Source organism: Thermococcus sp. EP1, assembly GCF_001317345.1.
Lineage (GTDB): Archaea > Methanobacteriota_B > Thermococci > Thermococcales > Thermococcaceae > Thermococcus_A.
Map to the genome: position 1 here is coordinate 57,672 of NZ_JXCG01000001.1, position 115,343 is coordinate 173,014.

At 40.1% G+C, this 115,343-nt stretch carries 107 protein-coding genes, 1 tRNA gene, 2 rRNA genes and 1 pseudogene (2 of these 111 cut by a window edge); 59 read left to right on the top strand and 52 right to left on the bottom strand.

Features of this window, described 5'->3' with window-relative positions; all coding sequences use genetic code 11:
- The 5 genes from EP1X_RS00280 to EP1X_RS00300 form a co-directional block, all read left to right on the top strand.
- A protein-coding gene (locus tag EP1X_RS00280) for a TIGR00266 family protein (RefSeq protein ID WP_055280754.1) crosses the window boundary here: on the top strand, positions 1-647 show its 3' portion. 22 nt of this gene lie to the left of the window's left edge; the window shows 647 of its 669 coding nt (coding positions 23-669); its start codon lies off the left edge, out of view; the stop codon is at positions 645-647.
- 34 nt (positions 648-681) lie between these two features.
- A complete protein-coding gene (locus tag EP1X_RS00285) occupies positions 682-1,458 on the top strand; it encodes a sugar phosphate isomerase/epimerase (protein WP_082391426.1) in 777 nt (258 codons plus the stop codon).
- Between the two features lie 133 nt (positions 1,459-1,591).
- Positions 1,592-3,013: an acetate--CoA ligase family protein gene (locus EP1X_RS00290; protein ID WP_055280756.1), complete on the top strand. Its 1,422-nt coding sequence runs from the start codon at positions 1,592-1,594 to the stop codon at positions 3,011-3,013.
- Between the two features lie 35 nt (positions 3,014-3,048).
- The gene (locus tag EP1X_RS00295; RefSeq protein WP_055280757.1) at positions 3,049-3,756 is read left to right on the top strand and encodes an acetate--CoA ligase family protein; all 708 of its coding nucleotides are present in this window, start codon (positions 3,049-3,051) and stop codon (positions 3,754-3,756) included.
- 189 nt (positions 3,757-3,945) lie between these two features.
- On the top strand, positions 3,946-4,365 hold the full coding sequence (locus tag EP1X_RS00300; protein WP_055280758.1) for an ester cyclase: 420 nt from the start codon (positions 3,946-3,948) through the stop codon (positions 4,363-4,365).
- A 47-nt stretch (positions 4,366-4,412) separates the two neighbouring features.
- Here EP1X_RS00300 and EP1X_RS00305 read toward each other — a convergent pair whose 3' ends face one another.
- Together EP1X_RS00305 and EP1X_RS00310 are read right to left on the bottom strand one after the other, a co-directional pair.
- Positions 4,413-5,465 (bottom strand): MBL fold metallo-hydrolase, encoded by a 1,053-nt coding sequence (locus EP1X_RS00305; RefSeq protein ID WP_172672577.1) that lies wholly within the window; start codon positions 5,463-5,465, stop codon positions 4,413-4,415.
- 2 nt (positions 5,466-5,467) lie between these two features.
- On the bottom strand, positions 5,468-6,571 hold the full coding sequence (locus tag EP1X_RS00310) for an MFS transporter (RefSeq protein ID WP_055280760.1): 1,104 nt from the start codon (positions 6,569-6,571) through the stop codon (positions 5,468-5,470).
- Between the two features lie 119 nt (positions 6,572-6,690).
- On the opposite strand from EP1X_RS00310, the gene EP1X_RS00315 reads away from it, so the two are divergent.
- Complete coding sequence (locus tag EP1X_RS00315) at positions 6,691-7,353, top strand: M48 family metallopeptidase (protein ID WP_055280761.1); 663 nt, start codon at positions 6,691-6,693, stop codon at positions 7,351-7,353.
- Positions 7,350-8,105, top strand: coding sequence for an MBL fold metallo-hydrolase (locus EP1X_RS00320; RefSeq protein WP_055280762.1), 756 nt, complete (start codon positions 7,350-7,352; stop codon positions 8,103-8,105). Before EP1X_RS00315 ends, EP1X_RS00320 begins: the two co-directional genes overlap by 4 nt.
- Here the strand turns inward: EP1X_RS00320 and EP1X_RS00325 are convergent.
- From EP1X_RS00325 to EP1X_RS00335, 3 genes are read right to left on the bottom strand one after another with little or no spacing between them, the layout of a single operon-like run.
- The gene (locus EP1X_RS00325; protein WP_055280763.1) at positions 8,102-8,515 is read right to left on the bottom strand and encodes a secondary thiamine-phosphate synthase enzyme YjbQ; all 414 of its coding nucleotides are present in this window, start codon (positions 8,513-8,515) and stop codon (positions 8,102-8,104) included. The two genes, EP1X_RS00320 and EP1X_RS00325, sit on opposite strands and share 4 nt — an antisense overlap.
- Positions 8,490-8,792, bottom strand: a complete 303-nt coding sequence (locus tag EP1X_RS00330; RefSeq protein WP_055280764.1) for a VanZ family protein — start codon at positions 8,790-8,792, stop codon at positions 8,490-8,492. Before EP1X_RS00330 ends, EP1X_RS00325 begins: the two co-directional genes overlap by 26 nt.
- Positions 8,789-9,694: a thiamine-phosphate synthase family protein gene (locus EP1X_RS00335; protein WP_371180381.1), complete on the bottom strand. Its 906-nt coding sequence runs from the start codon at positions 9,692-9,694 to the stop codon at positions 8,789-8,791. Before EP1X_RS00335 ends, EP1X_RS00330 begins: the two co-directional genes overlap by 4 nt.
- Before the next feature lie 89 nt (positions 9,695-9,783).
- Here EP1X_RS00335 and EP1X_RS00340 point away from each other — a divergent pair, with 89 nt between their 5' ends.
- Positions 9,784-11,322, top strand: coding sequence for a D-glucuronyl C5-epimerase family protein (locus EP1X_RS00340; protein WP_055280766.1), 1,539 nt, complete (start codon positions 9,784-9,786; stop codon positions 11,320-11,322).
- Between the two features lie 261 nt (positions 11,323-11,583).
- On the opposite strand, the gene EP1X_RS00345 is transcribed toward EP1X_RS00340, so the two are convergent.
- Positions 11,584-12,168 carry a hypothetical protein gene (locus EP1X_RS00345; RefSeq protein WP_055280767.1) on the bottom strand — a complete coding sequence of 195 codons (585 nt, stop codon included), beginning with the start codon at positions 12,166-12,168 and terminating at the stop codon, positions 11,584-11,586.
- Positions 12,169-12,297: 129 nt separating this feature from the next.
- On the opposite strand from EP1X_RS00345, the gene EP1X_RS00350 reads away from it, so the two are divergent.
- The 8 genes from EP1X_RS00350 to EP1X_RS00385 all read left to right on the top strand — a co-directional run bounded on the left by EP1X_RS00350 (position 12,298) and on the right by EP1X_RS00385 (position 18,577).
- Complete coding sequence (locus EP1X_RS00350; protein WP_055280768.1) at positions 12,298-13,494, top strand: aminotransferase class V-fold PLP-dependent enzyme; 1,197 nt, start codon at positions 12,298-12,300, stop codon at positions 13,492-13,494.
- A 93-nt stretch (positions 13,495-13,587) separates the two neighbouring features.
- A complete protein-coding gene (locus tag EP1X_RS00355; protein WP_055280769.1) occupies positions 13,588-14,226 on the top strand; it encodes a class I SAM-dependent methyltransferase in 639 nt (212 codons plus the stop codon).
- A gap of 180 nt (positions 14,227-14,406) precedes the next feature.
- Positions 14,407-15,609 (top strand): hypothetical protein, encoded by a 1,203-nt coding sequence (locus tag EP1X_RS00360; protein WP_055280770.1) that lies wholly within the window; start codon positions 14,407-14,409, stop codon positions 15,607-15,609.
- A 30-nt stretch (positions 15,610-15,639) separates the two neighbouring features.
- Positions 15,640-16,224, top strand: coding sequence for a hypothetical protein (locus EP1X_RS00365; RefSeq protein ID WP_055280771.1), 585 nt, complete (start codon positions 15,640-15,642; stop codon positions 16,222-16,224).
- Positions 16,225-16,296: 72 nt separating this feature from the next.
- Complete coding sequence (locus EP1X_RS00370; protein ID WP_055280772.1) at positions 16,297-16,572, top strand: hypothetical protein; 276 nt, start codon at positions 16,297-16,299, stop codon at positions 16,570-16,572.
- Positions 16,572-17,372, top strand: a complete 801-nt coding sequence (locus EP1X_RS00375) for a hypothetical protein (RefSeq protein ID WP_055280773.1) — start codon at positions 16,572-16,574, stop codon at positions 17,370-17,372. The genes EP1X_RS00370 and EP1X_RS00375 overlap by 1 nt, the downstream gene beginning before the upstream one ends.
- 11 nt (positions 17,373-17,383) lie before the next feature.
- A complete protein-coding gene (locus tag EP1X_RS00380; RefSeq protein ID WP_055281359.1) occupies positions 17,384-17,965 on the top strand; it encodes an AAA family ATPase in 582 nt (193 codons plus the stop codon).
- A 36-nt stretch (positions 17,966-18,001) separates the two neighbouring features.
- Positions 18,002-18,577, top strand: a complete 576-nt coding sequence (locus EP1X_RS00385; protein WP_055280774.1) for a DUF523 domain-containing protein — start codon at positions 18,002-18,004, stop codon at positions 18,575-18,577.
- Between the two features lie 8 nt (positions 18,578-18,585).
- Here EP1X_RS00385 and EP1X_RS00390 read toward each other — a convergent pair whose 3' ends face one another.
- The gene (locus EP1X_RS00390; RefSeq protein WP_055280775.1) at positions 18,586-19,323 is read right to left on the bottom strand and encodes a class I SAM-dependent methyltransferase; all 738 of its coding nucleotides are present in this window, start codon (positions 19,321-19,323) and stop codon (positions 18,586-18,588) included.
- 147 nt (positions 19,324-19,470) lie between these two features.
- Between EP1X_RS00390 and EP1X_RS00395 the strand changes: the two genes are divergently transcribed.
- Positions 19,471-19,932, top strand: a complete 462-nt coding sequence (locus EP1X_RS00395) for a flavodoxin family protein (RefSeq protein WP_055280776.1) — start codon at positions 19,471-19,473, stop codon at positions 19,930-19,932.
- Between the two features lie 4 nt (positions 19,933-19,936).
- Here EP1X_RS00395 and EP1X_RS00400 read toward each other — a convergent pair whose 3' ends face one another.
- From EP1X_RS00400 to EP1X_RS00410, 3 genes are all read right to left on the bottom strand, one after another.
- Positions 19,937-20,758: a hypothetical protein gene (locus tag EP1X_RS00400; protein ID WP_055280777.1), complete on the bottom strand. Its 822-nt coding sequence runs from the start codon at positions 20,756-20,758 to the stop codon at positions 19,937-19,939.
- A gap of 313 nt (positions 20,759-21,071) precedes the next feature.
- Positions 21,072-22,421, bottom strand: coding sequence for a phosphoglucosamine mutase (glmM, locus tag EP1X_RS00405; protein ID WP_055280778.1), 1,350 nt, complete (start codon positions 22,419-22,421; stop codon positions 21,072-21,074).
- A gap of 71 nt (positions 22,422-22,492) precedes the next feature.
- A complete protein-coding gene (locus EP1X_RS00410; protein ID WP_055280779.1) occupies positions 22,493-22,948 on the bottom strand; it encodes a hypothetical protein in 456 nt (151 codons plus the stop codon).
- Between the two features lie 128 nt (positions 22,949-23,076).
- On the opposite strand from EP1X_RS00410, the gene EP1X_RS00415 reads away from it, so the two are divergent.
- Genes EP1X_RS00415 through EP1X_RS00430 form a run of 4 tightly spaced genes read left to right on the top strand, consistent with a single transcriptional unit; the run spans position 23,077 to position 27,847 of the window.
- The gene (locus EP1X_RS00415; RefSeq protein ID WP_055280780.1) at positions 23,077-24,345 is read left to right on the top strand and encodes a BMP family protein; all 1,269 of its coding nucleotides are present in this window, start codon (positions 23,077-23,079) and stop codon (positions 24,343-24,345) included.
- 49 nt (positions 24,346-24,394) lie between these two features.
- Positions 24,395-25,924: an ABC transporter ATP-binding protein gene (locus EP1X_RS00420; RefSeq protein WP_055280781.1), complete on the top strand. Its 1,530-nt coding sequence runs from the start codon at positions 24,395-24,397 to the stop codon at positions 25,922-25,924.
- Positions 25,914-26,945, top strand: a complete 1,032-nt coding sequence (locus tag EP1X_RS00425) for an ABC transporter permease (RefSeq protein ID WP_055280782.1) — start codon at positions 25,914-25,916, stop codon at positions 26,943-26,945. Before EP1X_RS00420 ends, EP1X_RS00425 begins: the two co-directional genes overlap by 11 nt.
- Entirely contained in the window at positions 26,942-27,847 is a 906-nt protein-coding gene (locus EP1X_RS00430; protein WP_055280783.1) for an ABC transporter permease, read from the top strand. Before EP1X_RS00425 ends, EP1X_RS00430 begins: the two co-directional genes overlap by 4 nt.
- 7 nt (positions 27,848-27,854) lie before the next feature.
- On the opposite strand, the gene EP1X_RS00435 is transcribed toward EP1X_RS00430, so the two are convergent.
- Complete coding sequence (locus EP1X_RS00435) at positions 27,855-28,823, bottom strand: metal ABC transporter solute-binding protein, Zn/Mn family (RefSeq protein ID WP_055280784.1); 969 nt, start codon at positions 28,821-28,823, stop codon at positions 27,855-27,857.
- Positions 28,824-28,917: 94 nt separating this feature from the next.
- Between EP1X_RS00435 and EP1X_RS00440 the strand changes: the two genes are divergently transcribed.
- A complete protein-coding gene (locus tag EP1X_RS00440) occupies positions 28,918-30,693 on the top strand; it encodes a DUF4932 domain-containing protein (RefSeq protein WP_055281361.1) in 1,776 nt (591 codons plus the stop codon).
- On the opposite strand, the gene EP1X_RS00445 is transcribed toward EP1X_RS00440, so the two are convergent.
- Both EP1X_RS00445 and EP1X_RS00450 read right to left on the bottom strand, forming a co-directional pair.
- Positions 30,684-31,013, bottom strand: coding sequence for a hypothetical protein (locus tag EP1X_RS00445; protein ID WP_371180364.1), 330 nt, complete (start codon positions 31,011-31,013; stop codon positions 30,684-30,686). The genes EP1X_RS00440 and EP1X_RS00445 overlap by 10 nt on opposite strands.
- Positions 30,988-31,635 carry a phosphoribosyltransferase gene (locus tag EP1X_RS00450; protein WP_055280786.1) on the bottom strand — a complete coding sequence of 216 codons (648 nt, stop codon included), beginning with the start codon at positions 31,633-31,635 and terminating at the stop codon, positions 30,988-30,990. Before EP1X_RS00450 ends, EP1X_RS00445 begins: the two co-directional genes overlap by 26 nt.
- A 207-nt stretch (positions 31,636-31,842) precedes the next feature.
- On the opposite strand from EP1X_RS00450, the gene dmpI reads away from it, so the two are divergent.
- Entirely contained in the window at positions 31,843-32,031 is a 189-nt protein-coding gene (gene dmpI / locus EP1X_RS00455; protein WP_055280787.1) for a 4-oxalocrotonate tautomerase DmpI, read from the top strand.
- 50 nt (positions 32,032-32,081) lie between these two features.
- Here dmpI and EP1X_RS00460 read toward each other — a convergent pair whose 3' ends face one another.
- Together EP1X_RS00460 and cysS are read right to left on the bottom strand one after the other, a co-directional pair.
- The gene (locus EP1X_RS00460) at positions 32,082-33,395 is read right to left on the bottom strand and encodes a M20/M25/M40 family metallo-hydrolase (protein WP_055280788.1); all 1,314 of its coding nucleotides are present in this window, start codon (positions 33,393-33,395) and stop codon (positions 32,082-32,084) included.
- Between the two features lie 73 nt (positions 33,396-33,468).
- Complete coding sequence (gene cysS, locus EP1X_RS00465; RefSeq protein WP_055280789.1) at positions 33,469-34,893, bottom strand: cysteine--tRNA ligase; 1,425 nt, start codon at positions 34,891-34,893, stop codon at positions 33,469-33,471.
- A 131-nt stretch (positions 34,894-35,024) separates the two neighbouring features.
- Between cysS and EP1X_RS00470 the strand changes: the two genes are divergently transcribed.
- Both EP1X_RS00470 and mrtA read left to right on the top strand, forming a co-directional pair.
- Positions 35,025-35,891 (top strand): peptidylprolyl isomerase, encoded by an 867-nt coding sequence (locus EP1X_RS00470; protein WP_055280790.1) that lies wholly within the window; start codon positions 35,025-35,027, stop codon positions 35,889-35,891.
- A gap of 33 nt (positions 35,892-35,924) precedes the next feature.
- Positions 35,925-36,521 (top strand): CPBP family archaeomyxosortase MrtA, encoded by a 597-nt coding sequence (mrtA, locus tag EP1X_RS00475; protein WP_055280791.1) that lies wholly within the window; start codon positions 35,925-35,927, stop codon positions 36,519-36,521.
- Here mrtA and EP1X_RS00480 read toward each other — a convergent pair.
- Positions 36,508-37,176 carry a DUF4097 family beta strand repeat-containing protein gene (locus EP1X_RS00480; RefSeq protein ID WP_055280792.1) on the bottom strand — a complete coding sequence of 223 codons (669 nt, stop codon included), beginning with the start codon at positions 37,174-37,176 and terminating at the stop codon, positions 36,508-36,510. The two genes, mrtA and EP1X_RS00480, sit on opposite strands and share 14 nt — an antisense overlap.
- 293 nt (positions 37,177-37,469) lie before the next feature.
- Here EP1X_RS00480 and EP1X_RS00485 point away from each other — a divergent pair, with 293 nt between their 5' ends.
- Both EP1X_RS00485 and EP1X_RS00490 read left to right on the top strand, forming a co-directional pair.
- The gene (locus EP1X_RS00485; protein WP_055280793.1) at positions 37,470-37,943 is read left to right on the top strand and encodes an L-2-amino-thiazoline-4-carboxylic acid hydrolase; all 474 of its coding nucleotides are present in this window, start codon (positions 37,470-37,472) and stop codon (positions 37,941-37,943) included.
- Between the two features lie 160 nt (positions 37,944-38,103).
- On the top strand, positions 38,104-39,966 hold the full coding sequence (locus EP1X_RS00490) for a prolyl oligopeptidase family serine peptidase (protein WP_055280794.1): 1,863 nt from the start codon (positions 38,104-38,106) through the stop codon (positions 39,964-39,966).
- Here EP1X_RS00490 and EP1X_RS00495 read toward each other — a convergent pair.
- Together EP1X_RS00495 and EP1X_RS00500 are read right to left on the bottom strand one after the other, a co-directional pair.
- Entirely contained in the window at positions 39,963-41,150 is a 1,188-nt protein-coding gene (locus tag EP1X_RS00495; protein WP_055280795.1) for a hypothetical protein, read from the bottom strand. The genes EP1X_RS00490 and EP1X_RS00495 overlap by 4 nt on opposite strands.
- 34 nt (positions 41,151-41,184) lie before the next feature.
- Entirely contained in the window at positions 41,185-43,776 is a 2,592-nt protein-coding gene (locus EP1X_RS00500) for an ATP-dependent helicase (RefSeq protein WP_055280796.1), read from the bottom strand.
- Positions 43,777-43,877: 101 nt separating this feature from the next.
- Here EP1X_RS00500 and EP1X_RS00505 point away from each other — a divergent pair, with 101 nt between their 5' ends.
- Positions 43,878-44,159: a hypothetical protein gene (locus EP1X_RS00505; RefSeq protein WP_172672587.1), complete on the top strand. Its 282-nt coding sequence runs from the start codon at positions 43,878-43,880 to the stop codon at positions 44,157-44,159.
- On the opposite strand, the gene EP1X_RS00510 is transcribed toward EP1X_RS00505, so the two are convergent.
- Positions 44,135-45,247 carry an aromatic amino acid transport family protein gene (locus tag EP1X_RS00510; RefSeq protein WP_055280798.1) on the bottom strand — a complete coding sequence of 371 codons (1,113 nt, stop codon included), beginning with the start codon at positions 45,245-45,247 and terminating at the stop codon, positions 44,135-44,137. The genes EP1X_RS00505 and EP1X_RS00510 overlap by 25 nt on opposite strands.
- A 260-nt stretch (positions 45,248-45,507) precedes the next feature.
- Here EP1X_RS00510 and EP1X_RS00515 point away from each other — a divergent pair, with 260 nt between their 5' ends.
- The 4 genes from EP1X_RS00515 (at position 45,508) to EP1X_RS00530 (ending at position 49,702) form a co-directional block, all read left to right on the top strand.
- Positions 45,508-46,812, top strand: coding sequence for a hypothetical protein (locus EP1X_RS00515; protein ID WP_055280799.1), 1,305 nt, complete (start codon positions 45,508-45,510; stop codon positions 46,810-46,812).
- Complete coding sequence (locus tag EP1X_RS00520) at positions 46,809-47,708, top strand: 2-phosphoglycerate kinase (RefSeq protein WP_055280800.1); 900 nt, start codon at positions 46,809-46,811, stop codon at positions 47,706-47,708. The genes EP1X_RS00515 and EP1X_RS00520 overlap by 4 nt, the downstream gene beginning before the upstream one ends.
- 63 nt (positions 47,709-47,771) lie before the next feature.
- Complete coding sequence (locus tag EP1X_RS00525; RefSeq protein WP_055280801.1) at positions 47,772-48,182, top strand: cyclic nucleotide-binding/CBS domain-containing protein; 411 nt, start codon at positions 47,772-47,774, stop codon at positions 48,180-48,182.
- A 5-nt stretch (positions 48,183-48,187) separates the two neighbouring features.
- Positions 48,188-49,702: a metallophosphoesterase gene (locus tag EP1X_RS00530; RefSeq protein WP_172672578.1), complete on the top strand. Its 1,515-nt coding sequence runs from the start codon at positions 48,188-48,190 to the stop codon at positions 49,700-49,702.
- Here the strand turns inward: EP1X_RS00530 and EP1X_RS00535 are convergent.
- The 5 genes from EP1X_RS00535 to EP1X_RS00555 form a co-directional block, all read right to left on the bottom strand.
- On the bottom strand, positions 49,699-50,169 hold the full coding sequence (locus tag EP1X_RS00535) for a hypothetical protein (RefSeq protein ID WP_055280802.1): 471 nt from the start codon (positions 50,167-50,169) through the stop codon (positions 49,699-49,701). The genes EP1X_RS00530 and EP1X_RS00535 overlap by 4 nt on opposite strands.
- 51 nt (positions 50,170-50,220) lie before the next feature.
- Complete coding sequence (locus EP1X_RS00540) at positions 50,221-50,817, bottom strand: potassium channel family protein (protein ID WP_055280803.1); 597 nt, start codon at positions 50,815-50,817, stop codon at positions 50,221-50,223.
- A complete protein-coding gene (locus EP1X_RS00545) occupies positions 50,804-51,421 on the bottom strand; it encodes a potassium channel family protein (protein WP_055280804.1) in 618 nt (205 codons plus the stop codon). The genes EP1X_RS00540 and EP1X_RS00545 overlap by 14 nt, the downstream gene beginning before the upstream one ends.
- A 58-nt stretch (positions 51,422-51,479) precedes the next feature.
- Complete coding sequence (locus EP1X_RS00550) at positions 51,480-52,667, bottom strand: magnesium transporter (RefSeq protein ID WP_055280805.1); 1,188 nt, start codon at positions 52,665-52,667, stop codon at positions 51,480-51,482.
- A 143-nt stretch (positions 52,668-52,810) separates the two neighbouring features.
- The gene (locus EP1X_RS00555) at positions 52,811-54,679 is read right to left on the bottom strand and encodes a phosphoenolpyruvate carboxykinase (GTP) (protein ID WP_055280806.1); all 1,869 of its coding nucleotides are present in this window, start codon (positions 54,677-54,679) and stop codon (positions 52,811-52,813) included.
- Between the two features lie 116 nt (positions 54,680-54,795).
- Between EP1X_RS00555 and EP1X_RS00560 the strand changes: the two genes are divergently transcribed.
- The 6 genes from EP1X_RS00560 (at position 54,796) to EP1X_RS00585 (ending at position 61,470) form a co-directional block, all read left to right on the top strand.
- Complete coding sequence (locus tag EP1X_RS00560) at positions 54,796-55,881, top strand: sugar phosphate nucleotidyltransferase (protein WP_055280807.1); 1,086 nt, start codon at positions 54,796-54,798, stop codon at positions 55,879-55,881.
- Positions 55,882-55,891: 10 nt separating this feature from the next.
- Positions 55,892-56,599, top strand: a complete 708-nt coding sequence (locus tag EP1X_RS00565; protein ID WP_055280808.1) for a phospho-sugar mutase — start codon at positions 55,892-55,894, stop codon at positions 56,597-56,599.
- A gap of 26 nt (positions 56,600-56,625) precedes the next feature.
- Positions 56,626-57,258: a dTMP kinase gene (gene tmk / locus EP1X_RS00570; RefSeq protein ID WP_055280809.1), complete on the top strand. Its 633-nt coding sequence runs from the start codon at positions 56,626-56,628 to the stop codon at positions 57,256-57,258.
- Between the two features lie 301 nt (positions 57,259-57,559).
- Positions 57,560-58,921, top strand: a complete 1,362-nt coding sequence (acs, locus tag EP1X_RS00575; protein ID WP_055280810.1) for an acetate--CoA ligase alpha subunit — start codon at positions 57,560-57,562, stop codon at positions 58,919-58,921.
- Between the two features lie 3 nt (positions 58,922-58,924).
- A complete protein-coding gene (iorA, locus tag EP1X_RS00580) occupies positions 58,925-60,865 on the top strand; it encodes an indolepyruvate ferredoxin oxidoreductase subunit alpha (protein ID WP_055280811.1) in 1,941 nt (646 codons plus the stop codon).
- Positions 60,862-61,470 carry an indolepyruvate oxidoreductase subunit beta gene (locus tag EP1X_RS00585; protein ID WP_055280812.1) on the top strand — a complete coding sequence of 203 codons (609 nt, stop codon included), beginning with the start codon at positions 60,862-60,864 and terminating at the stop codon, positions 61,468-61,470. Before iorA ends, EP1X_RS00585 begins: the two co-directional genes overlap by 4 nt.
- 65 nt (positions 61,471-61,535) lie before the next feature.
- On the opposite strand, the gene EP1X_RS00590 is transcribed toward EP1X_RS00585, so the two are convergent.
- Both EP1X_RS00590 and EP1X_RS00595 read right to left on the bottom strand, forming a co-directional pair.
- Positions 61,536-62,774 (bottom strand): ABC transporter permease, encoded by a 1,239-nt coding sequence (locus EP1X_RS00590; RefSeq protein ID WP_055280813.1) that lies wholly within the window; start codon positions 62,772-62,774, stop codon positions 61,536-61,538.
- Entirely contained in the window at positions 62,764-63,660 is an 897-nt protein-coding gene (locus tag EP1X_RS00595) for an ATP-binding cassette domain-containing protein (RefSeq protein ID WP_172672579.1), read from the bottom strand. The genes EP1X_RS00590 and EP1X_RS00595 overlap by 11 nt, the downstream gene beginning before the upstream one ends.
- Positions 63,661-63,860: 200 nt before the next feature.
- Between EP1X_RS00595 and EP1X_RS00600 the strand changes: the two genes are divergently transcribed.
- The 5 genes from EP1X_RS00600 to EP1X_RS10195 all read left to right on the top strand — a co-directional run bounded on the left by EP1X_RS00600 (position 63,861) and on the right by EP1X_RS10195 (position 70,588).
- Complete coding sequence (locus tag EP1X_RS00600) at positions 63,861-64,904, top strand: MBL fold metallo-hydrolase (protein ID WP_253276520.1); 1,044 nt, start codon at positions 63,861-63,863, stop codon at positions 64,902-64,904.
- Between the two features lie 23 nt (positions 64,905-64,927).
- Complete coding sequence (locus EP1X_RS10190; protein WP_253276521.1) at positions 64,928-65,446, top strand: MBL fold metallo-hydrolase RNA specificity domain-containing protein; 519 nt, start codon at positions 64,928-64,930, stop codon at positions 65,444-65,446.
- Between the two features lie 3 nt (positions 65,447-65,449).
- Positions 65,450-65,884 carry a hypothetical protein gene (locus EP1X_RS00605; RefSeq protein WP_055280814.1) on the top strand — a complete coding sequence of 145 codons (435 nt, stop codon included), beginning with the start codon at positions 65,450-65,452 and terminating at the stop codon, positions 65,882-65,884.
- A 72-nt stretch (positions 65,885-65,956) separates the two neighbouring features.
- Positions 65,957-67,648 carry a DUF2357 domain-containing protein gene (locus tag EP1X_RS00610; protein WP_055280815.1) on the top strand — a complete coding sequence of 564 codons (1,692 nt, stop codon included), beginning with the start codon at positions 65,957-65,959 and terminating at the stop codon, positions 67,646-67,648.
- A 6-nt stretch (positions 67,649-67,654) separates the two neighbouring features.
- Positions 67,655-70,588: an McrB family protein gene (locus tag EP1X_RS10195; protein WP_253276522.1), complete on the top strand. Its 2,934-nt coding sequence runs from the start codon at positions 67,655-67,657 to the stop codon at positions 70,586-70,588.
- A gap of 20 nt (positions 70,589-70,608) precedes the next feature.
- Here EP1X_RS10195 and EP1X_RS00620 read toward each other — a convergent pair whose 3' ends face one another.
- Both EP1X_RS00620 and EP1X_RS00625 read right to left on the bottom strand, forming a co-directional pair.
- The gene (locus EP1X_RS00620) at positions 70,609-71,610 is read right to left on the bottom strand and encodes a histone deacetylase family protein (protein WP_055280816.1); all 1,002 of its coding nucleotides are present in this window, start codon (positions 71,608-71,610) and stop codon (positions 70,609-70,611) included.
- 30 nt (positions 71,611-71,640) lie between these two features.
- Positions 71,641-72,210, bottom strand: a complete 570-nt coding sequence (locus EP1X_RS00625; RefSeq protein ID WP_055280817.1) for a TATA-box-binding protein — start codon at positions 72,208-72,210, stop codon at positions 71,641-71,643.
- Between the two features lie 176 nt (positions 72,211-72,386).
- Here EP1X_RS00625 and EP1X_RS00630 point away from each other — a divergent pair, with 176 nt between their 5' ends.
- The 4 genes from EP1X_RS00630 (at position 72,387) to EP1X_RS00645 (ending at position 76,356) form a co-directional block, all read left to right on the top strand.
- Complete coding sequence (locus EP1X_RS00630) at positions 72,387-73,385, top strand: M42 family metallopeptidase (RefSeq protein ID WP_055280818.1); 999 nt, start codon at positions 72,387-72,389, stop codon at positions 73,383-73,385.
- 13 nt (positions 73,386-73,398) lie between these two features.
- The gene (locus EP1X_RS00635; protein WP_055280819.1) at positions 73,399-74,163 is read left to right on the top strand and encodes a sulfite exporter TauE/SafE family protein; all 765 of its coding nucleotides are present in this window, start codon (positions 73,399-73,401) and stop codon (positions 74,161-74,163) included.
- A gap of 180 nt (positions 74,164-74,343) precedes the next feature.
- A complete protein-coding gene (locus tag EP1X_RS00640) occupies positions 74,344-75,498 on the top strand; it encodes a hypothetical protein (RefSeq protein ID WP_055280820.1) in 1,155 nt (384 codons plus the stop codon).
- Positions 75,499-75,510: 12 nt separating this feature from the next.
- The gene (locus EP1X_RS00645) at positions 75,511-76,356 is read left to right on the top strand and encodes a helix-turn-helix domain-containing protein (RefSeq protein WP_055280821.1); all 846 of its coding nucleotides are present in this window, start codon (positions 75,511-75,513) and stop codon (positions 76,354-76,356) included.
- 304 nt (positions 76,357-76,660) lie between these two features.
- On the opposite strand, the gene metG is transcribed toward EP1X_RS00645, so the two are convergent.
- The gene (gene metG, locus EP1X_RS00650) at positions 76,661-78,844 is read right to left on the bottom strand and encodes a methionine--tRNA ligase (protein WP_055280822.1); all 2,184 of its coding nucleotides are present in this window, start codon (positions 78,842-78,844) and stop codon (positions 76,661-76,663) included.
- 242 nt (positions 78,845-79,086) lie between these two features.
- Between metG and EP1X_RS00655 the strand changes: the two genes are divergently transcribed.
- Both EP1X_RS00655 and EP1X_RS00660 read left to right on the top strand, forming a co-directional pair.
- Positions 79,087-79,434 (top strand): 6-pyruvoyl tetrahydropterin synthase family protein, encoded by a 348-nt coding sequence (locus tag EP1X_RS00655; RefSeq protein ID WP_055280823.1) that lies wholly within the window; start codon positions 79,087-79,089, stop codon positions 79,432-79,434.
- Between the two features lie 54 nt (positions 79,435-79,488).
- Positions 79,489-80,661 carry a nicotinate phosphoribosyltransferase gene (locus EP1X_RS00660; RefSeq protein WP_055280824.1) on the top strand — a complete coding sequence of 391 codons (1,173 nt, stop codon included), beginning with the start codon at positions 79,489-79,491 and terminating at the stop codon, positions 80,659-80,661.
- A gap of 40 nt (positions 80,662-80,701) precedes the next feature.
- Here the strand turns inward: EP1X_RS00660 and EP1X_RS00665 are convergent, their stop codons facing one another.
- The 3 genes and pseudogenes from EP1X_RS00665 to bpsA form a co-directional block, all read right to left on the bottom strand.
- Positions 80,702-80,881 carry a ferredoxin gene (locus tag EP1X_RS00665; protein ID WP_055281368.1) on the bottom strand — a complete coding sequence of 60 codons (180 nt, stop codon included), beginning with the start codon at positions 80,879-80,881 and terminating at the stop codon, positions 80,702-80,704.
- 136 nt (positions 80,882-81,017) lie between these two features.
- Positions 81,018-81,326: pseudogene (locus EP1X_RS00670) on the bottom strand (metal-sulfur cluster assembly factor); the annotation flags it as partial.
- A 98-nt stretch (positions 81,327-81,424) separates the two neighbouring features.
- Positions 81,425-82,477 carry a N(4)-bis(aminopropyl)spermidine synthase gene (bpsA, locus tag EP1X_RS00675; RefSeq protein ID WP_055280826.1) on the bottom strand — a complete coding sequence of 351 codons (1,053 nt, stop codon included), beginning with the start codon at positions 82,475-82,477 and terminating at the stop codon, positions 81,425-81,427.
- Between the two features lie 119 nt (positions 82,478-82,596).
- Here bpsA and dph5 point away from each other — a divergent pair, with 119 nt between their 5' ends.
- Positions 82,597-83,391, top strand: a complete 795-nt coding sequence (gene dph5 / locus EP1X_RS00680) for a diphthine synthase (protein ID WP_055280827.1) — start codon at positions 82,597-82,599, stop codon at positions 83,389-83,391.
- Here dph5 and EP1X_RS00685 read toward each other — a convergent pair.
- A complete protein-coding gene (locus EP1X_RS00685) occupies positions 83,388-84,683 on the bottom strand; it encodes an NADP-dependent malic enzyme (RefSeq protein ID WP_055280828.1) in 1,296 nt (431 codons plus the stop codon). The two genes, dph5 and EP1X_RS00685, sit on opposite strands and share 4 nt — an antisense overlap.
- Before the next feature lie 134 nt (positions 84,684-84,817).
- Here EP1X_RS00685 and EP1X_RS00690 point away from each other — a divergent pair, with 134 nt between their 5' ends.
- Positions 84,818-86,155, top strand: a complete 1,338-nt coding sequence (locus tag EP1X_RS00690) for an NCS2 family permease (protein WP_055280829.1) — start codon at positions 84,818-84,820, stop codon at positions 86,153-86,155.
- 29 nt (positions 86,156-86,184) lie between these two features.
- Here the strand turns inward: EP1X_RS00690 and EP1X_RS00695 are convergent, their stop codons facing one another.
- Positions 86,185-86,610 carry a metal-dependent transcriptional regulator gene (locus EP1X_RS00695; RefSeq protein WP_055280830.1) on the bottom strand — a complete coding sequence of 142 codons (426 nt, stop codon included), beginning with the start codon at positions 86,608-86,610 and terminating at the stop codon, positions 86,185-86,187.
- 71 nt (positions 86,611-86,681) lie between these two features.
- Positions 86,682-87,263: an indolepyruvate oxidoreductase subunit beta gene (locus EP1X_RS00700; RefSeq protein WP_055280831.1), complete on the bottom strand. Its 582-nt coding sequence runs from the start codon at positions 87,261-87,263 to the stop codon at positions 86,682-86,684.
- A gap of 86 nt (positions 87,264-87,349) precedes the next feature.
- Here EP1X_RS00700 and EP1X_RS00705 point away from each other — a divergent pair, with 86 nt between their 5' ends.
- Complete coding sequence (locus EP1X_RS00705) at positions 87,350-88,036, top strand: class I SAM-dependent methyltransferase (RefSeq protein ID WP_055280832.1); 687 nt, start codon at positions 87,350-87,352, stop codon at positions 88,034-88,036.
- A gap of 4 nt (positions 88,037-88,040) precedes the next feature.
- Here the strand turns inward: EP1X_RS00705 and lysS are convergent, their stop codons facing one another.
- Entirely contained in the window at positions 88,041-89,621 is a 1,581-nt protein-coding gene (gene lysS / locus EP1X_RS00710) for a lysine--tRNA ligase (RefSeq protein ID WP_055280833.1), read from the bottom strand.
- A gap of 120 nt (positions 89,622-89,741) precedes the next feature.
- Here lysS and EP1X_RS00715 point away from each other — a divergent pair, with 120 nt between their 5' ends.
- Positions 89,742-90,350, top strand: coding sequence for a hypothetical protein (locus tag EP1X_RS00715; protein ID WP_055280834.1), 609 nt, complete (start codon positions 89,742-89,744; stop codon positions 90,348-90,350).
- On the opposite strand, the gene EP1X_RS00720 is transcribed toward EP1X_RS00715, so the two are convergent.
- The 7 genes from EP1X_RS00720 to EP1X_RS00755 form a co-directional block, all read right to left on the bottom strand.
- A complete protein-coding gene (locus EP1X_RS00720; RefSeq protein ID WP_055280835.1) occupies positions 90,351-90,917 on the bottom strand; it encodes a DUF366 family protein in 567 nt (188 codons plus the stop codon). It lies immediately after the preceding gene.
- Between the two features lie 10 nt (positions 90,918-90,927).
- Positions 90,928-91,404, bottom strand: coding sequence for a magnesium-dependent phosphatase-1 (locus EP1X_RS00725; protein WP_055280836.1), 477 nt, complete (start codon positions 91,402-91,404; stop codon positions 90,928-90,930).
- Positions 91,405-91,540: 136 nt separating this feature from the next.
- A 23S ribosomal RNA gene (locus tag EP1X_RS00730) occupies positions 91,541-94,570 on the bottom strand.
- A 122-nt stretch (positions 94,571-94,692) separates the two neighbouring features.
- Positions 94,693-94,769: transfer RNA gene (locus EP1X_RS00735), tRNA-Ala, on the bottom strand.
- A 52-nt stretch (positions 94,770-94,821) separates the two neighbouring features.
- A 16S ribosomal RNA gene (locus EP1X_RS00740) occupies positions 94,822-96,306 on the bottom strand.
- Together the 16S and 23S rRNA genes with 1 tRNA gene alongside form the textbook arrangement of a ribosomal RNA operon.
- A gap of 613 nt (positions 96,307-96,919) precedes the next feature.
- Entirely contained in the window at positions 96,920-97,774 is an 855-nt protein-coding gene (locus tag EP1X_RS00750) for a ribose-phosphate diphosphokinase (protein WP_055280838.1), read from the bottom strand.
- Between the two features lie 46 nt (positions 97,775-97,820).
- Complete coding sequence (locus EP1X_RS00755) at positions 97,821-98,519, bottom strand: DUF1614 domain-containing protein (protein ID WP_055280839.1); 699 nt, start codon at positions 98,517-98,519, stop codon at positions 97,821-97,823.
- A gap of 343 nt (positions 98,520-98,862) precedes the next feature.
- Between EP1X_RS00755 and EP1X_RS00765 the strand changes: the two genes are divergently transcribed.
- Complete coding sequence (locus tag EP1X_RS00765) at positions 98,863-99,501, top strand: MBL fold metallo-hydrolase (RefSeq protein ID WP_055280841.1); 639 nt, start codon at positions 98,863-98,865, stop codon at positions 99,499-99,501.
- Positions 99,502-99,512: 11 nt separating this feature from the next.
- Positions 99,513-100,202: a DNA repair and recombination protein RadB gene (gene radB / locus EP1X_RS00770; RefSeq protein WP_055280842.1), complete on the top strand. Its 690-nt coding sequence runs from the start codon at positions 99,513-99,515 to the stop codon at positions 100,200-100,202.
- Here the strand turns inward: radB and EP1X_RS00775 are convergent.
- Together EP1X_RS00775 and EP1X_RS00780 are read right to left on the bottom strand one after the other, a co-directional pair.
- Positions 100,174-101,589: a ribonuclease E/G gene (locus EP1X_RS00775; protein WP_055280843.1), complete on the bottom strand. Its 1,416-nt coding sequence runs from the start codon at positions 101,587-101,589 to the stop codon at positions 100,174-100,176. The two genes, radB and EP1X_RS00775, sit on opposite strands and share 29 nt — an antisense overlap.
- Positions 101,555-102,313, bottom strand: coding sequence for a hypothetical protein (locus tag EP1X_RS00780; protein WP_055280844.1), 759 nt, complete (start codon positions 102,311-102,313; stop codon positions 101,555-101,557). Before EP1X_RS00780 ends, EP1X_RS00775 begins: the two co-directional genes overlap by 35 nt.
- Before the next feature lie 133 nt (positions 102,314-102,446).
- On the opposite strand from EP1X_RS00780, the gene moaA reads away from it, so the two are divergent.
- The 3 genes from moaA to EP1X_RS00795 all read left to right on the top strand — a co-directional run bounded on the left by moaA (position 102,447) and on the right by EP1X_RS00795 (position 105,348).
- On the top strand, positions 102,447-103,367 hold the full coding sequence (gene moaA, locus EP1X_RS00785) for a GTP 3',8-cyclase MoaA (protein ID WP_055281370.1): 921 nt from the start codon (positions 102,447-102,449) through the stop codon (positions 103,365-103,367).
- Between the two features lie 114 nt (positions 103,368-103,481).
- Complete coding sequence (locus tag EP1X_RS00790; protein WP_055280845.1) at positions 103,482-104,351, top strand: DUF835 domain-containing protein; 870 nt, start codon at positions 103,482-103,484, stop codon at positions 104,349-104,351.
- Entirely contained in the window at positions 104,317-105,348 is a 1,032-nt protein-coding gene (locus tag EP1X_RS00795; RefSeq protein ID WP_055280846.1) for a class I SAM-dependent methyltransferase family protein, read from the top strand. The genes EP1X_RS00790 and EP1X_RS00795 overlap by 35 nt, the downstream gene beginning before the upstream one ends.
- Before the next feature lie 45 nt (positions 105,349-105,393).
- Here the strand turns inward: EP1X_RS00795 and EP1X_RS00800 are convergent, their stop codons facing one another.
- From EP1X_RS00800 to EP1X_RS00810, 3 genes are all read right to left on the bottom strand, one after another.
- Positions 105,394-106,845, bottom strand: coding sequence for a replication factor C large subunit (locus tag EP1X_RS00800; protein ID WP_055280847.1), 1,452 nt, complete (start codon positions 106,843-106,845; stop codon positions 105,394-105,396).
- Between the two features lie 10 nt (positions 106,846-106,855).
- Complete coding sequence (locus tag EP1X_RS00805) at positions 106,856-107,848, bottom strand: replication factor C small subunit (protein WP_055280848.1); 993 nt, start codon at positions 107,846-107,848, stop codon at positions 106,856-106,858.
- 175 nt (positions 107,849-108,023) lie between these two features.
- Entirely contained in the window at positions 108,024-108,920 is an 897-nt protein-coding gene (locus tag EP1X_RS00810; RefSeq protein WP_055280849.1) for a hypothetical protein, read from the bottom strand.
- 349 nt (positions 108,921-109,269) lie between these two features.
- Between EP1X_RS00810 and EP1X_RS00815 the strand changes: the two genes are divergently transcribed.
- Complete coding sequence (locus EP1X_RS00815; protein WP_055280850.1) at positions 109,270-110,457, top strand: glycine C-acetyltransferase; 1,188 nt, start codon at positions 109,270-109,272, stop codon at positions 110,455-110,457.
- A gap of 20 nt (positions 110,458-110,477) precedes the next feature.
- On the opposite strand, the gene endA is transcribed toward EP1X_RS00815, so the two are convergent.
- The 4 genes from endA to rad50 form a co-directional block, all read right to left on the bottom strand.
- Positions 110,478-110,990, bottom strand: coding sequence for a tRNA-intron lyase (gene endA, locus EP1X_RS00820; RefSeq protein ID WP_082391429.1), 513 nt, complete (start codon positions 110,988-110,990; stop codon positions 110,478-110,480).
- On the bottom strand, positions 110,987-111,493 hold the full coding sequence (gene rimI / locus EP1X_RS00825) for a ribosomal protein S18-alanine N-acetyltransferase (RefSeq protein WP_055280851.1): 507 nt from the start codon (positions 111,491-111,493) through the stop codon (positions 110,987-110,989). The genes endA and rimI overlap by 4 nt, the downstream gene beginning before the upstream one ends.
- A gap of 133 nt (positions 111,494-111,626) precedes the next feature.
- Positions 111,627-112,862 (bottom strand): DNA double-strand break repair nuclease NurA, encoded by a 1,236-nt coding sequence (locus tag EP1X_RS00830; protein WP_055280852.1) that lies wholly within the window; start codon positions 112,860-112,862, stop codon positions 111,627-111,629.
- Positions 112,849-115,343 carry the 3' portion of a DNA double-strand break repair ATPase Rad50 gene (gene rad50, locus EP1X_RS00835; protein WP_055280853.1) on the bottom strand. 169 nt of this gene lie beyond the right edge of the window, so the window shows 2,495 of its 2,664 coding nt (coding positions 170-2,664); its start codon lies beyond the right edge, outside the window; the stop codon is at positions 112,849-112,851. The genes EP1X_RS00830 and rad50 overlap by 14 nt, the downstream gene beginning before the upstream one ends.

Here is a 115,343-nt window from a genome sequence, read left to right on the forward strand (position 1 = left end):
GACCAAGCTTTAGCTTGGTCGAAATAGAACTTGAAGATGGGGAGGCCATAAAAGCCGAGCCCGGTGCAATGGTCCACATGAGCCCGAGTATAAAAATAGAAACAAAAACTGGAGGCATCTTTAAGGCCTTAAAGCGCTCAATGCTAGGAGGAGAGAGTATATTCATAAACACTTTTAGGGCAGAAGGAGAAAAAGGCACTATAGGCCTTGCCCCACCATATATGGGCGATATTGAGGCACTAGAGCTTAGAGGAACAATGTATGCTCAAAGTGGGGCATTTTTAGCAAGTTCCGAAACCATAGAAATAGACACTAAGTTTGGTGGTGCAAAGACATTCTTCTCAAGAGAAGGTCTGTTCCTATTAAAACTAAGCGGAGAAGGCCCAGTATTTCTGTCCAGTTTTGGAGCAATCTACAAGAAAGAACTTCGAAACGAGAGTTTTATTATAGACACTGGGCATTTAGTTGCATTTACAGAAGGGCTTGACTTTAGAGTAAGAAGAGTTGGAGGAATTAAGAGCACAATTTTTGGTGGAGAAGGTCTTGTTGCTGAATTCTATGGTACTGGTACTTTGTACATACAAACAAGGAGCATAGACAGCTTTTTAGATTGGTTGATACCATTTTTGCCAAGAGCTAGAGAGTGATATCTTTTTATACCCTCTTCTTTATGATTTTCAGGTGAAAAAAGTGATAGGAGTATCAACACAAGCATTATACGACAGGAGCCTCAGTCTAGCTCTTTACAAAATAAGGCAACTTAAAGTCAACTTTGTCGAAATAGTGAATGAAGGATATCACGCACTAAATAAACACAATTACAAAACTCATGCAGAGTTCTTAGAAGAGGCCAGATTAAAAAGCGTAATTCATGCACCATTTAGTGACATAAACATTGGATCATTAAATGAAAAGATAAGAAGAGCATCGCTAGAACTTCTCTTTGAAACTCTTAAAATTGCGCACTATATGGGCTCCATGCTAGTTGTGATTCATCCAGCACATCATTCTCCTCTGAGTGGTCGCTTCCCAAAAGCATATGAAAAGATCCAGAAACGCTCACTAGAGGAAATTGACAAAGTAGCTCAAAAAGTGGGGATAAAAGTGGCCCTAGAAAATATGCCTTCTTTTTGGATTCTAGATGGCCAAACTCCAGAACGTATTAAAGAACTGATAGAAGGAACCGACATATTTGTCACTTTTGACATCGGCCACTTAAATACAGTTAATGGAGAGTTCACGGAATTTATCAAACTCTTAAAAGACAGAATTATCTATGCGCATTTAAGTGACAATGATGGAGTGCATGACTCTCATCTAGCTCTCGGAGAAGGCAATGTACCCTGGAAAGACGTGATCAGACAAACCCCCAATGTTCCAATGTCACTAGAAGTAAAAAGCTTTGACGGAGTCCTTAAAAGCCTTGAATTTTTGGATGTCATGATAAACGCTGTTTGATGTTCCTTCAATTTTCGGGCAGTAATGCCCTTATTAATTCATCAAAGAGCTTATTTTACCCACATAAAACTTTTATACAGAAGAAGATAAAGTTCAAGTGGAAGATTATTCATAAAAATTTTGAGGTGATACCATGAAAAGCCCAAAAATCATCGAAGAACTTAAACCCTTCTTCGAACCCAATGCTGTTGCTATCATAGGGGCAACAGATAAAAAAGGAAAGGTTGGAAACGTCATTTTTGAAAACTTTAAGAAAAACAAAGAGCAAGGAATTTTTAAAGGAAAGATATATCCAGTGAATCCCAAGCTGGACGAGATCGAGGGGTACAAGGTTTACAAAGGTGTGAAAGAGCTCCCAGAGGATACAGACTTGGCGGTAATATCCATACCAGCCCCATTTGTCCCACAAACCATGAAAGAAATTGCCGACAAGGGAATAAAGTCTGTGATAATCATTACGGGCGGTTTTGGGGAACTTGGAGAAGAAGGAAAGAAAATGGAAGAAGAAATCCTCCAGATAGCAAGAGAAAATGGTATAAGAGTTATAGGGCCCAATTGTGTTGGTGTGTACGTCCCAGATACTGGAGTTGACACAGTTTTTCTCCCAGAGCAAAAAATGGATAGGCCAAAAAGCGGTTCAATTGCATTTGTTTCTCAAAGTGGAGCCTTTGCTGCAGCAATGCTTGACTGGGCGGCCTTAGCAGGAATAGGAATTGGAAAAATGGTAAGCTATGGTAACAAACTTGATGTTGACGATGCTGATTTGATGGACTACTTCATACACGATGAAAGCATAAAGGTTGTTACTTTTTACATAGAAGGTGTAAAAGAAGGAAGAAAATTCATTGAAGCTGCAAAGAGGATAACAAAAGTAAAACCAGTGATAGCTCTCAAGAGCGGAAGAACCGAATACGGTGCCAAAGCAGCCTCATCCCACACTGGATCATTAGCTGGAGCAGATACAATATATGATGCTGTGTTTAAGCAAACTGGAATTCTGAGGGCAGAGGACTTTGAACACATGTTCGACGTCGCAAAGGCCTTCGCAAAGTGCAAACTTCCAAAAGGAGACAGAATTGGAATCATTACTGATGGTGGTGGAGCAGGAGTTATGGCAAGTGATGCTGTGGCAAAATTTGGACTCAAAATGGCTGAGCTTAGTGAAGAAACCATCAAATACCTAAAAGAGCACTTCCCACCACACGCCGTAGCTGGCAATCCAACTGACGTAGTAGGTGATACTGACGCTCAGAGATACAAATACGCTATTGAGGCCTTTGTAAACGACCCCAACGTAGACGCAATAGTTATAATAGTCCTCTTCCAAGTACCATTGTTAAACGAAGAAGAGATCATAGAAATTCTTGCAGATTACGCAAAGAAGAGTGAGAAACCAATAGTGGCAGTTGCAATGGGTGGTAAAAAGACAGAGTACTATGCAAAGATACTCGAGGATAAAGGAGTGCCAGTATATCCCACACCCGAGAGAGGAGTTAGGGCAATAGCTGGACTCGTCCAATATGCAAAATACTTAGAAAAATTAAATGAGGAGTGATCTGCTCTTTATTTCCTTATTATGGAGGGAATAGTATGAAAGAAGAAGCATTAAAGATAATTAAAGAGGTTTTGGCTCAAGGTAGGAAATCTTTAGTTGAATACGAAGCAAAACAAGTTTTAAAGGCTTATGGCTTGCCCCTTCCAGAAGAGAAACTAGCAAAAACTGTGGATGAGGCCATAAAATATGCTAACGAAATTGGCTATCCAGTAGTTATGAAGCTAATGTCACCCCAAATCCTTCACAAAAGTGACGCAAAAGTTGTTATGCTCAAAATAAAGAACGATGAAGAACTTAAACAAAAGTGGGAAGAAATCCATGAAAATGCCAAGAAATACAGACCAGATGCAGAAATTCTCGGTGTCTTAATAGCCCCAATGCTCAAACCAGGAAGGGAGATTATCATTGGTGTTACCGAAGACCCACAGTTTGGACATGCAATAATGTTTGGTCTTGGTGGAATTTTCGTAGAAATTCTCAAGGATGTCACATTCAGGATAATCCCAATTGAAGAGAAAGACGCTTGGACAATGATAAAAAGTATTAACGGATACCCAATTCTAGCAGGTGCAAGAGGGGAACCACCAGCCGACATGAAAGCAATTGTTGACATGATGCTAAAAGTCTCAGAGCTTGTTGACGATCTTAAGGACTACATCAAGGAAATGGACCTTAACCCAATTTTTGTTTACCCTGAAGGAGAAGGTGTGGTCATAGTAGATGCAAGAATTATCTTGAAGTAATGTCTTCTTTTGCTTTATATTTTTGGCTTTTCTCTTGTAAAGTTAAATGTTACTTTATCTTGACATAATACTAAGGTATATACACTTTGAGCACAGAACACGTAGACGGAGGAGTCTCATAAGCTCCAACTTTCTTTCAGAAATACTAGCGATCGAATAATAAGACAGAAGCATGAAGGAGGTGATAAAATGACGGCAGAAAAAGAAAGGATTATCCAACAGTTAGTAGACGAGCTCTGGAACAAGGGAGATGTCAGTCTAGCAGACAGGTTTTACGCACCCAATTTCATAAATCACGATCCTGGCAACCCTGAGGTTACAAATCTCGAAACCTTTAAACAATGGGTGCTCTTTTTACATAAAGTATTTCCAGATTTTCACGTAACTATTGAAGATACTATTGCCGAAGATGATAAAATAGTAAAGCGCTGGACAGTTACTGGAACACAAAAAGATACGTTTATGGGAATCCCGCCAACCGGAAATGGAATAACCCTCAAGGGAATCGCTATATATCGGTTTGAAGAGGACAAAATTGCAGAGTTGTGGTGGGGTTACGATGTATTTGGCATGCTACAGCAACTTGGCGCATTTCCTCCAAAAGAATAGGGGGAATATCAGGAGGATGTTCTCTTTTTAATTTTTAGATTTTCTAGTCATCCGATTTCTAAAACCTTTGGCTTCCTTCCTAAAAACTCTGCAGCAGTTAAGACTGCCTTACCACCCTTTTCTGCTGCTTCCCACACTTCTTTTGTGTGTTCCCTAAAGTGGCGCTCTCTTGGTAAGTGATGATCATAGATAATGACTTCCGCATCTATCTCCTTTACAATTTTTACTGCATTTTCAATCGTTCTTCTTAAGTTGATTTTATTAAGGAGATAGCCGAGCATGTATGTCATGGGGCCATCCAAAACAAGAATATCTGGATTTTCCTTGGCTATCCAGTCTGCATAATCCTCTATTATTGGCCCATTCAAATCACTTGAATGGATAAATTTTTCTTCTTTGCATTCAATCACTACTGAGATCACCCACCCCACTCTTGAAAACTCTATTCCATGAAAGAGAGGCCTTGTAAATCTAATTTTCGTGTCTCCAAATTGGAATGTCCTTCCATCGGCAAATATGACTTTGAAATTCTCGAAGCCCATCTCAGGGATTCTGGGATTCCGATTCCACTTATTAACCCTATTTTTGAACCATTTGAGACCTTTTTCAAGGAGTTGTTTCCTCCGCGTATTGTAATCACCAAAGTCTTTAGAAAATGCAATTGGTAACTCCTCTAACGGATTTGGATACTCCTTTGATTCTGATTTTCCCCAAATGTCCTCCAATTTTAGATCTCCAAAGTACTTGTAGAGATTAGAGTAGAAATACTCAGCCCGTTCTCTCTGGGAATCGTTTATATACTCATTTGGATCCTTAACTAGGAGAAGTTTGCCTTCATATACGTCTAAATCATTTGGAAAGTAGTGATCATAGTGATAGTGTGTGATAACAACAATATCTGCCCTTTCACTGGCTCTCTTTATTGCCTTCTCACCCTCAATAAGCCATTCGATTTTCTCTTCTTCACTCGCTGGAAAACTCGGTTGCATAATAGCAATTCCAGGATCTATTAAGATCGAGACATCAGAAGTCCTAACCAAGACACATGAGCTTTTAGCACCTAATGAATCAAACCAAATGGGGTTAAATGAGAGTGCCATGCTCATCCCCACTTCATACCCTTGAAAGCCGTTATAAATACCACTAATGCCACCATTCCAAAAATACCAACAAAAGCAAACCCCACTTTAAAACCAAGAAATCCTACTATTATAGGGCCCAATGCCTGTCCTATATCCTTTATACTCTCCAGAAAACCTAAGGCTGTACCTCTAAGTTTTGAAATCTCCGTTGCCAAGGGTTTTGTAGAGGCTTCACTCACCGAAGCTCCAAGAGAGAATAAAATAGCTCCCCCAATTATTAATGGTAAAGAGCCTGAAAAAGCAAATATCAACATTGCAACGCTCACCATCCCCATTCCTACAATTATTGGTTTTATTCTCCCAATTTTATCACTCAAATACCCCGCATAAGGTTTCACAATGGCCATTATAGAGATTTCAATTGTAAGAATCAACCCAGAGAGCCAAGCTTTGTCTTCCAAGAAGTAAAATAGTGGCAAAAAGGTTTCAATACTTTGATAAGCCATGTAAACTGCTGCATCCAATAAACCTAGCAATAACAGAGTAGAGCTAAATGAAAACTCAAACTTTCTCATTCTTCCTTCCGCTTTAGGGAGTCCAAAGGTCAATGCAAATGTTATGAGACCAAAAATGGAGCATGAAATAAAGACAATCCAAAAGCCAGCGAGGTATATCAAAGTTCCCGCCAGTAGAGGGGCTATAGCTCTTCCCACTAACGTCGCAGAGCTCAAAATTCCCATAAAAGTGCCCTTCCTCTCAGGATAGATATCACTTATTAATGCAAGAGAAACCGGGACAAAAATTGCAGTTGCTATCCCATAGTATGCCCTTACCAGAGCTAGGGTTACAGCATCATCTGCAAGAAAATACAAAAGCGGGGCTGAGAAGAAGACAAAACCACTTATTTTAAGTAATCTCTTTCTTCCATAGATGTCACTTAGAAGACCAGAGGCAAAGTTTACAAAAATACCTGTTATCGTAGATGCAGCGGCAATAATTCCAATTTCCCCTTTACTCAACCCCAAACTCTGAGCATATAGAGGCAAGGTAGGCGATTTACTCATGGTTGAGCCAAGTATAGCAAAAAATCCTGCGATTAAGATTACATAAAGTGCCTTCCTCATATTCCCTCCCAATAAACTTTGCTCTCAAAGTATTAAACCTTATGTTTTAGCACCTTCTGCTTGAGGAGAATGTTCTCAGGTTATAAACACTTAAATCCTAAGAAGCGTAAGAATGAAACATGCCAGAAATAAATCTTAATGGAAAGAGAATACAATATGAAGTTAACGTGAGAAGGGTACGATACGTGAGAATTTACGTGACTCCAGAAGGAAAACTTTGGATAGTGTCTCCTACGAAAAAAGTTGAGCAATTTTTAAAAGAAAAAGAAAACTGGATTCTCTCGAAACTTCAAAAGATTGAAGAGGCAAAACAACTTTCAGGTTTTCCTTATCTTGGAAAATTGTATCAAATTAGAAGGGGAGAAAAATTCGAGATTTTTGATGAGATCATCAGCCTCCCCAAAGGGAAAAACCTAGAGAGCATATTGAGAAAAGAGCTTAAGAGCCTAATAGTCCCAATGATTCATGAAAAAGCAGAATATATGAAAGTCAAACCCAAAAAGATCTTCATCCGTAAACAAAAGACAAGATGGGGGAGCTGTTCCCCAAAAGGAAATCTGAACTTTAATCTAGCCATGCTCGCTTTACCCATGGAACTCATGGATTACCTTGTAACCCACGAAGTCGCTCATTTGATAGAGATGAACCACTCAAAGAGATTTTGGGAGTTAGTTGGCCAGTTCCATCCAGATTGGAGAAGAAAAAGAAAAGAACTTAAGAATTGGTGGATAATAATCCACAACAATCCAATCTGGAAACAAATTCTGGAGGGAGAAAAATGAGGATCATCCTCCTCGGATCTGGTTCTTATAGTGGCACTCCCAAACTCTTTTGCAGTTGTGAAAACTGCACTAGGGCGAGGAGGTTTCCCGAGTATAAACGAACAAGATTTTCTATGTATATTCCCAAAATAAATGCTCTTATAGATCCTTCTCCAGATTTGCACTACCACCTTGAACACTTGAACGAAAAAATCGAGAGGGTTTTCATAACTCACCCCCATTTTGATCATATAGCTGGTCTCCCAGAACTACAGATTCTTAGAAGAGTAAGCTTTTATTCCCATGAAAAAACTCTTAAGATGGCAAAACTCTTGCAAGAGACGTTTTTAGGCAACAGAGAGTGGAGATACATCCACCTCGAATTCAACAGATGGTATGACTTTGGAAAGTTTAGAATAAAGCATTTCCCTACTCCTCATCAACCTGGAGAAGTCTCCGGCGGATTTGTCATTGAGATCGGGGAAAAGAAGATCGGGATAACTGGAGATACTGGGCCGGAGATTTTAGAGGATAAGGAAATTTTAAACGAGCTTCATAGAGTTGATCTACTTGTCTCTGAAATGACACATAAGCACTCGATACCAAAAACCCATTTAGGAGTTGAAGACGCCATTAAACTGGCTCACAAAATAGATGCAGGAAAGACAATATTTGCCCACATAAGTCACTCAAACTACACTCATGAGGAGCTTGAAGAAAAAGTAGGAGATATTGGGATTGTAGGGAGAGATTTCATGATTCTACGGATTTAGCTTCCTATAACCTGTACTACTACTTTTCTCCTTCTTGGTCTCACATCAAGTTCGACAAAAAATATCTGTTGCCATGTTCCCCTAATTACCCTGCCCTCAACAACAGGTAACACCAAGGACGGACCCAATAAAGTGGCTCGGAGATGTGAGTGGGCATTGTTGTCTATGAGATCATGCCTATAACCAGCCCCCCTTGGAACCAACTCTCTTAAGAGTTTCTTAAAATCTTCAAGAAGTCCTCTTTCATGTTCTATTGTCACAATTGCTCCAGTTGCTCCTGGAACAAACACTAAAACTTGGCCGTTTTTAATTCCACTTCTTTCAACAATCTCCTCAATGTTGTAGGTTATATCGATAAGGTCAATTTCACCATTGGTCGAGAATTTAAGTTCCTCTATCACTGCTTTCATTCCACCACCTCCAAACAAGGTATCCAGTGGTGAATCCTATTAGATTTGCGCCCATATCTAGAAAGGAAAAACTTCTTCCCGGTACAAAAAGTTGTAGGAACTCAAATATTACTGGAAAGACAAGAAAAGCTTTGTTTATGCTTAGGATGCCCAGTACAAAAAACTCCAAAAAGTGAATTATTTTGTCTCCTCCCACTATCCCTGAGGAAGGCACTTTAGGAGAAAGATTTGCATAAGTCAAAACAAGAAGATAGAGATAAGCAAATTTTTGTCTCATAAAAAGCTCTCCAGTCTTTTGACCTTTTCCACAACCTCTATAGGATCCTCTCCAAAGACATAAACACAAGGCTCTATTCCAAAGCCCCCTTTGTCCACAACAGCATCTAACTTGCCTCTCTTCTTAAATTCCTGAGCTATTAGTTGGATAGTTTCGTCTTCCTCACGCTCCTCTTTTTCCACAAACCCTATTGCAAACTCTGCATTCTTAAGAGCGTCATAAATGTGTTCGTCATATTTTATATTAAGCACAGCTCTCACTTCAGGAAACATCTCTGAAATAGCTATTAAAACCTTCGCCATATGCTCACTCGCCCCAAATTCGGGAGGCAAAGCATACAGCTTATCTTTCACAACAGTTATTCTCCCTGGAATTGCAGCAACATCGTTCTTCTCCTTTGGATTTGAGACAGAATAAGCAAAGTTGCTTCTGATTTCAGGTATTAGCTTTAAAAACTTCATATCCTGCAAAAGTCCATTAAGGGCCAAATTGAGCTCTTCCAAAACCTGAGTTCTAGAAGGTTCTTCACTAAATATATCCTTACATAGAGACTCGTCATCACTCCCAATATATTCCAAATATCCTTTACAGAGAATCCCACTCTTAAACATCTTGAAAAAAGCCCGATTTAAAAATCGTATCACATCTTCTTTTCGTGCACCATAAATGATTAGGGCAGCGATTTCTTCAGATATTGACTCTACTTCTTTAGCGAGTTCTCCACCAAGCTCTTTGTATTTTCCAGCCAGGTATTTACTCACCATTGCTTGAGTTATACCCAGATGTTCAGCTATTCTGGCCTGAGTAAATCCTTTAGAATACAAGATGCCAGCTACTTTGGCCCTTATATTAGGCATAACCTCTTCGGCCCAGAACTCACATGGAGTCTTCACAGCTTCCACCAAATATTTACTTTTTAAAACCCCAGTTATAAACTTTTGCCAGAAAGCTTAATATTCCCCCTCTACGTTTCAATAATAGTGAGGGTACTATGAAAGAAGTTAAAATAATAACTTTTATTGCCATAATGATGCTTTCACTCGGTTGTATAACCGTAGAAGATAATATTTCCCATTCACCTCCCAATGAGAAGGTGGAAGTTTATATCCAAGTAGAAGAGAAGAGTGCCGTTTTTGAATTCTCCAGTTTCCAAGTAGAAATAGGAAACAAAACTATAAGCGAGTTAAATAAGCCAGTTTTTGTAGGATACGTTCAGAAAAAAGATAACGAAACGGAAATAATTTTTGTAGCAAACGTGAAAGCAACTGACTGGTATGGCAAAAAAGTCACTTCTAAAAAGCTAATAGCTCTTAAACTGCCCGCAGGAGAGAAGGCACTTGTTACATTAGAACTCTACTATGAGGATGAGACACTTATGATTAAAGTCAACCCATACAAATCTGGAATAATTGGCAAAACTGTACCAGAAGAAATTTTTATGTCTCCCGAAGAAGCCCTGATGAAAAGACTCCAAGAAATCTATGGAGAAATTCCACCTAAGATTTCTGAAGAGATACAGAAAAACAGAGAGATACGAGAAAAGTTCCTGGAAAAATACACAACCACAGGCAACTTAACTTATCTCCGTACATATAGAGACTCCTTTTATGTAATCAGAGTGTTTGGAGAAATGGCAAAATGGAAAAAACTCACCGCTCTTGATGTGAAAGCATTTAATGTAACTTTAAAAGCAAACAACGAGTATTACTCTCTATATCCTTCTCCTCAAAGGGACTTTTCTGTGGTAATATTTTCCAAGGATACTCCCTACTATTCCCCCATAAGAATCGAAGGTTCCCTAAACATATCCCTACCTTTCCTATATTATAAAGGGAGAGGCTTAAGCTACTATCCAGTAAGCGCCCTTCACTGGGCCGAGATATATTTCCAAAGAGGGAGTTATGAAAAGGCATTAAGAATTCTAAACGACCTACACGACCTTATATACTATGGAGAGTACAACGGAGAGGAGTATGCTCTTTTCCTTAATTATTTTCATTTTGAGAATTCTTCCATCCCATGGGTTTCAGGTTACGCTCAAGGAATGGGAGCAGGCCTCTACGCTAAAGCATACCAACTCACAGGCAAAAAAGAATACTTAAACATCGCAAAACTCCTCCTAAACTCATTTGACCTGCCTTTAGATATGAACGGGTTTGTAGCAAACACAAAGTACGGACCGTGGTACCTTGAGTATAATTACAACTCAAACGAGCTCGTATTAAATGGCCATGTAATAGCACTTCAAGGTATTTATTATTACTGGGAAGTTACTAAAGATGAAAAAGCATGGAAACTCTTTCAAGAGGGCGTTGAAAGTACCAAGAAAGGACTTCAACTTTTTGACACAGGCTCTTGGAGCAAGTATTCAAACATCCATGGAGATGCAAGCGAGTTTTATCACCGGTTACATATAAGACTGTTAAAGTGGCTCTATGATGTAACCAACGACGAATACTTCCTTCACTATGCTGAAAAGTGGAATGATTATTTAATTTACAGAGGTTTGCCTCCAGAAAAGCTTAGGTGAATTTAATGAAAGAAAAAAGGTTTAGCTCTCTTCTTATATTGTTCCTTTTTGCTATTCTTTATTTGGAAAAATAGAACTCTCAAAAAGAACGATACCTGAGAGTTCTAAATGGAACGGCAGAGTTGAAGAGAGCCCAAATGAGAATAAGAGAGCCATTTAGATAATTTCTTCAGATTCTTAAGCACAACAAACATCTTTTTCATGCTCTCCAGTATTGAAGCTTTTTATCCTCTCCAAGTTTTTGTAGAAAAATGGAAAGAATCACTCAAGAATGTGAGGTAATGCCCTAATAACAGGTAACGAAACAAGGATTCCAATTCCAACGTCAACTGCACTCTGGATGGCATTAGGAATGCCTATGACAAGCCAGAAGGGCATGTGAAACCACTCTTCAATAGCTGGAATAACCTGCTCCCTCGGTATGCCCAACCACAAGGGCAAAGCATAGTAGTAGTTCATTGCAACCATGGCAGGTATTCTTATTGCAATCCCTACCAAGTAAGCAAATATCACGAATATTAGAAGCTTTTTCTCGGTGTAATTTCTAATGTCAAAGCCAGTGAGTTTCCTGGCAATCTCAAACCCTAAAATCACACTTAGCGTTGCAAAAAACTTCATGCTTGCCCCGAGCCAAGATGCCGAGGAAATCAAGCTCAAACCAAAGAAGAGCAACACTAAGGCCGTTAAGCTACTCCAAAATCCTGTGAGAATATACAAAACCACTATTGGAACTGCCACCAAGTCTATACTCATTCCCCATTGAGTCGGAACTTTTAAGGGGGAGATCTGTAACACGAGTGACAAGCTTAAGAGCAATCCTATGATTCCTATTTCCCTAGCCTTCACTTACATCACCATTACCATTTTGTTCCAATATTTATAAAATTTTGTTCCATAATTGGAATATTTGCCTGGACAAAATTGAGAAGCAAAGCCTTTATATGTTCCATGAAAATAAATTCTACGGTGGTTGCAATGAAAATACCGGACGATATTAGAAAAGACATTCCTTTAACTCAAGAGGTCATATATTTTGACAATACTGCCACCTCACTAACCCCAAAACCTGTAGTTGAGGCTATGGATGAGTATTATCTAAAGTATAGAGCCAACGTTCATCGCGGTGTTCACAGACTCTCACAAAAGGCAACCCATGAGTATGAGAAATCAAGAGAAGTTGTAGCTAAATTCATTGGAGCGAAATTTGAAGAAATAGTCTTCACAAAAAACACTAGTGAGAGTCTTAATCTGGTGGCTTTGGGACTTGAAGGAATATTCAAAAAGGGCGATAAAATCGTGACCACTCCTTACGAGCATCACTCTGATTTACTCCCATGGCAACGCTTAGCTAAAAAGTTTGATCTAAAATTGGAAATAATTGAAGGAGATAACGAAGGGAACCTAGATCTCACAGATGCAGAAAAGAAAATTAAAGGGGCAAAACTTGTGGCAATCCAGCATGTTTCCAATGCCTTGGGTGTGATCCATGAAGTAGAAGAACTTGGAAAGATGGCCAAAGAGCAAGGAGCCATATTTGTTGTAGATGCCGCTCAGAGTATTGGACACATGGAAGTTAATGTAAGTAAACTTCATGCAGACTTCTTAGCCTTCTCAGGACACAAAGGACCCATGGGGCCTACTGGTATAGGTGTACTTTACATTAGGGAAGAGTTCTTTGATGTCTTCGAGCCTCCTCTCATTGGTGGAGGGACAATTGAAGATGTTAATCTACACGACTATACACTCACAGCTCCACCAGAACGATATGAAGCTGGCACTCCCAATATAGGAGGGGCAATAGGGCTTGCAGCTGGAATAAAATACATAGAAAAGATCGGCTTAGATAAAATCGAAAAACAAGAGCACAAGCTGGTAAAAAGAACAACTGAAGGTTTAACAGAGCTTGAAATTCCATGGTATGGTCCAAGAAACCTAAAGAAACATGCAGGAGTAGTAAGCTTCAATGTTCCACCCTTGCATCCCCACGACGTAGCAGCGATTTTAGATGAGCACAACATAATGGTTCGCTCTGGACACCATTGTGCCTTGCCAGTAATGAAAAAGCTCGGAATAAATGGAACTGTTAGAGCATCATTCCATGTATACAATAGTCTTGAAGAAGTAGAAGCGTTTCTTGGAGTTATGGAAGAGCTTGTCAGGAGCCTACGTTAACTTTTTCTTTGTTTCTTTCTCTAATTTTGTGGCTCATTAGTATGCACCAACCTTTTATACATTAAGTCTTTTAGAATTTTTAGGGAGATATTAATGATAGAGGGAATCCCAACACCTGGAGCCTATATTTACAACCTTATGGCAAGGAGGAGAAAAAGTTTTGATAGAGTGATAGTCAAGGAAGTTCTTTCAAAAGCTAGAGGGGGAGAAAAGATCCTTGATGTGGGGACTGGACCTGGATACATACCAATTGAGATGGCAAAGAAAAATCCTAATTTGGAAGTTTGGGGCGTTGATATTTCAAGAGCAATGATAAAACTTGCAAGAAAAAATGCAGAAAAGGCTGGCGTTAATAATGTAACATTCGAAGTTATGAGCGTCTATGAGCTAAAGCTTCCTGAGAACTACTTTGATCTTGTTATAAGCATTGGAGCCCTACATCATTTTAGCAACCCATTGAAAGCATTTGATGAGATGTATAGAGTTTTAAAATCCTGCGGAGAAGTGTGGATTTATGATTTCATAACAGACGTTCCAAAAAAAGATATGAGGGCATTTTTAGAGGAGGTTGAGTTACCAAAATTCCCTTGGGCAATAGCATTTAGACTTCATGGACTTAAATACAAAGAGTGGACAAGAAATATTTCAAAAGTTGCAGAACGAAGCAACTTTGATGAGTACAAACTGGAGAGGAATAAGGCCCTTATGAAGCTTATTTTAAGAAAGTTTTAATCAATGTTTTAACTCAAATATGTTCCTGATCGTTCAAGAAGACACATAATCAATTCTCTTTCGCCTAATTTAAGATTTCAACTATTTTTAAGCCCAAATTTAATTTTGGAACGTTCCGGAACGTTCTTTTCACCGAGTCCCTAAAATATGTAGAACGCCAAGTTAAGAATGGTGATGAACATGAAAGGGTTGAAGATCTGGTTGTTAATAGCCCTCTTGGTGGGGAGCATAATCCCAGCAGGTTTGAGCCTAGCAGATGAAAATGCCACTATAGAAAATGAAACAGAACCCCTACCTCCTGAAATCCAAAATATAACTCAAGAAGAAAGGATAGCTAATCACATTGTCGTTGCCCTTGAAAGATTGAGCAACATAACAACAAAGTTAATTAATAATGTAAATCTTCCTGAGAACTCAAGTATCATGAGACACTACCAGTTAGCGGAACAATATAAAGAAGTTGCCATGAATGCATATGAAAGCGGCGACTATTACAACACAATAATAAACGGCCTCACTGCAATGCACCACTACAGAGAAGTGTTAAAAGGATTTAAAGAAGGAAAGGAGGAGCTCAGAGAACGACTTCCGGAAGAGATAAAGAGAATGGAAGGCTACTTCAGAATGGCCGAAAAGACAATAGAAATTGCCCAGAGACAGGGGATTGACGTAGGAAATGCCCCAGAGCTCTTAATGGAGACCAAAGAAGCTTACAAGACTGTACTTGAGGACATAAAAGCTAAAGATTTTGAAAAAGCTAGGGAAGATCTCGAAATCGCTAGAGAAAAGAAAGCTGCCTTAGATGAAGAACTTAGAAGAATCAGAAAAGAGCTTGTAGAAGCAAATGCAGACAAAATAGTAAATGAATTCCTAGAGAAAGGTGCAAGAGGGATAGAAATAGCAGAGAAAGTCGTTGAAATGGCAGAAGAAAAGGGTTACGACGCTCATGAGCTCCAAGAGAGACTCGAAGCATTTAAAGAGGTTTATAATGAAGTTAAGGCCCTTGCAGATGAAGGGAAATACGATGAGGCTCTTCAAGTTATGAGAGAGAATACAGAAACAATAAAAGAATTCCATCGGGCAATGGCCTTCCTTCAGAAGAAGTTCCATGAAAGAGAAGTCCAAGAGAGATTGGGAGACTTAAAGGCATTCCTTAGGGAGATGACAATAAGAATCCAGAAAGATTCAAAGGCCTTAAGAGAACTTAGAAGAAGGGGAATAGATACCAGAAGAGCAGAGCTTCAGCTCAAAACATCCATACAAGAGATAAGACTTGGAATTGAACTTCTTAAGCACAAAAAACCTGCAGAAGCTAAGATGCATTTCGCAATAGCTCTAGACATGCTCCACAAGGTCGATGAGTTTATCCTAAGGCACGCTTGATTTCTTTAAATTTTTGTGGAGGTGAAATGAATGAAGAGAGCCCTACTTGCCCTTTTACTTTTCATCCCTCTTGTGAATGCCCAGAGCATAAGCATTGCGCCCTATGGAGATGGCTATGCAACTGTGGAAATCGAAGTACCCGTGGACGACTATGCAACTCAAGTTACAGTTCCTTTATTAGGTTCTCACTATGAGGATGTATTTGTTACTGATGTAAATGGAAACCCCCTCGAGTATTCCATAGAAGGAAACGAGATCACAATAACCGTTCAAAACTCTCAAATAGTAAAAATAGCATACTCCACTCCAGATCTAATGAGCAAGGAAGGCCTTGTTTGGACTCTTTCATTAAAATTAGAAGCTCCAGTAGATGTAATTTTACCAGAAGAAGCAAGTTTGGTAGATATGAGTGAGTCACCCCTTGAAGTAGAAGGAAACAAGATAACAATGCCCGCAGGTGAAGTGCAAATAAGTTTCATCCTCCAGAACCTCGAAGACCAAAAACCAGTTCAAGATATTAACACAAACGAAGGTAAAGATTTAACAAAAATTATTCCTCTTTTAGGAGCTCTTTTGGTGCTCTTAGTTTTAGGAGTCACACTATGGAAAAGATGAATTTTTCTGGATTTTTCTTTTCTTCAATTAAATTTATGAACCCACACTCATAAATTTCCTACTGGTGGTTCTATGTTAGTTGCAAAACCATGCACAAGCATGAAGGCCATAAACATCACCCCTCAAGAGAAATTTGATCTTGATCTAGAAGAAGTGTGTGAATGCCTAGCTGAGAGAGGGTATCAAATAAAAAGAGTAACAAGGTTTCTAGCTCTTGTGAGAAAAGCATATGATATCAGCATATTCCCAAGTGGGAAGATAATAGTGAAAGAAACAGACAACAAAGAAGAAGCCTTAAAAATCGCTCAAGAAATTTACGAGTGTACAAAAGCCTATCGGGTGAGTTAATGTTTACCAAAGAAGAAATAGCAGAGAGGATCAATAGAATAAGGGAAGATAACGGTTTTCCCATAGTACCCTTTGTGATAGACGAAGTAAGATATGATGAAGAAGGGGATAAATTATTTATAATCGCTAAAGATAGAAGTGATAAAAGTGCAATCATTGGAAACAGCTTCGTAATTGGGAAACTCAGAGAAGAACTCGGAATAAAACAAGTTACTGTTTACTCAAAACTTGACCTCATCATAAAGAGAAAAAAACTAGAAGAGAACTTGAGGAGAATCAAAGGTAATTTTCTCGAGTTTCTGAGTCCTATAATAGAAACAGAGTTTAATTTCCCTCCTCGGAAATGGCCCACTCTTAGCAATAATGGGAGAGCCCTCGTGTTCCTCAGCTTCAATGCAAAAGCCATGGTAGGTTTTGCTGAAAAAGTTGGCCTAGAAGCCGAGAGAGTCGGAATCAAATACACCTTTCCAAAAATGGAATACACACCAATAGAAGGGTCTCTTAGGGAGCTCTTCTTTCCAGATGAGAAAAAGTTGAAGAAGATTGCCCAAGAAAGGAATATCAGAATAATTATTGCTGATTTTCCTTTTGATCTCAAGTTCCTTGATAATATAGCTCTCCTTAATCCCCTCAGGTTCCTCCATATTGGATTCTTTGAGGCAAAATATTTCTTTGGATTTGAAAGACCTGTCAGGGTGGATAAGAATGCAATGATAGATTTTGTCGTTGAAATGGTTGCTGAAGGCTTAATGGAATCAACAGATGGGGCAAACCTTATATGGTGGGCATGGAAAAGATAGAAGGTGGTAAAATGATAGTCGGCGTTGTGGGTAAAATTGCAGCAGGAAAAACCACGGTTGCAAAGTTTTTTGAAGAGAAAGGATTTTGCAGAGTTTCGTGTAGTGATCCACTAATTGACCTTCTAACCCATAATTTAAACGATTATTCTTGGCTTCCTGAGATCCCAGAAAGGGGTGAGCCCACAAGAGACAGACTCATCGAATATGGAAAACATTTGAAAGAAACCTATGGAGAAGATATTCTTATAAGACTCGCCATAGACAAGAGAAGACATTGTGAAAACATAGTGATAGATGGAGTAAGGTCAAAGGGAGAAATAGAGGCTATAAAGAAACGAGGCGGAGTCATAATATACATAGAAGCGAGACCTGAGATAAGGTATGAACGATTGAAAAAAAGAAATGCCGGAAAAGACAAGGTGATAAAGAGTTTTGAAGATTTTTTGGATGCAGATAAAGCGGAAGAGGAACTATATCACACAAGCATGCTTAAAGATCTGGCTGATTTCTTGATTGTGAATGAAAGCAGTCTTGAAGATCTAAAAAAGAGAGTTAATATCATTATAAACTCCTTAACGTCTGGAAAAATTTAAAGGCTCTTCAAGATTTCCTTTTATTGGTGAACTTCAATGAAAATAATTGTCCTTGCTCCCTGTCTTTTAAGCCCTTTCTACGTCTACCGAGGCCCAAAAGATAAGGAGTACAAAACTAGTAAAGAACTATTAAATCTTCTTGCAAAACATGCAGAAGAAATAAGAGTCTTAACTTACCCCTGTCCCGAATACAAACTTATAGGATGGCCAAGACCTCCAATGAGCAAAGAAGTTTTCGAAAAACTTGGAATGTCCGAAACTGCTAAAACCATTGTGGATTTTATTGAAAGAGTTCTAACGGAAGAAAAACCTGAGAAGGTAATTTTTGTTGGTGTCAAAGGTTCACCAACGTGTGGGGTATTCTATACGACTTCAAGCGATCCAGAAAAGTTCCCATATAGAATAATCGAAGAATTCTCTTATCTAAACAAAAAAGAACGGATAAAACTGTCAAAAGAACTCATGGAAGAGCAAAACTTCAAAGTAATACTAGGAGAAGGCGTGCTTTTCCAAATTCTTAAGAAGAGGTTTCCAGAGGCTATTTACCTAGAGTTTGATAAAGATAACATTGAAGAAAGCTTAAAACAACTTGACAAACACTTTAAACACTAAAGAGAGGACTATTCTCGAGGTTTCTCGGCCACCACCATTATTTCAATGTCGTCCATATCTACCTTTCGCTTCCCCCATCTCCCAGCAGTTCCTCCCCAAATGGCTTTCACTTCAAATCCAACCATTTTAAACATCAAATAAAGCTCTGTTGGGACATAAACTCGTTCTCGTATTGGAATTTTCGTACCATCTGGTGCCTCGAGTTCTTCAAAGAATGTCATGGTGTTCGGGTCAAATACTCCACTAGCAATATCCTCATTTGTGGCTTTTTTAATTCTTGAAAGCGCGCTTAGAGCTGTTAGGATGAACTTACCTCCCGGTTTCAGTGATTTATATATATTCCTTAAGATGGCTAAGTCATGCTCTATTGGGTCGTCAGACAAACCAAGTAATGAAAAGGCGCCCTCACATAGACATATCGCAGCGTCAAACTCTTCATTACACTCAAACCTAGCTGCATCTGCTTTTATCAATTCAACTTCAACACCCTCTTTTTGGGCCCATTCTTTTGCTTTTTCAAGCATTTTCTGGGAAATATCGATCCCTGTGACACGATATCCTCTCTTTGCAAGCTCTATAGAATGTCTTCCAACACCACAGCCCACATCTAATATTTTTGCACCTTCTGGAAGTTTAAATTCTTCCAGTAAAAAATCAATTTCTTTTTTCGTGTGTTTGGTAAAGGGTTCTTGTAAATAATAGTCAGCTTCCCTATCAAAAAACTCTTCCCATTCGTGCTTTTTCATAGTAACCACATACAAAACTCGTTTTTTCAGTTAAAAACTTTTGGATTATCTAAAGGGGTAAAAACGAACTATACAAAATACCTACAAATACACCTTCAAGAATAAACTATAAGAAAATTCATAAAGAGGTATAAATAGGTGTGGAATATGAATACTTTAATTATTTACGTTTCAATCCACCACAGAAATACTGAAAAAGTCGCAAAAGTCATGGCAAAAACTCTTGAAGCAGAACTCACAAAACCATGGGGAATAACGCCAAAAGAACTTTTAAATTACGATCTTATAGGATTTGGTTCTGGAATATACTGGTGGAGACATCACTGGGCTCTTCTAAAGCTTGTGGACAATCTTACAAGAATGGAAGGAAAGAAGGCTTTTATCTTCTCAACAGCTGGAATGAACATCCCTTGGTACAACCACAGACAACTGAGAAGAAAGCTGAAAGAGAAAGGCTTTCAAATTGTTGGAGAGTTCTCGTGTAGGGGCTGGGACACCAATGGATGGCTTGCCAAAATAGGTGGAATAAATAAAGGGCATCCAAATGAGAGGGATTTAGAGAGAGCGAGGAGGTTTGCTGAGGAGGTAAAAGTAGGTTTAAAAGATTAAGAACCTATTTTTGCCTGCATCCACCAACAATCTTTACTATCAGGATCTCTGACCAAGGGATTATAATATCTTTAATTCCATCTCGAAGGATAAGGTATCTGTTGTCGAAGATATCTCTAGGTTTCCCATAAAACTGAGTTCCTTTTCTCAATGTTACTTCCAAATAAGGCAATCTCGCTAAGAGTCCTTTCTTTTTTGGTAAGAATTCAGAATCTCTATACCAGATCTCCAACATAGCGCGCTCTTTGAACCAAGGAAACCATATAGCCAAGATGAACAAAAACACAGCCCAAGGAAAAGATAACAACCTCATCGCAGTTAAGAAATCTTCTCTCATAAAGTATCCAATCGTTGCTACAAGATATGTTGCAATTAAACTCCCAAGATTCCATTCAAAAAAAGAGCCCAAGTTTCTTATTTTAACAGGAGAAAATTGTGTAAATGCCAGATATATGCTAAATACCGCTCCGAACCACCAAATAAGAAGAATAATATTTGAAATTTCAATTAGCTTCAACTCTGTTGTCCACCACATGAGACCAATTAATATAGTCGATACAATGGTTGGCTTCCAGAAAGATAGAGAACGGTATGGTGATTTTTGAAAACCTGCTCGTTTTCTAAATTCATTAGCAAGAGACTCATAAATTAAAGCAAATTCCCCATACTCCTTAAAAAGGGACTGAAATTCTCCATGTTTTACTCGTCTAGAAAATCGTTCTTTTAACATCTCAGTTATTTGGGTTTGTTCCAAGATGAAGGCAATGATGAGAAATAACAAACTCAACTTATCCCCATAAGCACTCAATAAGTCCAGTACACTCATAATATCCCCCTAATAAAGAAAATACAATAGAACTTAAAAATTTATTTTAACAACACTAAAATCGCGCCTACCACTACCAACACCGTCCCAATGAAGGGCCTAGGAGCCATTTGCTCTCCCAATAAAAGCCACACTGTCTATAGCAACAATCACTTTAACACTCCCTGTTTTTAGTGCAGGAAAATAGAAAAACTATGAACGGAGCTCTCGCAACTCTAGAGAGAATTATAAAGGGTATCTTTCTAAATATCGTAACTAGAGTGGCAAAAATTGCTGAAAGGAGAGCATAAAAATGTAGATAGGCATTTCAAGCTCAAGCTTCCCTTATCGCTCTCTCCACAACTTCTTTGGCCTTCTTCATGAGCCCCTCCGCTTTTTCCTTTGTATGAGCTTCTAGAGTTATGCGCATTATTGGCTCTGTTCCACTCGGCCTGAAGAGAATCCACCACTCGTCGTTCTCAATCCTTACTCCATCAATATCAATGAGTCTTTTGTATGAGAATCTCTTGAGCGCTTCTTTTTCTATGAGCTCCATAGCTTTTTTCTTCTTCTCGTTAGGGCAGGGTATCTTTGCCCTAAGCGTCACATATCTTGGAACTTCCTTCGCGAGCTCGCTCAAAGGCCCCCGCTTGTCAATCATCTCCAAAACCAACGCCCCAGCGAAGATTCCATCGGGGGTTAGGTTCCATTGAGGCATTATCCAAGTGCCGCTTGGCTCTCCTCCAAAGATGGCATTCTCTCTCATGATTCCCTCAGCAACAGCAACATCACCAACCTTAACTCTAACAACCTCTCCACCTAAAGGCTTAACATAGTCATCAAGAGCAAAGCCAGCATCTACAGTTGTTATTATTCTGCCCTTTCCGAACTTCCTAAGCATGTATGCACTTATAAGAGAGAGCATCACCTCGTACTCCACAAAGTTACCTTCGTCATCTACGACCCCAATTCTATCCGCATCCCCATCATGGGCTATACCGACGTCTGCCTTGAAAACTTTAACAGCCTTGGAAAGTCCCTCAAGACTTTTAGCATTCGGCTCAAGTTCCCTTATGAAATATCCACTTGGGTGAGAGTTAAGGGAGATAACCTTATTCCCAAGTTCTCTTTGGAGATAGGGAGAAATCAACGCCCCTGCCCCATTACCTGCATCAACAACAACCGTATACCCCTTTGAAAGGCTAACCATCTCAAGGGCTTTTTTTATGTATTCTCTTCCAGGGTTGGCTGTTGTTAAGTTCCCAATCTCATTCCAAGGGGCTTTCTTAAAGCTCTTCTCTTCAAGGATCTTCTCAAGCTCATTTTCCATATCTCTTGTATAGGCCATCCCATTTGGCTGCCATACTTTAATACCATTATATTGTGGAGGATTATGTGAAGCTGTAATCGTAACCCCAGCATCTGCTCCATAAAGCCGAATAGCAAAACCAGTCAATGGAGTGGGAGAGACCCCAATATCAATCACATCAATACCAGTACTCAACAACCCTGAAATCATAGCGTTTTTTAGCATTTCGCCGCTCGTCCTAGTATCCATTCCCACAACAACTTTCCCTTCCCCTAAATAAGTTCCTAAGGCCTTTCCAACATTTAAAGCAAGTTCTGGAGTTAGCTTTTCATTAACGACTTCCCTTATTCCACTTGTGCCAAAATATTTCCCCATGATACTCACCATGTGATTGCTAACACTAAAAAATACGAAGCAAAGTTAAAAGATTTTTCATTCCATCTTTTCTAGAATCTCCTAACATAGCTTTTCTTTTCAATGACCCTCCCCTTCTCAAGTCGATAAACATCAACTCTATCCATGCCCATAGTTTCCCGCTTATATGAGACAAGATAGTCTACGAGATCCTTAATATCATATTTGAAAAGGGAATCTTTGTAGTACCTCGGTTCATAGATAAGGATAAGCCTATCCCTACGAGCAGTTATGAAAGAGTAGTACTTTTTTCGCTCCATTTTTGATCTAGAAAGAAGGGAATAAATAAGATATCCATCAAACTCTACTCCCTCCTCTATATTCCCAATAAAAACATTTTCTGGGTAATTAACTTCAAAAGGTAGGTACTCCACAAGAAAAGTATACCCTCTAGAAAGCCAAGCATTAAGAAAAATTCTCGCAAGCTTCTTTGCGTCCCCAGTAACTAAAACTACACCACTCTCAAGATTTGCTATCTTTTTAAGCATGACCCTTCCCCCTTGTTATTAGAAGTAGTCTTTTTAAAAACATACAGAATTGCACACCCAAACCATAAAATATATATTCTATTGTTCTCACTCCCATACGATAACCCCCCATTATGGAGGTCGACCTAATGAAGAATAGAGGATTAGCAGTATTTTTGATAGGAGTTTTGCTGTTTAGCGTTGCCGTAAGTGGGTGTATTGGTGGAGGAGAGAAGACAGAGACAGAAACAACCACTCCCCAATACGCAGGGAAGATTGCAGTAGTTTATGATGTTGGTGGAAGAGGTGACTTAAGCTTCAACGATATGGCCTACCTAGGTGCATCCAAAGCAGCAAAAGAATTTAACCTCGAGCTTAAGGAAGTACAAAGCAATACAGAATCAGACTATTTACCAAACCTCAGAAGCCTCGCCCAAACAGGAGAGTACAATCTCATAATAGCTGTTGGTTTTATGATGACCGATGCAGTAACACAGGTTGCAGATGAATTCCCAGACCAGAAGTTCGCTATCGTTGACGGATTCATTCCAGACAAACCAAATGTCGTAAGCATTCTATTTAAGGAAAATGAGGGGTCAGCCTTAATAGGGGCCCTTGCTGCTTTAATAGCTGCAAACGATGGAAAAGATAAAGTCGGCGCCGTTCTTGGTATCGAAATCCCAGTACTTTACAAATTCGAGGGTGGTTATAGATTCGGAATTAAGTGGGCCGAGGATTACTACAAACAAAAGACTGGAAACGATGTAAAGATAGACCTTCTTTACACTTACACAGGTTCATTCACAGACCCTGCAAAGGGTAAGACCGCAGCTCAAGCCCAACTCGGACAAGGAGCTTGGGTAATTTACCAAATAGCCGGGGCTGTTGGACTTGGTGTCTTCGATGCTGTTGATGAATATCTCAAGAGCCAAGGAAAAGAAATGGGGCCACCATTCGCTGTTGGTGTTGATTCAGCACAAGACTGGATTAAACCAGGCGTTATAATCGCCTCAATGATGAAAAGAGTGGACGTCGGTGTCTACAAGGCTGTTGAAATGGCCATTAAAGGCAACTGGCAAGGTGGAATAATGGAGCTTGGGCTTAATGAGCAAGGTGTTGGAGTAAGCACCATCGATGCAGTCAAAGAGATGTTTAACTCACTACCAGAAGACACCAAGCAGCAAAAACTCAAAGAACTAGGACTCGCTAGTGAAGACGAGCTCTTTGCTAAACTTGAAGAGACAAGAAAACAAGTTCCAGACTGGATATGGCAAGCCGTTGCAGAGCTTGAAGAGAAGATTAAAAGTGGAGAAATAAAGGTTCCCATGGCAACCACCAAAGATCAAATCGAAGCCATAAGAAATGCCCAAACATGGCAAGAAATGGAAGACTTAGCAAAACAATGGGAAAGCAGCTGATCTTTCCTTTCCTATTTTTAACTTTTATAACCTTTTAGGAGGTGCATCTATGGAAGAAGTACCAATTATTGAAATGAAAGGGATTGTCAAGATATATCCAGACGGTACAAAAGCCCTTAAAGGTGTTGATTTTTCCGTAAGAAAAGGTGAGATTCACGGGTTATTAGGTGAGAATGGAGCTGGAAAAACGACTTTAATGAAGATACTCTCTGGAATGCTTCATCCAACAGAGGGTAAAATACTTGTGAACGGGAAAGAAGTGAGATTTAAAAGTCCTGCTGATGCTCTTGCAAATGGAATTGGTATGGTTCACCAGCATTTCACGCTGGTAGATGTTTTTGATGGACTCCACAATATTATCTTGGGAATGGAGGGTCACGGTCTCTTCTCTAAAATAGATGTTGAAAAAGCAAGGAAAAAACTGCAAAAGCTTATGGATGATTTAAACTTTCAAGTTTCCCTTGATGTTCCTGTAGAAACCCTCCCTGTTGGTGTCCAACAAAGAATTGAAATTTTAAAAACCCTCTATAGAGACGTAGATGTACTTATTTTAGATGAACCAACTGCAGTGCTTACTCCAATAGAAGTGAAAGAGCTTTTCGAAGTACTCAAAAAGCTAAAATCCCAAGGTAAAACGATCATCTTTATCAGCCACAAACTCAAAGAGGTCATGGAGATAACAGATAGAGTAACCGTTCTCAGAAAAGGAGAACTAATAGGAACTGTAAATACAAGTGAAACCTCTCCCAAAGAATTAGCCAAAATGATGGTAGGAAGAGAAGTGGTTCTTAAGATAGAGAAACCTCCAAAAGAAGCCGGTAAGCCAGTGCTACAAGTGCAAGATCTGTGGGTAAGAGGGGATAGAGGCCAAGATGCTGTAAAGGGTTTGACATTTGAAGTGAGAGCTGGGGAGATCTTTGGAATAGCAGGAGTCGAAGGGAACGGACAAACCGAACTCATAGAAGCCATAAGTGGATTAAGAAAAATTGTAAAAGGTAAGGTCATTCTTAATGGAAAAGACATCACCGGAAGACCACCAAAAGAGCTCTACGACCTTGGAGTGGCTCACATTCCAGAGGATAGGATCCACATGGGACTGGTAACCGAGATGAGTGTTGCTGAAAACTCGATCCTTGGACTTCACTGGAGAGACACATTTAGAGGCCCCGTGGGAATGCTAAGGTGGGATAAAGCTAAAGAACATGCAGCAAAACTTGTAGAGAACTTTGAGGTCTTGGTTCCAAGTATAGAGTCCCCAGCAAAGAGCTTGAGTGGAGGAAATCAACAAAAGCTTATCGTGGCAAGAGAAGTGAGCAAACAACCAGAGTTCATTATAGCCTCTCAGCCCACAAGGGGTGTTGATGTTGCTTCGACAGAGTACATAAGAAATTACTTGATAAAACTTAGGAATGAGAATAAGGCTGTTCTTTTGGTGTCTGCAGATTTGGATGAAGTTCTCCAGCTTAGTGATAGAATGGCAATAATGTATGAAGGAAAGTTCGTTGGGATCGTAAAGCCTGAAGAGGTTACTGAAGAACAAATAGGACTAATGATGGGAGGTATAAAACATGAAAGCTAACATTAAAGGGTTCTTTAAGCCTCTTGTAGAAAGTCTAATAGCTATCATAATAGGAATGTTAATAGGTGCCATTATACTAGCATTCTCTGGATACAGTCCGACTGAAGCATATGTAGCCCTCTTTGATGGTGCATTAGGCTCCAAATATGGATGGGCCATGACCCTGAGTGCTGCAACACCAATAATTTTAACCGCACTAACCTTTGGACTTGGCGCAAGGACAGGTCTATTCAACATAGGTGCCGAAGGAACAGTGTATTTTGGAGCTATAGCTGCAATTATCTTCACTAATATTCTGGGAAATGTTTTAATAGGTCTTCTTGGTGGAATAATTGCGGGACTTGTGTGGATGTCCATTCCTGCCTTTTTAAAGGTCTTTAGAGGAGTTAACGAGGTTGTTTCTACAATCATGTTAAATTGGATGGCGTATTTCATTGCCTTATATATAGTCCTTCAGAAGATACCCAATCCAGATGACCCAAACAAAACCATAGCCGTCCCTGTAAGTGCGAGATTTCCAATAGTAATAAGAGGAACAGAGTTATCATGGGCCTTTGTCATTTCTGTGGCAGCAGCTCTCATAGCATATTACATTCTCTGGCATACCACATTAGGCTATGAACTAAGAGTTAGCGGATATAACGAAAGAGCAGCACGTTATGGGGGTATAAACCCCAAAAAAGCGGTGATATGGTCATTCTTACTAGGCGGAATTATGAGCGGTCTAGCTGGAGCTACTGAAGTCATGGGAAGACCACCAAGCTATGCAATAAGTCAGGGAATGGCAAACATTTATGGATATGGATTCGATGGAATTGGAGTTTCATTAGTGGGCAGAAACCATCCCATTGGAATAATATTCAGTGGAATATTCTTTGGTATGCTTAAAGCTGGAGCTACAGCTATGCAAATTGAAGCAGGAGTTCCCTTGGAGATGGTTAGAATGGTTCAGGGAATTATAGTCGTTACAGTTGCCATACCAGGACTTTTGGATCTATTGAAAAGGGTGGTGAGAAGATGATGGATGCAGTAATTTCAACCCTCATAGGAGCATTAACAGCAATGGTCCCCTTAGTGCTTACAAGTGTAGGAGCAGTGGTAAGCGAAAGAGCTGGTGTAGTAAATATCGGATATGAGGGAATACTGCTCATGAGCGCATTTTTTGGAGCTATTTTTGCCGAAATTACTGGGAATCCATGGATAGGACTCTTAGGAGGTGCATTTGTAGGTACACTCCTGGGAATGCTTCATGGATTTATAACAGTATATCTAAAAGGAGATCACGTTATACCAGGGATAGGTGTCAATCTGCTCGCATTAGGTATAGTAGCCTTTGGAATTCCTGCATATTGGGGAACAGCAGGTCAGCACCAAGTGCCTTCAAACTTTAGAATAGAACCCCTAATAAAAACTGCCTACGGAAGTTTAAGTCCAATGGTCATCATAACAATAGTAATTACTGTGCTGACCCATTGGGTGCTCTTTAGAACCCCATTAGGACTTAGAATACGATCTGTAGGTGAGAATCCAGAAGCAGCTGATGCGCTAGGTATTAACGTCGAACGTTATAGGTTTTTAGCCACAGTTTACGGAGCAACTCTTGCAGGCCTTGGAGGAGCTTTTATGAGTGTTGATTGGCTTGGTACAGTTACAAAACAGCTTTCCGCCGGAAGAGGTTTTATAGCATTAGCAAACATGGTATTCAGTGGATGGAATCCATTAAGGGCCCTTCTAGGAGGATTCATCTTTGGATTCTTTGACAACCTCTCAGTATGGGTCAGGACCACTCCAGCAGTCCAGAAAGTTATTCCGTGGCAATTCGTGGCAACACTCCCCTATCTGGTAACTCTGATCATAGTTGCAGGAATAATAGGAAAAGTAAGAGTTCCCAAGTGGGATGGAAAGCCTTACAAGAGAGAGTGATCTCTTTTTATTTCTTTATTATTACGCCTATAGCTGTCCCCAATGTTATACCCACTATAAGCGAAAGAAGGATATAAGTGGTGTTCAAGCTTACAGACTGAGGAACTTCTTTATATGGAGGCTCCTTAAAGGCTAGGAGAATGTTAGCAGAATTTTGGGCAAGTACTTCCGAATATTTCTTACCTACCCATGTCGTAGACACTTCAACTACTGGCACTCCGCTTCTTCGTGAAAGCTCAAAAGCAGCATCTTTTAAAGAGTTAGGAGAATCCTCAGAGTATATTATCACATCAATAGTTTTTGCTATTTCTAAAAGCTCATCCACACTCCTAGCCGGAACTTCCTCTTCAGGTTTTATTGAACTTACAACTTCCATCCCCATCCATTCCACTGCATACTGTTGAGAAGGAAGTTCAACTATTGCTCTTTTTCCCGTTATGTTGTGAGCTTGATAAGAAAGAATTATGCCCTCTATCTTAGCTCTAAATAGAGAGTACTGGGTCTCAAAATAACTCTCATGAGGATAAAAAGCAGACAAAACATCTTTAACCGCATCAGCAATTGCAAGAGCATTGTATGGGTCAAGCCACACTCCATGAGGGTTATTTTTGTTATAGTACCACCTCTCAGGAAGATAATGAAAACCATGCTTTTGATAATCTTCTATGCCCAAAACTTCTCCCTTCAAGATTCCTTCTTTCTCAATCTCCTCTATTTTTTCTTCAGCTGGCAAGTGGCCAATCGTGAGTATAACATCAGCCCTCTGAATTTTTTCAATTTGTTCCGGGGTAAGTTGGTACTGGTGTGGATCAACCCCTGGAGGGACAAGATATTCTACTTGGACACTTTCTCCAAAGGCTTCTTTAATTATTTCTGCTATCGGAGCTATGCTTGTGATTACTAGTGGTTTTTCTTGGGCTATGACAGGGGAAGAGAGTGAAAGCATGAATATCAAAAGTATTATTATCTTTCTCATTTTAGGCCACCCTAATAATGTTGGGTTCAGATGTTTTAAAGTTTTGCAGGATTTAAGGTTAAATATTCCAAAGTACAGAATATTTATGATGCCTATGAAACGGGAATTAATGGCAATTTTACTACTCCTAATACTCCTTCCAAGTGCTAATGCATACCAGTTTGAGCAAAATAATGTTCTAATAAAGATAAATCCAAATGAAGAGTTGCTCTCTATAACTTATTATCTCGCATTTGGTCATGACGAATTTGTGATCAATAGAAGAGCGTACATTAATGATGTGGAAATGTGGTTTGGAAAATACAAAGACCACGAAGCTGTGAAGATGCTCAAAGATTATTTCAAAGATGCAACGACTATTCCAGAAAGAGACTATAAACTATTCGTTCTCGATGCTTATCTTTTGCAGTTTTCAGAACCTCCTGAAATGAGAAGGATTTATACCGATTGGCAAGACCTAGAGCTCGATAAGATAGTCAATGTTTTAAGGAACTTCTCCCGAGACACAAACTTCATGGAGTTTTTTAAAGCACATGAGAACTATTACAGCAAGGATTTACAACTTTATAGCTCTGCTATAATGTTTCTCCCCCCAGATAAGTTCATGAAGCCCTACATGAATCTAGCAAACATACGTTTTGAATTCCACTTTCCATATCTAGTCTGCATTCACGGACACAGCTTTAGAGAGGAGGTTAATGAAACAAAGATATATGGTTCTGGTGGGATACCTCCGTTGGTTAGAAGAAATCCGCCAAAGACTTACTGGGGATTTCTTAGAGCAAAAGACACAATATTTGGCCTTCCATTGAACAGTGTTTATCTAAACAATAGTGAATTCGATAAATTGTGGGTTTTAGAGTTTATTTATCATGAACTTGGGCACGATATTACTACAGAAAAACTTGATGAATACTATGGCTACAAAGTTAAGCCTCTTCAGTATTTAGAGAGCATAATAGAAGAAGATATGCCATACCTAGCCATCTACGACATTCATTTTTGGGGAAATACAGGAATGATATACGAAAGCTTCGCCGACGCATGGGCATACTTTGCTTTAAGCAAAATAAATAAAGATTATGCAGAGCTTTCTCTCCAAATGGAAAAAGCGTGGGGTGAGTTCTGGATCGAAGAAATAATATCCCTCTATGAAAAGTATTCAAAGATTGCCATTGAGGAAAATAAGCCTCTTGATGAGTACATTTTAAACATACTAACTGAACTGAGTGAAAAAGTTCCGAAAGAGAGAGTTAAGGAGATCTATGAGAAAGAAGTTCCAGTAACACCTCTAAGAGCACTAGATGATGTAGTTAGAGAAGGAGAAGTTTTGATAGTCTACGGTACCCAAAATCCAGATAAAAATGGAGTGGAGTACGACAAGGAGACTGCAGAGATAATAAGAAACTACCTCCAGACTTTCTATTCTCAATGGCCTGGAGAAATAAAAATTGAAATAAAGGCCGATATAAACCTTACCCAAGAAGACCTTAAGAAAGATATAATTCTGGTAGGAGGCCCTTTAAGCAATAAAATTGTAGATCAGCTTGATGAAGAATTTCCCCTAAGATTTGTATTCTCAAACGGAAGTTGGATTTTGGTGAAAAATTCAGAATTTGAAAATGTAAGGACATTTTTGATAACAAATCAGAGTATAAAAGAAGTCAAATTCATCCAGAAGCGTTATTATTCGCCAGTTTCCCTTATCATGAGCATAAGGAATCCCTATAGAGAGGACAACTATATAGTGTGGATTGCAGGAGTAGATAGGTATAGAACAAGGAAATATAAAAATCCAACATACTATCTAGTAAGCTATCAAATATACGATGGAGCGAATATAGAGGAAGGATTCTATGTTCATTCATGACCGTTGCTTTTTCCATTCTTTATGTAGGGCTTTCCAATTGCTATGCTGAACCCTTTAAATGAGTCATCTTTGCGATGGAATTCTATGGCCAAGGGTAGATTGTTATCCTCGTTTATCACTATCCTCACGATTCTAGCCCTAGAGTGTCCATTTAAGTACTCCTCTTTTAGCTGCTCATAGTTTTCCAATGCCTCGTTGATGACTTCTTCGTGCATGTCATAAATCTCTCTGGAATAGTTGCTGTGCTCCTTTATTGATTTTATCATATCCTCTTTATCCAAAGGTATCACAACCTTAGGCTTTGCGCCAAGATTGCCCATCTGATTTAAATATCTTTCTCATCTGGGCAAATCTTAAGGCTTCCTCAAGCTTTTCTTTCGGAACCTCCATACCGTGTAATTCTTTAAACAACTCAACTATTTCATCCAGAGTGAGAGTTTCCTTCTCCTCAAAGAGGTTATTTACAAGGTTTATCATATCCTCAACAAAATTCCATGGGAACACTATCCACGCCCAATCAATTTCTTCTCCAAAATAATCTGGCTGAAACTTCGAGGTTTTGATTGTCAAGAGCGTTGCAACTTTGATTTCAGCTGGGTTTTTGCTCTCAACATAGTTCTTTGCAAGAGTCAGGCTTTCTCCTGTGTCAGCTATATCATCAACTATCAAAACTTTTTTACCTTCAAAGTCATACTGGGTCCCATATTTCAGTCTCGCTTTTCCATCTGGAGTTGCCGTGACTCCCCAATGCTCTACCTTAATACTTACAAGGTCTTTAACCCCAATATAATCACAGTAGAGCCTTGCGGCAATCCAACCTCCCCTTGCAAGACCTACAACAACATCTGGTCTCCACTCTTTCTCGAGAATCTTTGTTGCACCTTCTTTAGCCCATCTTTCTATATCGTCCCAAGAAGCTAAGTATGCTGGAAACTTTTTCATGATTTCCCTTACTGACGTTAATAAGAAGGAGATATTTAAGCTTTTCCCACCGACCTCTTCTCGTCGTTCACGACGAGACTTTCAGCCACAAAGGAAGTTAAAATGCCCGATCTTTTTAAAAACTTGGCAACCATTGCCACTTAAACAACTAGGAAAAGAGTAGAATTTTAATATACTCTAAACTTTAATTTAAAAGTGGTGAATGGAATGCCAACCATAATTGTAGAAGGGCCCCCAATTAGTGTTGAGAAAAAGAGAGAGCTCGTGAAAAGGTTTACAGAAGTTGCGTCAGAGATTTATGGGATAAACCATATAACAGTGCTTATAAAGGAAAATCCTTCCGAGAATGTCGGAATTAATGGAGAATTATTGTTGGATTTCAAAAAGAAGAGGTGAAAAAAGAATAAACCCATCAGACCTTGTGTATGATATATTTTTAGATTCCATTAGAGTAGCTTAAGTGCAACTTTCTTGTACACATCAGGCAATATTTTGAGCGATTCTATATTTACGTATTCATTTGGCCCATGGATGTTTCCACCTTTGGGACCAAAGTCTATTGCTTTAACTCCGTAAGGCGTGAAGAACCTAGAATCAGCTGCCCCTGGTCCTTCAACGGGTTCCACGCTTTCACCAAATTCTCTGAGCGTTTCAAGCATTGATCTTACTATTCTCTCTTCTGGATGAGTAAAGAGGTAACCAGCCTTTTCATTGCTTTTTACTATAAGTTCCGCCTCTGGAATATTGAAATTCAGTATTTCCCTCAGCACTTTTTCAATTTCTACCTGTGAATGCCCCATCATTCGTATATCGAGTTTGAGAGTGTGTTTTCCATTTTGAGAGGAATAGAGGTTTGGAGTTATTGAAACCCCATAATCACTGTATTTTTCTGATTTTATTGAGGCTCTAACTAATGGAACAATAGCCCTCAAGAGTTTAGTTAAACCCAAATCAACCTCTACATTTTCTCCCTCTCCTGGTTCAAGATATTTGAGAGTCACCTCACTTGGAACCACATTGGACTTTAGGAATCTACCTTCGAGACTTACTGCAATAAAGTTTGTATTCCTCAAGAAATGAGAAAGAGATATCATTGGATGACTATCAACTCCTGGAAGGAAATACGCAGCGTCTCGTGTTTCAATTACTGGAGTATTTATTTTAAAGGTTGTCTCCTTTAGAATTCCTTTAATTATGGCTTTTTCTGCAGGAACAGTTATAGAAACACCAAAACCTTTTCTCCTTCGGATTATTGGCCTCATTCCAATTCCATCGGCATTTATCATGTATTCTGGGAGATTTTCCCTCTCTTTGAGTCTCTCAGCAATATGCATAGCTAGAGCTCCACCTATTTCTTCATCACCAGTAAATGCAAACAAAACTTTTCCATTAAGATCCATTTTTGAGAGCTCCCTAACAGCAAGCATCACTGCAGCAACATTTGATTTATCGTCAGCACTTCCTCTACCATAAGCCTTATCCCCCTTGATCGTTAGTTCGAAGGGTTCTGTCTCCCATTCTTCCCTATTCACTGGAACAACATCAAAGTGGGCCATGAAAAGCAATTTTGGTTTTCCTTTTCCAATTTCTCCGTAGACACCATAGTAGCCATTTCTCTCTATTAGTTCGGTTTCAATTCCCCATGAAGCTAAAGTATCCCTTATGAAGTGAGGGCATTCTTTTGGTGGTTTTATCTTCCTTCCCGGATCATTTGTTGTGTCAAATTTTACAAGCTCAGAAAGAAGATCAATTACCTCCATAGGATTACACCATTAAGATTCTCATCGAAAGGATATTTAAAAATTGCTAAAGCCAAAATCAAAAAGAAGAGAGCTAAACATTTATCCTCTTCCAAATTGTCCCTTCAGGAGTATCTTCAAGCTGAATTCCTAGTTCTCTGAGTTCTGCCCTTATCTTATCTGCTAATTCAAAGCTTCTCTGCTTCCTAAGTGTACTTCTCACCTCAATGAGCAACTCTATGAGTTCTTCTTCTTTGCTCTCTTTAGCTTCCTTAAAGTATTCTTCAAAGATCCCGAAAACTTCACTTATTATTCTGAAGAACTCAATGGCCTTTCTCAGTACACTTTCTTTTGGTTTCTCAACTTTTGTGAGATAGACGTTTACAGCATTTGCAACTTCAAATATAGGCTTCATGGCCTCAGCAGTATTGAAGTCATCATCCATGGCCTCATAGAACTTCTTCTTAGCTTCTCTTATAACTTCATAGAGCTCAAATTCCTCTTTCTCCCATTTGAACGGTATCTCGGCTTTTTCCATTGCTATTCTTATGTTCTCGATGGTGTTATACAAACGCTCAAGGTTGTTCTTTGCATGTTGAATTCCTTCTTCTGTATAGTCAAGAGGAGAGCGATAGTGCTTTTGAAGGACAAAGAACCTTATAACTTCAGGTGAGTATCTTTCAAGGAGTTCTCTTATCGTGACAAAGTTTCCAAGGCTTTTACTCATTTTTTCTCCTTTTACCATAACAAAGCCTGTGTGAAGCCAGTAGCGAACCCATTCTACTCCTGTGCATGCCTCTGTCTGTGCTATTTCGTTTTCATGATGGGGGAAGATCAAGTCATTTCCACCACCATGAATGTCAAAGCTCTCTCCAAGGTATTTTGTGCTCATAGTAGAACATTCTATATGCCACCCAGGCCTACCTTCTCCCCATGGGCTGTCCCATTTTGGTTCTCCAGGTTTAGCCTTCTTCCAGAGAGCAAAATCCTCAGGATTTCTCTTTCCTTCTCCTGGCTCGACTCTTGCTCCTTTTCTGAGGTCTTCAAGATTTATTTTACTTAACTTTCCATATTCTCTATATTTTCTAACTTCAAAATAAACACCATCAGTACCTTCGTATGCGTATCCTCTTTCCTCAAGTTTTCTGACAAACTCAATTATATCTTGAATGTGCTCTGTAACTCTCGGATAAATATCAGCGGGTTTAACCTTCAACGACTTCATGTCCTCCAAAAAGAATTTTAAAAATCTCTCTGCAAGCTCATTTGGGTCCTCCCCTGTTTCCTGCGCCCTTCTTATGATCTTATCATCTATATCAGTGAAATTCATCACCATTAAGACACTATATCCTTTATGCTCCAGGTACCGTCTTATCACATCAAAAGCTATGTAGGTCCTTGCGTGTCCAAGATGAGTGTAATCATAAACGGTGGGCCCACAAACGTACATCCTGACCTCGCCTTCTCTCAAAGGTCTGAATTCCTCTTTTTGCTTTGTCATCGTGTTGTAAACTTTCATTTTTTCTACCACCCAGAAAAAGTTCTCTAAGGTTTTTATTAGATTATCGCTTTCGGCAAGTGCAAAGCTTAAAAACCCCATTCCATAATCTAAACCAGCTTTTGAAAAAAGGAAATCAGGAGGTTATGATTATGAAAGTGGCAAAGAAGGATGTAATAAAGCTCCACTACATTGGAAAGATCAAAGAGACTGGAGAGATATTTGATACAACTTATGAAGACGTTGCAAAAGAAGCTGGCATTTACAATGAAAAAGGCATTTACGGACCAGTGCCAATAGCAGTGGGTGCTGGACATGTTATAAAAGGCCTTGACGAAGCTTTAGAAGGCCTGGAAGTTGGGAAGAAGTACACTCTTGAGATCCCCCCAGAAAAGGCCTTTGGGAAGAGAGATCCCAAACTCATAAAAACGTTTACAATAGGCCAGTTCAGAAGACAAGGCATTTATCCATTCCCTGGACTTGATGTAGAAATAGAAACAGAAAGTGGGAAGAAACTCAAAGGAAGAGTTATGAGCGTTTCAAGTGGTAGAGTTAGAGTTGACTTTAACCACCCATTTGCTGGGAAAACTGCGGTGTATGAAGTCGAGATTCTTGAAAAAATCGAAGACCCAATAGAGAAAGTAAAAGCTCTCATAGACCTTAGAATCCCAAGAATCGACTTTGAAAAAGTGCAGATTGAAGTTGGCGAGAAGGATGTAAAGATAGACTTCGGAGAACAAACATTAGATCCAAGAACCCTTGTATTGGGCGAAATACTTTTAGAAAGTGACCTCAAGTTCTTGGGTTACGAAACAGTGGAATTCAAACCTACAGTTGAAGATCTTCTAAAACCTCCAGAAGCTAAGATTGAAGAAGAGGAACCTGAAAAAGTTGAACCTGAAATAGAAGAGAAGAGTGAAGAACCACCAGAAGAAATCGCTAAGGAAGTTGAAAAAGCCGAAGAAATCGAAGAAGCCAATGAAGAAAACACCGTAGAGAATGAAACCAAAGAGGAGTGATCTTCCCCACCCTCTTTTATTTGGTGGTCACCTTTGAAAAGTTCATTCATCCTATATCTCGTCGGAATTCTTCTCGTGATTCTTAGTCGTTCTTTAGGGACTAACATATATGAATGGGCTTTTTATAATATCCTCTTTTATGTGATAATCCCCCTTATAGTAGCGTACTCCCTTGGGTTTAAGCTAAATGAAATGGGGTTTAAATTTGGCAAAAAAGAAGGATATAAATGGGCGTTTATGGTTTTTTTCATGGCACTTCCTATAAGCATGTATGCCTCCCAATTAGACGCCTTCAGAGATTATTACCCTATTTTCACCTACACGTCCTGGTCAGAGTTTCTCTTCAAAGAACTCCTCATAGGAGTTATAATGTTCGCTCATGAGGCATTTTACAGAGGGATATTACTCTTCCCCTTGGCTAAAGAAAATGAATGGGTCGGCATACTCGCACAGAATATTCCATATACTCTTGTCCATATAGGAAAGCCAGCGCTGGAGGTCCCTTATTCATTCTTTGCTGGAATAGCATTTGCAAAAATAGATCTAAAAAGCGAGAGCTTTCTACCAAGCTTTTTTCTTCACTGGATGGGTGCAATAGTGTTTGATATCCTTTGCATCATCTCAGCTTAATTGTGATACTTCCATTCACTGCAGATACCTTCAGTTTGTGTCTTCCCTCTCCAAGAACTCCCATGAATGATTTTGGTCCGTAAATAGGTGTCTTTGAGATCTCCCCTGGTATGTCAGTATTTATCTTTCCATTTACAGTACTTGCTTTAACTTCCACATTGGCGTTCTTTGGAACATAGACTTCAATACTACCATTTACTGTGGATATACCAGCATCATTGCTAATTCTTGTCATTAATGCCTTTATCGTCCCATTTACTGTCGAAATTTTTCTAGCTTCAACATTTTCAACATCTATTCTCCCGTTTACTGTGGCTATTTTGCCCGCTTTTGAAATGTTTTTAACAGTTATCGAGCCGTTAACACTTGCCACCTCAACTTCAACTTCCTTCGGAATAAGTAGTTCAAAATTAACCGCACTTTCGCCAATACTTACTCCAAAGCTTCTCTTCTGTTTCACTTTTATTATGAGTGTATCTCCTTCTTTTTTGATTTTTATTTTAGGTTCAGCACCTAAAAGGCCCCACTTTTTCTCAGCTCTGAGTTTTAATGTATCTCCCTCATAACCCTCCATTTTTACATAGCCGTTTATATTGCCAAGCTTTAACTTCATTCCGGGCCCCATTTTGTATTCTCTCTCAACTACTTCAATCATACCTATCACCTAATATATAATAGAGTGGTCAAGAGAAAATAAAAATGTGGTCAAAACTGATCAGTAATCCGGCACTTCCAACACTCATAAAGCTCACTTCTACTAAAAGCTAGAACGAAAGTTTAAAGATCTCTAGGGACTCTTTTTAGTATTCTCTTTAGTCTTATTCCTGTTTCACGTCCAAAACTTACACTAACCTAAAAGTTTAGAGCAGGATATGACCTCACAAGAAGGTTTTTAGAGTTGTTAAACAATGGTTTATATGAGGAATCTACTGAAAAGGAGGTACTTTAATGAATGAAGAAAAGAATAGTGTTCAAAAGATGGCCGAAATTATGGCTCTCCTCTTCTACCACATTTCAAAAGAAGTAATAGACACCTTTGGAGAAGAGGGGGAAAAGGCCTTGGAACGAGCTATAGAGAAATTTGGATCGGAAAGAGGTGAAAATATTAGAAAGGATGTTTTAAGCAGGGGATTGCCTTTAACATTGGAAAACCTGTCAAAATATTATGATATGCCATTGAAAGAAGCTTGGAAAAGTAAAGGGCAAGTGGATGATAGAACCTACTATAGTGAGGTAACCTTTTGTCCTTTTGCAAAAGTCTGGAAAGAGAAAAATGCAGAGGAAATTGGTCTCATATACTGTGAGCAAGATGTCGCATTGATGAAGGCATATAACCCCAATGTAGAGTTTAAAAGGCCCAAAAACGTGTTAAAAGGCGACGAAGTATGTTTATTTGATGTGAGGTTAAAAACTAAAAACTAACCTACTTTCTCTTGTTTATCTATTTCAAACCAAAACATGATCGAGAGTATATTATCTAACGACTTTTTACTTAAATTAGATTATTCATGAATATTAAACGATTAAAGGAGTTAGCGATATTCTTATTAACGTTAAATTTAATATCTTAATGGTGACTTCGATGGAAGATCCATACCTCTGGATGGAAAACCTAAGTGATGAGAGAGTGTTGAAGTTCATAGAGGAAGAAAACGCACACTTTAGAGAGTTCATTGGAGATATTCCAGACAAACTTATAGACGAGGTTAAGGAGTACTATTACTTACCCAACATCTGGAGAGCTCAGCTTACAGAAAAGGGAATCTTTGTGCAGATAAACGAAAAGGGCAGACAACTCATAAAACTCTTCGACACAGGAGAGATAATAGTGGACTCAAAGGAGCTTGAAAAAGAACTTAACGACGAGGTCCTTCTACAAGGATTTACTGTAGATAAAGAAGGGAAAAGATTAGCTTACAATTTCTCCATTGGTGGAGCCGATGAAGGAATAACAAGAATAATCGACTTAAAAAGTAGAGAGATCTTAGAGGAGATAAAGCCATCTCTATGGGACATTGTCTTCCTTGAGGATGGCTATTATTTTGCTCGCTTCTATAGAAAAGAGAAAACACCCGATGGAATGGAGCCTCCAGCAGAAAGAGTTTTCCTTAAGAAAGGAGACAAAGAAAGGATGATATTTGGTGAAGGCCTAGCTTCAGGGTATTTTATGAACCTGCAGAAAAGCACAAATGGAAAATGGGCAATGTTAACAGTTACCTTTGGATGGAACAAAGCCGATATATACTTTGGGCCCATAAATAAACCGGAAGAATGGAAAAAAGTGTATTCAAGCAAAGTCCCCGCTTATCCAATAGACTACAAAGATGGAAAGCTCTACATATATACTAGAGAAGGAAAAGGGCTTGGAAAAATAGTCGTGCTCGAGGGAGAAGAAATAAAAGAAATTATCCCAGAAAATGAATTTCCCCTTGAATGGGCCGTTATAGTAGAAGACAAGATACTTACCGGCTACATGGTTCATGCATCCTCACTCTTGAGAGTCTTCACATTAGATGGAATCCTTATAGAAGAGATAAAATTTGAGATGCCTGGCCAAGTTCATCCACTTGACAACGATGGGAAAAATGTTCTCCTTAGATATGAAAGCTTTACAGTGCCATACAGGATTTACAGGTTTAGTGAGAGACTCGAGCTTGTAGATGAAATCAAATTGGGAGACAATTTCAAAGTAGAAGAAAGCTTCGCAACTTCAAGAGATGGAACTAAAATCCATTATTTCACTGTTAAGGGAGAAAAGGATGAGAAAAAAGCTTGGGTCTTTGGGTATGGTGGCTTCAACATACCGCTCTTGCCAAGGTTCTTTCCCCATGCGATTCCCTTCATTAAGAGGGGTGGAACATTTGTTATGGCAAATCTAAGAGGAGGAAGTGAGTACGGCGAAGAGTGGCACAGAGCTGGCATGCGAGAAAACAAACAGAATGTATTTGACGATTTTATAGGAGTTCTAGAGAAGCTTAAGAGTGAGGGATATAGAGTTGCTGCATGGGGAAGAAGCAATGGAGGTCTTTTAGTCTCAGCAACACTTGTCCAAAGGCCAGATGTTATGGATGCAGCATTAATTGGATATCCCGTTATAGACATGCTCCGCTTCCACAAGCTTTACATTGGAAGTGTGTGGATTCCAGAATATGGAAACCCAGATGACCCAAAGGACAGAGAGTTCCTTCTCAAGTATTCCCCATACCATAACATCGATCCAACCAAAAAATACCCACCAACACTAATTTACACTGGACTATACGATGATAGAGTTCATCCAGCTCATGCATTAAAGTTTGCAAAGAAGCTCAAAGACGTTGGTGCATCCGTTTACTTAAGAGTGGAAACAAAGAGCGGACACATGGGGGCCTCAGCGGAAACAAGAGTTAAAGAATTAACAGATGTGCTGGCGTTTGTGATTAAGACTCTGGGAGTTGAAGTTTAGCTTCTATCTTCAAAGGTAGTCTTTATCTCATCATATCTTTTTCTCGCTTTTTCGCGCTCCTTTTTCCGTTCCCATAAGTTTATCCAAACCACTAACCAACCTACAACAGGAAGCATCACAATCCTCCAAAACAGCCCGTTGTTTATTGGAATAGTATCGTTTTCATCCAAAATCCCGTCTTCATCCTTATCAAAAAGGGGGTTTATAATAAAACCTACTCCAGCATCTCCATAAGCTATAAATCTTTCATCCGGAGAGAGGGCAATTCTTCCTAAAGCAATGCCTATTTCTGGGTATAAGAGATAATACATCGTATCATTCCAGACTTCTCTTCCAGACCAGTCAAATATATGCAATGCCGCATCGCATACAATGAGATAGTTCTGTGAGATTGCAAAATCTTCTACATGCAAGAAAGTTTTGCCCCAAAGAAAGTTGCCATTCTTGTCATAAACTCCTAAAAACTGCCCTTCACGGGAGTAGAAAACCACAACAAGCTTTCCATCATCTGTAAGCCTCATACTATCGACTATCCCTTTCCAAGGTTCAACAATTTTTATAAGCTCGCCATCTCTGGAAAAGAAATAAATTTTACCCTTCTCAGAGACTGCAACAACTTTTCCATTTGTTGCGACTTTTTCACCAAAATTCAAACTCCAGAGCTCATTTCCATTTATGTCAAAGACTTTCACTATACTACTATTTTTTATATAGCCTCTCACTACAATTAAATCATTGGCAGTACTCACTGATGTCGCGTTAAATTCTCTTCTCCAGAGCTCAGAACCGTTTGGAGAATAAACTACAAGGTAAAAGGGAGAAAATGTGAAGGTGGATTCATTGAACCATTTTAGATCTGCAGTCCCCAGTGCAATAATTCTCTGGGAGGCATCGAAAGAAGCAACAAAGCGCAGAAGAGTGACATTTCTTAGCACATTGCCTTTTTCATCGATGATAATGAGGTGAGCATTTTTAGCATCCTTTTCGATATCATTATGTGAGGTCGCAATTACTATTCGACTATCTATAAATTTAATACCTGCAATATTTTCCTCGAAATTTCCAAAATCTAACCCCCACAACGTGTTCAACACAGGATCTTTTTCTGAGATTAGTTCAGCATAATTAGCAGTATAAAGAGCTAACAAAAGCAGCACAAAATTGGCAATCCACCTTTTTTTCACAGATCCCACCACTATCTTTGGCTCGTTGACATATTTAAGCTTTTTCTTCTATTAGTTTCATTATTTTACTATGCAGCTGCTTAATCAACTCTCTCCTATCTTCCATCAGCACAACATCACTAGCTCCAATCACTTCAAGGTTAAAGGCAAAAGGTGATGGCAGTTCATTATGCTCTACTACCACTTTTATCTTACCTTCCCTTACCCAGCTCAAGAAAATTTCCGCATTCTCTATATCCATTTTATCCTCCATTATCTCACGATAAACCTCTTTGAGAAGTGGGAACTCTGGATAATTTTTCTTTAAAAGTCTCAATAAAGTCTGTGCATTGAGTTGTTGTCTACTTAGGCTCTTCTTCCGTCCCATGTAACGCCTTAATATTAGTAATCCTCTGTTGGCTACGTGTCTAAAACGCCTCTTCAAAAGCTCTGTATTATCCAAGGCCCTTTTCAGAGTTTCCCTCAAATCTTCTACTTGGAAAAGTTCTTTGACTTCATTTTCACTTAGAACTTTTTCTTTCGGCAAGATGAGCATAAATCCATTATCACTTATAGCTATCCCCACATTGCATCTCTTTTTCTTACTAATCAAATAAGCAAAGGCCCTGCTTAAGGCTTCATTGGCCCTCCTACCTATCAAGGTATGGAAGAAGTATTTTGCCCTTCTTTCGTCAAAGACCTCTTCAACAAGAATTATCTCATCCTCAGGAACGGTTGAATACCTTGCTTGTTCTCTAAAATATCCCATAATGGCCTTTGCCGCTTTCTCGTCTATCTGGTATTTCTTCATCAGAAAACTCTTGGCTCTTTTGTTATCTAGGAGATCTTTAACCTCCCTCCTAAATCTTTGAACATCTAATGCAAGGTCAAAACTCAAGGGGAGCATTTCGGAAAACCAAGCTGGAATTGTAGGCTTTGCCCCCTCTTTGGGTTGAACATAAATTCTATTGGCCCTAGATTTCCTAAACTCATACGTCCTTCCAGATAAAACAAAAATATCTCCTGGCATTAGTCTTTCAGCAAATTCTTCTTCAACAGTGCCTATAAAATGTTTATCAAGAGTAAAGACCTCGATCTTAGCCTCATCAGGAATTGTACCTGTATTCATGTAATAAATAGCCCTCGTCATTTTGCCTCGTCTACCGAATTTACCCTCTTCTTCATCTAACCATACTTTCGCATAGACCCTTTTCTCTTCTAACCCTGCGTATTCTCCTGCCAAGTAGCGCAAAACAGACATAAAATCTTCAAAACTCAAGTTACGATAGGGATAGGACCTTCTCACGAGATTATACGCTTCCTCTATATCCCAGACCCTTTCCAGGGCCATTCCAAGAACATGTTGCACAAGAACATCCAGCGGGTTCTGAGGAATTTTAATTCTATCAAGCCGTCTATTCCTTGCGTTGTGGGCTAAGACTGTACATTCTACCAGATCATCCCTATCCAAAACAAGAATTACTCCCTTACTGATCTCATGCAATCTATGACCTGCTCTTCCAATTCTTTGCAAAGCTCTATTCACACTTTTTGGTGATCCTATTAAAATAACTAAGTCAATACTTCCAATGTCAATCCCAAGTTCTAGGGAGGTACTAGAGACTACCGCTTTGAGTTCTCCCCTCTTTAGTTTCTCCTCTACCTCAAGCCTAACATCTCTAGAAAGACTTGAATGATGGGTTTCAATTAATTCAGCATATTTTGGATATTTTTTCTTGAGGTGGTAAGCAACTCTTTCGGCACCACTTCTAGTATTCGTGAATATTAGAGTTGTTCTGTGCTGTTCTATGAGTTCGTCCAAACGTTTGTATAGAGCTTCACTAAGCTCACTCGCAGGAGAATATATGAGATCCTCAACAACACTCTCTACGACAATTTCAGTTTGCTTTGCAAAACTCACATCCACAATTAGTCCTGAACGAGGTGTACCATCCTCATTAAAGCCAAAAACGAACTTGGCAACTTCTTCAAGAGGGTGAATCGTTGCACTAAGACCAATCCTCACAAAATCACCGGCCAAATTTTGAAGTCTCTCAAGACTGAGGGCTAAGTGAGTACCTCTCTTATTTTCAGCCAGAGCATGAACTTCGTCTACAATTACGTATTTAACTGTTTTTAACCTTTGACTGAATTTAGGAGCATTTAGAGCTATTGCTAAGCTTTCTGGAGTTGTGATCAAAATATGAGGTGGTTTTTTCACCATCTTTTGCTTTTCATAGCTCGAGGTATCACTTGTCCTTACTGCAACTCTTATCTCCGGCAACTCATAACCTAAAGTCTTTGCAACCTCCCGTATTTCCCTAAGAGGTTCCTCCAAGTTCCTCCGTATATCATTATTTAAAGCTCTGAGTGGGGAAACATAAAGGACGTAAATTTTATCCTCGAGTTCCTCCTTTTTTCCTAGGAGAACAAGCTCATTTATAGCTGCTAAGAAAGCGGATAGGGTTTTCCCACTACCTGTTGGTGAAGAAATCAAAACATTTTCTCCTTTATGAATCTCTACCACGGCATAACGCTGAGGGGGTGTGAACGTCCCAAATTTCTCTCTAAACCACTTTCTAATCGGCTCATCAAGTATGGCATATATTTCATCATCCGAGTATTCTCTATCGGCAAAACTTATCATGCCTCTTCACTCATCCTATATAACGAGGCCTTAAAAATTTTCATCCGATTTTCGAACAAAAGCATTTAAATATTCATAACGAAATTGAAAAAATGAGAACCATGGAGAAGATTTCAAAAGTAATTGAAGAATTTAACAGATTACATGGAAACGAGGCACATGCAAAGCTAAAAGAGATTAAAGGTGAAGAAGTTATAATCGAGTTTGAAGGCTCATTCTGCAAGACTTGTGGGCTTTTTGACTACTTTGAGGATATAAAATGGGAAGCGATGGAATTTGGGATAATTGTAGAACCAATTGAAATTTTAGAACTTGAAGAAAAATTTGAAACAGGAAAATATTCCGTAAAATACAAAGTTCAAACAAGAGACACCAAAGAATAAACAAAAACCATGAGAAATATCAGGCCAGACAAATACACTACCCCATGAGGGATGTGCAAATGGAAATTCACTTCTTTTTTCTTCACTTTAAGGTACATGAGGGTTGGAAGTATCCCAGCATAAATTACTCCTCCAAAGGTTCCTGCAAGCCATAGAGCATTTACAAAGCTTTTAAGACCAGCAAAATATATTGCCAAAGGCGGTGCGACTGCTAAGAGCCATGAACTTATCTTACTGCACCCAAGCATTTCCCTAATGTTATCCATCTGAGAAAGTGCTATTCCTATATAACTTGTACATATGGCTGCTAAGGGCAATAATAGGCCAAGCCACCTACCTAAAGAACCATAAAGACCTTCAAGTACTTTTGTTGCTAGCTCAGGAGTCTCAGGCCCAAATGCACCAATAAAAGCCAAGATGAAAAGAGCATAGAGTATCATTGGAGTGAGATACCCTACAAAAACTGCTTTTGTTGTAATTCTGACATCTTTAAGCCCCTTCAGAAGCTCAGGGATTACCATATGGCTAACGTAGGCAAATAGTGCTACTCCTACTCCACGTAGAGCAGCGGAGGAGTTTGCATACTTTATATTTTCTGGAGAAATGTTCCCAAAGACAAGCACTATTGAAATGACAATGGCAGAAAGAAGAACTCCATTGAGAATTAATTCGGCCTCTCCAGAAGTCTTAAGGCCCATAAATACAATTAAACTCATTACTATCCAGAATATCACCGCAACAATTTCTGCCCTAATTCCAAGTAACGAAGAGAGTATATCCGCACTCCCTGCTATGTATGCTATAAGAGCCCCATAAGCTAAGATTGAGATGCTCATGAACATTAGAATCCCACCAAATTTTCCGAGATGCTCTTCGGTAAGCTTTGAAAGACTTTTTCCTTCACTCTTAGAGGCAACTTCCAAAACAAATAATGCAGTTAGAAGTGTTAAAAGGCCCGTAAGAATTATCACAATAACTCCCAATATCGGTCCAGCCTCTCTTAGAGCATATGGCAAACCCAAAACACCAGCTCCAATTTGAGTCCCTATTAGTATTGCGCTTGCTTCAGCAAGTGTCAGCCTCTTCATGCTCCCACCACTGGTGAAAAAAGTTTCACAAATATAAAAGTCTTGCTATATGTAAAAAAGAGTCCTCTAAAAGACAAGTAAATGCACCAAAGGACACTTAAATACATTTAACAATAAAAGCAGAATAAAGGTGATTTAAGCATATATCATCGAAATTCTCTTAGTTCTAAAGACTTTCAAAAGGTTAAGGGAGGAAGATACATGTAGGGTCCTCCAGAAGAATTTTATACTTAAACTAACTAAATCTCTATGGTGGAAAAATGAGAATGGTGCTGATAGATGGGGAGCACTATCCCGATGTAACTGCATGGGCCATTAAAAAGCTTGGAAATGTTTCCTGTGCAGTGTTCTTAGGGGGTACTGAGAAGATAGGAGATATTAAATCCCTAGAAAAAGAGATAGGGGTTAAACTTTATCATGAGGATAATTACCTATCAGCAATTAAGAAAGCGATTAGAGAGAATATAATCGAAGAAGTCATAGACCTGAGCGATGAACCTGTTGTAAATTATGAAGACAGATTTAGGATAGCTGCCCTTTTATTGAAACTTGGCATTAAATATAAGGGTGCAGACTTTGAGTTCTTCCCCAAGAAATTAAAGAGGATGAACAAACCTACGCTCACAATCCTTGGAACTGGAAAAAGAGTAGGAAAAACCGCTGTAAGCGGATTTGTTGCAAGAACCCTTAAGGAGATTGCAAAACCTATAATCGTAACAATGGGACGAGGAGGGCCAGAAGAACCAGAGATAATAGAAGGAGACAAGCTTGAGATAACTCCTGAGTTTCTCATTAAAATAACTGAATCAGGAAGACACGCAGCATCAGACCACTTTGAAGATGCTTTAACAGCAAGAGTGTTAACAATAGGATGCAGAAGATGTGGTGGAGGAATGGCAGGTTTTAGCTTCTTTGACATAGTTGACAAAGGTATAAAGCTAGCCGAAGAACTCGAAGGGGACATAGTCATACTTGAAGGTAGTGGAGCAACTTTTCCAGCAGTGAAAGCCGATAAATACATCACTGTTGTCGGAGCACCACAAAAACTTGAGTTCATTAAGAGCTATTTTGGCCCATTTAGAGTGGCACTGGCAGATTTGATTATAGTGACTCTTGCAGACATGATAAATGAAGAAAAACTTAGAGTCCTCAAGAAACTCCTAAGTGAAATAAACCCAGAAGCCGATATCCATTTAACCGCATTCAAACCAAGGCCGTTGGGAGAAGTAGCAGGAAAAAAGGCAATTCTCATTATGACAGCACCTTCAGAAGGTCTAGAAAAAGCAGCTAAACACTTGGAAGAATCCTATAATGTAGAGATCATTGGTAAAAGCCATAATTTAGCCAACAGACCAAAGTTAAAGGAAGATTTGAAACGTTTTAGTAATTATGATACAGTTCTTGTAGAACTAAAAGCTGCTGCCGTGGACGTTGTCACAAGAGAAGCCCTCAAACAGGGGAAAGAGGTTATATATCTCGATAACGAACCAATTAATATAGATGGAAAAGATTTGAGGGACTCTGTGTTGAAGATAGGGCGAGACCTCAAGGGGGTTCAAAGATGATAATCGTAATCGATCCTGAAAAAAAGACAAAAATCCCTTTTTCCAGAGGAATCCTCACTAGATCTATAACTTCCACCGGTGTTGATGTTGGTATAGCTTATTCTATAGCTGCTGAGATAGTAAAGGATCTGGAGAGAAGAAAGGTAAAACTGATAACAAAAGATGAAATCAGAGAGATAGCGTATAAAAAGCTTCTAGAGCACGGTCTAAAGGATGCCGCAAGAAAATACCTCTTTTGGCACGAACTTAGAAAGCTAAAGTACCCAATGATAATACTTCTTGGCGGAGCAACGGGAGTTGGAAAATCCACACTTGCAACCGAGCTAGCATTTAGACTAGGAATAAGAACCGTGATAGGCACGGATACCGTTAGAGAAGTTATGAGAAAAATGATTAGCAGAGACCTCCTTCCTGCAATCCATACTTCCTCATTTTTAGCTTGGAGAGAACTTAGAAATGTACCAAGAGATGTAAATCCCCTTATTTATGGATTTGAAAGCCAGGTAAGATACATAAGCGTTGGAATTAACGCAGTCATAGAACGTTCATATAACGAAGGATTCAACACGATAATAGAGGGAATTCACCTCGTCCCGGGGTATCTAACACTTAACGAAAGAAGTTTTATGTACATGATAACTGTAAGAAGTCTTGAAGCTCTTGAAGCAAGATTTTACGAAAGAGCACGTTACAGCCTTCGACCTGCCGAATACTATGTGAAAAATATCGAAGATATTATCCACATTCAAGACTACTTAGTCAAAAAAGCGAAAGAACATGGAGTCCCCATAATAGAGAATATTGAGCTCGAAGAATCCATAAACACTATAATGACCCATCTAATGAAAGAGATACCCAAACGACTTAAGGAAAGAGGGATTAAATTAGAAATCTAACAACAAAAATCCTTTTATCTTTAAACAAATATTATTTTCATAGATCCCATTATGGTGATTCAGATGGATGAAAATGCCCCAATAAAGGTTTACATGACTAAAAAGTTGATAGGGGTAAGGCCAGATAATACCATCCAAGAGGCCTGTAAGATAATGGTAGAATTTGATATTGGCTCTCTAGTTGTCATAGACCAACATGAAAAGGTTATAGGATTTTTTACAAAGAGTGACATTATAAGAAGAGTTATCGTTCCAGGTTTGGCTTATACGACCCCCGTAACGGAGATCATGACAAAGGATTTAATTACGGTAGATGCAAACACTCCACTAAAAGAAGTATTGAAAATAATGGCAGCAAAGAGAATAAAACACATGCTCATTAAAGAAGAAGGGAAAGTTGTTGGTATTTTTACCCTCAGCGATCTTCTTGAAGCCAGTAGAAGAAAACTCGAAACAGCGATCTCGGTAGAGTGATAAACATGATCAAGATAGCCCACATAAGCGACACTCACATAACAAGCGGGGAAGCTTACAAAGGATACGCCTATGATTTAATAGTTAATGAAGTAAATGCACTAGATTACGACCTGGTTGTTCACACGGGCGATGTTACGAACGAGGGATTAAGAGAAGAATACGAACGAGCGAGTTATGAGTTAAAAAAGATACAAAAACGCCTTATAGTGCTACCTGGCAATCATGATGCTAGAAATGTTGGATATGAGCTCTTCCAAAAGTATATTGGTGCATTGAATGGTGTATATGAGTGGAAAGATTTAGTCATAATATGGGTAGATTCAACAATTCCGGATTTGAATAATGGGAGAGTAGGAGGATACAAATTCCAATGGCTTAAGGAAAAGCTCGAGGAATACTCACACAAGAAGTTTAAAATAGTCGCTTCCCATCATCATCTTATCCCACTTCCCGATACTGGGAGAGAACGAAACGTTCTTTTTAATGCGGGTGATGTCTTAGATCTGCTCCTTAAACACGAGATTAACCTCTACATTTGTGGACACAAACATGTCCCTAACATCTATAGGGTAGAGGGTCTTGTAGTGGCAAACTCCGGATGTACCTCCTGTAGAAAAACTAGAAAAGGGGATGTAAACAGTTATAATATAATTAAAATAAGAGAAGATGGCAAAATTTCTGTAGCGATAAAAAGAGTGACTGGAGATATTCATAAGAGAGAGTTTAAGATAAAGAAACAACGAATTTTCATACCAAAGAGAAAAAGATTATTTAGGATTATTCAAATGAGTGAAAGCAATGTCTCAGATAGAGTCTACTTTAGAGAGAGAGTCTTCAAAAATGCTATACGGGCCATTAATGAGAGATATAAGCCAGATCTGGTAATCCACTGTGGAGATATGGTGGATGTTGGTATCGAAAGATATTATTCAAAAGCTCACGAACTCTGGGAGAAGATAAAGCCCGAGAAACTTCTAGTCCCCGGACATAATGACATAACCCATTTAGGTTACGAGTTATTTAGGGAGTACTTTGAAGAACCAAAAATCCTGGAAAAGGACAATTTTGTCTTTATTCCTATTATATCAGCCCAATACGAGACGCCTATAGGGGTCGTTGGAAGAATAGGGCAAAAAATCCTTAGAGAACACCTGAGAGAATACGAAGAAAAGTTCAGAGTTGTTATCATGCACCACAACATAACACCGATACCAAAAAGCAGAGAAATAGGGTTTTTAGAAGATGGCGGAAATGTCCTGAAGATCCTTACTGAGGAAAATACAAACTTGGTCCTTACAGGCCACGGAGGAAATAGTCTAGGAATAAAAGTCGAAGAAACACCAATAATAAACGCCGGTTCAATAAGCTGGGAGTTACATAGAAACCCCTTTGGTAACTCTTTCAATATAATAGACATCTACGAGGACATGGTAGCGGCCTTTGAGATCCAAGCTACCTGGGGATCCAGAAAACTCTTAGGTCTATGGAAAATAAAAACAAAAGTACCATGGGATTAACCGAAGAAGGCACCCATCATATCCATCTGCTCTTCACTGAACCCCTTGACCTTAAATTCTGGCATCTTATCAATGAGCTCTTCATATTTTTCTTCATCAATTTTCTCTGCTTTTCCATCTTTTACATAGAATACTCGCATATTGGTCTCTGACTTGTAAACAACTAGGAACTCACTTGTTTCGATGTTCTCAAAACTTACAAATATTGCATTTCCACCAGTATAGGGCTTCTTGCACTTGAACGGAAAGCTTGCTGAATTGAGCATGGCATCCCCAAGAGCAAAATTTGCCTTTTTGCCATTTATCTCAGTCCAAAAAGGCGTGCCCTCAAAGTCTCCCTCCACAACTACGAGGGTTTTTTGTCCATCGAATTCTATAACCGGAGCACCTTTTTTCTCAAGTATATCAAAAAGCCCTTCAATCGTCTCAGCATTTTTCAAACTTGCAACAAATCCTTCAACTTTCATCTCAAAGCCTCCATTTTTCTTTACAAGCGAAATAAACAAAAGGCTTTATAATTATTCCTCTTCTTCTATAAACTCGCCTTCCTCACCCTTTTCATTGGAAAGTTCTCTCAAACGGTCAATACCAGAACCAACTGCTATGAGTATATCTCCTTCTTCAATAACTTCATCCTTGGAAGGGTTGTAAATATAGCGGCTACCTCTTTTTATGGCAATCAACTTGACTCCGACCTTTGTAGGAAGTTTAAGCTGTTTTAAGGCTTTTCCAATCAATATTGATCCTCTGTTAACCTTTACCCTGCCTATCTCTTCGTCAACATCATGCATTATTTTTCTTATTACTGGATGTGGTTCAACATCCCTAAGTACTAGGTCTGATATTTCATAAGCAGAGTCTGATATCTGTTCATTTATATTTGCCATTTCTATTATACTCAAAAGTTTTTCAGGGTCTTCTTCATACTTGGCAGCCTTTAAAGCCAACTTCTTAACCTTCAATGTAAGCTCATCCATTCTCTCCTCAAGAATATAAACCTCATCAGCAATGTCCTCGCTATTATACATAACTGATGAAAATGCAAGATCGACCATAAGAGAGGAAAGATTTTTCATCTCTATAAGACAGTCTCTAATCTCTTCAAGTTCTTTCATCACCAATCACCCTAATAATTCCTCTCGCAATCTCCTTAAGATGTTCTACCGATGTGTGAGTTCCCCTTCCAATAAGCACGTCATTTGGTTTTATCTTAAACTCTTTATCAGGAGCAAATATCCACCTCTTCCCTCTTTTAACAGCTATTACCCAAACTCCAGTGTTAGTTGCAAGATCAAGTTCTCCTAGAGTTTTTCCTACAAGAATCGAGTCAGGAGAAACTACTATCTTAGTTATAACCTCCTCACTCTCCATAATCGCTTCTGTAATAACGGGATGAAGAGCAACGCCTTCCAAGACCATTTTGGCTAAATCCCCAGCGGCATTGGAAATATCTTCTATTGAATTAGCCATTTGTAAAACAGAGGTTATCTGTTCTGCTTCCTTTGGATTTCTTGCAGCTAAAACTGCATGAGTCATCAAGTGATAATTTAGGAGATCCATTCTTTCCTCGAGGTCCAGCACTTCTTCGGCTATCTCTTTATCTCCAAAGAGAATTGCTGTATAAGCAAGGTCAACCATGAGTTCAACAATGTTTTTCATCTCTATGAAGATTTCTTTAACACTTTTGGGTTGATATTCAAATTCCTCGAATTCTTCCATCTACCAATCCCACCTGTTCTTATCTCATATTCCATTTTCTTTTAAGGTTTTCCTCCCTCTAGACAATTAAATGAGCAACTCCTACAGTAAAAAGGGTTGAAAAGATATCCGCCAGAGTAGTGATAGTAGGAACAGTGGCATTATCGGGATCCAAGCCCAATTTATCAAAACTTATTGCAAGGAAGTATCCTATAAACATATTAATCAAAACTAACAACGGATAGAAAGCTATAAATGGAAATACGAGTCCTACATCCTTTCCTAAACTGAGCCTTACTACCAAAATTCCTACAAGATTCATTAGAAAGGCTATGAAAAAGCTTGTAATGAAATACACAAAGATATCTAATAATGAATCTTTGTTAAAAAGCCCTTCTATCTCGCCAAGATGAAGTTTTGTAGACGTTTTTGCCCCAATAATCGATCCATAGTTTCCTGCAGTCCCAAGTATTGCCGGATACATAACGCTAAATATAACTGATGCATATATAACTTCACTATAAGCTTCAAGTAAACCACCAGAAACACTTGACAGTAATGCCAAGCCTCCTATTACCCCCAGAATTTCTCTAACCATCCTCTTTTCTTCCTTCTTAAGTTTAAGGACAAATAACATGAAAATCAGAAATACAATTCCCACTATCACTAAACTATCGAAAATTAATGGAAATTCTTCATAAAGTAAGATAAACAGTACTAAAAATGGCATTGTAACAAGATCTCCTGCTGAGGTTACCAGAGGAGCTGCAACTGTATCAGGGTCAATGCCTTTTTTAAATGGTATGACCGTGGCAGCTGCTGTAGCATATCCCATTATCAGGCTCACGAAGATAGTAGAAGTTACCACTATTAAAAGCACCACAATCCCAGATGTAGTTTCTTGGACTTTGAGAACGCCTACAAACCACAGAATAAGTACTGGAAGGAGGGATAGTAATATACTTAAGAAAATATTTTTTACAACATTCCTATCCTTCAAATGAGGTTCCATTTCACCAAGGTGCAACATTGTAGTAAATCGAGAGGCCATTGCACCAAAAATGTTTCCTCTTAATCCCATAAGACCAGGGAGAATCACAAAAATTATTGGATAACTCAACATGATTTTTTCAAAGAACCTACCCAGAAAAGCCCCTGCAAAGAAGTCCATAAATAAACATGTTACCAAAGCTGGAATAGCCCCCATCCAAGCATCTCTGAACCTCTCTGAGAGATTTCTCCCAAGGACTACTTGGAGGTTTCTCATACTCGTCACCTCTCATCTTTGCTCCCTCCCTGCTATTCACGTCTACTCTGCCAAGTAAATCTCCAAAAAATCCTATAAAAAGGTTTTGGTAACTCTAACTCATGAAAAGGCCCATGAAAAGAAAGGAATAAAAGACAAAAGGCTTATTCAAACTGGAACGGTGATATATAATCACCATATTTTTCTTTCGCCTCAAGTAGTCTCTGTCTTTCCTCCTCAAGGATTTTAAAGAGGTCTTCTGGTATATTACCTATCTCTTTGTAAATCTTTTCAATTCTCTCGATTTTTGCTAAAAACTCTGGCACTCTTATAGTAAACTGACGTTCATAATCTTCTCTCCGATATTCCTTGTTAAGAACTTCTTTAAAGAGCTTCTTCAAGTCTTCATACTTAGGAATGTATCCAACGGGAGTCTTTATTGCATCTACATCCCCATGAACTCTAAGCTCCATCCACTTAAGCCATACTGCCTTGTCAAGTTTGTGATTAAGCCAGTTGCCATTTTCATCCCTTAAGAAATAATTCACAGCAAATATCTTGGGTTTAATCCTCAATTTTTTCTCGAACTCAAGGTAGTTCTTTAGGTAGTCTCCGATATGAACACTCAAGAAGTCAAGGATTGCCATTGGATTAAATGCCCTAACCCCTTCCTTACCAAGTGTTGCTGCTGTTGTTTCACTTTCCAAAGCAGCACCCATTGTTATGACACCATGAGCCCAGTCAAAGGACTCCCTTACAGGAGGCCATGTATCTGCATCCCTTCCTCCAAAGATCATGCCACCAACTCTAACACCACACGGAGCTTCCAAAGCCTCTAAATCAGCGTTTGGAAAAGCTTCCAAGCTTACAGTAAAGCGAGCGTTCTTGTGACTTGGTGGGATCTCATTACCCTCTGGGTCTTTCTTTCCTCTCCACCATTTACCACTATGATTTTCTCCTTCATCGGGTATTGGTATACCCATCTCATTCCAGTAAGGTTTTCCATCTTTAACGAGTACATTAGAGAAAATTATCTCGTTCGATGAGTGAAGAACTTCCCAAATTATTGGGTCATCTTCCTGATTAACTCCTTGAATTATTCCAAAAACACCCTTCTCGACGTTTGCACCTCTTGCTTCTCCTTTCATGTCCACTATGAATGCTAAATCATCCCCCACTATGTTCTCCCATGAGATCATAGCAGTTGAAGTTTTACCACACATTGATGGATATGCTCCAGTAAAGTAAGTCCTTCTCCCATTAGGACCATTTACACGCATTAAGAACATGTGTTCACTTAACCAGCCCTCTTCAACAGCCCTCTTTATTGTTAAACGAAAAGCAAGCTTCTTTAAGCCTATAGTATTTCCACCATACTGTGTGTTTGCAGAATAAACAGTCTCACCCTCAAGATCTATGTAAACCCTTCTTTTATCTATGTTCTTACTGGTCTTCCTCTCATCGAGTTCTCCTGCCGAGTGTACAAACTTTAGGAATTTAGCTTCCCTTCCCAAGCGCCTAAACTCTTCATAACCCTTTCTGTAAAGTATAAACTCACTATGGGCAACGTAAGCAGAATCTGTAAGTTGAACCGCCGGAATGGTAAAAACTGAATTTCTAGGCCCAAGAACAAAGAAACACACAAAGAGCTCTTTACCCTTTGCGATATCTTTCATTATCTCATGTATTTCTCTAAGGCCCTCTTCTCTATCCATGGTATTTATAAAAGGTATCTCCACACCCTTAGGGACCAAGATTTTAGTTCTAGCTTTGTCCCTTGCCTGATCATAATAACCATCGTAGTGAACGGTATGACCTTCCATAACAAGGGAATTTTCTTCCCCATATTCAAGGGCCTTTCTCCTTATGTACGCTTCATCTTCTTTTGAATCAGTGCAAACAAAGACTTTTGCAGGATTTAAGAGCTCAATGTATTTTGCCAAAAATTCATGAAGCTCAGGATTGTCAATCACTCTAATTTTTTCAAACTGTTCTGGTTCGAGCCTTTCCTTTAGATAATCCATGGGGTCCATTTACACCACCGTAAAAGTTTTACATTCGAAAATTAAAAAGGTTTCTCAAAAATCGCGGTATAACGTACCAAAAATTATATTAACTGGGACTCCTCAATTCTTATGGTGCAAAAAGTATGCAAGCAGTGATTTTAGCGGGCGGAAAAGGCACAAGACTGCTTCCTTTGACAGTTTACCGCCCCAAACCCATGATCCCATTTTTCAATAAACCTATGATGGAATACGTAGTAAAGGCGCTAACAAATGCTGGAGTGGAAGAGATCTTCGTACTCGTAGGTTACCTCAAAAAACGGATCACAAATTATTTCGGAGATGGTAGCGATTTCGGAGTTGAAATGCATTATTCAAATGGAGAAAATATAAAACTCGGAACTGCAGGTGCCACAAAAAAAGTTGTAAACAAAATAGAGGATACTTTCATCATTGCCTCGAGTGACGTGCTAACCAACATTAACATAAATGCCCTTTATGAGTATCATAAAAGAAAAAAGGCCCTAGCTACCATTGCTTTATCTCGTGTTGAAGATCCCAGCCAATATGGGATTGCTATCGTAGATTCCGAGAACAGAATACTGAGATTCAAAGAAAAACCCAAACCCGAAGAGGCTTTTAGTAATTTGGTAAATGCAGGTATCTACGTTTTTGAACCAGAAGCTTTTGATTTAGTTCCCAAAGGAGAAAACTTCGATTTTTCTCTGAATCTATTTCCAAAGATGCTGGAAGAAAACCTCCCTCTTTACGGGTTTCCCTTTGAGGAATACTGGAACGACGTAGGAAGGCCATCAAGCTACCTCCAAGCAACAGCAGACGTTTTTCTAGGAAGACTTAAGCTCTCCCAAGTAAGAACAGAATCACTTAAAGGAAATCTAGAATATGGTGGGCCGCTCTACAGCGGAATAAGATGTCAAATAAGACGACCAGAGGTAAGAGGATTTGCAGTTTTAGGAGACAATGTTAAAATAGGGAGAAACGTTAAAATAGAACGTTCAGTTATATTCTCAAATGTGACTATAGAAGAGGGAGCAGAGATTTATGAAGCAATCATAGGAGAAAACGTTCATATTGGAAAAGGTGTAATTATTGAAAGTGGGAGTGTCGTTGGCGATAACTCTGTGATTGAAGAATTCACAAAGATTGGAGCCAATGTAAAAATTTGGGCCGAATCAAGAATTGGAAAAGAAAGTATAGTACTCCCTGATTGAGGTGGTTGTGATGGAAATTTATAGGTCTGAGGAATTCAACCCAGAAGAACTTGCCCTGCTCGGAAGGGCCATTGGAACAGTCGCCCAAGGGACTATAATAGTGGGAAGAGACGGAAGAGCAATTTCAAGATATGGAAAAAGGGCCTTAGTGGTCGGAATAGTAAGTACAGGTTCAGCTACAATGGATGTAAGGCTAATTCCCCTCATAGTTCTCAAAGACTTTGCTCATAAACGTGGCCTACCCCTTGTATATATTTATTACTACAATGGAGTGAGAGTTGAGATTAGTGGATTCGACCCCGACGAGATAAATGCTTTATTGAAGACAAAGAAGTTTATAGAGGCGCACCCCAATGATATCGGAGCTACCGTTTATTACCCAAATGCCTTGGACGATTTTCTCCAAGACATCTTCAAGCACTACAACTTCACTGTAGAAGGAAAAGCCTTAATCGATTGTATGAATACTCCTGCAGTACTTTTATTTCCCCAGCTAAGTGAACACTTAAGATTTGAAACAGAACTCCTTAATGATATGATGACCAGCTACTTACCACCTAAACCAAAAGAAGTTTATTTACAAAAACTTAAAAAAGGAGATTACGCTTTTGGACTTCGTTTCCGTCCCGATGGATATGTAGAGTTTCATAAGGATGGGGAAGAAAAAGAATTCGGAAGTATGTGGAGACTACTAGATCACATGAAGAAAGTCCTTTAATATGGAAATCAGTCGGAGGTGCACTCATGGGGATATTTATAGTCCTAGAAGGCATAGATGGCGCTGGAAAATCAACACAAGCCAAAATGCTTGCAAAATGGTTTGAAGAGAGAGGATATGATGTTGTACTTACAAAAGAGCCAACTGACACAGCCTTTGGTAAGTTAATCCGACGTTTGGTATTAACAGGAGGGAAAGAGGGTATAATTGATGGTGCTAGAATAAGTAAAGAAGCTGAGGCTCTGCTTTTTGCTGCTGATAGAGCAGAGCATGTTAAAAAACTCATAGAACCTGCATTAAATGCCGGGAAAGTTGTTATTTCGGATAGATATTTCTACTCATCCCTTGCTTATCAATGGGCAAGAGGTCTGGACCTAAATTGGCTTATCAACTTGAATGGGTTTGCTCCACGTGCTGACCTCGTTATACTACTAGACTTACCCGTTAAGGAGAGCATAAAGAGAATAAATGGAAGAAGCATAAGGTCTGAATTCGATAAAATCGTAGAACTACAAAAGAAAGTCAGAGAGAACTATTTGAAACTTGCAGAGAAGTTTAATGAGATAAGGATAATCAATGCCCTTGCTCCTGTAGAGGACATCCACAATGACATCACCGCCCTTGTAGAGCACGAACTCTTTGAAAACTCAAAAGGATAAACCCAAAATCCCAAACCTTTTAACTCCCTTTTCTTTAAAATAATTGGCCGATGACGAACGTTAGCCACTCTGATGAGATGAAGAAAAGAGGGTTAGCTGAGGCCTTTCTAGATTGTGTTACTCCAACATCCCGATTCTTGTGAATTACAAGATTTCAGAAAGAAGAAGGTAATCTGCATTCATGTCTCTTTATGCTCATCAAAGATGTATTTGTGCTTTCTTGTGCCCAAACTTGCTTAACTGCACTTTCTCGGAAAGCTTATATAGACTTTTACCGATAGGAAAGTCGGTGATTGTAAAAATGCTTGATTATTTCTTCACTCCAAAAAGCATAGCAGTGCTTGGAGCATCAAATGACCCACTCAAGCTCGGTTATGAGATCTTCAAGAACCTTAAGGACTATGGAGGGAAAGTATATCCCATCAATATAAAAGAAGAAACTGTTCAGGGAGTCAAAGCTTACAAGAATGTCAAAGACATTCCAGAAGACGTTGATTTAGCAGTTATAGTTGTTCCAAGGAGATTCGTCAAGCAAGCACTCATTGATTGCGGCGAGAAAGGTGTTAAAGGAGCCATCATAATTACGGCCGGTTTTGGAGAAATGGGTGAAGAGGGTAAAAGAGAAGAAAGAGAACTTGTAGAGATAGCACACAAATATGGAATGAGAATAATTGGGCCCAACTGTGTCGGTGTAATGGACACTCACAGCAACATGAACGCCACATTTATCATGAAGGCAAAAAAAGGAAGTGTGGCCTTTGTTTCCCAGAGTGGTGCTTTAGGAGCTGGAATAGTCTACAAGACTATTAAAGAAGATATTGGGTTCTCAAAGTTTATAAGCGTTGGAAATATGGCTGACGTTGATTTCGCAGATTTGATGGAATATTTAGCCGAAGATAATAATAGTAAGGCAATAGCCCTTTATATCGAAGGAATAAAGAATGGAAAACGGTTTATGGAGATAGCAAAGAAGGTAAGTAAAAAGAAACCAATAATAGCCTTAAAAGCTGGAAAAAGTGAAAGTGGAGCAAGAGCAGCGTCTTCCCACACTGGTTCACTTGCAGGAAGTTATGCTATCTACGAGGCTGCCTTTACCCAGAGCGGAGTTCTCGTAGCTGAAACCATAGATGACCTACTTAGTATGGCAAGGGCCTTTACTCAGCCTCTACCAAAGGGTAAGAAAGTAGCAATAATGACCAACGCTGGTGGTCCTGGAGTCCTAACTGCTGATCAGCTCGATAAACGTGGACTTAAGCTGGCCAATTTGAAAGAAGAAACAATGGAAAAGCTTAGGGAATTTTTACCCCCAATGGCAGCTGTTAAAAATCCCGTTGACATGATAGCAAGTGCAAGAGGAGAAGATTATTATAAAACAGCCAAACTTCTTTTAGAAGATGAGAATGTCGATATGCTCGTGGCAATTTGTGTTGTTCCAACTTTTGCTGGAATGACCCCCACAGAACATGCAGAAGGCATAGTAAGAGCTGTAAAAGAAGTCAACAATGGAAAACCTGTTTTAGCACTCTTTATGGCTGGATACGTTAGTGAGAAAGCCAAAGAACTCCTAGAAAAGGAGGGTATTCCAGCATATGAAAGACCAGAAGATGTTGGTTCCGCAGCATATGCTTTAGCTGCCTTTGCAGAGAGAAATTTGGAGGTGTAATTAATGGCTAAGGTTAGTGATATAGTCTTATGGGATAAACCTGGAGAAAGAGTTCTCCTTTTAGGAAACCAAGCAATAGCCAGGGGTGCCTTGGAAGCTAACATAGCAGTCTATGCTGCTTATCCTGGAACTCCAAGTTCCGAACTTACAGACACCATGGCAATTGTAAGCAAAAAGGCAGGCGTTTACATGGAATATTCCACAAACGAAAAAGTGGCCTTCGAAACGGCCCTAGCTGCAGCATGGAGCGGCCTTAGAGCCATGACAGCAATGAAGCACGTTGGATTAAACGTAGCTGCCGATACTTTCATGAGTGCCGTTGGAATGGGTGTTGAAGGTGGATTCGTTATAATGGTTGCTGATGATCCAAGTATGTGGTCCTCTCAGAACGAGCAAGACACTAGGGTTTATGCCAAATTCGCAAATGTTCCTGTTCTTGAGCCAATAAGTCCCCATGAGGCTAAAGAAATGACAAAGTACGCCTTTGAACTCAGTGAAAAGTTCAAACACTTTGTGATTTTAAGAACAACTACAAGAACCTCCCACGCGAGGGGAGATGTAGTTTTAGGAGAGCTTCCAGAGGAGATAAAACAAGGAAAGAGAAAGTTCGGCAAGTTTAAGAAAGATTCAAGTAGGTTTGTTGATGTCCCTTCAAATGCAAGGAAGTTTCACCCACAAATCCTCGAAAAAATTGAAAAGATCAGAGAAGAATTAAACAACTGCCCATTCAACTGGATAGAGGGTAAAGAAGACGCTAAGATCGGTATAATAGCCCCAGGATTGAGCTATGCGTATGTAAAAGAGGCCTTAGCATGGTTAGGAATCGAAGATGTAAAGATTCTCAAACTAGGAACACCATTCCCCGTCCCTTACGGTCTTCTTGAGAAGTTCTTTGAAGGATTAGAGAGAGTATTAATAGTCGAAGAACTCGAACCAGTTGTAGAAGAACAAGTGAAAACATGGGCCTTTGATAAAAAGCTCAACATAGAAATAAAGGGCAAAGAGCTTGTCCCGAGAATTTATGAAATGACCACTAGAAGAGCTGTAACAGCTATAGCAAAATTCCTTGGCCTTGAAACACCAATAAACTTTGAGGAACTCGATGAAAAATATGAAAAGGTCAAGCCATTGCTCCCACCAAGGCCACCCTCACTCTGTCCAGCGTGTCCACACAGAAACAGCTTCTACGCAATAAAGAAAGCAACAGGAGGAAAAGCAATATATCCAAGTGATATTGGATGTTATACCCTTGGTCTCCTGCCTCCTCTTAAGACTGTTGATACCACAGTTGCAATGGGTGCTTCAATTGGAATAGCTCACGGATTAAGCATAGCACAAAATGGAAGCTTAAGCGAAGAACAACAAGGTCCAGAAAAGCAGGTAGTAGTGGCCACTATTGGAGACTCAACGTTCTATCACACAGGACTACCAGCGTTAGCAAATGCCATATACAACCGCTCTAATGTGCTTATTGTAGTCCTTGACAACCTTGTCACGGCAATGACTGGTGACCAGCCAAACCCAAGTACGGGAGAAACTCCACATGGTATGGGTAAAAGGATACCAATTGAAGATGTCGCAAAGGCTATGGGTGCTGACTTTGTTGCTGTCGTTGACCCATACGACATCAAAGCAACTTATGAGACTGTGAAGAAGGCCATTGAAGTTGAAGGAGTTAGCGTTATAGTTTCAAGACAAGTTTGTGCCTTACATAGGATCGGCCAAATGAGAAGAAGAGGCGAGAAATGGCCAATTTACTACGTAAACGAGGACAAGTGTACTGGTTGTAGGATATGTATCAATGCTTATGGATGTCCAGCAATTTACTGGGACGAAGAGAAGAGACAAGCAAGAGTTGAACCAACAATGTGCTGGGGATGTGGAGGTTGTGCCCAAGTGTGCCCGTTTGGGGCTTTTGAGCCTATGAAGGAGGGAGAACAATGAAGGAGTACAACATTGTCATCACAGGAGTTGGTGGCCAAGGAGTATTAACGGCGGCCAACATTCTTGGATGGGCTGCACTCCATGCAGGCTATAAAGTGAGACTTGGTGAAGTTCACGGAATGAGCCAAAGATTCGGAAGTGTCATAAGCTATGTGCGCTTTGGTGAAGACGTTTATGGTTCCATGGTTCCCGAAGGAAAAGCCGATGTTATGCTATCTTTTGAGCCTGTAGAAGCACTTAGATACGTGAATTATCTTAAAGAAGGCGGAATGATAGTTGTAAACACAAAACCCATAGTCCCCGTGCAAGTTTCAATGGGAATGGCAAGCTATCCAAGCCTTGAAGAGATAAGAAAAGTCTTCGAGAAAGACTTCAAAGCAAAATGGATTGGATTTAACGCGGAAGAGCTTGCAGAACAAGCAGGACATGTTGTCACAACAAATACGGTATTAATAGGAGCCTTAACTCAGATACCTGAGTTCCCACTTGATGCAGAACATGTTAGAGAAGTCATAAAGATCAGCGTCCCCCCTAAAGCCGTAGACATAAACATGAAGGCCTTTGACCTTGGAATAAAAGCTGCAAAAGAGATATTAGAGCTTTAGGTTCTTTCTTTATACTTTGTATTTTTCACCTTTTCTAAAAAAGTGGAAGAATATCCCCAGCAATCTTAGACCTCCAATCTTTTAACCGCCCAATTATAAAGCACTACCGCAATTATGAGGGTGCCGAGTGTTGCCAGACTCAACCACAGGACATCGGGCATTATCTCACTTGCAGGCCTGTGATAAATCTCCAAAAGACGGAAGTCCTTTAAAGCTCTGCCAAGTGGAAAGTAATTTGCTATAGGTCTCGCCCATTTTGGAAGAACACTTTCTGGAACAACTATACCAGCTAAAAATAGTAACGGCATTGATATAAAATTCACCACAGCTGTTGTAGATTTTATGCTCCTAGTCCCCATTGCTATCGCTAAACCAAGGCTCATAGAGAAAAGGGACGCGATGAATATTATGATCCAGCCAAGAGCACTCGGCACTATAGTTTCGCCAAACACAAATTTAGCATAGGCCAGTCCCACAATTATGCTGATCATTATAACTAAAAATGTGGAGAGCATCTTTCCCATCAGAAAGTCCCATGCGGTAGCAGGTGAAGCGGCTATTCTTCTGAGTGTGCCCTTCTCAATTTCTTCCAATGTGCCGGCTCCTACGGTAAGCATTGTAGCAAATAGGAATTGAATCCCTATAAAACTCGTTACATAGAATTGTATCGGCGTCGCTGTTTTGCCTTCTACCTCTTTCTCTTCTATCACAATAGGCTCAGCACTCGCGAGCATGTACTCCCTAATCATCTCTGTGGTGAGATTATACTCTGCGATAAGCCCTTTTGGAAGATAGGACTCCATATATTCGAGTTGCATCTCAAGGTTTCTGCGCTTCATCTCTTTTTCCATCTCTCCAAAAAAGCCTTTAACAACACCGCTTACTATTTGATAGTCTTGGGGATCACTCTTATCAAAGTAGAGGTAAACTCTCGCCTGCCTTCCACTCGTGAGGTTTGTCCCAAACCCTTTGGGAAAAATTACAACGGCATCTATTTTTCCGCTTTTGAGGGCTTCAACAGCACTGTTTTCGTCTTCAAACTCGAGTACGTTGAAGAGGTTTGTCTCCTCAAGTGTTACGTTTCTCATTATCTCAATTATATCATAAGCTGTAAATGGAGCACTTTCGTTTGTGTAAACAACTCCAACATCCACAGTAATCGGTGGGCTTTCACCGCCCCACATTGTTCCAAATAGGGTAATCCACATGAGCGGAAATATGAATATCCAAAAGAGGGCCATCTTTTCTCTGCGGAGCTCTTTTAAATCCTTTAGGATTATGCCCTTAATGACCCTAAACTTCATCCAACGCCCTCCCTGTTAGTTTTAAAAAGACATCTTCCAGAGTCGGCTCCTCCACCTTAATGGCCTTTATCTCACTTCCAGCAGAGATTAAAAGCTCAACAATCTTCGGTAAAGCTTCCTTTGAATTCCTCACATGAATTCGAAGAGTCCCACTTTTCTCAATAAGCCTTGGGAATACCTCTCTAATCCCTTCGACTCCTTTTAGAATACCCTCTACCTGAATAATGCTTTCCTCTCCTATTAGGGCTTTCAGTTCATCCGCTGTACCGACAGCCACGACTCTTCCTTCGTTCATTATCGCTATCCTATCAGCTAGTGCCTCGGCCTCCTCCATATAATGTGTGGCAAGGAGTATTGTTTTGCCCTCGGCCTTAAAGCCTTTTATAAGATCCCAGAGCTGTCTTCTTGACGGAACATCTAGACCTGTTGAAGGCTCATCCAAAATCAGGATTTTGGGCTCATATAAAAGTGAGATAGCTAAGTTTAAGCGCCGCTTAAATCCTCCACTCAACTCCTTAGCTTTCTTTTTGGCTGGTAGATCAAAACGTTCAATGAGTTCTTTGATCCTTTCTTTAGGTGCATCATAGAGATCTGCATAGAAAGCAAGGTTTTCCTCAACGGTCAGCAGATCATAAGAAATACTTTCCTGAGGAACATAACCTATTAAACGCGCTGTTTTCTTACTTAACTTCTCTCCAAATACCCCAATCTCCCCACTGTCAAACTTCAGCCCTTCTGTCAAAATCCTTATGAGTGTTGTTTTACCAGCACCATTGGGCCCAAGAAGGGCAAATATTTCACCTTCCTCAATTTCTAAGTTTATCCCTTTCAACGCTAAAAAATTTCCGTAACTTTTCATTAGATTTTTGATTTTAATAGCCGACATCAATGCACCCAATACTCCAACAACTAATAGATATTTAAAGATTATCTTTTATCTTTTAAGAAATAGAAAGTACTTGTTATTGACGTTTTGACTCATATTCCTTAATATTCTGCAAAAGCCCACAAGGGGATTCTACTGGTGTGAAATAAACGAAAATATTATTACTACCGATCGTTAAATTATATGTTAGGTGCGCTTCCATGAAGATAGTTATTTATGATGGTGCTAATACTATTGGGGGTTCCAAGATCCATGTTGAAGAAGGCGATAACGGCCTCTTTCTTGATTTCGGGATGAATTTTGCAAAGTATTCCCTATACTACGAAGAATTCATAAGTGAACGAACTGCAAGAGGAATTTACGACCTCTGGCATCTCAACCTAATACCAAAACTTAACATTTATCGAAGGGATTTAATTCCCAGAGACCTTATAAATGAAGTTCCCCGATATCCAAAAGTCCCAACCAGTGCAGTCCTCATAAGCCATGCTCATCTGGATCACGTGGGGAATGTTGCTCTTCTTGACGAGAGCATTCCCATAGTTGGCTCCCCAACAACAATCGCAATTCTCAAAGCATTAAATGACACTTCCAGTGGAGGCAGTCACTTTGGAATGGAGATTCCCTATTACAAAGTAAAAAAGAACAAGGATTCGGAGGGATATATCCTCGAAGCAGATAGAAATTCCCATTACCCCTCAAGAAAAGTTATCCTCTCTGAGGATATATCTTCTTTTCATGACTTCCTCTTTTACAGACCCGGGCAAGAGTCATCCAGAGCCAAGAAAATCATTCCAAATGACGTGAAAACTCTTGATGAGGAAGATTTGGGCTTTGAGATTAAAGCTTTCACTGTGGATCACTCAATTTATGGTGCCACAGCATACATAATTGAAGGAGACATCAGTTTAGCCTACACTGGTGATTTTAGACTTCACGGAAAAAATGGCAACAAAACAAGGAAATTCATCAAGGAGGCAAAAAATGCAAGCGTCTTAATTACTGAAGGAACAAGGGTTGGGAGAGAAGAGCATGAGAACGTTTCCGAGCAAGAAGTTTATAAAAACGCCCTGAAAATTGTTGAAGAGGCCAAAGGTTTTGTAATAGCAGACTTTTCGGCGAGGAATTTTGAGAGACTTGAAAGCTTTAAAGAAATTGCAGAGAAAACGGGGAGAGAGTTAATAGTCACAGCGAAAGATGCTTACTTTTTACACGCTCTAATAGTCACAGCGAAAGATGCTTAGAGTTCTTTTTACACGCTCTGAAAATGGTTGACGGTGTTGATCGACTTAAAGGCTTGAGGATCTATGGGAACTTCAAAGCCAGTCAGCAAAAATGGGAAGAGCTTGTAGTCTGGAGCAACTATGCCGAGTATTACGTTTCTCCCTTTGAGATTAGGGAGAATCAAGAAAACTACATCCTCTGCTTCTCGTTCTATGACATGCCCCATCTGCTTGACATAATGCCCGATGGCGGGACTTACATCTACTCTTCAAGTGAGGCCTTTGGAGAGGAGCAGGAGTTCAGCTTTTTAAGACTCTGGAACTGGCTGCAATATTTTGGCTTTGAAGTCCATGGATTCAGAATAGATGGATATGGAAAACCAATCTTTGAGAAAGGTTTGCATGCCTCGGGACATGTTTCAAAAGAAGAATTGAGAAAAGTCATTGATGATATTGATCCAGATTATATTATTCCAGTCCATACTGAGAATCCAATGTGGTTTAAGAATAAGTGGGATGAAAAGACTGTTGTTTTGAGAAATGGAAAAAGCTGGGAGGTTTAAAGGATGGGGAAACCTCCAGAACGGGATGTATCTCGGATTATTGAATACATCCGTGATTGTGTAGAACATCCAGAAAACCATCCAGAGCATTGGGAAGATTGGCTTAGGGCCGGACGAAGAAGGTTTCTCCTTTTGAATATCATCTACTACATCCAGCACGTTCAGGGGAAAGAGGAAGGAGTTACCAAAGAAGACCTTGAGAGATTCATGAGAGAGCTATACTATGTTAACAGAGAGATGTTTTCAAACATAATAAAGCCCTGGAAGTCTTTGGATGATACTCTAAAGGAGCTTTTGGAGCAGAGATTGATTGTTCAGGTTTCAGAAGGAGCGTATCTAGTGAATAAAGAGAGGATACGGGATGAGAAGGATTTGATTTATTGGGGAGGGATAAAAGGAACATTAGATAAGGTTAGTATGGAAATTTCGAAACTTTAATGTTTTTTAATTTTCCAAAATACTTATTAATTTTAGAACTTAGTAACTCTTTGGTGTGGTTTAGTGAGTATTATGTGCATTGAGAAGGGGAGTGAAGATGAGAGAAAACTAGACCTTCCCTTCCGAATAGGGAGTATTGGAAGTAATTATTGGGCTTTTCTACGGACTAATGAAAATCAAGAACATGAAATAATACTCTTCGAATGGAAGAAGTACGAGATAGAAGCCAGTGAGGCTAAAGTCACTATCCCAGACCTAGAAGATATTAAAGAGAGCAAAATTCATGAAAACACTTTTACATTCACGTTCAAAAACTACATTGGAAGGTCAAAGCTCATTATTGAAGACTCTAATAGAAAGAAACAAGAATTTCCAATTATTGTGCTCTCCGAGAAATTTGGAAAGATCACCATTGAAACCCGGGAAGTTATAGATCTCAAGAAAATAACAGACATCAAAGGGAGGAAAGAAGCCATAGGAAAACTAATTGAAAGGTTTAACAAACTAACTCAGAAGCTTACTGACGACATAACAAGAATTTCCTCTTCACTTAACTTCTCAATAAGATCCCCTACAGCATTTACTGTTTACGAAAGTGATCAACCAATGAACGAGCTTTTCGCTTACCATTACCTCCGCTCAAATAAAGAACGCATTATAGAAGCATTTGAGACTGTAATAAGACGAATTAAGAGAAACCTAATTATTAATGAGGAACTACTCGAATTCTATGAAGTAGACGATATAAGTCCCGAAACCCTTGTGTCACTCACCCAACATCCCGAATATATTATACCTACTGGAGAAGATATTCCCGTGGCGAAATATTTAGATGGTTATGTTCCTACCAAAGTTTTTGGCTTTAGAAAGTACGAGAGTTTCGACACTCCCGAAAATCGTTTTGTTAAGCACTTCTTGAAACTCCTTATTGAATGGGCCGAAAAAGTAATCAATACATTTAAAGGAAAAGTGACTGTTGAACCTATTAGTGAAGTCCTTGGTGAGCTTGAGTTCATAATGAGCGATGGAATATGGGATGAAATCGGTGAGATGACACTTTTCCCATACACTTCACAGACTCTTCTCAAAGGAGATGGCTATAAGGAGCTTTTGGAACTATATCGCGAATTTACTTCGTACGTGCCGTTCTTTGATGACCTTCAGAGGGTAATAGACAACAAGGACATTGCTAAGCTCTATGAGTACTGGACCTTCTTTAGGCTCGTGGAGGAGCTTGGGAAAATATTCGGTAAAAAAGAACTCAAGATAACTATTGAACCCACAGGAGAACTATTGGAAAAGGAAGGAAAAGTTTATGCCAAGTTCGACAATGGTTGGCGTCTGTACTACAACAAAAGGCTCACATTAAGAAAATGGAGCTACTCTGTAACGCTGAGGCCAGATTTCTCACTCTTTAACGATGATCCATCAAAGAAAAGTACAAAACTAATCGGAGTTTTTGATGCAAAGTTCAAGCTTGATATTGTAGATACAGAACAAGAGAGAAAAGATTTTGATATTGAGAGTGAAGAAGCAGAAAAAAGCGAAAACCACACAGCTCGGGCAAAGACGGGGGATATTTACAAAATGCACACCTACAGAGACGCTTTGGGATGCAGGTTTGCAGTGGTAGTTTATCCGGGGGAAGGGAGTATATTTTTTGATGTGAAGAATGGTAAAATCACAAAGCCTTCATTGGATGAAATATTGATAGGATATGTTGAAGGAGTTGGATATCTGAGTTTCAAGCCTGAACGAAGGTGATGGGTGATGTCTAGGAGGATTGATGAAATATTATCTGTGCTTGAGGAAATTAAGAACATATACTCTCCAGAAAGAGACTTGAAAGAGATAAGATTAGAAGCTACTAAGAACGTCGCAAGGAGAGAGGGAGTAGAAATAGAAACTGTGGTTGATAAGTATACTAGACAACTTAATTTAGACACTTCTGGGTTTGACAAACTATTAACAGAATGGATAGTCAACAATAACCCCATACCTTTAATGCAAAGGTTACTAAAATATGCTGTTGATGAAGAAGATAGAAAAGGAATTCGTGAATTCTTTGGAAACTCTGAAAAGCAGGTAAAAAGAAGAGATGTAATTGGGATAGTTGCAAATATTGCTTGGGCCCATAATAGATGGAGAGAGTTTGATGGGCTGGATGATAAGATAAGAGAGAAGTATGGATTTGAGTATGTTAAGCAGACAGGATTTGCTCATGAATGGTGGAATTTCTATGAAGACTTTGACTCAGAATACTACTATGGTCATATTGAAAGCAGAGGAAAGCTCAGCAAGTTTAATAGTGGGGGTTTGATCCTTTTTATTTCTCGGAATGTAGATGATAACAACTTTTATTTTGTGGGCTTTTATGGAGATGCGGAATACTCAGAAAGTGGTTTTAGAACCGGTAAGACACTTAGAGATCTTCTACCAGGTGACTTTAAAGAGACCTTAAAAAACTCAATAGAAACTGGGAAAATCTCTGGAAAACATGCAGATTATCTCAGAACAATATTATTTGAAAGTCCTGAAGAAGTAACAAGAAAATTCAGGGCAAGAAAAGCACACTCAGCAGTGTTCCTTGAGGAAGGGTATGTTCAAATTTCTTCTGCGGATTTAGGAATCAAAAAATTTGGTCAAAATAAGGTGATATATATTGGAGAAAACGAAAGTATTAAGCCAGAAAAGATATTTAACCTTCTTTTAAAGGCCAAACATAGACATGAAGACGTTCTACGAACTTTAAAGCATGATGATGTGAAAAGAGAGGAAGTACAGAGTATTATTGGGAAAATAGATTGGGTTTTAAAGACATGTTTCAGGGGAGGTTATTTTATGAATGTTGATGCTCTAAAACGAATTTTAAAGGAACAAAAAGAAGGACATAGTAAAGAATGGGCAGAAATTAGAGATAAAACACTTAAGATACTTCAAGAGATGGGAAATATCCTTCTAAAAGAAGAACTTAAGGAAGAAGACATTAGCAAGTTCAAGAAGCTCAGAGATAGGCTACCTAAACCTCCATGGTACCAAGTTGAGATTGAAAATATCGGGATCAAGAAATATTTTACAAATATTAGAGGCATTCTGCAAATAGTTGCTACAGTGAATTCAAGCAATTTTGAAAATAAATTGAATGAATTTGAAAAACTGTTAATAAATACCACGAATAAGATGTCTGGTATAAATATCGGAGTATTAAGTGTGTGGATGGCTTTAGTAAATCCAAAATTCTTCATGCCAACAAACAATACAACACTACCAGAGAACTTGAGGAAAAGAGTAAGCATGGAGAGATTCTGGGGAAGTGACTCTGACCCTCGAAAATTTGTAGAATTCATTAAAGTTGTCAACGAGATCAGAGAGGAACTTGGTATACATAGTATGGCAGAAGTAGCCTATTATCTAAGTAAATATAAACAAGAAAATGATAAGGTGAGTCTAAACAACTACTTCGCCTCCAAAGGCTACTACTTTCCAGAGCACATTATTGCTCAATTTTACACCGCCCTAAAAACTAAGGGCTTCGTCATTCTCTCCGGCCTCACAGGAACGGGCAAAACAAAGATAGTGCAAGAGTTAGCAGAGCTTCTTGATAATTCAAAGGAAAACCTCTTATTTATCCCAGTTCGTCCAGATTGGCGCGATTCAAAGGCCTTACTTGGTTACTATAATCCTCTGAATGGAGAATATCAAAAGACCGATCTCCTTGAGTTCATCCTAAAAGCAAAAAAAGATTACGAGCAGAATAAAGAGAATGCCATGCCTTATTTTATCCTTCTAGACGAGATGAATCTTGCTCACGTAGAATACTACTTCGCCGAGTTCTTAAGTGTTCTGGAGAGTGGATGGGAAGACGATAGAGACGATAAATGGATCACTCGGAAAGGGGTACCTATTCATAATAACACCTGGTTGCATGCCCTGCAAGGAATCCCTCAAGAGATCAATCTTCCTCCCAACCTCTACATCATCGGTACAGTCAATATGGATGAGACAACATATTCCTTCAGCCCGAAGGTTCTTGATAGAGCTTTTACTATAGAATTTCATGACGTTAAATTAGATGAATACTCAAAGACATTTGAAAAAACGAACGATGAGAAAGAGGGTTATTCAGCACTTCGTAACAGAATTTTGGAAGATTTAAGGAAAAATGGTAAATTTTTGGCTGTTTTAAAGAAAGAAGACATTAAACCGGCCCTCAACGAGTTGAAGGATAAGCACAATAAATACTGGCAAATACTCCAGCAACTCAACGAAGCCCTTGAACCTTATGACTTAAACTTCGGCTACCGTGTCGTTGATGAGATAGCACTATTTTTCATTAATGCCAAGGAAAGCTGGAAAAAAGACATAATACACTTTGAAAACGAAGATGAAATCTTCGACCTTGCACTACTTATGAAAATCCTTCCAAAGTTTCATGGCAATAGGAAAAAGCTTGAGAAGCCTTTGAAAGAAATTCTAAAGCTTTGCATAAAGGAAAATGAACAGATAACCGTGAAGCTCAAGACAGATGAAAAGATCAGATTACCAGACGATATTGATAAGCTCAATAGTGATGTAATTGTGGTTATGCTTGGCAACTGGAAAAAGGAGGAATATGAAAAGTACTTCCGCTTTAAACATACAGCCAAGAAAGTCCTTCGCATGCTCAGACAGCTCTATGAGATTGGCTTTGCAAGCTTTAGTTGATTTTCTAATTATTTACCACGCTAAATCCCCCACCACTCACTCTGTATCTCCCTAACCTCTTCAACAACCTTAATTGTTCCATATTTTGGAGAAATCTTCTCAAGTTCCGGCTCCCCTTCGAGATAACCTTCAATAAAAGCAGGGAGACCTTTTCTTAAGCCCACACTGTATCCCCCTTCAAGAATAAGGGCCAAACTAAACCTTGAAAGCGAAGCCCCAGCAAAGTGATAAAATCTCTCACTCAGCTCCATCGTAGCTAAGCCATCCCCTTTAAAGGCATCAAAGCCCGCTGAGACCACAATGGCCCGTGGCCCGATATCCTCTAAAATAGGAAGAACTATTTCCTGCCAAACAAAGATGTAATCATCATCTTTTGAATAGTGCGGCATTGGGAGGTTTATTTTACTTCCCTCCGCACCCTTCCCGCCAATTTCATATATATCACCACTCCCTGGATAGATCCCACTTTCATGGAGATCTATATGAACAATATCCTCCTCATCCCAAAATATATCCTGCGTACCATTGCCATGATGAACATCAAAATCTATTATAACAACCTTTCCAGCTTTTTCTTTCAGCATTAATGCCGCTCCTGCAGCGTTATTAAATATGCAAAAACCAAGGGTAGGTGCACCAAGGGCCCTTCCCTTTTTCCCTGCATGATGTCCTGGAGGCCTAACCAAAGCCAAATAAACGTCCTTCTTTTTGAGTGCGAGCTTTGCCACTTGCATAGATGCCCCAAAAGCTGTGAGGGCTGCTTCCCATGTGTGCGGAGAAACGTATGTATCCGGGTCAACAAAAGAGAATCCACTCTCAGAAAGAGCCTGTATCTTTTTAACGTATTCATTTGAGTGAACTTTTAAAATATCGTTTATTCCTGCCATAGGAGGTTGCTCAACATTAATCCAGAGACCACGTTCTTTAAGTCCTTCAATTGTAAGTTCAAGCCTTTTTGGGTTTTCAGGATGATATCCTTCTGGTTTATGATCTTTAAAGACCTCGGAATAAAAAATTCTCATATTCCCTCCCTTAGAAAAGTGGAAAAAAGATTAGAATTCCTCTTCTTCAATAAGCCCATATTTATCAAGCTCGTGAAGAAGCTTTCTAACAGCCTCCCATGCATCATGTTCACTTTTTGCACCACTACAAACGATCTTTCCAGAGCTAAAGAGTAGTATAACTGCTTTAGGATCCTTAACACGATAGATGACGCCCGGGAACTGTTCGGGCTCATATTCACAGTTGGGTAACACAAGAGCAACAGCATCGAGATTAAACTCCATCTTAAGATCGCCACTAAACACCATATTTTGAATATCTATTTCAGGAGCTCTGCTGAATTTAGTCCCAATCTTTGAAAGCATTTCAACGAGCTTTGAAACCGCTGCTTGGATATCATCAACACTCTTTGCTCCTGTTACGACAAGTTTTCCAGAACTAAATACTAGAAGAGCAACCTTTGGCTCATCAAAGCGGCATATTATCCCTGGGAACTCCTCTGGATTATACTTTGAATGGGGACATATCTCTATAACTTTCTCAAGGTCTAGTGAAGCAAAAAGATCCACTGAAGCGACGATATTCTCTATTCTAAGCTCCACATTGCTCATGTCAACCAAGTTTTGCACCTCCTTAAGCTGGGTTTAAAAACCCTTTTATAAATAACTCCACCGGGGTTTTTAAAGTTTAGCTGACAAAAATTAAAAGAAATTCAAGTACCTCATTAAGACTTCTATCTTAACGCTCTCAAAAAACTTTAAGTAGTTTGACTCAGGTTATTTTTTAGGTGAAAACCATGCTAGTAGAGATGCTCAGAGAAATAACTCAAATACCGGGTATATCGGGATATGAAGATGGAGTAAGGACAAAGTTGATTGAATGGATAGAACCATACGCCAATTACAAAGTAGACACAATAGGAAACCTTATCGTAGAGCTTGGAGAGGGTGAAGAGAAAGCCATTTTCATGGCACATATGGATGAGATCGGGCTCTTAATCACAAGTATAACAAAAAATGGAAAGCTTAAGTTTAGAAAAATTGGCGGAATAGATGACAGACTTTTATTAGGTAGACACGTAGAGCTTATAACCGAAAAAGGAAAACTTGACGGAGTGATAGGGGTTACTCCAGTTCATTTGAACTTAGAGAGAAAGTTTGAAACTCTCCCATGGCATGCTTTAGAAATAGACATTGGAGCAGAATCAAAAGAAGAAGCTGAGAGAATGGGAGTTAAAGTACTTGATTTCGCTGTTTTTAAGAAGCACTTTAGCGTCTTGAACAAGAAATACGTGGTGACAAGATCATTGGATGATAGATTTGGGGTCATTGCCCTTGTAGAGGCAATAAAAAATTTAGTCGATCATGATTTAGATGGTAAGTACATCTTCGCATTCACAGTTCAGGAAGAAATTGGTCTTAAAGGTGCAAAATTCTTGGCAAATACCTACTCCCCCAAGTATGCTATAGCCGTGGATTCCTTTGCATGCTGCTCATTCCTAACCGGAGATGTAAAATTAGGGAAAGGAGCAGTTATAAGAGCCGTTGACAATTCAGCCGTATACACTCCTTCTTTAGCAAGAAAGGCTCTTGAGATAGCACAGAGAAACAACATTCCTATACAGATTGGTGTTACTGGAGGAGGAACCGATGCATCAGTATTCGAAACTAAAAGCCAGACATTAGCCCTAAGCGTCCCTATAAGATACCTTCATAGTGAGACGGAAATGTTACACATAAGAGATTTAGAGGCCCTGATAAAACTGATCGAGGCATTAGCGTTTGAGCTTGAGTGATGGAGGTGATTCCTTGCTTAAATCTTTAGGATACTTTGGAGTCGGCATATTCATAGGAATATTGGCTGCTTTATTTGGTCTAGGAGGAGGATTTCTAATAGTGCCAACCCTAAACCTTTTGGGAGTCGAAATCCACCATGCAGTTGGAACATCCTCAGCTGCTGTCGTCTTCACTTCTCTAAGCTCTGCTATAGCATATTCCCGACAAAAAAGGATACACTACAAAGTCGGCCTACTTTTAGCCAGTACAGCAGTAATAGGAGCTTATATTGGAGCATGGATGACTAGTTATATAAGTGCTACCCAGCTCAAAGTGATCTTCGGTGTCGTCCTCTTCTTAGTGGCAATAAAACTTTATCGTAAAAAGAGCAGAGAACCCCACGAAGTTGACTTAAACCAGGTAAAGCTAGACTACAAAATTGTCCCAATAGGAGGATTTATAGCTGGAATAGCAAGTGGGTTGCTTGGAATCGGCGGAGGGGCTATAAACGTGCCTTTTTTAACCTATATCGGACTGCCAATTCATTATGCAGTCGCTACATCAAGCTTCGCTATCGTGTTCACAGCTACGAGCGGAGCCTTGAAGCACTATATGCTTGGTAATGTCGAGGTAGAGTGGCTCCTTCTGCTTATCCCTGGTTTGATAGTTGGTGCCCAAATAGGAGCAAGAATAGCAAAAAGAACCAAAGCAAGCAGTTTGACGAAAGCTTTTGCAGTTATTATGGCGTTATTGGCACTCAGGATGATTCTTAAAGGACTTGGATATCCAATCCCTTGATTTTGTTTTTACACTTTTCTTTAAACTTATCAAAATTCCCCAAACTGGATAGAATTCTAAGCCCAAACTTATTAAAGATTCTAATCACAATTAAAATAAAAGAACGAAACGATATGAAACTTTCGTTTCGCCGAGTTCCTAAAGTGATGTACAATTCAACATACATTTGGGTGAGGGATTATGAAATTTAGTGGCCTTTGGTTGATGCTTATCTTAATTGGAGGTTTAATTCCCATAGGGGCTACTTTTGCCCAAAATCAATCAACTAGTGAATATTTAGGTGAACAAAATAACGAGGAGATCGCTGGAGAGATTATAAATCAGCTAACAAAACTTAGCACTTTAGTGGATATACGAGTAAAACCAGTGAAAAGTAGATTACCTGAGAATCTCCTAAAAGACTACGATAAAGCCAAAGAGCTTAAAGAAAAAGCTCTTACCGAATACCAAAATGGAAACTATCCCCAAGCAATCCAATATTCTCTAGCTGCAATGAGGTACTACAAAGGGATTCTTAAGGCCCTCGAAGAAGATGAAAAAACTCCCGAAGTTTTAAGAACACAAATTCAGGAAGAGAGCACCAGGATCTTCGCATACTTTACGTATGTGGAAAAGCTTATAGAAGTAGCAAAAAGTAAAGGGATAGACGTAGAGAACTTGACCAAGGCTTATGTTGAAGCTAAAACTGCTTATAATGAGGTTCTTAAATATATAAAGAATGGAAACCTTGAAGAGGCCAAAATAAGTCTAGAAAAAGCAAAACAAAAGAAAATAGAACTTGATATGGAGATTAGAGATGTTACAACTAAGCTGGCTTCAAAAAACGCAGAGATGATTGTGAAATCCTTCCTGATAAAGACCAATCAAAGTCTTACAATAGCTGAAAAAGCAATCGAATACGCAAAATCAATGGGACGAAATACTGAAGAAGCTGAAAAAGACGTGAAGGAGATAAGAGAAATATACCTACAGGTCGCCCACTTAGCGAATGAAGGAAAATGGATAGATGCCCTTAGAGTGATCAGGGAAAATGCAGCCCATATGATAGGATTCTTCACGATAATTGAAAAGATAAAAAGAGAAAAAATGAACGCAGAAGTGTTTCTAACGATGACAAAAGAAAGGATTAGAAAAGATGCTACCGCCCTTGCCATCTTACGGAAGAAAGGGATAAACACTACAAGAGCAGAAATTCAGCTAAGAGGTGCAATTAATGAGTTTTCTATAGCAATTAACCTCATTAAGAAAAACGATGTAAACAGTGCAATTCTACACTTGCAAAGAGCAAACAGGCTTCTCAGAGAGGTAGAGGAATTCATAAATGCAAATTCCTAAGGAGGTTGGGAGATGAAGAAAATCCTAGCTTTAATCAGCATCCTTGCAATTTTACCCCTTATCAGTGCCCAATTTACAGTCTCTGAGATGGAATTAACTGTATACACTGATGGTTATGTCAAAGTTCATTATCAAATAATTCCCGATGAATACTCCTCCCAGATAATTCTGCCATTTTTAGGAGAGAACTACGAAGGACTGGCAGTCGTTGATGAAAATAACAACCCATTAAATTTCGAGATTTACGACAAACATATAGTGATATATGTTGGCGAGGCCCAAATCGTTGATGTTTCTTATTATACACCAGACATTACATATAAAGAGGGACTGGTATGGACAATTAATGTTTCTAGTGACTTCCCCTTTAATATAATTCTACCAGAAAATGCTGTTGTTGTGGATCTTTCAGAAGTGCCCCTCAAAATAGCCTCCAATGTAATAACAATGCCCCCTGGGAATCAAAGTATCTCATACACTTTGGAATTCAAAGAAACTCCTACAGAGGAAGGACAAAGTTATAGCAAATATCTTTTACCATTAGGAATTTTGGTGTTTATACTCTTGATTTCTATTGTCCTTGCCAGAAATAGGAGAAAAGAGCCTAAAAGAACAGAAGTCCACATAGACAAAGAAGAATTCTTGAAAAAACTCGAATCCTTTAATCTAAATGAAGATGAAAGGAGAGCATTACTTTATATCTTAGAGAAAGGTGGAAGAGCCAGCCAAGCAGAAGTGAGAACTGCTCTGGAGATACCAAAAACTACAGCTTGGAGAATGTTCAAACGTCTTGAAAAGCAAGGGTTAGTGAAAATAATCAAAGGAAGAAAAGAAAACTGGGTGGAACTCAAGCTTTGAGGTACTCCCTTACCATTCTTTCTCAATTTATCCAAAACGTGAACTACCCCACCCTGAAGGGTGAGGCTTCGTGAGAGTTCATTCGGCATCCCGTTGCCGGTAGCCTCACTCTCACCGGCCGGTTCACACGGCCACTACCGACTATCCCTCCAACAAGGGAATCGCCGGCTACTTTTCAAATTGTTAAACCACTTATTACTACTGGCAAGAGTATTTAAACTTTTCGGTGTTTGCTTTTAGAGTGTTTGCATCCCCTCCCTTTCGGAAAGGGTCTTCCCAAAAAAGATAAAAATGGGGAGAAAACTCACCTCACCTTTGCTCCAAGTTTAACTTCTTTTTCTGGAGTTAGCAAAGCAACATTTTTGCCATCATCTGCAGCCAAGATCATCCCCTGACTCTCGATTCCTCTGAGTTTCTTAGGCTCAAGGTTTGTTATTACAGCTACGTACCTATTGAGCAACTCTTCCTTTTTATAGTATTTCTTCAGTCCTGCTACGAGTTGTCTGACTTCATCTCCAAGATCCACCTTAATCAAGTAAAGCTTGTCTGCATTTGGATGGTCTTCAACACCAATTATCTTTCCAATTCTTATGTCAAGTTTTGCAAATTCCTCAAATTTCACATAGCTCACTTTACTACCCTCCTTTTTTTCTCTTTTAGGTGTGATTTTCATTTTCTCCCCATAAATCCTCCTAAGAATTATCTCACTTTCATCCCCAAGTCTCTCTTTAGCTATCTTTATAACATCCTCCATTTTGTAGTACTTATCTAAGAGAATTCTTGCACTTTCTGGATTTCCTTTGCCTATGTAGTTAACTACATATGCTATAATGTCCTCATCGCTGACCTTTCTAAAGAGAATTTCAGCCTTTCTAACTTTGTGACCTGCTTCTAGTGGGACGAATTCCCATCTTTTCACTTCCTCAATGTTAAGCAGATGCCAGATTTTCTCGCTCGCATCTGGAAGGAATGGCTCAAGGAGAACCCCAAGGGCCTTGACTAACTGGAGGGAAATATTTACTGTAGTTCCTGTTCTAACTTTATCAGTCTTAGCAGTCTTCCATGGCCTCTGATAGTCAAAGTACTGGTTTCCAAATATTGCTAGGGCCATTACCCTCTTGAGAGCTTCCTTAAACTGATACCTCGAAATAAGCCTACCTACTTCCTCAAAGGTTTTTTCAATTTCTTTAAGTGCTTTTCTGTCAAGATCATCAAGTTCTCCAGTTTCTGGAACCTTTCCATCAAAATACCTGTTCACAAAGGTCAGTGCTCGGTGTACAAAGTTTCCAAGATTGTTCACAAGTTCCTCGTTTATTTTCTTTTTGAAGTCCTCAAAGCTAAAGTCACTGTCCCTTGTTTCAGGCATTATAGCCGTTAGGTAGTATCTCAAATAATCCGCAGGAAATGCATCAAGGAACTCATGGACCCATATCGCCCAATTTCTGCTTGTTGAGAACTTTCTTCCCTCAAGATTTAGGTATTCGTTTGCTGGGATGTCATATGGAAGATTCCATTCAAACTTAGCATTATTGTCCTCATACTTTCCATAAGCCATTAAGAATGCTGGCCAGAATATGGCGTGGAATGGGACATTGTCTTTTCCAATGAAATGGATCACTCTTGTTTCACCATCAATGTTAAACCAGTACTTTTTCCACTCATCCTCTTTTCCAAGTTTTTTGAAGTGTTCTATTGTTATTGATACATAACCAATTGGAGCTTCAAACCATACGTAGAGGACTTTTCCTTTAACATCTTCATCTTCTAGCGGAACCGGAATTCCCCAACTTAAATCCCTGGTTATTGCTCTCTCTTCCAAACCTTCATTAATCCATCCTAACACAGTGTTTCTAACATTTGATTTCCAGTGTTCTTGCCTGAGAACCCAATCCTTAAGTTTTTCTTGAAAGTCTTGCATTCTTATATAGTAATGAGCTGAGTCCCTAAAGGTAATTGAGTTTCCACAGATATTACATTTCGGATTTATAAGTTTCTCTGGAGTTAGTGGATGTCCACAGACTTCACATTGATCTCCTCTTTGCTCTTCCGCACCGCAGTAAGGGCATGTTCCAATAACATACCTGTCAGGTAAGAACATTTTATCGTGCTCACAATAAGCTTGTTTTTCAACTTTCTTAACTAAGTAACCATTTTCAAGAGCTTTAAGGAAGAACTCCTGACTTATACGATAATGAACCGGGAGCTCAGTTCTACCAAAGTAATCAAAGCTAATTTTAGCCCTCTCAAAAGTTGTCTTGATGTGTTCATGATAGTAATCAACTATTTCCCTTGGGCTCTTTCCTTCTTTAAGGGCTCTGAACGTTATTGGTGTACCATGCTCATCTGTTCCACATATAAATACAACATCCTCTCCTTTTAACCTCAAGTAGCGTACGAATATATCCGCCGGCAGGTAGGCTCCGGCCAAATGCCCTGCATGAATAGGGCCATTAGCATAAGGCAAAGCAGATGTCACTGTGAACCTCATCCCTATCACCCCCAAAGACTAACTCGCTGCCCTTTATAAGTTCTCGCCAATTTTAAATATTACGGTGGGTTATTTTCATCTCATGAAAATATGCCTATTAATATATATCGGTTCTCTATTCCAAGAGACTTTTTAGTGCTTGAATTCTTTACATTTTTTCTTTTGAAAGCCTCGCCCTTTAGAGCGGGGAGGAGGCCAGCAAAGTATTTTAACTCTTGAATCAAAATCCCTCTGGTGAAAGTATGAAGGCAAGGCTCAGAGAAAAGTTTAGTTTTGATGCTGCACATGCTGTAATAATTAATGGCGAACCCGAAGAAATACATGGCCATACGTTCAAAGGAGAAGTTCTAATCGAAGGAGAGGTTAAAGAAGGTTATATAATGGACTTTCTGGAACTAAGAAAAATAATAGAAATGACAATAGCACCATTGAAACATAAAAATCTCAACAGAATATTTAAAAATCCAACCACGGAAAACATAGCCCTATGGATTGCTGAACAGATCAAAACAAACTTGCCGGAGAATATCAGACTTTACAAAATCGTTTTGTGGGAAGGAGACGAAAATGGGGTTGAATTCGAGTTTTAAGACCTACCAAAAAACTAAAAGTTACACTACCAAAGATATAACGGGGTGTAGAAAATGAGAGACTTTTACATCGCTCATGAAGATGAGATAAAAAGCGGTGAAACTACTGATGTCTATTTTATCAGAACAAAAAAAGTTCTCGAGGAAAAGAATATTCATAAAAAAGTTTTTGCAGATATAAGCACCACATCACTCCCAAAAAATTGGAAATGGGGAGTTTTAGCAGGAGTTGAAGAAGTGGCAAAACTTTTGGAAGGTCACCCAGTGAACGTTTATTCTATGCCAGAAGGTACAATCTTCCACCCATACGAACCGGTAATGCAAATCGAAGGATACTACAAAGAATTTGGAATTTTTGAAACTGCTTTACTCGGAATGTTAAGTCAAGCGAGTGGAATCGCAACTGCAGCATTGAGAACAAAGATCGCAGCCAAATTTAAACCGGTATATTCATTTGGAATAAGACACATGCATCCAGCTATAGCACCAATGATAGATCGCTCAGCTTTTATAGGTGGATGTGATGGTGTCAGTGGTGTTCTTGGAGCGAAAATGATAGGAGAAAAGCCTGTTGGAACGATGCCCCACGCTCTAATACTAACTATTGGAGACCAGGTCAAAGCATGGAAATACTTTGACGAGGTAATGCCTGAAGAAGTGCCAAGAGTCGCTCTTGTGGACACTCTCTGTGACGAGAAGCTAGAAGCATTAATGGCCGCTGAGGCCCTAGGAAAGAGACTAGCGGCAATTAGATTAGACACACCAAGCTCTAGAAGAGGGAATTTCAAACGAATAATTGAAGAAGTAAGATGGGAGCTGGATTTAAGAGGTTATGAACATGTGAAAATCTTTTTAAGTGGGGGACTTGACGAAGAGAGCCTTAAAGAGCTCGTAGAGGTTGCAGATGCTTTTGGCGTGGGTGGAAGTATAGCAAGTGCAAAGCCAATAGACTTCTCTCTCGACATAGTAGAAGTTGAAGGAAAGGCCCATACAAAAAGAGGGAAACTCAGTGGAAGGAAACAAGTCTACCGCTGTGAGAAGGGACATTATCACAGAGTTCCAGCAGATAAACAACTTAAAAAATGCCCTCTATGTGGAGCAGAAGTTGAACCGCTCCTAAAACCACTAATCAAAGATGGAGAAATAGTAGCAGATCTACCAAAGGCAAGAGAAATAAGGGAATACGTACTAGAACAAGCTAAAAAATTTGGACTCACATTAGAATAGTTTACTCTTTTTCAATATTTAATGAAAAAAGGAAAGAAATTCACTCAACTGTAATTGCTCCGGTTGGGCAGCTCTCTGCTGCTTCTTTTGCACATTCAAGGTCGGTTTCAGGTACAAGAACTTTGGCTTTTCCTTCGTCATCCATCTCAAAAACATCTGGACAGATGCTTGCACAAACTCCACATCCAATGCATGTGTCCCTATCAACAACAACCTTCATCTCTAACACCTCCAAGGAGTTCAAAAATAAAAGGAGATAGAAGCTTAAAAACATTTTCCCCACCAAAGGTGTGAGAGGACATTTTAAATACCAACAAAAAGGCAGACTGCTTTAAAAATTTTGGAGAATAATGAATTCAAATCATTCCAAAACGCTTCCTAACTTCATCACTTATTCTATCTGGAGTCCAAGGTGGATCAAAGGTTAGCTCTATTTCAGCATCTTTAACCCCTGGAATCTCAAGAACCTTTTGTTCCACTGCTTGAAGGAGCCACATGGTTAATGGACATCCTGGAGTCGTCATAGTCATTTTAACATACACAATGTTATCGGGGCGCAGATCAATTTCATAAATGAGGCCTAAGTTGACAATGTCTATTCCCAGTTCCGGATCAATAACTTCTTTGAGCTTTTCTAGAACAAGTTCCCTTGTGAGTTTAACTTCCCTCTCAACAGCTTTTTCTTCGCTCATTTTTTTCACCTGAAGAAAACTTTCAAACAACAAATTTAAACCTTATGGAACAAAAATGTGGAAAGAAAAATTCAAGTTGTAGAACTCTCGTCATCGTCGTAGAGTTCTTGCCCAGCGGTAATCTCATCTTCGTAACCTTTTGAGCCTTCAATAGTTTGTATTCTAAACATGTAGCTCTTATACCAGTTATACTCTGGCATAACTTTTATTGGCAAGAGTTTCCATGCCCTAGTCTCTTCCACATAACCCCAGTTAACATATTCATTGAAGTTCCTTATTATATCTGTGATAACAACGTTGAACTCGCTTATGAGAAGCTTTTCTATCTGGTACCATTTATCAGTAGAGCTTTCTCTTCTTGTTATACCAAAATATCCCGCACATCCAGGGCCTTTCAGTGTAGCTATTCCCCTTCCTACAAATGCTCTAACTGCATCTACTGTTTCAGGCGGATCTGTGATGAAAGTATCAAACTTTCTCAAGGCATACTCTGGTAGGGGTTTTCTAAGATCGAAAGTAAATATTTCTACATTATCATATCCTAGTTCCTCTGCTGTTTTTTCAATAAAGTTTGTAAGGCGTTCATCGATATCAAGAACCGCAATTCTCTTTGGAAGGCCTGAAAGCATTAAAGCAATGCTTGTAAGATCATCATCCCCTAAAACAAAGACCTCTTTATTCTCTAAGTCTCCTCTAGTATGCATTAAAGCAATTCTTGAGACTGTTGTTTCGGGAGTTACATAAGCTTGATCAAACTCATGTTTCGGTTCAGGTCTCTCTTTTACAATCTCTTTAAATTGCTCAAGAAGCTCGCTGAATGCATCAAGTTCGACAGTCTTTCCTTCACAATGTTTGCAGGTGTAATCCTCTCTTTTTCCAATCCCATACTTCTCCACAAGCTCCTTGCCCTTTTGAGTGAGAATTATGCCCTCTCTGAATTCAACGTAGTTTAAGTCGTGGAGTGCTTCAACAACTGCAACTACAAGTGGAAGTGGTTCCTCACTTAGATCAACGATCTTCCATGGATTATTGCTCGCTAAAATAGCACTTAATACATTCTCGATTTTTCTCTCATAAACCGGAATGGGGGTTTTCTCTTTAACTCTCTCCACAATATCCATCATCTTCACTCCCTCCGATTAAATTTTTAACAAAACCGTTGGAAGAAGTTCAGATGCACCCATTTTAAAGTTTTTGGAATACATTTTTAGCCTGTGCTCCCTTAAGAAGATAGGTGAATAGAATGGCAATTTATTTCATAGGACTTGGACTTTATGATGAAAAGGATATCACTCTTAAAGGTCTAGAAATAGCAAAGAAGTGTGAATTATTATTCGCAGAGTTTTACACCTCTCTTTTAGCAGGGACTACCATAGAAAAAATAGAGCAACAGATAGGAAAACCTATTAGAGTTCTAAATCGAGAGGATGTTGAACTAAACTTTGAAAAGATAGTTCTCAAGGAGGCCAAAGAAAAGAACGTTGCTTTTTTAACCGCTGGAGATCCAATGGTAGCCACTACACACGCGGATCTAAGGATAAGAGCAAAACAGAGGGGAATAGAAAGTTACATTATTCATGCCCCCTCAATATACTCAGCCATATCAATAACAGGGCTTCATATCTATAAATTTGGAAAAAGCGCTACTGTCGCATATCCAGAAAAAAATTGGTTTCCAACAAGCCACTATGATGTACTAAAAGAAAACAAAGAACGTGGGCTCCATACTCTCCTCTTTCTTGACATAAAGGCAGACCAAGGAAGGTATATGAGCGCAAATGAAGCTATGCGCATCCTTCTACAGATAGAAGAAATGAAGAAAGAGGATGTCTTCACTGAGAACACATTAGCGATCGTACTCGCTAGAGCAGGGTCACTAACTCCCACACTTAAGGCCGGATATGTAAAAGAACTGATAAAAGAAGATTTTGGAAAACAACCTCACGTATTAATAGTCCCAGGCAAGCTTCATATAGTAGAAGCAGAATATCTCGTGGAATTTGCCAACGCCCCAAAGGAAATATTGAAAGATGTTTAACCAAATTTCTTTCTTTTTCTGTTTATTGGGGCAATGTAGTGTTGATAAAAGGCTCTCAGCTTTCTTGTGTACTCTTCTACCCATTCTCCGCTGATTTTCCTCCTCGCCACTCCATCTTTCATGGCTTGCTCTGCAACCGCTCTTGCTTCCCTTGGATAAACTTCCGGGTGCAGGGGAGTAGGAATTATGTATTCCTCAGAAAGTTCCTCATCTGAAACAACTTTAGCTATTGCCTCCGCCGCTGCTATGTTCATGTTCAATGTTATCTCCTTTGCTCTCACGTCCAACGCTCCTCTGAATATCCCTGGAAATCCCAGAACATTGTTTATTTGGTTAGGATAATCACTTCTACCAGTAGCAACTATCCTAGCACCTGCTTTTTTGGCCTTTTCAGGCATGATCTCCGGAATTGGATTTGCCATTGCAAAAACTATAGCATCATCGCTCATTTTTTGGATCATTTCTTCATTTACACTCTCTCCTACACTGACTCCTATGAAAACGTCTGCTCCTTCAATGGCATCGATCAAATCTCCCTCTATGCCGTATATGTTAAATCTGGCCACTTCTCTTTTGTATGGATTTAAGCCTTCTCTGCCCTCATAAATTACTCCCTTCCTGTCTACCATCACTATTTCTTTAACCCCCTTATGGTGGAGGATTTTGGCTATTGCAATTCCTGCTGCACCAGCTCCTTTTATGACAACTTTTATGTCCTCAAACTTTTTCCCAACAATTTTTAATGCATTTATAAGTCCCGCTAAAGTAACAACTGCTGTTCCATGCTGATCATCGTGGAAAACTGGAATATCCAACTCCCTCTTTAACTTTTCTTCAATTTCAAAACACCTAGGGGCAGAAATATCCTCAAGATTTATACCTCCAAATCCTCTTGAAATCAACTTTACAGTATTTACAATCTCATCGACTTCTTTAGTGTCTATTAGTATTGGAAAAGCATCTACTCCAGCTAACACTTTAAAAAGAACACATTTTCCCTCCAGAACGGGCATTCCAGCCAAGCCACCAATATCTCCAAGACCCAGCACTGCAGAACCATCAGAAATAACAGCTACAGTATTTGGAATTATAGTATAATCCTCATAACTCTCTCCAGCAACAATAGCTCTACACGGTTCAGCAACCCCTGGTGTATAAGCCAAGCTGAGATCATAAGGATCCTCCACTTTCACCTTTGGGATAATTTCTATCTTACCATTTCCTGGAAAATTATTCCTATGATATCCAAGAGCATGTTCGGCAAGCCTTTTTCTAAATTCTTCATCAATCATTTACAACAACCCCTTCCTTATCTTGTATGCTCTTTATAAACATTTACGTTTCTTTAGTTTAACATGTTCATGTCCAAAAATATTTAAATATCCTTATTATTTTAGCATTTTTGTATCAATTTGAGGTGAGCGAAATGTCGTGGTTCGAGGAGTATTTTGAGTTCACGGAGTATAGAACAAATATGAAAACCGAAGTGCTCGCCGGTATTACAACGTTTATGACTATGGCATACATACTCTTTGTAAACCCAGCTATATTGAGTGACGCAATAGGTAAGGAAGCATTTAACTCACTTGTAGCTGTTACAGCATTAGCAGCAGGAATATCCACAATAATAATGGGACTCTATGCAAAGAAACCTTTTGCATTAGCTCCAGGAATGGGCCTTAACGCTTATTTCGCATACAGCGTTGTTATTGGGATGGGTTATGATTGGAGAGTTGCCCTCGCAGCTGTTTTCGTTGAAGGTATACTTTTCATAGTACTAAGCGTGACAAAAGTAAGAAGTGCCATAATACATGCAATTCCCTTGAGTCAGAAGTATGCTGTTGGAGCAGGTATAGGTCTTTTCTTAACGTTTATAGGTCTCAACGATGTTGGCCTTTTAACGGCCTTTGTTGATGAAAGTGGTGTCTTAAAGTTCACTGGCTTTAACGTATCCGCACTTGCCACGAAGCCCATAATGCTATTCTTCTTTGGACTATTCCTCGCAGGAGTCCTTATCACCCTTAGAATTAAAGGAGCTTTGTTGATCTCAATCATCACCACTAGTATACTTGGATGGATAACTGGTGCCGCACCTTGGCCAGACCATATCTTTTCAACACCAAACATAAGCTACACCTTCTTAAAGCTTGATCTCCAGGGGCTTCTCAATGTGGGGGCTATTGGTGTAGTATTTGCCTTCTTTATGGTAGATTTCTTCGACACACTTGGAACAGTCACAGGATTGAGTGCCAAAGCAGGATTTCTAACAAAAGAAGGAAAAGTACCAGATGCTGAAAAGGTACTTTTAACTGATGCAATAGGTACGACTTTTGGAGCATTGCTTGGCACTTCAACGGTTACTACATACATAGAAAGTGCGGCTGGTATAGAAGAAGGTGGAAGAACAGGAATGACAGCCCTCGTTACAGGTCTTCTGTTCCTAGCAGTAGGGTTGTTCATAGCTCCACTTGCCCAAGCTATCCCTGCATTTGCAACAGCCCCAGCTCTTGTTATAGTGGGTTACTACATGCTAAGTGCAATAAGAGGAGTAGACTTTGACGATGCAAGTGAAGCTATTCCAGCATTCCTAGTACTCATAACCATACCTTACACTTACTCAATTGCAGATGGAATAGGAATGGGCTTCATAAGCTACACCATACTTAAGCTCTTCAGCGGCCGTGGAAAAGAAATACACCCACTCATGTACATATTAACCTTGATCTTCATAGGATACTTTGCATATTTAGGAGGGGTCTTCTGACCCCCTAAAATTTAAGAAAAGAGCTTTTCTCAACTTTTTTCTTTAGACTCCTTCAGAAATTGCTTAAGCACATAAGGACAGTGCTCCTGTATGTACTTGGCAAATTCTTTCATTCTCTCAGCTGTTATTTCATGCACATAATGTTCAAACTGGCATGCATCTTCTTCTGCTATCTCAGGGGGAATCCCAAGGATTTCGGTAAAGAATTTCATTAAAAGTAGATGCTTTTGGTAGGTAGATTTTGCAACTTCTACTCCCTTCTCAGTTAGTAAAATCCTATCATATTTCTCATACTCAATAAATCCTTTCTCATTAAGCTTTTTGAGCGCATCAACAACACTCGGGGGCCTTACCCCGAGTTTTTTTGAGATATCTTTTACCCTAATTATCCCCTTATTCTTTTGAAGAATATACATAGTCTCCAAGTACTCCTCTTCCCTTTTACTTATTTCCACACACCTCACCTAGGTTAGAGTAACCTAAATAATTTAAGTGCTTTTTGGTTTTACAAAAAATAATTGAAAAATTATCTAGCCAGTTCAATACCCTTCTCTAAGGCTAAAATATTAACTTCCCACAGCTTAGCCTTCAATGTTTCTCTAATGCCCTCAATGATGCTTTCCTTCCTTAGTGGTACCAAACCTCTACCGTAAGCATAACCAAGCATTAAAACCCCAAGGGTTCGTGGATTAATTTTATCTGCCTCCTTTTGGAAATTCATCATTTCAACAGGACATATTCTTTTTAAGGCCTTCTGGATGTCATCCAAATCTGGGTATTCCTCTTTCCCGACCAAAGTGGTGGCTGTGTGAATAGGATATGCGTTGACTATTGCATAACTTTTTCCACTTAAAAAGCGAGCATTTCTTAAGGCCTCCGCAGGTTCAAGAGCCAGCATTAAATCAGCCTCTCCTTCTTCAATTAGAGGAGAATAAACCTCTTCTCCAAAACGAAGATAGCTAAGCACGCTTCCATACCTCTGGCTCATTCCAAGAGTTTCACCAATTCTGACATTATAACCCTCTTTCATTGCGGCATTTCCAATGATTCTTGAGAGTGTAAGCCCCCCTTGACCACCAACACCGGTTATGATTAAATTGAACTCCATACCTGTCACCGAGAATATTAAGAGAGAGGGGTTAAAAATCTGGCGCTCGAGAGAAGATTTATTTATTAGATGCCCTATCTATTTTCATGGGATTTGAAGAATATTATCAGGCATTTAGGGCATATACTGATATTTACTCAAAGGAATACCAAAAGAGGATAGAAGAACTTGAGCCCTATTTACTCAAATTCATGGAGAAGAAAGGAAAAGTTCTAGATTTGGCTTGTGGAGTTGGAGGATTTTCATTTCTTCTTGAAGAGTATGGATTCGATGTAATCGGAGTGGATATCAGTGAAAAGATGATAGAGAAAGCCAAGACTTATGGAAACGAAAAGAACTCTAAAGTCGAATTCCTTATTGGGGATGCTATGAATCTTCCCTTTGAAGGTAATACATTTGACTATGTAATATTTCTTGGAAACACAACGACACATTTTTTACCAAGAGAACTAAATAAGGTCTTCAAAGAAGTAAGGAGGATCCTTAAAAAGGAAGGGCTCTTTTTAATAAACTTTATAGATATGAGAGAGCTACTCTCTCGAATCCAGATGGGAACTGTCATAGGAGAAAAATATTGGATTAATAAAGTCATGATAGATAAAGAAGAGAAAACCGCCTTGATAGAATACAAAAGTGATGAAATCACTTTTCGAGTCAGATTTGTTATTTGGGGAAGTACAACTGTAGACCTACTTGCAAGAATGTATTTTACTCCAATAGAGACCATTAAACTTGATGAACTTTCATATCTAAACATCTATAAGAAAAAATAAGAAACTAAGACTCGAGTCTAAGCCTCTTAATGACAAATTCCCTGTCCAGTGAAGCCAAGAATGGAGCTAATCTTGGACCTCTTTCTTTACCTATAAACAAACTATAAAGCACTTTAAAGTATTTTTTACTTGGAATTCCCCGTTTTTTAGCAGCATCGAAGATAACTGTGTTTAACTCATCGACTGTAAATCTTTCCTTCCTCTCAATCCATTCTGCGAGTTCTTCCAGAGCTTCTTTGATGTCCTCACTCATCTCCACTGTGGGCAGTTTTTCCTGGAGTTCAAATTTAACTCCTTCGGGAGCATATTTCTCTACCCAGTTTTTAGCAAGCTTTATCCTCAATTTTATTCTCTCTAGATCTTCTCTTCTTAGGTCAGTTGGGATATGGCCCTGCTCCTTTAGCACGTTTATTATTTTATCCTCGTCCAAGTGAGGCATCTGCACTAGCACTACGAGGAATCTAAAAGGCGCTTGCGCTATTAATCGCTCTGGAATAGAGGGCATTGAAAGTTCATAAGTCCTCTTAAGCTCTTCCCCTTCTTCAGGGTTTTTAGCCTCTTCCATTCCAAAATACAGCCTCTCAACCTTATCAAATTCATCATAAAGGTTTAACAGGCCTAATTCGAGGTCAATTTTTATCTCCTTGTTCGGCCTATGTCTTGCATAGAGGAACCTTATTACCCCAGGCTCGAGAACTTCATAAAGGTCACTCAGCAATATAACGTTCCCCTTGGATCCACTCATCTTGCCTTTTTGCCCTTTTATGCCTACAAACTCATACATGAGCGGCATCGGAGGTTCCTTTCCATAAACTGCCTTTATTATCTCAATACCCGTTTCATACCCTGAACCCGCTGCTAAGTGGTCCTTTCCAGCTGGTTCAAAATCCACATTAAAGTGAGCCCATCTCATGGGCCAGTCTACTCTCCATCTGAGCTTAACATTCCCGTCTCTGATGTCTGTAACATCTTCACTTTCACAATGCATGCATCTATACTTTATTTTCCATTCGCCATCCCATTCGACAAATTGAGCCTCTTTGCGGCATTTAGGACAATAAATTTGAACTGGTTGCCAATCTTCAGGCAAATGAGGCTGTTTTGCCATGTCTCTAAACTTATTTAAGATCTCCATAATCTTGTCTCTCTTTTCAAGGGCTATCCTCACATCATTAGCGTATTCTCCACTTTTGTAGAGTTCGCTCGCTCTTAGGAAATCCACAGCAATGCCTAACTTTTCTACTTCTTCTTCAAAGAGCTCTCTAAAGTGATCAGCATAACTCTCATGGCATCCCCAAGGATCAGGAACTTCACTTACAGGCATTGTGAGATACTCTTGCCATTCCTTGGGAACATTTTTCGGGACTTTTCTAAACCTATCATAATCATCCCACATGTGAATATGTCTAACCTTTTTCCCTCTGTCTTTTAAAGCGTGACCCACTATGTAAGTGGTGAAAAGCTCCCTAAAGTTCCCTATGTGGACATAACCACTAGGAGTGATTCCACTCTCAACTACATAGGACTCTTTATCCCCCTTTTCTCGAATAATTTTCTCAGCCATATAATCAGCCCAATGAACCATTTTTCATCCCCCAAGGTAGAGTCATAAAAATCATTTTTAAGTTTTGGCTCTGCGTTTTCAAACAGGAATGCAAACAAACAAAGTTTAAATATTTCGACCTCTTATTAACGGGTGATAGAGATGAACATAGTAACGGCAGTATTTTTTGCGGCACTCCCCATTTTGAGTGCAATATTCATAACAAAGTACCTAGGCAAAGAATATGCATGGGTAAACAGAAAAATAATTCATTTCAGCATTGTGCCTGCAACACTTCTATACTATTTCGAAGAAATCCCCAAAGAAGTATTCTCTTTAGCAGCACTTCTTTTTGGGACCGCCCAATTATATTTGCACATAAAGAAGGGAGAACTTCAGTGGTATCAAATAGATAAGAATTATGGGGAGGTGTTTTTTGCATTCTCTGCAGCTGTAGTGGCATTTTTCCTCCCCAGAGAATATGCAACAGCACTTCTTTTGGTTATGGCAATAAGTGATGGGGTTACTGGAATCATAAGATTTCATTATTTCAGAAAAAGAGGGTATAACGTAAAGCTAAAGAAACACTGGAGTGGCAGTGTAGGATACTTTTTCTCCAGCCTTTTAATAGCCTTCTTTTTCCTTCAGAGTGTTTCTTGGTACTCAAAGTTCTTATGGAGTATTATTCTTACATTTGCTGAATACCAGCAATTTATAGACGATAATCTCTCCGTACCAATCATAGGGATATTAATTAGGGGTATACTCTAGCTATTCAGCCCATCTAACTTTTAGACTATCTTTTTTGGCCTTTAAGAATTCTTCCACTAGTGCTTTTCCACTTGCTTCCATGAATTCCTCAACGTTACTTATTCCAAGCTCTTTTAGACCTATTGCAGTAACTTCTTCTGGAACTCCTTTTGCTTCCACGTTTATCCCTATGTGAACTTTAATACTCACCGGAGAGATTGTAGCAATAGAGATGTTAAGTTTTTTCTCATTAACGTAAATGTCATCGCCGCGTCTGGAAGTTTTTATTCCGTATGCTTCCAAAACTTCACAGAGCTTTACTATAAAGAGCTTTTGAAGGACTGACGCTAAGAAAACATTTGGAACCTCAAAAACCTCTATTATATAATGAACCATGTCATCACTTTTTATCTCCTTTTTCTGACGGAGATCCTCAATATCGATCATTTCTTCAACTTTGACATTACATTTCCCTCTGAAAATGACTATTGAATTCCCTAGAACTCCAAAGTTCCTGTATGCCCAGTGACTTTTTATGGCAGAGCCATCATAATCAATCCTTTTATCCCTAACTATCAAAAGTTCCATTCTCCTCACCTCAACTTCTTTCTATGAGGTAGAATTTAAGTTCTTCAAAATTTTTTACATCTCTCCACATATGAACAAACTTTATCTCTGGAATTGCCTTTTTAACTTCTTCTAGATGAAGAGTTCTATCGTCAACATAGATTACTTCATCTATCTCATATCCAATGGTTTGAAGTTGTTTGAGAGTCCTAAGTATCATGTCGGCTTTATTTGGATGGTTTTCAATTTTAGGAAAAACAAAGTAATGCCAAATACCAAACTCTTCAAGAATAGGTCGAACCAATTCTTCTACATTCCAGCTTGCAATACTCAAGAGAAATCTGTCTTTTGCCCATCTTAAAAACTCTATAACTCCCTCAAAAAGTCTCAATTTATTTCCATAGGAGTCAACTAATTCATTCCCATTGACTTTAAATGGAGGGACCAACCTAGATGCATCATAGTGATCCCACAAAGTACCATCAAGGTCTAGAATCAACAATTTCATTTTTTCACCCAAGAAATAATCATAACTTAGATTTTTTGAAATTATCGTTGAACTAGAACATATACTCAGAAGAGATTAAAGTTACAAGGACCGTGCATAGGCAGATTTGGCCTATCAAATGCCCAGCCCCCTTTCGGGGGTAAGAACCTCGGGCTATTGGGAGCGGCAGACTAAACGGGTCGGTTTCCCTTCCCGCTTACATCCCCGCTCCATCAAACCCGTCTTCTGCGGGCGCCCTCGTCCCTGGCAACGGACCGGTCACCCGACCCCTTGCGCCAGGGAGTGGCCGCCTATTTTCGGGGGCCGCTTCGGCCTTAGATGCCTTCAGGCCTTATCGGCTACGGCGTAGCTGCCCGGCTATGCCCTGTAGGACAACCGGTAGACCAGAGGCCGCGGCACCCTGTTCCTCTCGTACTAAGGGCGCCTTCCCCTCAGGCGGCCAGCACCCCCGGTAGATAGCATCCGACCTGTCTCACGACGGTCTAAACCCAGCTCACGTTCCCCTTTAATGGGTGAACACCCCCACCCTTGGCCCCTGCTGCAGGACCAGGATGGGAAGAGCCGACAGCGAGGTAGCAAGCCTCGGGGTCGATATGGGCTCTCGCCCGAGACGACTCTGTTATCCCCAGGGTAGCTTTTCTGTCATCCCAGGCCCCCACCGGGGAGGCTCTGGGGTTCGCTAGGCCACGCTTTCGCGGCTGGACCCGCCTCTGTTACGGGTCCAGTCAGGCCGGCTTTTGCCCTTGCACTCTACGGCGGATTCCTGACCCGCCTGAGCCGACCTTAGGGCACCCTCGATACCTTTTCGAGGGTGTGCCGCCCCAGCCAAACTGCCCACCTACCGCTGTCCCCGCTTTCGCGGGTTAGCCATACGGCAAAGGGTGGGCGGTGTCTCATGGACGGCTCCATCCGGCCCGGAGACCGGACTTCGACGCCTCCCGCCTACGCTGCGCACCCCCCGCCGTATGGCAACGGCAGGCTGCAGTAAAGCTCCATGGGGTCTTCGCTTCCCACCGGGGGTCCCTGGCATATGCGCCAGGCAGTGGTTTCGCCGGGCCCCAGCCGGGGACAGTGGGGACCTCGTTACGCCATTCATGCAGGTCGGCATTTAACCGACAAGGAATTTCGCTACCTTAAGAGGGTTATAGTTACCCCCGCCGTTTACCGGCGCTTCACCCGGTTGAACCCGGGCTTCACGTACCGGCACTGGGCAGGCGTCGGCCCCAGTACAAACCCTTTCGGGCTAGCTGGGACCTGTGTTTTTACTAAACAGTCGGGCCCCCCTAGTCACTGCGACCTGCGGTTTACGCAACCGCAGGCACCCCTTCTCCCGAAGTTACAGGGCCAATTTGCCGAGTTCCCTCGGCTGGGTTTCCCCCGACACGCCTTAGGCTTCTCACCCAGGGGCACCAGTGTCAGTTCTCGGTACGGTCGCGGAGGATCGTTCTCCGAGGGCTTTTCACGGGCCCCAGGGATCGGCAGAACCCCCCTTACGGGAGGCCATTCGCGCTTTCACCCGGTTCTCGCCATTACGGCACTCCCCGGGCTTATACGCTTAGCCGGCCTTGTGGACCGGTCCGCCTACCCCGAGGCGTCACCCTCGGAGCTTGCGTTGCCGCACCTACCTCCGCGGTACGGGAATATAAACCCGTTTCCCTTTCGCCAGCACCGAGTTACGGGCTGGCTTAGGACCGACTAACCCACGGCTGACGAACATTGCCGTGGAACCCTGGCCCCTTCGGCGGCCGGGATTCTCACCCGGCTATGCTGCTACTCCCGGCAGGATCCGCAATCCCGACGGGTCCACCGGACCTCACGGCCCGGCTTCTACCCCACCGGGACGCCCGCCTACCCGATCACGGACCAATCGGTCCGTGCGCCGGGGTCTCGGCGGCCGGCTTGAACCCCGTCCATTTTCGGGGCCCCTGACCTCGACGGGTGAGCTGTTACGCACTCTTTAAAGGATGGCTGCTTCTAAGCCTACCTCCCCGCTGTCTAAGGCCAGGGACACCCTTTGGAGTAATACTTAGCCGGCACTTTGGGGCCTTAACCCCGGTCTGGGTTGTTCCCCTCTCGGTGGACGGCTTACACCGTCACCCTACTCCCCCCATCTACGGCGGTAGTGGGTTCGGAGTTTGACAGGATGCCGGAGGCTTTCGCCCCCTGCACACCCAATCAGTGCTCTACCCCACTACCTACCTCCGGGGAGGCTATCCTGCGGGATAATTCGGCGGGAACCAGCTATCTCCGGCCTCGATTGGCCTTTCACCCCTAGCCCGAGGTCACGGGAGCGAATTGCACATCAGCATCCCTAACGGGCCTCCATCCCTCTGTTGAGGGACTTCACCCTGCCCCGGGCTAGATCGACCGGTTTCGGGTCTCACGGCCGTGACTCCGGGCGCTTTCACACCCCGTCCCTCGGCGAAGCGCCTGCGGACCTGTCGGTTTCCCTACGGCTCCGGGGATTTACCCCCTTAACCTCGCCACGGCCGTGAACTCCCTGCCCCGTGTTTCAAGACGGACGGTGCAACCCCGGTCCTCTTCCCTCGTACTCTCCCGTCGCCGGGATTTCCTTCGGGGAGAATCATTCCTTTCGGGCCGCACCCAACTATCGCCACCTGGTTTCAGGCTCTTTTCACCCCCCTCCCGGGGTGCTTTTCAGCTTTCCCTCACGGTACTAGTTCGCTATCGGTCTCGGGACGTATTTAGGGTTGGGAGCCGATGCCTCCCAGCTTCCCGCCGGATATCCGACCGACGGTACTCAGGAACCCCGCAGGAGCCTTCGGGCTTACGCCTACGGGGCTATCACCCTCTCCGGCGCCGCGTTCCAGCGGACTTCGGCTTCACCCGAGAGGCTCCAATGCAGGGCCCTGCTACACCACATCCCCTGAGTGTTTCCACTCAGGGTTCAGTTTGCCCTGTGCCGTTTTCGGTCGCCCCTACTCACGGCATCGCTTTTGCTTTCTTTTCCTGCGGGTACTAAGATGTTTCAATTCCCCGCGTTCCCTCTCCCTGGTGGGAGTGCGGCAAAGCCGCAGGAAGTCCCATTCGGGAATCCCCGGCTCGAAGGCTGCCTGCGCCTCACCGGGGCTTATCGCAGCTTGCCACGCCCTTCGTCGGCGCCCCGAGCCGAGCCATCCACCAGGTGGCTTAGGTTTCTTACCCCCTACTTGGAGGCTGGACATTTTTTGGGCCAAATCTGCCTATGCACGGTCCTCATCGTGACCCCTTAGTTCGGGGCCTAGGACCCTTCCACCCCGAGCAAAGCTCGGGATGTGCACCTCTTCGTGGTGGACCGGCCGGGATTTGAACCCGGGGCCTCCGGCTTGCAAAGCCGGCGCTCTCCCAGGCTGAGCTACCGGCCCACTTCAGGCAGGCCCAACACCCCTTAAGCCCCCCGGATGGGTTTCCGGCGATAGGAGGTGATCGAGCCGTAGGTTCCCCTACGGCTACCTTGTTACGACTTCTCCCCCCTCACGGAGCCCGGACTCGACCCCGCCCAGAGGACGGAGCCTCATCCAGACCCCGCTCGGGTGGAGTGACGGGCGGTGTGTGCAAGGAGCAGGGACGTATTCGCCGCGCGATGATGACACGCGGGTACTAGGGATTCCAGCTTCACGCGGGCGAGTTGCAGCCCGCGATCCGAACTGGGGGCGGGTTTAGGGGATTCCCTTCCCCTTTCGGGGTCGGATCCCATTGTCCCGCCCATTGTAGCGCGCGTGTAGCCCGGGGGTTTCGGGGCATACTGACCTACCGTCGCCCGCTCCTTCCTCCGGCTTATCGCCGGCAGTCCCCCCAGAGTGCCCCCTTCCCAACGGGAAGGGCTGGCAACTGGGGGCACGGGTCTCGCTCGTTACCACACTTAAGTGGACGCCTCACGGTACGAGCTGACGGCGGCCATGCACCTCCTCTCGGCGTGTCCGGCAAGACCTTCAGCCTGGCCTTCATCCTGCCGTCGCCCCCGGTGAGGTTCCCGGCGTTGAATCCAATTAAACCGCACGCTCCACCCCTTGTAGTGCTCCCCCGCCAATTCCTTTAAGTTTCAGCCTTGCGGCCGTACTCCCCAGGCGGCGGGCTTAACGGCTTCCCTACGGCACCGGGCGAGCTCGAAGCTCACCCGACACCTAGCCCGCATCCTTTACAGCCAGGACTACCCGGGTATCTAATCCGGTTTGCTCCCCTGGCCTTCGTCCCTCACCGTCGGACCCGTTCCAGCGGGGCGCCTTCGCCACTGGCGGTCCCCCTGGGATTATAGGATTTCACCCCTACCCCAGGGGTACCCCCCGCCTCTCCCGGTCCCAAGACCCGCAGTATCCCCAGCAAGCCCCACGGTTGAGCCGTGGGATTTCGCCAGGGACTTACGGGCCCGGCTACGGACGCTTTAGGCCCAATAATAGCGGCCACCACTCGGGCCGCCGGTATTACCGCGGCGGCTGCCACCGGCCTTGCCCAGCCCTTATTCCCGGAGCTTTTTACACTCCGGAAAAGCCGTGGCGTTGCCACGGCACTCGGGGTCCCCCCGTCGCGGTTTCCCGCATTGCGGAGGTTTCGCGCCTGCTGCGCCCCGTAGGGCCTGGACCCGTGTCTCAGTGTCCATCTCCGGGCTCCTGCTCTCACAGCCCGTACCGATCTTCGGCTTGGTGGGCCATTACCCCACCAACTACCTAATCGGCCGCCGGCCCATCCTCGGGCGGACAAAGTCCCTTTCGGCCTGAGGACCTTCCAGTACCTCAGGCCTATGGGGAATTAGCCCCAGTTTCCCGGGGTTATCCCCCTCCCGAGGGTAGGTTACCGACGTGTTACTGAGCCGTCCGCCGGTGGTGCCCCAAAGGGACACCCCCGTGACTCGCATGGCTTAGTCGGACCCCGATAGCAGTGGCCTCCGGCAGGATCAACCGGAATTGCTATTAGGAGTACGGCCGGTGGGACTCCCTTCAAAAGGGAGTACCATAAAACCCATCCGGGGTTTGGTCGGGGTGTTGGGCCTGCCTTACCCCCAAGGGGTCCCCTTTCGGGTTTCCTTGGGAGCGCACTTTGCTGTGCCCAAGGCTGGAGGGCGGGGTTCATTGTTGGGTGCTTTGCACCCACTCCCCTCGACGCCGCCGTTTTATGCCTGGGCTTTGGGCGCCCTCATTCGGGCGCTCCACCCTATAGTCCGAGACCCCCACAATGAAAAATTTTTGCAAAACCCTTCAGCGGAGAGATTTTTGAAAAAAAGACTGTCAAAAATCTCTTTAAGAATGCTTACTTTTCAACAAATAAATGTAAAATTTCTTGGAACTTCAGCCACTGTAACCATGCAAATGGTGCTAATATGATTAGCTGCTTTAGATTGAATGAACCTACTCATTGGCGCTAACAGTGTTAGAGAAAATCTTAATCCTAGCTGAAATGTCGAGGAGTATCAATGCAAACCTGCAGTACCATTGGACCACGAAATATACTAGAAGCTAGATATAATCATCGTGAGAAGTTCAAGTTGAAATCTAAAGTTGAAACTTTAAAATTAAAAAAGTTAAAGCCTCAAAATGTCCTCAACAATGCTTATTTTCGAAACTGGTGTAGGAATTGTGTTTATAACAGCAAGTTCATCAACAGCAGCACTTACTCTTTCAATAGCTCCTTCTGCAAAAACTCCATGTGTAGCAACAACAAATATTTTACCTGCTCCCCTGTTTCTGAGAATATTTGCAGCTTTTATCATAGTTCCGCCGGTGCTTATAATATCATCTACTATAAGCACGTTCTTGCCTTTAACGTCCACATCTACAGGTGTCATTTGCACTTCCGTTGGTGAGATGCGTTTCTTTTCAAAATAACTGAAGTCCAAGCCTAAAATATCCGCAACAGCCTTTGCTCTTTCTAATGCACCCTTATCTGGTGCAAGAACTAAACCGTTGCCAAGCTTCTCTTTAAAGTACTTGGCTATGGCTTTGGCAGGACTTAAATTCACAGCTTTGCCAGGGAAAAATTCCAGTGTTTTAGGATTGTGGAGATCAAACACATAAAGTTCATCATAATAAAGTCCAATCATCTTCATGATTGCCCTAACACTTATGGACTCACCTTCTTTAGTTACTCTATCCTGCCTAGAGTATGCCAAGTAGGGAACAACTGCTTTAAGATGCCTGAATCCTTTTTCCTTGAGTGCATCTCCTAGAAGCAAAAGTTCAATTAGATGTTCATTTTGAGGATTAAAGGTCGATTGTATAACTAAAGCTTCTTCGCCGTCTCCAAGCACTCTAACATACTTCTCCCCATCGGGGAAAGTTTTTATTTCCACCTCAACAACAGTTTTCCCAAACTTCTCAGCTTTGTTCTTAATTTCCTCTGTCATGTGATATGCACCACTACCTAAAATTACTTTCATTCTTATCACCTCCATGAAAGGTTCCCCCAAGACTTAATATCTTTTCTCATACCAAGAGAACCGCTATAATACCAGCTAAGAATATACCATCAAAGGTTCCCGCTCCTCCAATGCTCACCATTGGAGCACTGAGTTCTTTGAGTTTGTCCCAATTTAAGAGATCGGCTCCTATTAAGACACCCATGGTCCCACTGGTATATGCAATAAGCGGTTTATTATAGGCACCTATCGAAAGAGCAAGTATTGCCGCAACTAAAGGTGGAATAAAGGTTGGGATAGCTATCCCCAAGCCTTTCACGGGTCTAGAGAAAGCTTTACTGACCACAGCAGAAATCAAAATAGCCACTATCATCCTAGTGAGAAGGAACGTCTCATCAAGGATTAAAAGTCTTACTACTTCATACACAACAATACTTAAAGGAACAAGTGCACCACCAACGTTTATACTAACAATAGTCTTCTGCTCTCCCCAATCCACATATGGAACTGGATACGTAACTCCAAAGAAAGAGACTTTTGCTACCTTTACGATTGGACCATAACTCCTTATTTCTGTAATTGGAATATTCACAAAACTTCCTATCAAAGCTGCCCAGAATAAAGTAAACGCTACAGGTAAAGGAAGTCCCAGTTTCTGGAAAGCAATAGTTATTGTACTAGCAAAGAGAATGAATAACAAAGGTAACAACAAGACCAGGAAAATTAAAAACGGCAAAGTCAGAGGCAGGAAAAAATATCTTCTCAATTTTAAACCCCCCTAACATTAACCCATGTGAAGAAATCCTTCTGGATTAGGATATTTTCCAGCTTATTCTTATTAAGAGAAAAGAACCCAAGAACCTTTGTAGGTTTTACTTTCTCAATAGCAAATCTCTTATTTATATTGCAAGTTTTCTCTTTAGTTCTACTTGAAATATTCCAAACATTTTCTCTTTTTTCTTTAAACTTCCATACTGAATAAGATCCTCTAACTCTCAGCTCTTTCATATGGCTTCAAATCGAAATAATGAGAACTCCTTTATAAAACCAACGTTATATGGGAAAGATTTAAGTGGAGTTCCACTCTATTATCCGTGGAGGCTACGCCTATGAAGATTATTTGGTATGGACACGCGTGCTTTTGGATTGAAACAAGAGGGGTAAAAATCCTCATAGATCCTTATGAGTATGTAAATGATGATGCCATAGACGGCATTGACTACATCCTAGTAACCCATGAGCACACTGATCACTATGGAAAGACTCCTCTCCTAGCAAGACTCCGAGATGCTACAGTGATTGGACCAAAAACTGTTTATTTGATGGCAATAAGTGATGGAATCACCAAAGTGAGGGAAATAAGAGGGGGAGAAGAGATAGAATTAGAAAACAATGTGAGAGTAAAAGCGATTTTCGTTGAACATCCCTCCAGCCAATATCCTCTTGGTTACATTATTTCCAATGGAAAGAAAACTATCTTCCATCCTGGGGACACATATTACACCCCAATCTTCAAAAACTTGCGTGGAGAGGTTGATGTTCTTTTTGTTCCAATAAGTGGGAGATCAACAGCAAATGTGAGAGAGGCTGCAAATATTGTAGAAATCATGCGACCAAAGATCACAATACCTATGCATTATGGAGCCTACAGTGAGGCTGACCCAAACAAACTTATCAATGAACTCCGAGAGAAAAGGGTTTGGAGTCTAGTGAAAGTCTTGGAGATCGGCAAGCCTTTTGAGATTTAACGGTGTGAACAATGCTAACCACTGGCAGTAAAGCCCTAGACGAGTTATTAGGAGGAGGTATAGATAAAGGAGTTCTAACACAAATATATGGACCATTTGCTACTGGAAAGACTACACTAGCAATGCAAGTAGGGCTTTTAAATATGGGGAAGATAGCATATATTGATACTGAAGGGGGTTTTTCTCCAGAAAGGCTAGCTAAAATGGCTGAGTCACGAGGGATGGATGCAGCTACAGTTCTTCAAAGATTTCTGATATTTGAAATATTTGACTTCAAAGAACAAAGAAAAACCATATCAAGGCTTAAGAAAATTGTTAACGAAACCTTTTCCATGATTATTGTTGACTCAATAACAAATCACTATCGAGTTGAAGAGAACAAAAGTGCTATAACAGCAGATTTAGGAAAACAACTCCAAGTGCTCCTATGGTTATCAAGAAAATACAATTTAGCGGTTATCGTAACTAACCAAGTGTATTTTGACTCAAAACAAAATACGCTAAAGCCAATAGCTGAACACACACTAGGATACAAATGTAAGGACATAGTACGTTTAGAGAAATTAAGGCCTGGTTTGAGAATAGCTGTCTTGGAGAGACATAGGTTCAGACCAGAAGGTGGGATTGTATATTTTAAAATAACAGATAAAGGAATAGAAGATGTAGAAAAAACTAAATCTTCTCAAACAATTCTTGAGTAAGCCTCAATATGGCCTTGTATAACTTTTCGCTTATCACTCCATCTTCGTAGTGCATCTTTAGTCCCTCTTTATCAATTATCTCCTTCTTTCCATCAGGCCATTTGACAATATCAACTTCTAGATCAACATAACGGGCTTTGTCTGGATAGATCTCAACTGGAGTACAAATGTTGTAGTATTCTCCTTTCAGATTCCCTTCTTTATCATAGTAGCTGTGTTTGAACCACCATTTACCATCCTCTATCTCTGTTATTGCATAATCTCCGTGTTCTATTGGTACATCTAGCCCATCATAAAATTTACCTGGCTTTAGATACCTCCTAACCTTAAGTTTGATTGGGTTTAATGAGACCTCTAAAATTTCCCCTGGCCCAATCTTAATTATTTGGCCATCTGGCTTTACATGTTCAAATCTAAAAAGCCATCCAGACTTTGGACCTTTATTATTAACTAACGTCTCTAAAAAGCCTTCACTAACTTTTTTTCGTTGAGATGGCATTTTAGCTAGAATTCCCTCTCCTATCTCAACTGCAAACCCGAACTCGGGGTCGTAGGCCTTGAATTTATGGTGACCCTCTATTGTGGGAACCACAGTGTTTCTGATATCGTCAAGCTTTGCTTTAGCCGCTCCTCCAAATTCTACTTCATATATATCCCTTCCCTCTACAATTTTTGCTGGAGCTGAGTATTTATCTGCCTCTTTAAGCTTTTCAGCAATTTTTGAAAGTTTAATAAGCTCATCTCGTAATAAATTCCAATCTTTGTATGCTGCAGCTGTCCTCCATAGAACTCCCCATTCCCCTAAATCCACACTTAATCCAAGTATTCTAAGTCTCTCCCGCTCACTCTGCTCCCTAATTTTCCTAGAAATTTTAACGTGTCTCTGTGTGCCAATTGGCTTTGGAATAAGAACTGCATAATCTCCTGGGATAGTGAGAAGGACGCTTAAATGTGGAAGCAGGTTGTTTTTCTTTACCTGAACTAGCACTTCATCTCCTTCCATAGCGTCTGGGAATTCTTCAATTAGCAATGTCCCAATGGCACTTCCTATATCAACATAGACGTATCTGTCGTCTCTTTTAACTACCATTCCTTTATATATACCATACAGCTGATACGGCATCTTTCTGAAAAAAACATCCAAAAATTTTTCTTCAAGAACTTTTTTAACTTCCTCAACTTTTGTACCAACTAAAACTACACCATGGGAATCTCTTTTGTCCTGAATATCTACATCGAATTCATCATAAGCTTTTTCAATGTTTAACCTTTCGACGATTCTCTGGCTTGGCTGGCTTATTTTAAATCCTTCGTCAAGTAGCAGTTTTGTTAATGCAGTACTGTATATTCCTCTAATCCTCACCGAAACCTCTGAGTTTGTAGACATATTCACCACCTCTTTCCCGTTTTTCCACAACACCGATGAGCATTAAGCCTTCAAGGATTCTAGCAGCATGAGTTCTCTCAACACCACTATTTTTTTCTACGTTCCTCACCTCAACCCACAACAGACCTTTGGAATGCCAGTCTCTCAGAGCCTCTTCAACTTTATGAACCCATGAAGGGTAGTAATACAAGTAATACACAAAGGATATGAGGGTATCAATTGTATTTTCTAACATCTCTATTTTTTGCATTTTATTCAAGATATTAGTCGGTGGTAGTTTTCTCTCTTCGCTTATAAATATAAGCCCTTCAAGCTCCCCAGTTAATTTCTGAATTGCTTGAGTTATAGAGTAATCATAAATCCTATAAAACTGCAAAAGTCTTTGAAGTGAAGCATTTATCCTAGCTCTCTCACTAAAACTAATTTTAGGATTCTCAACCAGTGGAAGAAGTTCTTCTACACGAAATTTCATCTGATGTTCATTTTTTTGAAGTTCCTTTGCAAAAACTTCAAAACGACCCCTAATTAAAGAAGACAAGCTAACTATCTCAGACGCAACATCAAATTTTTTCTCAATTATTTCATGAAGGGTTAAGAGTAGCCCCCTTAGCTCATCAAAGTCCCAATTTGAGGAGAGTGAATAAGCCCTCAGAAAAGTTTTCTGAAATTCTTTATGGAGAAGCTCGGCTTTTTTAACAACTTCACGAATTTTCTCTACATCCACGGTAATTCCCCCCTAAAATATAATACACTCTCATCGTTCTTTTACTTTTCGCCAGGTAACAGGTTTAACAAATATGTTTATCCAAAAGCTTTTTTTAAAGCAAAATACTTTAATAATTAGAGGGAAGCTCATGATCTTAATGGATCGTTTTGGAAGGCCAGTTACGAACCTTAGGATCTCTCTAACTCATGAGTGTAACTTGAACTGCTTCTACTGTCACAGGGAAGGGCAAACACTCAACTTTCAAGAGATGAGTCCAGAAGAGATAGAACGAATAGTCAAAATAGCCTCAAAGCTGGGGGTAAAAAAAGTAAAACTAACTGGAGGGGAACCAACAGTAAGAGAAGATATAGTTGAGATAGTAAGAAGGATAAGACCGTATGTTGTCGATCTGTCAATGACAACAAATGGAACAACGATGAACGTCCTGGGAGAAGCCTTAAAAGATGCAGGACTTGATAGGGTAAATATAAGTCTAGATACATTAGATAGGAATAAATATAAGGAGATCACAGGTTTTGACGTGCTCCCACAGGTGATCAAGGGGATAAAGAAGGCAGTTAAGCTTTTCTCTCCCGTTAAACTAAATATGGTTGTTATGAAAGGGCTTAATGATGATGAAATTTGGGACATGGTGAACTACGCTGCCCAAAATAACGCTGTTCTTCAGCTTATTGAAATCGAAGTTCCTAGAGAGATGGAAAACTCGTGGTTTTTTAAGAAATATTTTTATCCATTAAAGCCATTAGAGGAAGAATTCCAAAAGATCGCCATAGAAACAAAGGAAAGAAGAATGCACAGAAGGAAAAAATACTTCATACCAACAAAGTACGGTACAGCTGAAGTTGAAATAGTTAGATCAATGCATAATACCGTTTTTTGTGCAAACTGTACAAGGATAAGATTAACCTCAACTGGCCACTTAAAAACATGTCTCCTTAGGAAAGATGATTTAGTAGACATAGTAACTCCAATAAGAGAGGGTGCTAGCGATGAAGAGCTCATTGAAATCTTTAAGAAAGCTATTCTCATGAGAGAACCCTATTGGAAGTGAAGTACTCTCCGCAAAATTGTAAATCCCAATGGTAACTAAGAAATGTTCCTCATCAGGAAAATAAAAAGATTTTTAATATAAATCACACCTAATCTGCAATTTGAGGGGGGAAGAATGAGCATTAATTTATATGGGGTCATAGCAGGTCTTATAGTAATACATATAGGCATTTTTGGAGTTTTTAAGGCATATAAACATTATCGTTCACTTAAAGAACCTAAAAAAATTTTAGCTAAAACACTATTGATCTCCTTTATCCTTTTTACCCTAGGTTCAATTGGTGTTATTATCGATGCTATCAGCCATAAACACTTGTGGGAAATAGGAGCAGTTTTCTTTACTACCGCATATCTCTATCTTGCAACATCATTACTACGATACTTATACAGTACCACAGAAGAAACAAGAAAGAAGGGAAAAATAATTAAGAAACGTGGCAAGTTACCAATATCCGGAGCGTATATAATTAGAAAACCTCTCTCCCCAGAAAGAGCTGAGTTTTTCTTTAGGTACTCATCTGGATTACTTGTAATAAGTAGAACACAAAAGGCACTTTGGGTTAAAAAGTACAGAATAGAACCAGATAAATTCCTCTGGATAAGCAGAATAGAAGGGGAAGATAGAGTGGACCCCTTGAAACTACATGTAATTCAAGATGAGGCCCTCAAATTCATTAGACAGCATGATGGTGGATGTGTGATCTACTTTGAGGGGATTGAATATCTGATGCTGTATAATGAATTTACTTCTGTTGCGAAATTCTTCTTTTCACTAAAAGACTATGCAATTTCAGGAAATTCTTTATTAATTCTCTATCTGCCTCCAAAGATATTAGAGACTTCTCAAGAGGCTACGATTCTCAAAGAATTTAAATTAAAGGAAGAAAATGAGTTAGTTAGAGAAGTCTCCCAAAAACTACTTGCAAACATGTTAGAGGGTGAAGATGAAAATGCCGGCGATAAAAGTAAAGAAAAGCGACGCTGAGAGGATTAAGAAACTTCTTAAAAAACTTGGCATATATGATGGCAAGCGAAGACCAAAAAGATCTAACGAGCACATTTTTCTTCCAGTACTAAACCCACAAAAAGTGAGAGAATTGGGATTTGAAATAGTTGATATTGAGCTTCCAATGAGACCCCAAAGACAGATATATCAAAGTCTTGAAAGCGTTTTAAAGAACAAGTTTACAGAAGAAGAGCTAAAATTCGTACGGCGGTATGATGTGATTGGTGATATAGCAATCACCCAGATACCTCCAGAGATCGAGCATAAGCAAAAAGAGATCGTAGAAGGTCTTCTAACAGTTCACCCATTTCTCAAAGTTATAGCAAGAAAAGGTTTTCATACTGGAGCTTTTAGAATACGAGAGTACTCAATAATCTGGGGAGAAAACCGCTTAACAACAATCCATAAGGAAAACGGGGTAAAGATTAAAGTGGATTTAAGTAAAGTTTTCTTTAACCCAAGAATGAAAGGGGAACGGTATAGATTGGCTCAGCTTGCCAATGACGGGGAAAAAATTCTCTTGCTTTTTGCTGGAGTACTCCCGTATGCTCTTGTTCTCGCCAGATATAAGAATGTCAGCATCACCGCAGTAGAGCTCAATAAAGAGGCTGTAGCTCTAGGCATTGAAAACATTGAGTTAAATAAATCCCGACTCAAAGGAAAGATAGAGATTATCCAAGGAGATGTCTTTGATGTTGTTCCAAAGCTGGGAAATTTCGATAGAGTTATAAGTCCAACCCCTAGGGGAGTAGATGCCCTAAACTTAGCTTTAAAAAAGGCCGAAAAATGGGTTCACTACTATGAGTTTGTTCATGAAAATGAGCTTGAAGAGTTTAAACAGAGAATTCTTAGAGAATGTAGAAAGCTTGGAAAGGAGTGCGAAGTTAAAATAAAGAAGGTATCTGATTTTAAGCCTCATGTGTATAAGGTGTGTGCTGATATTAAGATTCTTAACCAAAGCATCCCAAAGAAGTGATCTACCTCCTCTAAAGGACAGGGTTTTCGGAAGAAAAAGAAAGGGTTATTTTTTCAAAAACTCAAATAAAGTTGCTTGTTTATCCTTCTTTTTCTCTTTTGCTTCTTTTTCCTCTTTTGGCTTTATTTCTTCCTTTTTATCTTCTGCTTCTACGGCCTCCTCTTTTTCACTCTCTTTATCCATCTCTTCAGCTTTCTCTTCTTTTTCTTTCCTTATTACTTCTTCCACTCTTGCTTCCAACTCTGTCTTTACTTCTTTGAGCTTTCTGTGTATTGAAAGGGTTTTTCCTTTAATTTTCGCTGCTTTCTCTTTATCTTCGGTTAGAAACTCTAATTCTTTATCACCTAATTCCAAGAAAACAGCTATATGAGCAGCAACATCCGGATTATTGGCGAATATTGCTTTAAATATTTGCATTGTCTCAATGGCCTCAAGTTTGCTCATATGCATTCCTTTCATTATTTTCTTTATTATTGAATCCCTAATAGAACGTTCTTCTTTTGTATCACGAAGAATCCTCAAGGTTTTTGGAGGATAAAATCTCATGAATCCTTTTTTCTTTACTCCTGCAACTGCAACCCCTGCAGTCATCATATCCATAGCGTACTTCCACAACCCGTAACTTCCTGATCTTTTAGCTCGTCCTAGGTAAATGTCTGCCCTACTAAGGGCATCGTAGGCCCTCGCTATATCTTCTGGTTTGTAATATACGTAGGGAATATTCTCGTCTAGCCAAAGAAGAACCTCATCTGGAGTGTTATCAAGATTCATTAGAGCCATTTTAGCCCTTTTAGCGTTGTCAGTTGCAAATATAGTCCCTAATGCCTCAAAGATGGACTTTTCAACATCTCTGTATGCTAAAATTAGCTCAGCATCTTCGATCCCACCGCTTATAACAGTTTGAAGGTCGTTTATAGCAGCTCTTAAGTCCCCTCTAGCTCTCTTGGCAATCATCTGGAGAACTTCTTTAGGAACAAAGATCCCCTCTGCCTTAATTATCCTAAATAGCGCCTTTAATATATCTCTCTGGGTCAATCTCTTGTACTCAACGATTTCAGCCTTATTTCTTATTTCTATCGGGACCTCCCAGTATCTATTAGCAGACATTATTATTGGATTGCGAGCCTTGGTTATGAGTTTGGCTATTTCTCTAGCCCCACTGGGTTCTATGTTATCCGCTTCATCTAAGAAGATAAGCTTCCTTCTCCTCCCAAAAACATCCATTGTATAAGCAGCGTTTAAATAACGCTCTATCTTCCCAAATGTTCTGTCATCGCTAGCATTAAGTTCAATAACCTCAAATTTGTATTCATTTGCCAAGGCATACACTGTAGTAGTTTTTCCACTACCTGGAGGGCCCGCCAAGATAAGAGCCTTCTTTTTAGGAACTCCATGAAGCCATTGCTCAATCCATGGCTTGATCTTTTCTAAGGCCTTATCTTGGTTTACAATATCCACAAGTCTCTTTGGTCTATATTTCTCAGTCCACGGGAGCATTTACACTCACCTAATCCTTGCCAAGCAGCGTAAATTGAGCGAGCAACGCTTCAAGTTGGATCATTTCATTGGAACCTTCAACGAGTCTAAAGTTGTATTCACCAATCTTATCTGCGAGGGCCACTTTCTTTGGTTCACTTATTGGAAGGTTAAACACCTCTTTGTGCATCTGTATAAGAACATCCTCTCCGCTTAATCCTTGTTTAAGAAGAATTTCTCTTAGCTTGTCCCTAGCCTTAAGGAAATTTCCTTCCAAAGCGAAAAGCATCATTTCCCTAACATCCTCTGGACGAGCTCTACTTGCCACTAAGAAAACGTTTTCATCAGTAATCTTTACGTCCAAAGCTGCAGCTGCTTGAAGTACGTTTATAGCCCTTCTCAAGTCTCCTTCAGCTACATAAAGTATGGCTTGAAGACCTTCTTCAGTGAGCTCTAATTCTTCATTTTCTGCTATGTATTTGAGTCTCTTGGCTACATCTTCATCTCTAAGTGGCCTGAAGCGGAAAATAGCACATCTACTCTGAATGGGCTCAATGATCTTAGAGGAATAGTTGCAGCTCAAGATAAAGCGAACATTGCTTGAGAACATCTCCATTGTTCTTCTCAAGGCTTGTTGAGCGTCTTGAGTTAAAGCATCGGCCTCATCGAGGAATATTATCTTGAAACTTACTCCTCCAATAGGCTTTGTTCTTGCAAACTCCTTTACTTTTTCCCTTATGACGTTTATACCTCTTTCATCACTCGCATTCAACTCTAGGAAATTATGCCTCCATGCCTCTCCAAAAAGCTCTCTTGCCAAACACAGTGAAGAAGTCGTTTTTCCTGTGCCTGGTGGTCCAGCTAGGAGAAGGTGGGGCATCGAACCAGTCTTAACATAATGCTTCAATCTCCTCACTATATGATCCTGACCAACAATGTCATCAAGTCTCTCGGGCCTGTACTTCTCAACCCAAGGTTTTTCAAGAATTTTGACTTCTTTAACCTCTTTTACCGCCTCAACCATAGCGATCACCTATTATCGTAACCTAACTTCTTTATACTCAAGCAGATATTTAAAAGCTTTGGAGTTTTCATAGTCTTAGAGCGACTTGATCTTTACTTAAACATTAGTATATAGAAACTTACATCTCAAAAATTTAGAACAGAAAAGCAAACTCTTCTTAAATTGGGGAAAATTACTAATTGGTACACCTTTCTGTTATTCTAACAAATTCCATTGTTGCCCCAGGCATGAAAAAAGTACTATTGTTCAATTTATACTCTATTTTTGGTCTCAATAAGAGCATTTCAACTGTAGGATCAACTTCGATATACATGACAAGGTATCTTTTTTCTCGTGGTAGTATCTGACATCCAGTAGGGGAAACAAGACTTTCTTTTGGAATTTTTGATACATCTTCTACTTTTGGCAAGTCTAAAATGGATGTTGCATTGTAACACGCTATCGCTAGAGTTTTTAGAGCCTGTGGATCTAGAACATAAGAGAAGTTTACTACGTAAATAGTTTCGTTTGTTGGATTAAACAATCCTATCTCATATTTTACCAGTTTAGAATCGTTTACAAATGTAGTAGCATATCGGCTGTTTTCCGTAATAATTAATTTTGGGGCAATTTCTTTGGAAGTTTCAATGACCCAATTTCCTAAAGAGAGAGTAAACTTCTTTGTTCTAATTGGAGTGGTAACATAAATGTAGGAGTTTAAATTCTCAACCTCATGACTCCCAAACTCAAGGCCCAAAAACCTTATTGGTACAATCATTCTAAAGTACCCTCTGAATGACCTTTGCAGCTCTTTTCCTTTGTATTGAACCAGTGAGCCTAGAGGCGTAGAAATGGTTATACTAATATTATCTTTCTCTAATTCCACAGAGGAAGGGCACCAGAAAATAGTTGCCTCTATACTCTCATTTGGAGCCACATAAACGTAAGCTACTCTTTCACCAATGAATTTATCTTGAAGTTCGTTTTTGGCTATTTTATCGGCGTAAATTCCAAGTGAAACAGAAAAGAATAGAACAAAAGCAACAGAGAACACAAGAATTAAATAAAAGTTCCCTTTTAATTTTTCTATCATTAGGAATTCACCTCTAGTGTCCCTAAACTTATATACTCACTTACACTCCTCAACTCAGTACGATTACATCTCCACTCTGTGGAAATTTAGCCAGTAACTAAACAGACCAAACAAATCAATATTCTAATTTTTTGACTTTATTCCCTCCTCCTTACGAAGATTCATGAAAATTAAGCACTTGAAATATATAAAATTTACGGCTGATAATCGTAAATTTCTAGGGCCTAATCTAAAGCAATACATACAAAAAAGCCATTATATGGTCTCTAGTGGAAAACATAGATATATCATTGAGAGCATGAAAAACTTTTATAGGTGTAAAAAGTAGATATTCTACTCGGTGGTGTATATGGCGAAGCTTGATTGGATTACTGAGGAGCTTAATGAACTTAAAGAGAAAGGCCTCTATGTTAAGATTAGAGTCCTTCAAAGTTCTCAAGGCCCCTGGGTTGTTGTGGATGGGAAGAAAGTTCTTAACATGTGTTCCAACAACTACCTTGGCCTTGCTGCACATCCAAAAATCAAAGAAGCCGCAATAAGAGCAATTCTCGACTATGGTATAGGTGCGGGAGCTGTTAGAACTATAGCTGGTACAATGGAACTCCACGTAGAGCTCGAGGAGAAACTGGCAAAATTCAAAAAGAGGGAGGCTGCAATTCTCTTCCAGAGTGGTTATAATGCAAACCTTGGAGCCATTAGTGCCCTCATAAAGAAAGGTGAAGATGGGGTTTTTGTAAGTGAAGAACTCAACCACGCGAGCATCATAGATGGTATGAGATTAAGCGGTGCTCCCAAAGTTATCTACAAGCACCTTGATATGGAAGACCTCAAAAAGAAGCTTGAAGAGGTTAAAGACAAGAAGAAAAAGCTCATAGTCACGGATGGAGTTTTCTCAATGGATGGTGACTTAGCTCCACTACCGGAAATAGTAGAGTTAGCAGAGCAATATGATGCCATGGTTTATGTGGATGACGCCCATGGTGAGGGTGTTCTAGGAGAACACGGAAGAGGTATAGTGGATCACTTCAATCTCCACGATAGAGTCGACTTCGAGATGGGAACTCTAAGCAAAGCTTTTGGTGTCATCGGGGGTTACGTTGCCGGCCCAGAGGAAGCAATAGATTACCTAAGACAAAGAGGAAGACCCTTCCTATTCTCCAGTGCAGTAAATCCACCAGATGTCGCTGCAGCTATTGCTGCTGTTGAGATCCTCCAACACAGTGATGAGCTTGTCAAAAAGCTTTGGGACAACACATCCTTCCTCCAAAAGGGTCTCCGTGATATTGGGTACAATCTTGGTAATACCAAACACCCAATTACCCCAGTAATGCTTTATGATGAAAAACTTGCCCAAGAGTTCAGTAGAAGATTATACGAGGAGTACAATATTTTTGCACAGGCTATCGTATATCCAACCGTTCCATTAGGAACCGCGAGAATAAGACTCGAACCCTCAGCAGCCCACAGCAAAGAAGACCTACAATATGTAATTGATGCGTTTGAAGACCTTGGAAAGAAAACTGGGTTCCTTAAGTGATTTTCCACTTTTCTTAATTTTCAAAACTTTACTCTTTCAACTTGATAATAAACAACATCATTATCCTCATCAACAACTGCAAGAACCATCTTTTTCCTCACTCCATGGGCCACCCTAACCCTTGCAATCAAGTCATTTGGATACATTTTTTGACTCTCACTTACAACCCAGATAAGCCAGTCAGCATGCTCTTCCATACCCTTCCTATATACTCTAAAATGAGAGCCATATTTAAGAGCAGTCTTGACGGTGTATCCCCTGTCTCTAAGATCCTTGTATACCAAGAATTTTAAGTCAAACTGCTCATCTTTCTTTCTACCTTTTTCAAAAAGTTCTTCAAGACCTAGTTCCTTTTCACCTTCAAAAACCCTAATCCACTCTTTTTCAAGGAGATAGGCAGCTTCAATAAATGAGAGAAATAACTTTCCACTAATAACCTCTCCGTAATGTCTCTTGTTATAGAGTTTGTTTATCGCACTTTCCATGGTGCTGAAAACCCTCTCCCCGCTGATATAAAATTTGAACTCGCTCAACTCTTGCCCCCCCAACTCTCTGGAGTTAACATCATATAGTATGCATCTTCTCCATCAGAGTAATACCTCCGGATAATTTTCATCTTCTTAAACCCTAGTCGTTCATAGAGTTTTATCGCTCCCTGATTGCTAACCCTAACTTCCAACCCTATATACCGAGCACCCCGCTTTATTAACCTATCTATAACTGCTTCCATTAATGCTCTGCCTATCCCATTTCCCCTGTAAAGAGGATCAACTGCGATGCTCATTATATGTCCTTCCATATCCGGCTTCAAATAACCCATAACATAACCAATGACTTGACCATTATACTCAGCAACTAGGAAAGTTTCTCGATTTGCTTCAAGGAACATTAGAAATAACCCTCTAGGGTATTGTTCTCTAAACGATTGCCTTTCAATACGCATGATCTCGTTTAAGTCAAAAAGGGTGGCCGGTCGAATTGTAATGAGACTTAGAGGTATTCTCCGGGGAAGGAAATCTCGGGAAGAGACACTCATGTTTTAATATTTGCTTTGTAAGTTTTTAATCTTATTGATTGAGAGCTTTAGAATTTGTTATTTAAAGATAGGAAGGGCCATATTAGCAGAAATTGCCAAGTTCCTAATTAAAAGAAATGAATTAGATAGAGAATCATTCCAATGGCTCTCTACCATATCTCAAAAATGCTAGATATCTTTGATCTTCTCCTATTAAAGCATTAAGTATGGCATCTACATAAGTATCAAACTCTTGCTTCTTTATAACAACAGTGTGATGAGCATACTCTAGAGGTATAATGTACTCATCTTCAGAAACAGAGAGTATTGCGGATAATAGCTCATCATCAAGCTCAATTGCTTCTAGGAGATATATGACGCCATTATCAATAAACCTCACATAAGCCGGTTGAATACTCTGGACTGGGTTTCCCTCCTCGGGGAACAAGAGCATGACCCTTTGAAGATACTTATCTCCTGCAGCTTTTTTGATAACCTCTGGAAGAGACCATTTTCGAGTTTCCCTATATCTAAACCGCATGTAACCTCTCTTTTTCGAGATTGAGTCTATTATTGGGACATCAGGCATTAAGGCATATTTGCTCTCCTTCTTACCTTCTGTAACTTGTTTTATTATATCATCAGTGTAGAAAGTTTTTGCCACAAATGCCACTTTACCCTGGAGGAGCTTATCTATTGAATGAAGGTACTCCAAGTATTCAAGAAATATTATGAAGTCTTCCCTGTAATTTGGATCACTTTCTATTTTTTCAACAAGTTCTTCCTCGACAACATAAGGCTTTAACAATTCAAAAACTTCTTCTCTTCTGGCCATCACTGTAGAGTAGTTAATAACACCTTCCTTGTCAAGAACCCTTTTCCATTTATCCCACTCCGAGTCAAGAAGTTCTAAAAAACCTTTAACCAGATTCACAGTGCCAATTTTATCTTCCTCATAGAAATGCCTCGTGGCACTTTCTAAATAAGCAGGGGGACGTGCTATAGAACCACTTAGCGTACCATCCATTAAGATAAGATCTGCATTTTTCAACTCAAATGTTAAAGCGCCCATCCTGTTCTCAAGCATCTCCATATGAAGCCTTATTCTTTCATCAACGTGTTTATATGGAGATACCAAACCGATTTCATGCCATTGAAGAATGTCCTCTCCCACAGCAACAGATGAAACCGCATAGATTATAGCCCCACTCAATCTTTTCACCATTCTGCTCCCATCAATGGCAAAAACGTTTGCTTTTCTCTCAGGAGGAAAATCTTCCCACGTATATCCTGCTTCTACAACTAACCTCTTCAATCCCTCAATCCTCTCCAGCTGAGAGTCTAAATATCTCTTCACATCATTAAGATGACTTTGACTAATACGCGCCAAGACTTTCCACCTCTACATTACTTCTTCCACCAACAAGGGTAACTCTGATAACATAATCTGCTGCGTCCTTTAATTCCTCATCATGGGAGACTATTATCACTTGTGGGATCTTTCTTAGATGCTGAGTTATTATCTCTACCAGCTTTTTCCTTCTTTCTTCATCCAAAAATGGAGTGGGTTCATCTAAAATTAAGAGCTCCATGTTTTTCACTTTGTAAAGCGATAACGCCAGCCTAAAAGACAATCCAAGAGCTATTTTTTCGCCCCCACTTAGAAAGTCAATTTCTTTCTCTTGTCCTTGATAAAGGACGACTATCCTAATTCTCTCTTTACCAAACTTTTTCTCCCTGATTATTTTTATCCCCTGATACTTTCTTTCCGTCATCTCAGAGAAAAGTTCACTTGCAACTCTTTCCACTTCACTTAAACCCTTCCTTTCTGCTTCTGCTTTTAGTTTAAGCAACTTTTCTCTCAAGGTTTTCATGTCTGCTATCATCCTACCAACAAGCTCAAGTTCTTTCTCGGCCTTTTTAACCTCCTCAAGTCTTATTTTGAGCTCTTCTAGATTTTTGAGGACCTCTTCTTTAAGAACCTCACTACCTTCAATCTCTTTAAGCAAAGCAGCATGAGTATTAGATAGATTTAGATGCTCTTTACGGATAGCCTCAAATTCTTCCTCGCTGAATTCTCTATTTAGCTTCTCTAACTCCCCATAAATAACTTCAAGATTCTCTTTAAGGATATTAAATTCTCGTTCTTTCTTCTCTAATGTGCCTCTTAAGAGATTTTGCTTCTTTTTCCGAATTTCAATCTCCTTTGGAACTGCCCTAAGCTCTATGTACTCTTTGTATATGGGATCCAATTCTCTTATCTTCTTTTCTACTTCTTCAAAAGAAGTAAATCCTTTCTCTCTTATTTCTTGAAGAATCGCTCTTTTTCTCTCCTTAAGTTTCTCTAAATCTTTTGATATAATCTCCAGTTCCTTTTTTACTTTAGCAAGTCTCTCCGTCTCCCTCTTCAATCGGATAATTTCTTTTTTTATCTCAATAGCCTTCTCCCTCACTTTCTCGAATTCTTCAGCACTTGTTTTCAAGCTTTCAATATCATACCTTTCAAGCTTCTTTTCAACAGTTTCCAAGAACTCCAATGTCTTATATAGCTTGATTAAAGTCTTTTCTCTATTTTTAATCCTTTCGAGTTTCTCTTTTTCCTCTTGGAGTTCTTTAAGCTGTTTACTAATTTCTTTCTTCTTTTCTTCTATCTTGGCGAATTCCAGCTTATATTCTCTCTCAATTTCTCCTTTATCGTGCTCTTGTATAGGCCTCTTACAAAGAGGACATTCCTTTGCACCCTCTAGTTTTGATAAATTATCCCTTAGTTTCCACTCAATTCTGTTCAATCCGTTAAGCTCACCTTTTAGGCTCACGAGCCTATCTTCAAGTTCCTTTAACTTCTCTTTTGCCTTTTCAACTTCCTCTAGCTCGTTAGTAAGCTTTTCTTTGGTATAACCTGCTTTTTCAAGCTCCTTCAAATATTTCTCCTTTTCAGCAAGCAACTGTCTAACTTTTTCATACTCTTCCGCAAATCCTTTCAATGTTCTATATCTCTCTAAAATTTCTTTTTCGAGCTTTTTAGCTTCCTGAAATTCCCTTTCCTTTGAGTTAAGCTCACTTATCTCTCTTTGTATTCCTCTAATTCGTTCTTCTAACCGGCTTTCTCCAATTTCAATTTTTTGGAGTTCAGCTCTCTTTGAGAGAATAGCATTAAGCGTTCCATATTCTTCTTCCACCCATTTAATCTCTATTAGACGTTTTTCCTTATCTCTCAGTTCATTAAGTTCTTTCTCTAACTCTGAAATTCTCTCTTTAATATTCTTTATCTCCGTTTCAAGTTGTTTCAATGAGCCTTCAGTTGAGAGTTTTTCCTTTTCTTTTTGACCTAATAATTCTCTGAGTTTTTTGAGATACTCATATCTCCTTGAAACTCCAGACAACTTTTCTGAAATTTCAATCTCCTGCTTCCTAAGCTCATTTATTCTAACAAGTATCTCCTTAAGCTTTTTCTCTTGCTCTTCTATCCTTCCTTGAAGATCTCCAGAAGTTTGAATTAACTTTTCTAGATAGTCTTTTTTCCTTCTCAGCTCCCTAACAACTTCTTGGGCATTATTAGCACTATTTTCAAAATCTTCAATCCCTAAAACTTTTCTAAGAACCTTCTCCCTAACATTCTCATCGATTAGAATGTTCTCTATCTCACCCTGCTTTATATAAAGGGCATTTCTAAAAACGTGAAGAGGATAAAGATACTTCTCAGACCATCTGGCAATGTCACTATCTCTGTCATGCAGGATTACTCCGTTTTCTTTAAGATAGCTTTCACCATTAGACTTTCTTACAATTTCATACCATTTACCATTATGTTCAAACTTTAGAACTAGTTCAAACCCGGATTTCCCTATTCTCGTGTTTACCCTTTTATATC

Excerpts from the sequence above, each read along its gene's own strand:
- EP1X_RS00810 (WP_055280849.1), bottom strand. The coding sequence starts at position 108,920 with ATGATAGAAAAATTAAAAGGGAACTTTTATTTAATTCTTGTGTTCTCT.
- EP1X_RS00295 (WP_055280757.1), top strand. The coding sequence starts at position 3,049 with ATGAAAGAAGAAGCATTAAAGATAATTAAAGAGGTTTTGGCTCAAGGT.
- EP1X_RS00555 (WP_055280806.1), bottom strand. The coding sequence starts at position 54,679 with ATGGACCCCATGGATTATCTAAAGGAAAGGCTCGAACCAGAACAGTTT.
- EP1X_RS00500 (WP_055280796.1), bottom strand. The coding sequence starts at position 43,776 with ATGATAAGTTTTGCCGATAGAGAATACTCGGATGATGAAATATATGCC.
- EP1X_RS00705 (WP_055280832.1), top strand. The coding sequence starts at position 87,350 with ATGGGATTTGAAGAATATTATCAGGCATTTAGGGCATATACTGATATT.
- EP1X_RS00420 (WP_055280781.1), top strand. The coding sequence starts at position 24,395 with ATGGAAGAAGTACCAATTATTGAAATGAAAGGGATTGTCAAGATATAT.
- EP1X_RS00370 (WP_055280772.1), top strand. The coding sequence starts at position 16,297 with ATGTTAGTTGCAAAACCATGCACAAGCATGAAGGCCATAAACATCACC.
- EP1X_RS00530 (WP_172672578.1), top strand. The coding sequence starts at position 48,188 with ATGATCAAGATAGCCCACATAAGCGACACTCACATAACAAGCGGGGAA.
- EP1X_RS00655 (WP_055280823.1), top strand. The coding sequence starts at position 79,087 with ATGAAGGCAAGGCTCAGAGAAAAGTTTAGTTTTGATGCTGCACATGCT.
- EP1X_RS00360 (WP_055280770.1), top strand. The coding sequence starts at position 14,407 with ATGAAAGGGTTGAAGATCTGGTTGTTAATAGCCCTCTTGGTGGGGAGC.
- EP1X_RS00750 (WP_055280838.1), bottom strand. The coding sequence starts at position 97,774 with ATGAAAGTAATTTTAGGTAGTGGTGCATATCACATGACAGAGGAAATT.
- EP1X_RS00380 (WP_055281359.1), top strand. The coding sequence starts at position 17,384 with ATGATAGTCGGCGTTGTGGGTAAAATTGCAGCAGGAAAAACCACGGTT.
- radB (WP_055280842.1), top strand. The coding sequence starts at position 99,513 with ATGCTAACCACTGGCAGTAAAGCCCTAGACGAGTTATTAGGAGGAGGT.
- EP1X_RS00435 (WP_055280784.1), bottom strand. The coding sequence starts at position 28,823 with ATGAGAAAGATAATAATACTTTTGATATTCATGCTTTCACTCTCTTCC.
- lysS (WP_055280833.1), bottom strand. The coding sequence starts at position 89,621 with ATGGTTCATTGGGCTGATTATATGGCTGAGAAAATTATTCGAGAAAAG.
- EP1X_RS00460 (WP_055280788.1), bottom strand. The coding sequence starts at position 33,395 with ATGGAGGTAATTGATCTTCTTTCTGAGCTTGTAAAATTTGACACAACA.
- EP1X_RS00610 (WP_055280815.1), top strand. The coding sequence starts at position 65,957 with ATGTGCATTGAGAAGGGGAGTGAAGATGAGAGAAAACTAGACCTTCCC.
- EP1X_RS00700 (WP_055280831.1), bottom strand. The coding sequence starts at position 87,263 with ATGGAGTTCAATTTAATCATAACCGGTGTTGGTGGTCAAGGGGGGCTT.
- iorA (WP_055280811.1), top strand. The coding sequence starts at position 58,925 with ATGGCTAAGGTTAGTGATATAGTCTTATGGGATAAACCTGGAGAAAGA.
- EP1X_RS00600 (WP_253276520.1), top strand. The coding sequence starts at position 63,861 with ATGAAGATAGTTATTTATGATGGTGCTAATACTATTGGGGGTTCCAAG.
- EP1X_RS00320 (WP_055280762.1), top strand. The coding sequence starts at position 7,350 with ATGAGGATCATCCTCCTCGGATCTGGTTCTTATAGTGGCACTCCCAAA.
- EP1X_RS00425 (WP_055280782.1), top strand. The coding sequence starts at position 25,914 with ATGAAAGCTAACATTAAAGGGTTCTTTAAGCCTCTTGTAGAAAGTCTA.
- EP1X_RS00450 (WP_055280786.1), bottom strand. The coding sequence starts at position 31,635 with ATGAAAAAGTTTCCAGCATACTTAGCTTCTTGGGACGATATAGAAAGA.
- EP1X_RS00290 (WP_055280756.1), top strand. The coding sequence starts at position 1,592 with ATGAAAAGCCCAAAAATCATCGAAGAACTTAAACCCTTCTTCGAACCC.
- EP1X_RS00395 (WP_055280776.1), top strand. The coding sequence starts at position 19,471 with ATGAATACTTTAATTATTTACGTTTCAATCCACCACAGAAATACTGAA.
- EP1X_RS10190 (WP_253276521.1), top strand. The coding sequence starts at position 64,928 with ATGGTTGACGGTGTTGATCGACTTAAAGGCTTGAGGATCTATGGGAAC.
- EP1X_RS00520 (WP_055280800.1), top strand. The coding sequence starts at position 46,809 with ATGATAATCGTAATCGATCCTGAAAAAAAGACAAAAATCCCTTTTTCC.
- EP1X_RS00545 (WP_055280804.1), bottom strand. The coding sequence starts at position 51,421 with ATGGAAGAATTCGAGGAATTTGAATATCAACCCAAAAGTGTTAAAGAA.
- EP1X_RS00605 (WP_055280814.1), top strand. The coding sequence starts at position 65,450 with ATGGGGAAACCTCCAGAACGGGATGTATCTCGGATTATTGAATACATC.
- EP1X_RS00620 (WP_055280816.1), bottom strand. The coding sequence starts at position 71,610 with ATGAGAATTTTTTATTCCGAGGTCTTTAAAGATCATAAACCAGAAGGA.
- glmM (WP_055280778.1), bottom strand. The coding sequence starts at position 22,421 with ATGGGGAAATATTTTGGCACAAGTGGAATAAGGGAAGTCGTTAATGAA.
- metG (WP_055280822.1), bottom strand. The coding sequence starts at position 78,844 with ATGAGGTTCACAGTGACATCTGCTTTGCCTTATGCTAATGGCCCTATT.
- EP1X_RS00430 (WP_055280783.1), top strand. The coding sequence starts at position 26,942 with ATGATGGATGCAGTAATTTCAACCCTCATAGGAGCATTAACAGCAATG.
- EP1X_RS00385 (WP_055280774.1), top strand. The coding sequence starts at position 18,002 with ATGAAAATAATTGTCCTTGCTCCCTGTCTTTTAAGCCCTTTCTACGTC.
- dph5 (WP_055280827.1), top strand. The coding sequence starts at position 82,597 with ATGGCAATTTATTTCATAGGACTTGGACTTTATGATGAAAAGGATATC.
- EP1X_RS00590 (WP_055280813.1), bottom strand. The coding sequence starts at position 62,774 with ATGAAGTTTAGGGTCATTAAGGGCATAATCCTAAAGGATTTAAAAGAG.
- EP1X_RS00365 (WP_055280771.1), top strand. The coding sequence starts at position 15,640 with ATGAAGAGAGCCCTACTTGCCCTTTTACTTTTCATCCCTCTTGTGAAT.
- EP1X_RS00400 (WP_055280777.1), bottom strand. The coding sequence starts at position 20,758 with ATGAGTGTACTGGACTTATTGAGTGCTTATGGGGATAAGTTGAGTTTG.
- EP1X_RS00815 (WP_055280850.1), top strand. The coding sequence starts at position 109,270 with ATGGCGAAGCTTGATTGGATTACTGAGGAGCTTAATGAACTTAAAGAG.
- EP1X_RS00535 (WP_055280802.1), bottom strand. The coding sequence starts at position 50,169 with ATGAAAGTTGAAGGATTTGTTGCAAGTTTGAAAAATGCTGAGACGATT.
- EP1X_RS00390 (WP_055280775.1), bottom strand. The coding sequence starts at position 19,323 with ATGAAAAAGCACGAATGGGAAGAGTTTTTTGATAGGGAAGCTGACTAT.
- EP1X_RS00440 (WP_055281361.1), top strand. The coding sequence starts at position 28,918 with ATGAAACGGGAATTAATGGCAATTTTACTACTCCTAATACTCCTTCCA.
- EP1X_RS00510 (WP_055280798.1), bottom strand. The coding sequence starts at position 45,247 with ATGAAGAGGCTGACACTTGCTGAAGCAAGCGCAATACTAATAGGGACT.
- EP1X_RS00715 (WP_055280834.1), top strand. The coding sequence starts at position 89,742 with ATGAACATAGTAACGGCAGTATTTTTTGCGGCACTCCCCATTTTGAGT.
- EP1X_RS00300 (WP_055280758.1), top strand. The coding sequence starts at position 3,946 with ATGACGGCAGAAAAAGAAAGGATTATCCAACAGTTAGTAGACGAGCTC.
- EP1X_RS00805 (WP_055280848.1), bottom strand. The coding sequence starts at position 107,848 with ATGGTTGAGGCGGTAAAAGAGGTTAAAGAAGTCAAAATTCTTGAAAAA.
- EP1X_RS00340 (WP_055280766.1), top strand. The coding sequence starts at position 9,784 with ATGAAAGAAGTTAAAATAATAACTTTTATTGCCATAATGATGCTTTCA.
- EP1X_RS00630 (WP_055280818.1), top strand. The coding sequence starts at position 72,387 with ATGCTAGTAGAGATGCTCAGAGAAATAACTCAAATACCGGGTATATCG.
- EP1X_RS00565 (WP_055280808.1), top strand. The coding sequence starts at position 55,892 with ATGGAAATTTATAGGTCTGAGGAATTCAACCCAGAAGAACTTGCCCTG.
- acs (WP_055280810.1), top strand. The coding sequence starts at position 57,560 with ATGCTTGATTATTTCTTCACTCCAAAAAGCATAGCAGTGCTTGGAGCA.
- EP1X_RS10195 (WP_253276522.1), top strand. The coding sequence starts at position 67,655 with ATGTCTAGGAGGATTGATGAAATATTATCTGTGCTTGAGGAAATTAAG.
- EP1X_RS00775 (WP_055280843.1), bottom strand. The coding sequence starts at position 101,589 with ATGTCTACAAACTCAGAGGTTTCGGTGAGGATTAGAGGAATATACAGT.
- EP1X_RS00325 (WP_055280763.1), bottom strand. The coding sequence starts at position 8,515 with ATGAAAGCAGTGATAGAGGAACTTAAATTCTCGACCAATGGTGAAATT.
- EP1X_RS00485 (WP_055280793.1), top strand. The coding sequence starts at position 37,470 with ATGAATGAAGAAAAGAATAGTGTTCAAAAGATGGCCGAAATTATGGCT.
- EP1X_RS00595 (WP_172672579.1), bottom strand. The coding sequence starts at position 63,660 with ATGTCGGCTATTAAAATCAAAAATCTAATGAAAAGTTACGGAAATTTT.
- EP1X_RS00585 (WP_055280812.1), top strand. The coding sequence starts at position 60,862 with ATGAAGGAGTACAACATTGTCATCACAGGAGTTGGTGGCCAAGGAGTA.
- EP1X_RS00445 (WP_371180364.1), bottom strand. The coding sequence starts at position 31,013 with ATGGGCAATCTTGGCGCAAAGCCTAAGGTTGTGATACCTTTGGATAAA.
- tmk (WP_055280809.1), top strand. The coding sequence starts at position 56,626 with ATGGGGATATTTATAGTCCTAGAAGGCATAGATGGCGCTGGAAAATCA.
- EP1X_RS00525 (WP_055280801.1), top strand. The coding sequence starts at position 47,772 with ATGGATGAAAATGCCCCAATAAAGGTTTACATGACTAAAAAGTTGATA.
- EP1X_RS00725 (WP_055280836.1), bottom strand. The coding sequence starts at position 91,404 with ATGAAATTGTTGATTCTAGACCTTGATGGTACTTTGTGGGATCACTAT.
- EP1X_RS00790 (WP_055280845.1), top strand. The coding sequence starts at position 103,482 with ATGAGCATTAATTTATATGGGGTCATAGCAGGTCTTATAGTAATACAT.
- EP1X_RS00505 (WP_172672587.1), top strand. The coding sequence starts at position 43,878 with ATGGAGAAGATTTCAAAAGTAATTGAAGAATTTAACAGATTACATGGA.
- EP1X_RS00685 (WP_055280828.1), bottom strand. The coding sequence starts at position 84,683 with ATGATTGATGAAGAATTTAGAAAAAGGCTTGCCGAACATGCTCTTGGA.
- EP1X_RS00550 (WP_055280805.1), bottom strand. The coding sequence starts at position 52,667 with ATGAGAAACCTCCAAGTAGTCCTTGGGAGAAATCTCTCAGAGAGGTTC.
- EP1X_RS00690 (WP_055280829.1), top strand. The coding sequence starts at position 84,818 with ATGTCGTGGTTCGAGGAGTATTTTGAGTTCACGGAGTATAGAACAAAT.
- dmpI (WP_055280787.1), top strand. The coding sequence starts at position 31,843 with ATGCCAACCATAATTGTAGAAGGGCCCCCAATTAGTGTTGAGAAAAAG.
- EP1X_RS00720 (WP_055280835.1), bottom strand. The coding sequence starts at position 90,917 with ATGGAACTTTTGATAGTTAGGGATAAAAGGATTGATTATGATGGCTCT.
- EP1X_RS00540 (WP_055280803.1), bottom strand. The coding sequence starts at position 50,817 with ATGAAAGAACTTGAAGAGATTAGAGACTGTCTTATAGAGATGAAAAAT.
- EP1X_RS00560 (WP_055280807.1), top strand. The coding sequence starts at position 54,796 with ATGCAAGCAGTGATTTTAGCGGGCGGAAAAGGCACAAGACTGCTTCCT.
- EP1X_RS00660 (WP_055280824.1), top strand. The coding sequence starts at position 79,489 with ATGAGAGACTTTTACATCGCTCATGAAGATGAGATAAAAAGCGGTGAA.
- EP1X_RS00315 (WP_055280761.1), top strand. The coding sequence starts at position 6,691 with ATGCCAGAAATAAATCTTAATGGAAAGAGAATACAATATGAAGTTAAC.
- EP1X_RS00515 (WP_055280799.1), top strand. The coding sequence starts at position 45,508 with ATGAGAATGGTGCTGATAGATGGGGAGCACTATCCCGATGTAACTGCA.
- EP1X_RS00645 (WP_055280821.1), top strand. The coding sequence starts at position 75,511 with ATGAAGAAAATCCTAGCTTTAATCAGCATCCTTGCAATTTTACCCCTT.
- EP1X_RS00350 (WP_055280768.1), top strand. The coding sequence starts at position 12,298 with ATGAAAATACCGGACGATATTAGAAAAGACATTCCTTTAACTCAAGAG.
- EP1X_RS00375 (WP_055280773.1), top strand. The coding sequence starts at position 16,572 with ATGTTTACCAAAGAAGAAATAGCAGAGAGGATCAATAGAATAAGGGAA.
- EP1X_RS00800 (WP_055280847.1), bottom strand. The coding sequence starts at position 106,845 with ATGCTCCCGTGGACTGAGAAATATAGACCAAAGAGACTTGTGGATATT.
- EP1X_RS00795 (WP_055280846.1), top strand. The coding sequence starts at position 104,317 with ATGCCGGCGATAAAAGTAAAGAAAAGCGACGCTGAGAGGATTAAGAAA.
- EP1X_RS00640 (WP_055280820.1), top strand. The coding sequence starts at position 74,344 with ATGAAATTTAGTGGCCTTTGGTTGATGCTTATCTTAATTGGAGGTTTA.
- bpsA (WP_055280826.1), bottom strand. The coding sequence starts at position 82,477 with ATGATGGATATTGTGGAGAGAGTTAAAGAGAAAACCCCCATTCCGGTT.
- EP1X_RS00355 (WP_055280769.1), top strand. The coding sequence starts at position 13,588 with ATGATAGAGGGAATCCCAACACCTGGAGCCTATATTTACAACCTTATG.
- EP1X_RS00310 (WP_055280760.1), bottom strand. The coding sequence starts at position 6,571 with ATGAGGAAGGCACTTTATGTAATCTTAATCGCAGGATTTTTTGCTATA.
- EP1X_RS00305 (WP_172672577.1), bottom strand. The coding sequence starts at position 5,465 with ATGGCACTCTCATTTAACCCCATTTGGTTTGATTCATTAGGTGCTAAA.
- rimI (WP_055280851.1), bottom strand. The coding sequence starts at position 111,493 with ATGAGTGTCTCTTCCCGAGATTTCCTTCCCCGGAGAATACCTCTAAGT.
- EP1X_RS00480 (WP_055280792.1), bottom strand. The coding sequence starts at position 37,176 with ATGATTGAAGTAGTTGAGAGAGAATACAAAATGGGGCCCGGAATGAAG.
- EP1X_RS00490 (WP_055280794.1), top strand. The coding sequence starts at position 38,104 with ATGGAAGATCCATACCTCTGGATGGAAAACCTAAGTGATGAGAGAGTG.
- EP1X_RS00415 (WP_055280780.1), top strand. The coding sequence starts at position 23,077 with ATGAAGAATAGAGGATTAGCAGTATTTTTGATAGGAGTTTTGCTGTTT.
- EP1X_RS00330 (WP_055280764.1), bottom strand. The coding sequence starts at position 8,792 with ATGAGACAAAAATTTGCTTATCTCTATCTTCTTGTTTTGACTTATGCA.
- EP1X_RS00410 (WP_055280779.1), bottom strand. The coding sequence starts at position 22,948 with ATGCTTAAAAAGATAGCAAATCTTGAGAGTGGTGTAGTTTTAGTTACT.
- EP1X_RS00765 (WP_055280841.1), top strand. The coding sequence starts at position 98,863 with ATGAAGATTATTTGGTATGGACACGCGTGCTTTTGGATTGAAACAAGA.
- EP1X_RS00470 (WP_055280790.1), top strand. The coding sequence starts at position 35,025 with ATGAAAGTGGCAAAGAAGGATGTAATAAAGCTCCACTACATTGGAAAG.
- EP1X_RS00665 (WP_055281368.1), bottom strand. The coding sequence starts at position 80,881 with ATGAAGGTTGTTGTTGATAGGGACACATGCATTGGATGTGGAGTTTGT.
- cysS (WP_055280789.1), bottom strand. The coding sequence starts at position 34,893 with ATGAAAGTTTACAACACGATGACAAAGCAAAAAGAGGAATTCAGACCT.